At 71.7% G+C, this 112406-nt stretch carries 113 protein-coding genes and 1 tRNA gene (2 of these 114 running past the window's edge); 42 read left to right on the plus strand and 72 right to left on the minus strand.

Translation table 11 applies throughout. The features are described from left to right. A protein-coding gene (locus BJ958_RS09425; RefSeq protein WP_179726595.1) for an aldo/keto reductase family protein crosses the window boundary here: on the minus strand, positions 1 to 432 show its 5' portion. It extends 579 nt beyond the left edge of the window; only the first 432 of its 1011 coding nucleotides appear in the window; its start codon is at positions 430 to 432; the stop codon falls past the left edge of the window. A gap of 52 nt (positions 433 to 484) precedes the next feature. Between BJ958_RS09425 and BJ958_RS09430 the strand changes: the two genes are divergently transcribed. The 3 genes from BJ958_RS09430 to BJ958_RS09440 are packed head-to-tail and all read left to right on the plus strand — an operon-like array spanning position 485 to position 1970. Then, positions 485 to 1003: a GNAT family N-acetyltransferase gene (locus tag BJ958_RS09430; protein ID WP_179726596.1), complete on the plus strand. Its 519-nt coding sequence runs from the start codon at positions 485 to 487 to the stop codon at positions 1001 to 1003. 2 nt (positions 1004 to 1005) lie between these two features. Then, the gene (locus tag BJ958_RS09435; protein WP_179726597.1) at positions 1006 to 1668 is read left to right on the plus strand and encodes an AzlC family ABC transporter permease; all 663 of its coding nucleotides are present in this window, start codon (positions 1006 to 1008) and stop codon (positions 1666 to 1668) included. Then, positions 1665 to 1970 (plus strand): AzlD domain-containing protein, encoded by a 306-nt coding sequence (locus BJ958_RS09440; protein WP_179726598.1) that lies wholly within the window; start codon positions 1665 to 1667, stop codon positions 1968 to 1970. The genes BJ958_RS09435 and BJ958_RS09440 overlap by 4 nt, the downstream gene beginning before the upstream one ends. Before the next feature lie 7 nt (positions 1971 to 1977). On the opposite strand, the gene dapB is transcribed toward BJ958_RS09440, so the two are convergent. Then, positions 1978 to 2760 carry a 4-hydroxy-tetrahydrodipicolinate reductase gene (gene dapB / locus BJ958_RS09445; RefSeq protein ID WP_179726599.1) on the minus strand — a complete coding sequence of 261 codons (783 nt, stop codon included), beginning with the start codon at positions 2758 to 2760 and terminating at the stop codon, positions 1978 to 1980. A gap of 51 nt (positions 2761 to 2811) precedes the next feature. Here dapB and BJ958_RS09450 point away from each other — a divergent pair, with 51 nt between their 5' ends. Then, on the plus strand, positions 2812 to 3327 hold the full coding sequence (locus tag BJ958_RS09450; protein WP_179726600.1) for a class I SAM-dependent methyltransferase: 516 nt from the start codon (positions 2812 to 2814) through the stop codon (positions 3325 to 3327). A gap of 170 nt (positions 3328 to 3497) precedes the next feature. After that, positions 3498 to 5213 (plus strand): BCCT family transporter, encoded by a 1716-nt coding sequence (locus tag BJ958_RS09455; RefSeq protein ID WP_179726601.1) that lies wholly within the window; start codon positions 3498 to 3500, stop codon positions 5211 to 5213. 78 nt (positions 5214 to 5291) lie between these two features. Here BJ958_RS09455 and BJ958_RS09460 read toward each other — a convergent pair whose 3' ends face one another. The 3 genes from BJ958_RS09460 to rpsO form a co-directional block, all read right to left on the minus strand. Then, complete coding sequence (locus BJ958_RS09460; protein WP_179726602.1) at positions 5292 to 6665, minus strand: insulinase family protein; 1374 nt, start codon at positions 6663 to 6665, stop codon at positions 5292 to 5294. Further along, a complete protein-coding gene (locus BJ958_RS09465; protein WP_179726603.1) occupies positions 6662 to 8890 on the minus strand; it encodes a polyribonucleotide nucleotidyltransferase in 2229 nt (742 codons plus the stop codon). Before BJ958_RS09465 ends, BJ958_RS09460 begins: the two co-directional genes overlap by 4 nt. Positions 8891 to 9134: 244 nt before the next feature. Next, positions 9135 to 9410, minus strand: a complete 276-nt coding sequence (gene rpsO, locus BJ958_RS09470; protein ID WP_036542197.1) for a 30S ribosomal protein S15 — start codon at positions 9408 to 9410, stop codon at positions 9135 to 9137. Between the two features lie 141 nt (positions 9411 to 9551). On the opposite strand from rpsO, the gene BJ958_RS09475 reads away from it, so the two are divergent. Then, positions 9552 to 11681, plus strand: a complete 2130-nt coding sequence (locus BJ958_RS09475; RefSeq protein WP_179726604.1) for a molybdopterin-dependent oxidoreductase — start codon at positions 9552 to 9554, stop codon at positions 11679 to 11681. Then, entirely contained in the window at positions 11681 to 12103 is a 423-nt protein-coding gene (gene arfB / locus BJ958_RS09480) for an alternative ribosome rescue aminoacyl-tRNA hydrolase ArfB (RefSeq protein ID WP_179726605.1), read from the plus strand. Before BJ958_RS09475 ends, arfB begins: the two co-directional genes overlap by 1 nt. On the opposite strand, the gene BJ958_RS09485 is transcribed toward arfB, so the two are convergent. The 11 genes from BJ958_RS09485 to rimP all read right to left on the minus strand — a co-directional run bounded on the left by BJ958_RS09485 (position 12100) and on the right by rimP (position 22463). After that, positions 12100 to 13281, minus strand: a complete 1182-nt coding sequence (locus BJ958_RS09485; RefSeq protein WP_179726606.1) for a molybdopterin-dependent oxidoreductase — start codon at positions 13279 to 13281, stop codon at positions 12100 to 12102. The genes arfB and BJ958_RS09485 overlap by 4 nt on opposite strands. A gap of 33 nt (positions 13282 to 13314) precedes the next feature. Further along, the gene (locus tag BJ958_RS09490) at positions 13315 to 13752 is read right to left on the minus strand and encodes a nucleoside hydrolase (RefSeq protein WP_343052626.1); all 438 of its coding nucleotides are present in this window, start codon (positions 13750 to 13752) and stop codon (positions 13315 to 13317) included. Next, positions 13749 to 14096: a nucleoside hydrolase gene (locus tag BJ958_RS09495; protein ID WP_179726608.1), complete on the minus strand. Its 348-nt coding sequence runs from the start codon at positions 14094 to 14096 to the stop codon at positions 13749 to 13751. The genes BJ958_RS09490 and BJ958_RS09495 overlap by 4 nt, the downstream gene beginning before the upstream one ends. Next, positions 14093 to 15112, minus strand: a complete 1020-nt coding sequence (locus BJ958_RS09500) for a hypothetical protein (protein WP_179726609.1) — start codon at positions 15110 to 15112, stop codon at positions 14093 to 14095. The genes BJ958_RS09495 and BJ958_RS09500 overlap by 4 nt, the downstream gene beginning before the upstream one ends. Before the next feature lie 19 nt (positions 15113 to 15131). Further along, complete coding sequence (locus BJ958_RS09505; protein WP_179726610.1) at positions 15132 to 16091, minus strand: bifunctional riboflavin kinase/FAD synthetase; 960 nt, start codon at positions 16089 to 16091, stop codon at positions 15132 to 15134. 38 nt (positions 16092 to 16129) lie between these two features. Further along, positions 16130 to 17002 carry a tRNA pseudouridine(55) synthase TruB gene (truB, locus tag BJ958_RS09510; RefSeq protein ID WP_273516067.1) on the minus strand — a complete coding sequence of 291 codons (873 nt, stop codon included), beginning with the start codon at positions 17000 to 17002 and terminating at the stop codon, positions 16130 to 16132. Next, positions 17002 to 17448 (minus strand): 30S ribosome-binding factor RbfA, encoded by a 447-nt coding sequence (gene rbfA, locus BJ958_RS09515; RefSeq protein WP_179726611.1) that lies wholly within the window; start codon positions 17446 to 17448, stop codon positions 17002 to 17004. Before rbfA ends, truB begins: the two co-directional genes overlap by 1 nt. A gap of 104 nt (positions 17449 to 17552) precedes the next feature. Beyond that, positions 17553 to 20432: a translation initiation factor IF-2 gene (gene infB / locus BJ958_RS09520; protein WP_179726612.1), complete on the minus strand. Its 2880-nt coding sequence runs from the start codon at positions 20430 to 20432 to the stop codon at positions 17553 to 17555. Positions 20433 to 20527: 95 nt separating this feature from the next. Further along, positions 20528 to 20896, minus strand: a complete 369-nt coding sequence (locus BJ958_RS09525; RefSeq protein ID WP_273517802.1) for a YlxR family protein — start codon at positions 20894 to 20896, stop codon at positions 20528 to 20530. Between the two features lie 71 nt (positions 20897 to 20967). Further along, complete coding sequence (nusA, locus tag BJ958_RS09530; RefSeq protein ID WP_179726613.1) at positions 20968 to 21936, minus strand: transcription termination factor NusA; 969 nt, start codon at positions 21934 to 21936, stop codon at positions 20968 to 20970. After that, positions 21936 to 22463, minus strand: a complete 528-nt coding sequence (gene rimP / locus BJ958_RS09535; RefSeq protein ID WP_179726614.1) for a ribosome maturation factor RimP — start codon at positions 22461 to 22463, stop codon at positions 21936 to 21938. The genes nusA and rimP overlap by 1 nt, the downstream gene beginning before the upstream one ends. 78 nt (positions 22464 to 22541) lie before the next feature. On the opposite strand from rimP, the gene BJ958_RS29000 reads away from it, so the two are divergent. Continuing rightward, complete coding sequence (locus BJ958_RS29000; protein ID WP_179726615.1) at positions 22542 to 23498, plus strand: DUF4439 domain-containing protein; 957 nt, start codon at positions 22542 to 22544, stop codon at positions 23496 to 23498. A gap of 422 nt (positions 23499 to 23920) precedes the next feature. Here the strand turns inward: BJ958_RS29000 and BJ958_RS09545 are convergent, their stop codons facing one another. The 4 genes from BJ958_RS09545 to BJ958_RS09560 are packed head-to-tail and all read right to left on the minus strand — an operon-like array spanning position 23921 to position 28590. Further along, the gene (locus BJ958_RS09545) at positions 23921 to 24631 is read right to left on the minus strand and encodes an HAD-IA family hydrolase (protein WP_179726616.1); all 711 of its coding nucleotides are present in this window, start codon (positions 24629 to 24631) and stop codon (positions 23921 to 23923) included. A 5-nt stretch (positions 24632 to 24636) separates the two neighbouring features. Next, complete coding sequence (locus tag BJ958_RS09550) at positions 24637 to 26415, minus strand: proline--tRNA ligase (RefSeq protein ID WP_179726617.1); 1779 nt, start codon at positions 26413 to 26415, stop codon at positions 24637 to 24639. 47 nt (positions 26416 to 26462) lie between these two features. Further along, complete coding sequence (locus tag BJ958_RS09555) at positions 26463 to 26828, minus strand: DoxX family protein (protein ID WP_179726618.1); 366 nt, start codon at positions 26826 to 26828, stop codon at positions 26463 to 26465. Positions 26829 to 26841: 13 nt separating this feature from the next. Further along, a complete protein-coding gene (locus tag BJ958_RS09560) occupies positions 26842 to 28590 on the minus strand; it encodes a hydroxysqualene dehydroxylase (RefSeq protein ID WP_179726619.1) in 1749 nt (582 codons plus the stop codon). 144 nt (positions 28591 to 28734) lie between these two features. Between BJ958_RS09560 and BJ958_RS09565 the strand changes: the two genes are divergently transcribed. Next, positions 28735 to 29361 carry a TetR family transcriptional regulator gene (locus tag BJ958_RS09565; RefSeq protein WP_218865664.1) on the plus strand — a complete coding sequence of 209 codons (627 nt, stop codon included), beginning with the start codon at positions 28735 to 28737 and terminating at the stop codon, positions 29359 to 29361. Here BJ958_RS09565 and BJ958_RS09570 read toward each other — a convergent pair. After that, positions 29351 to 30196 carry a GNAT family N-acetyltransferase gene (locus tag BJ958_RS09570; RefSeq protein ID WP_179726620.1) on the minus strand — a complete coding sequence of 282 codons (846 nt, stop codon included), beginning with the start codon at positions 30194 to 30196 and terminating at the stop codon, positions 29351 to 29353. The two genes, BJ958_RS09565 and BJ958_RS09570, sit on opposite strands and share 11 nt — an antisense overlap. A gap of 195 nt (positions 30197 to 30391) precedes the next feature. Between BJ958_RS09570 and BJ958_RS09575 the strand changes: the two genes are divergently transcribed. Beyond that, positions 30392 to 31285, plus strand: a complete 894-nt coding sequence (locus BJ958_RS09575; RefSeq protein WP_179726621.1) for a homocysteine S-methyltransferase family protein — start codon at positions 30392 to 30394, stop codon at positions 31283 to 31285. Here BJ958_RS09575 and ispG read toward each other — a convergent pair. The 3 genes from ispG to dxr are packed head-to-tail and all read right to left on the minus strand — an operon-like array spanning position 31278 to position 34928. Then, positions 31278 to 32429: a flavodoxin-dependent (E)-4-hydroxy-3-methylbut-2-enyl-diphosphate synthase gene (ispG, locus tag BJ958_RS09580; protein ID WP_179726622.1), complete on the minus strand. Its 1152-nt coding sequence runs from the start codon at positions 32427 to 32429 to the stop codon at positions 31278 to 31280. The two genes, BJ958_RS09575 and ispG, sit on opposite strands and share 8 nt — an antisense overlap. Positions 32430 to 32460: 31 nt before the next feature. After that, complete coding sequence (locus BJ958_RS09585) at positions 32461 to 33831, minus strand: M50 family metallopeptidase (RefSeq protein WP_281367162.1); 1371 nt, start codon at positions 33829 to 33831, stop codon at positions 32461 to 32463. Continuing rightward, positions 33828 to 34928: a 1-deoxy-D-xylulose-5-phosphate reductoisomerase gene (gene dxr / locus BJ958_RS09590; protein ID WP_179726623.1), complete on the minus strand. Its 1101-nt coding sequence runs from the start codon at positions 34926 to 34928 to the stop codon at positions 33828 to 33830. Before dxr ends, BJ958_RS09585 begins: the two co-directional genes overlap by 4 nt. Before the next feature lie 121 nt (positions 34929 to 35049). On the opposite strand from dxr, the gene BJ958_RS09595 reads away from it, so the two are divergent. Then, complete coding sequence (locus tag BJ958_RS09595; RefSeq protein ID WP_179726624.1) at positions 35050 to 36141, plus strand: polysaccharide deacetylase family protein; 1092 nt, start codon at positions 35050 to 35052, stop codon at positions 36139 to 36141. Here the strand turns inward: BJ958_RS09595 and meaB are convergent. Together meaB and BJ958_RS09605 are read right to left on the minus strand one after the other, a co-directional pair. Continuing rightward, positions 36134 to 37120: a methylmalonyl Co-A mutase-associated GTPase MeaB gene (gene meaB, locus BJ958_RS09600; RefSeq protein WP_218865666.1), complete on the minus strand. Its 987-nt coding sequence runs from the start codon at positions 37118 to 37120 to the stop codon at positions 36134 to 36136. The two genes, BJ958_RS09595 and meaB, sit on opposite strands and share 8 nt — an antisense overlap. A gap of 10 nt (positions 37121 to 37130) precedes the next feature. Then, on the minus strand, positions 37131 to 38330 hold the full coding sequence (locus tag BJ958_RS09605) for an acetyl-CoA C-acetyltransferase (protein WP_179726625.1): 1200 nt from the start codon (positions 38328 to 38330) through the stop codon (positions 37131 to 37133). A 139-nt stretch (positions 38331 to 38469) separates the two neighbouring features. On the opposite strand from BJ958_RS09605, the gene mce reads away from it, so the two are divergent. Beyond that, entirely contained in the window at positions 38470 to 38919 is a 450-nt protein-coding gene (gene mce / locus BJ958_RS09610) for a methylmalonyl-CoA epimerase (RefSeq protein WP_179726626.1), read from the plus strand. Positions 38920 to 38930: 11 nt separating this feature from the next. On the opposite strand, the gene BJ958_RS09615 is transcribed toward mce, so the two are convergent. The 3 genes from BJ958_RS09615 to BJ958_RS09625 are packed head-to-tail and all read right to left on the minus strand — an operon-like array spanning position 38931 to position 41136. Next, on the minus strand, positions 38931 to 39782 hold the full coding sequence (locus tag BJ958_RS09615; protein ID WP_179726627.1) for a 5-oxoprolinase subunit C family protein: 852 nt from the start codon (positions 39780 to 39782) through the stop codon (positions 38931 to 38933). Next, positions 39779 to 40414, minus strand: a complete 636-nt coding sequence (locus BJ958_RS09620; protein ID WP_179726628.1) for a 5-oxoprolinase subunit B family protein — start codon at positions 40412 to 40414, stop codon at positions 39779 to 39781. Before BJ958_RS09620 ends, BJ958_RS09615 begins: the two co-directional genes overlap by 4 nt. Continuing rightward, on the minus strand, positions 40411 to 41136 hold the full coding sequence (locus BJ958_RS09625; protein WP_343052823.1) for a LamB/YcsF family protein: 726 nt from the start codon (positions 41134 to 41136) through the stop codon (positions 40411 to 40413). The genes BJ958_RS09620 and BJ958_RS09625 overlap by 4 nt, the downstream gene beginning before the upstream one ends. A 244-nt stretch (positions 41137 to 41380) precedes the next feature. Here BJ958_RS09625 and ccrA point away from each other — a divergent pair, with 244 nt between their 5' ends. The 3 genes from ccrA (at position 41381) to BJ958_RS09640 (ending at position 45289) form a co-directional block, all read left to right on the plus strand. Beyond that, complete coding sequence (gene ccrA, locus BJ958_RS09630) at positions 41381 to 42718, plus strand: crotonyl-CoA carboxylase/reductase (RefSeq protein WP_179726630.1); 1338 nt, start codon at positions 41381 to 41383, stop codon at positions 42716 to 42718. A gap of 190 nt (positions 42719 to 42908) precedes the next feature. Further along, positions 42909 to 44150, plus strand: coding sequence for a coiled-coil domain-containing protein (locus tag BJ958_RS09635; RefSeq protein ID WP_179726631.1), 1242 nt, complete (start codon positions 42909 to 42911; stop codon positions 44148 to 44150). Continuing rightward, a complete protein-coding gene (locus tag BJ958_RS09640) occupies positions 44147 to 45289 on the plus strand; it encodes an AI-2E family transporter (protein ID WP_246319028.1) in 1143 nt (380 codons plus the stop codon). Before BJ958_RS09635 ends, BJ958_RS09640 begins: the two co-directional genes overlap by 4 nt. Positions 45290 to 45305: 16 nt before the next feature. Here the strand turns inward: BJ958_RS09640 and BJ958_RS09645 are convergent, their stop codons facing one another. Together BJ958_RS09645 and BJ958_RS09650 are read right to left on the minus strand one after the other, a co-directional pair. Further along, positions 45306 to 46112, minus strand: coding sequence for a hypothetical protein (locus tag BJ958_RS09645; RefSeq protein WP_179726632.1), 807 nt, complete (start codon positions 46110 to 46112; stop codon positions 45306 to 45308). After that, positions 46033 to 47082: an EamA family transporter gene (locus BJ958_RS09650; protein WP_179726633.1), complete on the minus strand. Its 1050-nt coding sequence runs from the start codon at positions 47080 to 47082 to the stop codon at positions 46033 to 46035. Before BJ958_RS09650 ends, BJ958_RS09645 begins: the two co-directional genes overlap by 80 nt. A 111-nt stretch (positions 47083 to 47193) precedes the next feature. On the opposite strand from BJ958_RS09650, the gene BJ958_RS09655 reads away from it, so the two are divergent. Next, entirely contained in the window at positions 47194 to 47658 is a 465-nt protein-coding gene (locus BJ958_RS09655) for a CGNR zinc finger domain-containing protein (protein ID WP_343052627.1), read from the plus strand. Positions 47659 to 47660: 2 nt separating this feature from the next. Here the strand turns inward: BJ958_RS09655 and BJ958_RS09660 are convergent, their stop codons facing one another. From BJ958_RS09660 to BJ958_RS09670, 3 genes are all read right to left on the minus strand, one after another. Next, positions 47661 to 48446 carry an alpha/beta fold hydrolase gene (locus BJ958_RS09660; RefSeq protein ID WP_179726635.1) on the minus strand — a complete coding sequence of 262 codons (786 nt, stop codon included), beginning with the start codon at positions 48444 to 48446 and terminating at the stop codon, positions 47661 to 47663. A 12-nt stretch (positions 48447 to 48458) separates the two neighbouring features. Then, positions 48459 to 49628, minus strand: a complete 1170-nt coding sequence (locus tag BJ958_RS09665) for a 3-hydroxyacyl-CoA dehydrogenase family protein (RefSeq protein ID WP_179726636.1) — start codon at positions 49626 to 49628, stop codon at positions 48459 to 48461. 79 nt (positions 49629 to 49707) lie between these two features. Further along, the gene (locus BJ958_RS09670; protein ID WP_343052628.1) at positions 49708 to 50019 is read right to left on the minus strand and encodes a DUF167 domain-containing protein; all 312 of its coding nucleotides are present in this window, start codon (positions 50017 to 50019) and stop codon (positions 49708 to 49710) included. Positions 50020 to 50044: 25 nt separating this feature from the next. On the opposite strand from BJ958_RS09670, the gene nucS reads away from it, so the two are divergent. Both nucS and BJ958_RS09680 read left to right on the plus strand, forming a co-directional pair. Then, the gene (gene nucS / locus BJ958_RS09675; protein WP_179726637.1) at positions 50045 to 50743 is read left to right on the plus strand and encodes an endonuclease NucS; all 699 of its coding nucleotides are present in this window, start codon (positions 50045 to 50047) and stop codon (positions 50741 to 50743) included. An 11-nt stretch (positions 50744 to 50754) separates the two neighbouring features. After that, entirely contained in the window at positions 50755 to 51366 is a 612-nt protein-coding gene (locus BJ958_RS09680) for a DUF952 domain-containing protein (RefSeq protein WP_179726638.1), read from the plus strand. A gap of 4 nt (positions 51367 to 51370) precedes the next feature. Here the strand turns inward: BJ958_RS09680 and BJ958_RS09685 are convergent, their stop codons facing one another. Together BJ958_RS09685 and BJ958_RS09690 are read right to left on the minus strand one after the other, a co-directional pair. After that, complete coding sequence (locus BJ958_RS09685) at positions 51371 to 51895, minus strand: ferritin (RefSeq protein ID WP_179726639.1); 525 nt, start codon at positions 51893 to 51895, stop codon at positions 51371 to 51373. Between the two features lie 33 nt (positions 51896 to 51928). Further along, complete coding sequence (locus BJ958_RS09690; protein WP_179726640.1) at positions 51929 to 52135, minus strand: hypothetical protein; 207 nt, start codon at positions 52133 to 52135, stop codon at positions 51929 to 51931. Positions 52136 to 52225: 90 nt separating this feature from the next. Here BJ958_RS09690 and BJ958_RS09695 point away from each other — a divergent pair, with 90 nt between their 5' ends. Next, positions 52226 to 52585, plus strand: coding sequence for an ArsC/Spx/MgsR family protein (locus BJ958_RS09695; protein ID WP_273517832.1), 360 nt, complete (start codon positions 52226 to 52228; stop codon positions 52583 to 52585). Positions 52586 to 52665: 80 nt separating this feature from the next. Here BJ958_RS09695 and BJ958_RS09700 read toward each other — a convergent pair whose 3' ends face one another. Both BJ958_RS09700 and BJ958_RS09705 read right to left on the minus strand, forming a co-directional pair. Beyond that, positions 52666 to 54705, minus strand: a complete 2040-nt coding sequence (locus BJ958_RS09700) for a protein meaA (RefSeq protein WP_179726641.1) — start codon at positions 54703 to 54705, stop codon at positions 52666 to 52668. 74 nt (positions 54706 to 54779) lie between these two features. After that, entirely contained in the window at positions 54780 to 55130 is a 351-nt protein-coding gene (locus BJ958_RS09705; protein WP_179726642.1) for an STAS domain-containing protein, read from the minus strand. A 131-nt stretch (positions 55131 to 55261) separates the two neighbouring features. Here BJ958_RS09705 and BJ958_RS09710 point away from each other — a divergent pair, with 131 nt between their 5' ends. The 3 genes from BJ958_RS09710 to BJ958_RS28480 are packed head-to-tail and all read left to right on the plus strand — an operon-like array spanning position 55262 to position 59686. Continuing rightward, positions 55262 to 55864, plus strand: coding sequence for a cob(I)yrinic acid a,c-diamide adenosyltransferase (locus tag BJ958_RS09710; RefSeq protein ID WP_179726643.1), 603 nt, complete (start codon positions 55262 to 55264; stop codon positions 55862 to 55864). A 54-nt stretch (positions 55865 to 55918) separates the two neighbouring features. Beyond that, entirely contained in the window at positions 55919 to 56452 is a 534-nt protein-coding gene (locus BJ958_RS09715) for a hypothetical protein (RefSeq protein ID WP_218865672.1), read from the plus strand. 57 nt (positions 56453 to 56509) lie between these two features. Then, a complete protein-coding gene (locus BJ958_RS28480; protein ID WP_179726644.1) occupies positions 56510 to 59686 on the plus strand; it encodes an SNF2-related protein in 3177 nt (1058 codons plus the stop codon). Positions 59687 to 59800: 114 nt separating this feature from the next. On the opposite strand, the gene BJ958_RS09725 is transcribed toward BJ958_RS28480, so the two are convergent. From BJ958_RS09725 to BJ958_RS09830, 22 genes are all read right to left on the minus strand, one after another. Then, positions 59801 to 61216 carry a DHA2 family efflux MFS transporter permease subunit gene (locus BJ958_RS09725; protein ID WP_179726645.1) on the minus strand — a complete coding sequence of 472 codons (1416 nt, stop codon included), beginning with the start codon at positions 61214 to 61216 and terminating at the stop codon, positions 59801 to 59803. 9 nt (positions 61217 to 61225) lie between these two features. Further along, positions 61226 to 61669 (minus strand): DUF2550 domain-containing protein, encoded by a 444-nt coding sequence (locus tag BJ958_RS09730; RefSeq protein WP_179726646.1) that lies wholly within the window; start codon positions 61667 to 61669, stop codon positions 61226 to 61228. 18 nt (positions 61670 to 61687) lie between these two features. Next, positions 61688 to 62095: a F0F1 ATP synthase subunit epsilon gene (locus BJ958_RS09735; RefSeq protein WP_179726647.1), complete on the minus strand. Its 408-nt coding sequence runs from the start codon at positions 62093 to 62095 to the stop codon at positions 61688 to 61690. 2 nt (positions 62096 to 62097) lie between these two features. Next, on the minus strand, positions 62098 to 63552 hold the full coding sequence (gene atpD, locus BJ958_RS09740) for a F0F1 ATP synthase subunit beta (protein ID WP_179726648.1): 1455 nt from the start codon (positions 63550 to 63552) through the stop codon (positions 62098 to 62100). 33 nt (positions 63553 to 63585) lie between these two features. Further along, on the minus strand, positions 63586 to 64503 hold the full coding sequence (locus tag BJ958_RS09745) for a F0F1 ATP synthase subunit gamma (protein ID WP_179726649.1): 918 nt from the start codon (positions 64501 to 64503) through the stop codon (positions 63586 to 63588). A gap of 3 nt (positions 64504 to 64506) precedes the next feature. Beyond that, the gene (gene atpA, locus BJ958_RS09750; RefSeq protein WP_179726650.1) at positions 64507 to 66144 is read right to left on the minus strand and encodes a F0F1 ATP synthase subunit alpha; all 1638 of its coding nucleotides are present in this window, start codon (positions 66142 to 66144) and stop codon (positions 64507 to 64509) included. Positions 66145 to 66205: 61 nt separating this feature from the next. Further along, positions 66206 to 67012, minus strand: a complete 807-nt coding sequence (locus BJ958_RS09755; protein WP_218865674.1) for a F0F1 ATP synthase subunit delta — start codon at positions 67010 to 67012, stop codon at positions 66206 to 66208. Further along, positions 67012 to 67575 (minus strand): F0F1 ATP synthase subunit B, encoded by a 564-nt coding sequence (locus BJ958_RS09760; RefSeq protein WP_179726651.1) that lies wholly within the window; start codon positions 67573 to 67575, stop codon positions 67012 to 67014. The genes BJ958_RS09755 and BJ958_RS09760 overlap by 1 nt, the downstream gene beginning before the upstream one ends. 45 nt (positions 67576 to 67620) lie before the next feature. Beyond that, positions 67621 to 67839: an ATP synthase F0 subunit C gene (gene atpE, locus BJ958_RS09765; protein WP_036542107.1), complete on the minus strand. Its 219-nt coding sequence runs from the start codon at positions 67837 to 67839 to the stop codon at positions 67621 to 67623. Between the two features lie 64 nt (positions 67840 to 67903). After that, a complete protein-coding gene (gene atpB, locus BJ958_RS09770; RefSeq protein WP_273517840.1) occupies positions 67904 to 68701 on the minus strand; it encodes a F0F1 ATP synthase subunit A in 798 nt (265 codons plus the stop codon). Positions 68702 to 68717: 16 nt separating this feature from the next. Next, positions 68718 to 68981 carry an AtpZ/AtpI family protein gene (locus tag BJ958_RS09775; RefSeq protein WP_179726652.1) on the minus strand — a complete coding sequence of 88 codons (264 nt, stop codon included), beginning with the start codon at positions 68979 to 68981 and terminating at the stop codon, positions 68718 to 68720. A 30-nt stretch (positions 68982 to 69011) separates the two neighbouring features. After that, positions 69012 to 69458, minus strand: a complete 447-nt coding sequence (locus BJ958_RS09780; RefSeq protein ID WP_179726653.1) for a hypothetical protein — start codon at positions 69456 to 69458, stop codon at positions 69012 to 69014. 70 nt (positions 69459 to 69528) lie between these two features. Continuing rightward, positions 69529 to 70731, minus strand: a complete 1203-nt coding sequence (locus BJ958_RS09785; protein ID WP_179726654.1) for a glycosyltransferase family 4 protein — start codon at positions 70729 to 70731, stop codon at positions 69529 to 69531. Next, a complete protein-coding gene (locus BJ958_RS09790; protein ID WP_343052629.1) occupies positions 70724 to 71458 on the minus strand; it encodes an L-threonylcarbamoyladenylate synthase in 735 nt (244 codons plus the stop codon). The genes BJ958_RS09785 and BJ958_RS09790 overlap by 8 nt, the downstream gene beginning before the upstream one ends. Beyond that, positions 71455 to 72339: a peptide chain release factor N(5)-glutamine methyltransferase gene (gene prmC, locus BJ958_RS09795; RefSeq protein ID WP_179726656.1), complete on the minus strand. Its 885-nt coding sequence runs from the start codon at positions 72337 to 72339 to the stop codon at positions 71455 to 71457. The genes BJ958_RS09790 and prmC overlap by 4 nt, the downstream gene beginning before the upstream one ends. Positions 72340 to 72341: 2 nt before the next feature. Beyond that, positions 72342 to 73415: a peptide chain release factor 1 gene (gene prfA, locus BJ958_RS09800; protein WP_179726657.1), complete on the minus strand. Its 1074-nt coding sequence runs from the start codon at positions 73413 to 73415 to the stop codon at positions 72342 to 72344. Positions 73416 to 73582: 167 nt separating this feature from the next. Continuing rightward, a complete protein-coding gene (gene rpmE, locus BJ958_RS09805; protein WP_141798226.1) occupies positions 73583 to 73798 on the minus strand; it encodes a 50S ribosomal protein L31 in 216 nt (71 codons plus the stop codon). 124 nt (positions 73799 to 73922) lie between these two features. Next, complete coding sequence (gene rho, locus BJ958_RS09810) at positions 73923 to 75848, minus strand: transcription termination factor Rho (protein WP_179726658.1); 1926 nt, start codon at positions 75846 to 75848, stop codon at positions 73923 to 73925. A gap of 190 nt (positions 75849 to 76038) precedes the next feature. After that, positions 76039 to 76953, minus strand: coding sequence for a homoserine kinase (gene thrB, locus BJ958_RS09815; RefSeq protein ID WP_179726659.1), 915 nt, complete (start codon positions 76951 to 76953; stop codon positions 76039 to 76041). A 5-nt stretch (positions 76954 to 76958) separates the two neighbouring features. Next, positions 76959 to 78041 (minus strand): threonine synthase, encoded by a 1083-nt coding sequence (gene thrC / locus BJ958_RS09820; protein ID WP_179726660.1) that lies wholly within the window; start codon positions 78039 to 78041, stop codon positions 76959 to 76961. A 2-nt stretch (positions 78042 to 78043) separates the two neighbouring features. Beyond that, positions 78044 to 79348 carry a homoserine dehydrogenase gene (locus BJ958_RS09825; protein ID WP_179726661.1) on the minus strand — a complete coding sequence of 435 codons (1305 nt, stop codon included), beginning with the start codon at positions 79346 to 79348 and terminating at the stop codon, positions 78044 to 78046. Between the two features lie 90 nt (positions 79349 to 79438). After that, the gene (locus BJ958_RS09830; RefSeq protein WP_179726662.1) at positions 79439 to 80380 is read right to left on the minus strand and encodes an NADP-dependent oxidoreductase; all 942 of its coding nucleotides are present in this window, start codon (positions 80378 to 80380) and stop codon (positions 79439 to 79441) included. Positions 80381 to 80485: 105 nt separating this feature from the next. Between BJ958_RS09830 and BJ958_RS09835 the strand changes: the two genes are divergently transcribed. After that, positions 80486 to 81436: a GlxA family transcriptional regulator gene (locus tag BJ958_RS09835; RefSeq protein ID WP_179726663.1), complete on the plus strand. Its 951-nt coding sequence runs from the start codon at positions 80486 to 80488 to the stop codon at positions 81434 to 81436. Here BJ958_RS09835 and BJ958_RS09840 read toward each other — a convergent pair. Then, positions 81433 to 82770, minus strand: a complete 1338-nt coding sequence (locus BJ958_RS09840) for an MFS transporter (protein WP_179726664.1) — start codon at positions 82768 to 82770, stop codon at positions 81433 to 81435. The two genes, BJ958_RS09835 and BJ958_RS09840, sit on opposite strands and share 4 nt — an antisense overlap. Continuing rightward, a complete protein-coding gene (locus BJ958_RS09845; protein WP_179726665.1) occupies positions 82767 to 83726 on the minus strand; it encodes a zinc-binding dehydrogenase in 960 nt (319 codons plus the stop codon). Before BJ958_RS09845 ends, BJ958_RS09840 begins: the two co-directional genes overlap by 4 nt. Before the next feature lie 36 nt (positions 83727 to 83762). On the opposite strand from BJ958_RS09845, the gene soxR reads away from it, so the two are divergent. Continuing rightward, complete coding sequence (gene soxR / locus BJ958_RS09850) at positions 83763 to 84224, plus strand: redox-sensitive transcriptional activator SoxR (protein WP_179726666.1); 462 nt, start codon at positions 83763 to 83765, stop codon at positions 84222 to 84224. Here the strand turns inward: soxR and lysA are convergent, their stop codons facing one another. Together lysA and argS are read right to left on the minus strand one after the other, a co-directional pair. Then, positions 84225 to 85607, minus strand: a complete 1383-nt coding sequence (lysA, locus tag BJ958_RS09855) for a diaminopimelate decarboxylase (RefSeq protein ID WP_179726667.1) — start codon at positions 85605 to 85607, stop codon at positions 84225 to 84227. Then, the gene (argS, locus tag BJ958_RS09860; RefSeq protein ID WP_179726668.1) at positions 85607 to 87277 is read right to left on the minus strand and encodes an arginine--tRNA ligase; all 1671 of its coding nucleotides are present in this window, start codon (positions 87275 to 87277) and stop codon (positions 85607 to 85609) included. The genes lysA and argS overlap by 1 nt, the downstream gene beginning before the upstream one ends. 94 nt (positions 87278 to 87371) lie before the next feature. Between argS and BJ958_RS09865 the strand changes: the two genes are divergently transcribed. The 4 genes from BJ958_RS09865 (at position 87372) to BJ958_RS09880 (ending at position 92090) form a co-directional block, all read left to right on the plus strand. Beyond that, positions 87372 to 87444: transfer RNA gene (locus BJ958_RS09865), tRNA-Arg, on the plus strand. A gap of 65 nt (positions 87445 to 87509) precedes the next feature. After that, entirely contained in the window at positions 87510 to 87977 is a 468-nt protein-coding gene (gene rnhA / locus BJ958_RS09870; protein WP_179726669.1) for a ribonuclease HI, read from the plus strand. A 187-nt stretch (positions 87978 to 88164) separates the two neighbouring features. Beyond that, complete coding sequence (locus tag BJ958_RS09875; protein WP_179726670.1) at positions 88165 to 91914, plus strand: multifunctional oxoglutarate decarboxylase/oxoglutarate dehydrogenase thiamine pyrophosphate-binding subunit/dihydrolipoyllysine-residue succinyltransferase subunit; 3750 nt, start codon at positions 88165 to 88167, stop codon at positions 91912 to 91914. After that, a complete protein-coding gene (locus BJ958_RS09880) occupies positions 91914 to 92090 on the plus strand; it encodes a DUF6104 family protein (RefSeq protein ID WP_164483660.1) in 177 nt (58 codons plus the stop codon). Before BJ958_RS09875 ends, BJ958_RS09880 begins: the two co-directional genes overlap by 1 nt. A gap of 97 nt (positions 92091 to 92187) precedes the next feature. On the opposite strand, the gene BJ958_RS09885 is transcribed toward BJ958_RS09880, so the two are convergent. Then, positions 92188 to 94293: an MMPL family transporter gene (locus BJ958_RS09885; protein WP_179726671.1), complete on the minus strand. Its 2106-nt coding sequence runs from the start codon at positions 94291 to 94293 to the stop codon at positions 92188 to 92190. Positions 94294 to 94374: 81 nt separating this feature from the next. On the opposite strand from BJ958_RS09885, the gene BJ958_RS09890 reads away from it, so the two are divergent. Genes BJ958_RS09890 through BJ958_RS09900 form a run of 3 tightly spaced genes read left to right on the plus strand, consistent with a single transcriptional unit; the run spans position 94375 to position 96297 of the window. Further along, positions 94375 to 95016, plus strand: a complete 642-nt coding sequence (locus BJ958_RS09890; RefSeq protein WP_218865678.1) for a WHG domain-containing protein — start codon at positions 94375 to 94377, stop codon at positions 95014 to 95016. Between the two features lie 10 nt (positions 95017 to 95026). After that, positions 95027 to 95695, plus strand: a complete 669-nt coding sequence (locus BJ958_RS09895) for a hypothetical protein (protein WP_179726673.1) — start codon at positions 95027 to 95029, stop codon at positions 95693 to 95695. Further along, the gene (locus tag BJ958_RS09900) at positions 95692 to 96297 is read left to right on the plus strand and encodes an acetoacetate decarboxylase family protein (RefSeq protein ID WP_179726674.1); all 606 of its coding nucleotides are present in this window, start codon (positions 95692 to 95694) and stop codon (positions 96295 to 96297) included. The genes BJ958_RS09895 and BJ958_RS09900 overlap by 4 nt, the downstream gene beginning before the upstream one ends. 83 nt (positions 96298 to 96380) lie before the next feature. Here the strand turns inward: BJ958_RS09900 and BJ958_RS09905 are convergent, their stop codons facing one another. The 3 genes from BJ958_RS09905 to BJ958_RS09915 are packed head-to-tail and all read right to left on the minus strand — an operon-like array spanning position 96381 to position 98989. Next, the gene (locus BJ958_RS09905; protein WP_179726675.1) at positions 96381 to 96638 is read right to left on the minus strand and encodes a hypothetical protein; all 258 of its coding nucleotides are present in this window, start codon (positions 96636 to 96638) and stop codon (positions 96381 to 96383) included. Between the two features lie 25 nt (positions 96639 to 96663). Beyond that, positions 96664 to 97827 (minus strand): fatty acid desaturase family protein, encoded by a 1164-nt coding sequence (locus BJ958_RS09910; RefSeq protein ID WP_179726676.1) that lies wholly within the window; start codon positions 97825 to 97827, stop codon positions 96664 to 96666. 10 nt (positions 97828 to 97837) lie between these two features. Further along, complete coding sequence (locus BJ958_RS09915) at positions 97838 to 98989, minus strand: ferredoxin reductase (RefSeq protein WP_179726677.1); 1152 nt, start codon at positions 98987 to 98989, stop codon at positions 97838 to 97840. Between the two features lie 129 nt (positions 98990 to 99118). On the opposite strand from BJ958_RS09915, the gene BJ958_RS09920 reads away from it, so the two are divergent. The 3 genes from BJ958_RS09920 to BJ958_RS09930 all read left to right on the plus strand — a co-directional run bounded on the left by BJ958_RS09920 (position 99119) and on the right by BJ958_RS09930 (position 101570). Continuing rightward, positions 99119 to 99745 carry a TetR family transcriptional regulator gene (locus BJ958_RS09920; protein WP_179726678.1) on the plus strand — a complete coding sequence of 209 codons (627 nt, stop codon included), beginning with the start codon at positions 99119 to 99121 and terminating at the stop codon, positions 99743 to 99745. 78 nt (positions 99746 to 99823) lie between these two features. After that, positions 99824 to 100423 carry a hypothetical protein gene (locus BJ958_RS09925; protein ID WP_179726679.1) on the plus strand — a complete coding sequence of 200 codons (600 nt, stop codon included), beginning with the start codon at positions 99824 to 99826 and terminating at the stop codon, positions 100421 to 100423. A gap of 82 nt (positions 100424 to 100505) precedes the next feature. Further along, entirely contained in the window at positions 100506 to 101570 is a 1065-nt protein-coding gene (locus BJ958_RS09930; protein WP_179726680.1) for an alpha/beta fold hydrolase, read from the plus strand. 60 nt (positions 101571 to 101630) lie between these two features. Here the strand turns inward: BJ958_RS09930 and BJ958_RS09935 are convergent, their stop codons facing one another. From BJ958_RS09935 to BJ958_RS09950, 4 genes are all read right to left on the minus strand, one after another. Then, positions 101631 to 103115, minus strand: coding sequence for an MDR family MFS transporter (locus BJ958_RS09935; RefSeq protein WP_179726681.1), 1485 nt, complete (start codon positions 103113 to 103115; stop codon positions 101631 to 101633). Between the two features lie 354 nt (positions 103116 to 103469). After that, a complete protein-coding gene (locus BJ958_RS09940) occupies positions 103470 to 104444 on the minus strand; it encodes a zinc-binding dehydrogenase (protein ID WP_179726682.1) in 975 nt (324 codons plus the stop codon). A gap of 21 nt (positions 104445 to 104465) precedes the next feature. Next, the gene (locus tag BJ958_RS09945; protein ID WP_246319426.1) at positions 104466 to 105581 is read right to left on the minus strand and encodes an NAD(P)-dependent malic enzyme; all 1116 of its coding nucleotides are present in this window, start codon (positions 105579 to 105581) and stop codon (positions 104466 to 104468) included. 130 nt (positions 105582 to 105711) lie between these two features. Beyond that, the gene (locus tag BJ958_RS09950) at positions 105712 to 106035 is read right to left on the minus strand and encodes a S24 family peptidase (RefSeq protein WP_179726684.1); all 324 of its coding nucleotides are present in this window, start codon (positions 106033 to 106035) and stop codon (positions 105712 to 105714) included. Between the two features lie 58 nt (positions 106036 to 106093). Here BJ958_RS09950 and sodN point away from each other — a divergent pair, with 58 nt between their 5' ends. The 8 genes from sodN to BJ958_RS09990 all read left to right on the plus strand — a co-directional run. Beyond that, positions 106094 to 106519: a superoxide dismutase, Ni gene (gene sodN, locus BJ958_RS09955; RefSeq protein WP_179726685.1), complete on the plus strand. Its 426-nt coding sequence runs from the start codon at positions 106094 to 106096 to the stop codon at positions 106517 to 106519. A gap of 213 nt (positions 106520 to 106732) precedes the next feature. Further along, entirely contained in the window at positions 106733 to 107575 is an 843-nt protein-coding gene (locus tag BJ958_RS09960) for a hypothetical protein (RefSeq protein WP_179726686.1), read from the plus strand. A 206-nt stretch (positions 107576 to 107781) separates the two neighbouring features. Beyond that, positions 107782 to 108342, plus strand: a complete 561-nt coding sequence (locus tag BJ958_RS09965) for a hypothetical protein (protein ID WP_179726687.1) — start codon at positions 107782 to 107784, stop codon at positions 108340 to 108342. 174 nt (positions 108343 to 108516) lie between these two features. Further along, positions 108517 to 109077, plus strand: a complete 561-nt coding sequence (locus BJ958_RS09970; RefSeq protein WP_179726688.1) for a hypothetical protein — start codon at positions 108517 to 108519, stop codon at positions 109075 to 109077. 100 nt (positions 109078 to 109177) lie between these two features. Beyond that, complete coding sequence (locus BJ958_RS09975) at positions 109178 to 109600, plus strand: ATP-binding protein (protein WP_179726689.1); 423 nt, start codon at positions 109178 to 109180, stop codon at positions 109598 to 109600. After that, positions 109597 to 110412 (plus strand): RNA polymerase sigma factor SigF, encoded by an 816-nt coding sequence (locus BJ958_RS09980; RefSeq protein ID WP_179726690.1) that lies wholly within the window; start codon positions 109597 to 109599, stop codon positions 110410 to 110412. The genes BJ958_RS09975 and BJ958_RS09980 overlap by 4 nt, the downstream gene beginning before the upstream one ends. 148 nt (positions 110413 to 110560) lie before the next feature. Further along, positions 110561 to 111340: a hypothetical protein gene (locus BJ958_RS09985; protein WP_179726691.1), complete on the plus strand. Its 780-nt coding sequence runs from the start codon at positions 110561 to 110563 to the stop codon at positions 111338 to 111340. A 182-nt stretch (positions 111341 to 111522) separates the two neighbouring features. Further along, positions 111523 to 112406, plus strand: partial view of an IS481 family transposase gene (locus BJ958_RS09990; RefSeq protein ID WP_179726692.1) — the 5' portion only. 115 nt of this gene lie beyond the right edge of the window; only the first 884 of its 999 coding nucleotides appear in the window; it begins with the start codon at positions 111523 to 111525; its stop codon lies beyond the right edge, outside the window.

The following is a 112406-nucleotide window of genomic DNA, read 5'->3' on the forward strand; positions in this document are numbered from 1 at the left end:
GCCCGACCGGACGACGTCCGCGAACGCCACCATGGTCTCCTCCAGCGGCGTCTCGTGGTCGAAGCGGTGCGCCTGGTACAGGTCGACGTAGTCGGTGCCGAGCCGGCGCAGCGACCCGTCGATCGACTCCAGGATGTGCTTGCGGGACAGGCCGTGGTCGTTGTGCTTGCCGGGACCGGTCGGCCAGAAGACCTTGGTGAAGATCTCCAGGCCCTCGCGCCGCTCACCCGCCAGCGCCCGCCCGAGAACGGTCTCGGCAGCCGTGTTGGCGTAGACGTCGGCGGTGTCGAAGGTGGTGATCCCCTCGTCGAGGGCTCGGCGCACGCAGGCCAGCGCTCCGTCCTCCTCGACCTGGGAGCCGTGGGTGATCCAGTTGCCGTAGGCGATGGCCGAGATGCGGAGCCCACTCGCCCCGAGGCTGCGAATCTCCATGGGCCCGACCCTAGTGCGCAAGGCAACATCGAGGCCCTGACAAGATGGCGGCATGGTCGTTGCTGACGTCTCCGTACGGGTCGCCTGGCCGGCGGACGCCACCGGGATCGCGCAGGTCCAGCTGCGCGCCTGGCAGCAGCGGTACGACGGCAGCCCGGACCTCGACACCCCGACCCTCGCCGAGGCGTGGCGCCACTCGCTCTCCCGGCCGCCGGAGGCCCGGCACCGCGCGCTCGTGGCGCTCGCCGGAGACCAGGTGGTCGGCTTCGCGCTGACCGGCCCCAACACCGATCCGGACGCCGACCCGGCCACCGACGGCGAGATGGCCGAGTTCACCGTCAGCCCTGACGCGACCCGCGCCGGGCACGGCTCCCGCCTGCTGCAGGCCTGCGCCGACACCCTCGGGGCCGACGGCTTCGCCCGTGCCGTGTGCTGGGTCGACGCGACCGACGACGTGCTGCGGGCCTTCCTGACCAGCGCCGGCTGGGACGCGGACGGCGCGAGCCGCGAGCTCGCCGACGAGTCCGGTACGACGCTCAAGCAGGTCCGGCTGCACACCGCCCTCGCCTAGCCGTGGGCGAGGCGACCCGGTCCAGCGTGGTCCGCGACAGCCTCGGCGTCGCGATCGCGACCGGCACCTACGGACTGAGCTTCGGCGCGGTCGGCGTCGCGTCCGGCCTGAGCCTGGCCCAGACCTGTGTGCTGTCCCTGCTGATGTTCACCGGCGCCTCGCAGTTCGCGCTGGCCGGCGTGCTCGGCTCGGGAGGCACGCCGGTCGCGGGGGCGCTCACCGCACTGCTGCTCGGCACCCGCAACGCGCTCTACGGACTGCGCCTGGCACCGCTGCTCGGCTACCGCGGCTGGCGCCGCGCGGCCGCCGCGCAGGTCCTGATCGACGAGTCGACCGCGATGGCGGTGACCCGGCCGAACCGCGAGCTGGCGCGGACCGGTTTCCTGACCACGGGGCTGACCATCTTCGTGCTGTGGAACCTCACCACCCTCGCGGGTGGCCTCGCCGGTGAGCAGCTCGGCGACCCCCGCGATCTCGGGCTGGACGCCGCGGTCGGCGCCGCCTTCCTGGCCCTGCTCTGGCCGCGCCTCACCACGCCGGTGCTGAAGGCGACCGCCGCACTCGCCGCACTGGTGGCCGCCGGTGCGGTGCCGCTCACGCCGGCCGGCGTACCCGTGCTCGTGGCGGCCGGCGTCGCCGTCCTCGTGGGAGCGCTGAGCCGATGATGTGGTGGGCGGTGCTCGGCGCCGGTGTCGGCTGCTACCTGCTCAAGCTGGCCGGGCTGTCCGTGCCCCCGCGGATCCTCGGCAACCCGGTGGTGGCCCGGATCGCCGACCTGATCCCGGTCGCGCTCCTGTCGGCGCTGGTGACGGTGCAGGTGCTGGCCGCGCCCGAGGGCCGCGCGCTCGTGATCGACGCGCGGGTCCTGGCACTGGGCGTGGCGGTGCTGCTGCTCCTCGCCCGGGCGCCGTTCCTCGTGGTCGTGTTCGGCGCTGCGGCTGCGGCCGCGGTGGTCCGGCTGTTCTGAGGCCGGCTCAGCCCAGGTCGAGGAAGTGCTCGAGCCCGACGGTGAGGCCGGGGAACGACCCGATCCTGCGGACGCCGGTCAGCACGCCGGGCGTGAACGAGACCCGGTCGAGGGAGTCGTGGCGGATGGTCAGGGTCTCCCCCAGCCCCCCGAGGATGACCTCCTGGTGGGCGACGAGGCCGCGCACCCGGACGCTGTGGACGCGGACGCCGTCGACGTCGGCGCCCCGGGCGCCGTCCAGGCCCGTGCTGGTCGCGTCGGGGATCGGCGCGCTGCCGGCCTCGCGGCGGGCGGCGGCGATCAGCTCGGCGGTGCGGCCGGCGGTGCCGCTCGGGGCGTCGGCCTTCGTCGGGTGGTGCAGCTCGACGACCTCGACGGACTCGAAGAAGGGCGCGGCGATGGCGGAGAACCGCATCATCAAGATCGCGCCGATGGAGAAGTTGGGGGCGATCAGGACGCCGGTGCCGGGACTGTCGGCGAGCCAGCCGCGCAGGGTGTCGAGGCGCGAGTCGTCGAAGCCCGTCGTACCGACGACGGCGTGGATGCCGTTGTCGACGCAGAAGCGCAGGTTGTCCATCACCACGTCGGGGTGGGTGAAGTCGACGACGACCCGGGTGCCGCTGTCGACCAGCGAGGCGATGGGGTCGCCCTGGTCGACACCGACGGTGAAGTCCAGGTCGTCGGCGGCCTCCACGGCCTTGACGACCTCGGCACCGACCTTGCCCCGGGCCCCGAGGACGCCCACCTGGAGGCGCTCGGCAGCACCCTGATCCGCGACACGTGTGCTCACGGCACCAAGGTAGTGCGTCACCCCGGCTCGCGTTCTGGCAGGCTGACCCCCATGGTGAACAAGATCCCGGCCCGGATCCGGTGGGCGGTGGACTTCATGGACGTCCAGCCCAACGACCACGTGCTGGAGATCGGCTGCGGAAATGGTGCGGCCGCCGACCTCATCTGCCGACGCCTCGAGGGCAAGGGCAAGATGTTCGCGATCGACCGCTCCGAGGCCGGTGTGGACCGCACGAAGGCCCGCTGCGCAGAGCACATCGCCGCCGGCAGGCTCACCGTGCGCCAGATCGACCTGGCCACGCTCCGGGTGCCGGTCAAGCGGCTCACGAAGGTCTTCGCGTTCGACGTCAACCTGTTCTGGGTGCGCGACGCGAGCGAGGAGATCGCCCTGCTCCACGAGCGGCTGATGCCCGGCGGGTCGGTCAACCTGTTCTTCGACACCTCGCGTCCCGAGCAGGTGCCGGACATCCTCGCGAAGGCGTCCGAGCAGCTGCGCGACGGCGGCTTCCGGGTCTACATCGTGGACTCCAAGATGCCTCCCGTGATCGGCATCATCGGGCGTCGCTGACCTCTCGCTGGCCTCTCGCCGACCCTCCGCGATTCGACGCAACGGGGTGGGCCCTTGTTAACGTGCACGGGCAGCATGCCCGTCTCGGGGCTGGCCTGACGTCATCTCTCGGTCCTCTCTCACCGCCTCGGCGCGCGTGCTCGTCCTGACCGGCGAGACCCTGGAGAGACGTGACCCGAAGTCCCAGCACGACCCCGACCAGCATCCTGACGACACCTGCCGCGGACGTCGTACCGCACCCGGCGCTGGACCAGGCCGTCGAGGTCGACGCTCCGGTGCGCCGGGGTGTCGACCCTCTCGTCTTCGGCGTCGCCGCCGTCGTGAGCATCGCCTTCGTGGTGTGGGGCCTGGTGAGCACCGACTCGCTCGGCACCGCCTCCGGCAAGGCGCTGGACTGGGTGATGACCAACACCGGCTGGCTGTTCGTGCTGACCTCCAGCGGCTTCGTCGTGTTCGTGGTGTGGCTGGCGATGAGCAGGTACGGCACCATCCCGCTCGGCCGGGACGACGAGGAGCCGGAGTTCCGCACGACGTCGTGGATCGCGATGATGTTCAGCGCCGGCATGGGCATCGGCCTGATGTTCTACGGCGTCAGCGAGCCGCTCTCCCACTTCGTCGACCCGCCGCCGGGCACCGGCGGTGACCCGGACGCCGCCGCCCAGACGGCGATGGCGACCACGATGTTCCACTGGACCCTGCACCCGTGGGCGATCTACGCCGTCGTCGGCCTCGCGATCGCGTACGGCGTCTACCGCAAGGGCCGCGTCCAGCTGATCTCGGCGGCCTTCGCGCCGCTCCTCGGTGAGCGGGCCTCGGGCGGCGCCGGCAAGGTGATCGACATGTTCGCGATCTTCGCGACCCTGTTCGGCTCGGCGACCTCGCTCGGCCTGGGCGCGCTGCAGATCAGCAGCGGTCTCGAGATCGTCGGCGACATCGGCCCGCTCGGCAACGGCGTCCTGGTCGCGATCATCTCCGTGCTGACGGTCGCCTTCGTGCTGTCGGCCGTCTCGGGCGTCGCCAAGGGCATCCAGTGGCTGTCCAACATCAACATGGTGCTCGCGATCGCCCTGGCCCTGTTCCTGTTCGTGGTCGGCCCGACCGTCTTCATCCTCAACCTGGTGCCGACCTCGCTCGGCAGCTACGTGCAGGACCTGGCCATGATGGCCGCCCGCACCGGCGCCGAGGGACCCGACACCGAGGCCTGGCTGAGCGGCTGGACCGTCTTCTACTGGGCCTGGTGGCTGTCCTGGACGCCGTTCGTGGGCATGTTCATCGCCCGCATCTCACGCGGTCGCACGATCCGGCAGTTCGTCACCGGCGTGCTGCTCGTCCCGAGCGTGGTCAGCGTGATCTGGTTCTGCATCATGGGTGGCACCGCGATCGACCTGCAGCGCGACGGTACCGACATCGCCCACGCCGGCGGTCTCGAGGCGCAGCTCTTCGGCACGCTCGACGCGCTCCCCCTCGCCACCGTCGCCAGCATCCTGGTGATGCTGCTGGTCGCGATCTTCTTCGTGTCCGGTGCCGACGCGGCCTCCATCGTGATGGGCAGCCTCTCCGAGCGCGGTACGACCGAGCCACGCCGCAGCGTCGTCATCTTCTGGGGCGTCGCCACCGGCGCCGTCGCGGCGGTGATGCTGCTGGCCGGCGGCGAGGACGCGCTGACCGGCCTGCAGACGATCACCATCGTCGCCGCGCTGCCGTTCGTGGTGATCATGATCGGCCTCGCCGCAGCGCTGGTCCGCGAGCTGCGCACCGACCCGATGGTCGTGCGCCGCCGCTACGGCGAGGAGGCGGTCGAGCAGGCCGTCATCGCCGGCGTCACCGAGCACGGCGACGACTTCGTGCTCTCGATCGAGGCGGTCGACCCCGAGCCGGAGTCCTGAGTCCTGCAGGTTCAACCACCGAGCTCGTCGTCCGATCGGCCCTTGCCGCGACGAGCTCGGTGGTTGAACCGTGGTCCCCTAGGCCGGTCCGACCAGCGCGAGCAGCTCGGGCCGGCCGAAGACCTCGGCGGCGATCTCGCGCACCTCGTCGAGCGTGACCGCCTCGATCCGGGCGATGACCTCGTCGATGCCGAGCACCTCGCCGTTGACCAGCTCGTTCTTGCCCAGGCGCATCATCCGCGAGCCGGAGTCCTCGAGGCCGAGGATCATGCCGCCGACCAGCTGGCCCTTGCCGCGGACCAGCTCGTCCTCGGTGATCCCCTCCTCGGCGATCAGCCGCAGCTGCTCGCGGACCACGGCCAGCACCTCGTCGGTGCGGTCGGGCAGGCAGCCCACCGCGACCCCGACGATGCCGGAGTCGGCGTAGTGGCTGGCGAAGGAGTAGACCGAGTAGGCCAGGCCACGGACCTCGCGGACCTCCTGGAACAGCCGGCTGGACGTGCCGCCGCCCAGGGCGGTGTTGAGCACGCCGAGCGCGTAGCGGCGCTCGTCGTCGCGGGTCAGGCCCTCGCGACCGAGGACCAGGTTGACCTGCTCGAACGGCCGGTCGACCCGGCCGTCGCCGGCGGCGACCTTGGGGCGGCGCCGGGCGGTCGTCGTGCGAGGGGGCGCGGGAGCGGCCAGTGCGTCGAGCCAGCCGTGGCGGCCGAACGCCTTCTTCACGGCGCGTACGACGGCTGCGTGGTCGAGCGCACCGGCGACGGAGATGACGGTGTTGGCCGGCGCGTAGTGGCGGCGGTAGAACCGCTTGATCTGCGCGGGCGTCATCGCCTCGATCGAGCCGGTGGTGCCGGCGATCGGGCGGCCCAGTGCCGACTCAGCGCCCCAGGCGAGCTCGGCGAGCAGGTTCTGGACGACGTCGTCGGGGTCGTCGTCGTGCATCGCGATCTCGTCGAGGATGACGTCACGCTCGGCGTCGACGTCGTGGGTCGCGATGAGCGAGCCGGTGATCATGTCGCCGAGCACGTCGACGGCCAGCGGCAGGTCGTCGGAGAGCACCCGCGCGTGGAAGCAGGTGTACTCCTTCGCGGTGAACGCGTTGAACTCACCGCCCACCGCGTCGAGCTCGATGGAGATGTCGAGCGCCGAGCGCTCGGAGGTGCCCTTGAAGAGCAGGTGCTCGAGGAAGTGCGAGGCACCGTGCGTCTTCGTGGTCTCGTCGCGCGAGCCGACGCCGACCCACACGCCGACGGACGCGGAGCGCGCGCCGGCCATCTGCTCGGTGACGATCCGCAGCCCGGACGGCAGCTGCGTACGCCGTACGAGCGAGGTCACCTGACCCGACTGGTCACGCACGGTCTCGAGGGTCCGGGTGGACGCCCCGGCACGGGAAACGGCCGACGGCCGGCCAGCAGTTCGCTGGCCGGCCGTCGTCGAGCTGGTGGTGCTCACGCCTCGTCGGACTCCTCAGCCGCGTCGGTCGCCTCGCCGGCGGCCTCCTCGACCACGGGGATGAGGGACAGCTTGCCGCGGTCGTCGATCTCGGCGATCTCGACCTGCAGCTTCTGGCCCACGGCGACGACGTCCTCGACGTTCTCCACGCGCTTGCCACCGGCGAGGCCACGCAGCTTGCTGATGTGCAGCAGGCCGTCCTTGCCGGGCATGAGCGCGATGAACGCACCGAAGTTGGTCGTCTTGACGACGGTACCGAGGTACCGCTCGCCGACCTCGGGCATGGTCGGGTTCGCGATCGCGTTGATCGCGGCCCGGGCCGCCTCGGCCGCCTCACCGTTGGTCGCACCGATGTAGACCGTGCCGTCGTCCTCGATCGAGATCGAGGCGCCGGTGTCGTCCTGCAGCTGGTTGATGACCTTGCCCTTGGGCCCGATGACCTCGCCGATCTTGTCCACGGGCACCTTGACCGTGATGATCCGCGGCGCGTGGATCGACATCTCCTCGGGAGCGTCGATCGCCTCACCCATGACCTCGAGGATCGTCAGGCGGGCGTCGCGGGCCTGGGTCAGCGCCGCGGCGAGGACCTCGGCCGGGATGCCGTCGAGCTTGGTGTCGAGCTGGAGCGCGGTGACGAACTCCTTGGTGCCGGCGACCTTGAAGTCCATGTCGCCGAACGCGTCCTCGGCGCCGAGGATGTCGGTCAGCGCGACGTACTCGGTCTTGCCGTCGATCTCACCGGACACCAAGCCCATGGCGATGCCGGCGACCGGCGCCTTCAGCGGCACACCGGCCTGCAGCAGCGACAGGGTCGAGGCGCAGACCGAGCCCATCGAGGTGGAGCCGTTGGAGCCCATGGCCTCGGAGAGCTGGCGGATGGCGTACGGGAACTCCTCGCGGCTCGGGAGCACCGGCAGCAGCGCACGACGCGCGAGCGCGCCGTGGCCGACCTCGCGGCGCTTCGGCGAGCCGACGCGGCCGGTCTCGCCGGTGGAGAACGGCGGGAAGATGTACTTGTGCATGTAGCGCCGGTGGGTCTCCGGCGACAGGGTGTCGAGCTGCTGCTCCATCTTGAGCATGTCGAGGGTGGTGACACCCAGGATCTGGGTCTCGCCACGCTCGAACAGCGCGGAGCCGTGGACGCGCGGGATCACGTCGACCTCGGCGTGCAGCGGACGGATGTCGGCGAGGCCGCGGCCGTCGATGCGGACCTTGTCGCGCAGGATGCGCTCGCGCACGACCTGCTTGTTGACCGAGCGGAACGCCGCGCCGATCTCCTTCTCGCGACCCTCGAACTCGGCACCCAGCTTCTCGAGGAGGCCGGCCTTGAGCTCGTCGGTGCGGGTCTCGCGCTCCTGCTTGTCGCCGATGGTCATCGCGGCGGCCAGGTCGGCCTTCGCGGCGGCCTCGACGGCGGCGTAGACGTCGTCCTCGTAGTCGAGGAAGATCGGGAACTCCTGGACCGGCTTGGCGGCCACGTTGGCGAGCTCGACCTGGGCCTCGACCAGCTGCTTGATGAACGGCTTGGCGGCCTCGAGACCGCCGGCCACGACCTCCTCGGTCGGCGCCTGGGCGCCGCCGCGGACCAGCTCGATGGTCTCCTCGGTGGCCTCGGCCTCGACCATCATGATCGCGACGTCACCGGTCTCGGTGACTCGGCCGGCGACGACCATGTCGAACACGGCCTTCTCCAGCTGGCTGTGGGTGGGGAACGCGACCCACTGGCCCTCGATGAGGGCGACGCGGGTGGCACCGACCGGGCCGCTGAACGGCAGGCCGGAGAGCTGGGTCGACAGCGAGGCGGCGTTGATCGCGAGCACGTCGTACGGCGTGTCGGGGTTGAGCGCCATGACGGTGATGACGACCTGGACCTCGTTGCGCAGACCCTTCTTGAAGGTCGGGCGCAGCGGGCGGTCGATGAGGCGGCAGGCCAGGATCGCGTCCTCGCCCGGGCGGCCCTCGGACCGGAAGAACGAGCCGGGGATGCGGCCCGCGGCGTACATCCGCTCCTCGACGTCGATGGTCAGCGGGAAGAAGTCGAAGTGGTCCTTCGGGTGCTTGCCGGCCGTGGTGGCCGAGAGCAGCATGGTGTCGCCGTCGAGGTAGGCGCTCACCGAACCGGCGGCCTGGCGGGCGAGGACGCCCGTCTCGAACTTGATGGTTCGAGTGCCGAACTTGCCGTTGTCGAGAACGGTCTCGACCTCGGAGATGACGGGTTCAGTCAATGTTTTCTCTTGTTCGTGCGGTGCGGGACGCGCTGCCCCGCGGAATCGGACTTGATTGACGCCTGCCACTTTATCGATCGGCAGGGAAATTGCAGAACGGGCGACCCGGAGGGGGTCACCCGTTCTTGAGTATTTCCGTCGCCCGGCGCGTGCGGCTCCAAGGCGCGGGCCCGAAGGCGGCCTTCAAGCGGAGCGGGCCGTCGAGGGCCCGCAACGCCGGAGACGCTCCGCCGGGCGGCGGAGATCAGCGACGCAGGCCGAGGCGCTCGACGATGGAGCGGTAGCGCTCGATCTCGGTCTTCTTCAGGTAGTTGAGGAGACGGCGGCGCTGGCCGACGAGCAGGAGCAGGCCACGACGGCTGTGGTGGTCGTGCTTGTGCTGCTTGAGGTGCTCGGTCAGGTGGCTGATGCGGTGCGAGAGCAGCGCGATCTGCACCTCGGGCGAACCGGTGTCACCCTCGGTCGTGGCGTACTCGGCGATGATCTTCTTCTTGGTCTCAGCGTCGGTACCGACTGCCATGGGAACTCCTTGTTCGCTCGTTGCGCGGCGCCCCAGCCTGAAATCCTGGAGCTCTCTTGATCCGCGGCCGTTCTGACGGCAACCGCACAAGGCTAACAGCGGGCATCACGCGCGACCGAATCGCTGTGCGACGATGCCGACGTGGAGACACGACGGGTCGACCAGCGAGTGGGCGTGTGCAACCTGTGCGAGGCCACGTGCGGCCTGCTGCTGACCATCGAGGACGGCGTCGTGACCGGCGTTCGCGGCAACCCCGACGATCCGCTCTCACGCGGCCACATCTGTCCCAAGGGCGTGGCGATCGGCGACGTCCACGCCGATCCGGACCGCCTGCGTCGTCCCGTGCGCCGGATCGGCCGCGGCGAGGACGCGCGCTGGGAGGAGATCGGCTGGGACGAGGCGCTGGACCTGGTCGCCGACGGCCTCGCGCGGACGGTCGACGAGCACGGCGAGGACGCGCTGGCGATCTACCTCGGCAACCCCAACGTGCACAGCCTCGGCTCGATGACCCACGGGGTCGCGCTGGCGCAGTCGTTCCGCACGCGCAACAAGTTCAGCGCGACCTCGGTCGACCAGCTCCCCCACCAGGTGCTCGGCCACCTGCTCTACGGCCACCAGCTGCTGCTGCCCGTGCCCGACATCGACCGCACGTCCTACTTCCTCGTGCTCGGCGCCAACCCGATGGCGTCCAACGGCTCCCTGATGACCGTCCCGGACTTCCCCGGCCGGCTGCGCGAGCTGCGGGCGCGTGGCGGACGGATGGTCGTCCTCGACCCACGGCGCACCGAGACCGCGAAGGTCGCCGACGAGCACCACTTCGTCCGGCCCGGCACCGATGCCTGGGTGCTGCTGGCCCTGCTGCACGTGCTGTTCACCGAGGGGCTGACCCGGGTGCCGGCGTACGTCGACGGGCTGGCGGCCGTCGAGGACCTGGTCGCCGGCTTCACCCCCGAGCTCGCCGAGCAGGCCAGCGGGGTGCCGGCCGACGAGATCCGCAGGATCGCGCGGGACTTCGCGGCCGCGGACGGCGCGGCGGCGTACGGCCGGATCGGGGTGTCGACCCAGGAGTTCGGGACGGTCTGCCAGTGGGCCGTGCAGGTGCTCAACCTCGTCACCGGCAACCTGGACCGCGAGGGCGGGGTGCTGTTCACCAACCCGGCGATCGACGCGGTCGGGCGCGGGCTGATCGGACGCGGGCACCACGACCGCTACCGCTCCCGGGTACGACAGGCGCCCGAGTTCGGCGGCGAGCTGCCCGTCGCCGTGCTGCGCGAGGAGATCGAGACGCCCGGCGAGGGCCAGGTCCGGGCACTGCTGACGGTCGCCGGCAACCCGGTGCTCTCGACGCCCGACGGCGCCGCACTGGACCGGGCGATCGCGGGCCTCGACTTCTACGCCGCGGTCGACATCTACCTCAACGAGACCACCCGGCACGCCGACGTCGTCCTGCCCCCGACGACGCTGCTCGAGCGCGACCACTACGACCTGGTCTTCCACCTGCTCGCGGTGCGCAACACGGCCCGGTTCACGCCCGCGGTCTTCGCGAAGGGGCGCGACCAGCGCCACGACTGGGAGATCTTCCGCGACCTCTACCTGCGGGTGACCCGGCGCCGGCGCCGGCGCCGCAAGCCGCCGCTCAAGCGTCGGATCGTCGCCGAGGCACGGATGCGGATGAGCCCGACGTTCCTGATCGGGATGCTGCTGCGCTCCGGCGGCTCGCAGACGACGCTGACCGAGCTGCGCAAGCACCCCGAGGGTGTCGACCTCGGCCCGCTGCGCGCCGGGCAGCTGCCCGGCCGCCTGCGGACGCGCAGCGGGCGGATCGAGGCACTGCCGGACATCGTGGCCGGGGACGTCGCGCGGCTCCGCGAGCGTGCACTGCCGGTCGACGGCGAGCTGCTCCTCATCGGCCGCCGGCACCAGCGCGACTGCAACTCGTGGATGCACAACACCGACCGGCTCACTCGCGGCAAGGCCCGCCACCAGCTGCTGATGCACCCTGCCGACCTCGCCTCGCGCAGCCTGAGCGACGGCTCCGTGGTCACCGTGCGCTCGCGGGTCGGCGAGGTGCAGGTCGAGGTGGCGGCGACCGAGGACGTGATGCCGGGCGTGGTGTCGCTCCCCCACGGCTACGGGCACGGCCGCGCCGGCGCCCGCCTGGGCGTGGCGGCCGGCGTCGCCGGGGTGTCGATCAACGACCTGACCGACCCCGAGCGGCTCGACGTGTCGGGCAACGCCGCGCTCTCCGGCGTACCCGTCACCGTTTCCTAGTGGACCTCGACGTTCCGCGCGGGCCGGGCCTGCCGGCCGGGCTGGTCATCCCCGACACCGAGCTGGTCGAGCGGTTCTCCCGCTCCCCCGGCCCCGGCGGCCAGTCCGTCAACACCACGGACAGCCGGGTCGAGCTCGCCTGGGATCCCACCACCTCGACCGTGCTCACCGACGCGCAGCGCGCGCGGCTGCTGACGCGCACCGACGGACCGATCGTCGCGGTCGCCCACGAGCACCGCTCGCAGCACCGCAACCGGGTGGCCGCCCGCGAGCGCCTCGCAGCGCGGGTGCGCGAGCTGCTCGCGCCGCCCCCGCCGACGAGGCGGGCCACGAAGCCCACGCGTGGCTCGAAGGAGCGCCGGCTCGACGCGAAGCGCCGCCGCGGCGAGACCAAGCAGCTGCGCGGCCGCGTCCAGGACTAGGACACCAGCACCGGGTGTCGCACGACGGCGTCGAAGAAGTACCCGTTGGGGTTGTAGGCCGCCACGTCGGGCTGGGTGCGCCCGTGCAGGTCGGTCGCCCGGGCGAGCAGCTCGTGCCGCCCCACCTCAGGGGCGTGCCAGGTGTGCGCCCACCGGGTCCAGCCGTGGCCCTCGGCCCGCGGACCGGGCGCGGGACGCAGCCGGGCAGCCGTCCACGTCGTACCCCCGTCGGTGCTGACCTCGACCCGGGCGATCGGCGCGGCGCCCGACCACGACCGCCCGGTGAGGACCGCCGTGCGGCCGGCCGGGATGGTCGCGTCCCACGGGAGCTCCCATGCCGAGCGCACGGGGTTCGCGCCGAGCGGACCGCCGATGTTGTACCAGCGGGTGTTCCACGGCGAGGTCAGCTCGGTGGTCGACACCTCGAGCTCGCCCAGCCACTTGATGCTCGCGATGCCCACCCAGCCGGGGAGCACGAGCCGCAGGGGGAAGCCGTGGTCCGGGAGCAGCGGCTCGCCGTTCGCCCCCCACGCGAGCAGTGCGTCGTCGAGCGCCTTGGCGATCGGGAACGGGCGGCGCACGTGGCCGAGGTTCTGGCCCTTGTCGACGTACTCGTCGTCGAGCCCGACGCCTTGCACCGACACGGCGTCGGGGCGCAGGCCGGCCCAGCGCAGCACGTCGCGCAGCCGCACGCCCTGCCAGGTCACCGTGCCGACGGCACCGAGCGTCCACGCAGTGCCGGCCGCCTTGGTGCCCTGCTGGGTGTCGAAGAAGCTGCGGCCGTTGCCGGTGCACTCGTGGACCGAGGTGACCTCGACGGTCCGGAACCGGCGCTGCAGGTCGGCCAGGCTCAGCGTCACGCCGGCGGCGTCGTCGAGGCCGTCGCCGTGCACCCGCAGCCGGTACGACGCCGCGTCGACCTGCGGCGTGCGGGTGTGGTTGCGCACGAACAGCCGGGACTGCGGCGTGAGGTAGCGGTGCGGGTCGACCGACTCCCAGCGCGTCTCGGCATTGGTGCCGTAGTCGATGAACGCCTCGGCGGGCAACGGCTTGAGGATCGCCGGCGCCCCGGCCGTGGCGCGGGAGGCGAGCGGTCCGAGCTGACCGAGCGTGGCGCCGGCCAGTCCGGCAGCAGGCAGGCCGAGGACGGCACGGCGACGCATGCGGTTCGGGGTCATGACCCCGACATTAACATGAGTTAATCACTGCACTTAGTGCATTTGGCGGCCGAGTGTCGCTGTGAGCAGCTCGAGGTAGCGAGCCCGGTCGGCCGCGACCGCCACCGCGACCCGTCCACGCTCCTCGTCGACCTCGGCAGCGAACCGGGTGGCGCCGTAGGTCGTCGGGTCGGTGCACTCCACCCGCACCGCCGCCCGCAACGTGGTGAGCAGGCCCGGGTCGAGCAGCGCCGCGACCGCGAGCGGGTCGTGCACGCGCGCTCCGCGGTCGAGCCGGCTCGCCGCGAGGTCCGCGGCAGCGCGAGCGGCCGGCGTGCCGAGGCGTCGCCACCGCTGCGGGGCCGCATCGTCCAAGGCCGCCGCGGCCGTGGCGTCGGCGGTCACCAGCAGCACGTCCCGGAAGGGCGCGGCGAGCACGGCGGCGGCTGCCCGCGGGGCGGACCAGACGTTGCGGTCGGCGTACGGCGTCACGCCGGGCTCTCGGTGCGTCCCGCCGAGCACCACCAGCCGGGCGAGGAGCCGGTGAGCGACCGGTCGGCCGCCAGCGCCGCGGCCAGGTTGGTCAGCGGGCCGGTGGTCACGAGCGCCACCGGTGCCGACGACTCGGCCAGCGTCGAGAGCAGCCACGACGTGCCGGCGTGCACGTCGACGTCGACACCGCCCTGCGCGACCATCCCCCGCACGGTGGCCGCCTCCTCCTCGCTCGCCGTGGAGACGCCGAGCAGGTCGAGGCCCGGGTGGATCGCGGCGAGCAGGATCGCGATGGCGTCGTCGGTCTCGGCGTCAGTGTCGATGACCACCGGGACGGGAGTCACGCCAGGTCCTCGTCGCGGTCCTCGTCACGCAGCGAGCGGTAGGCCACCCGGGCGCTCACCGCCCGCTCGAGCTCGCGGATCACCACGGAGAAGAACTGCCGGCGGTAGAGCTCGTCGGTGACGGCGTACACGGTGAAGTAGAGCCCGCTGAACGCGGCGAGGAAGGTCGAGACCCGTAGCAGCTCGAGGCTGAGGCGCTGGCCGAACAGGTGCCCGAGCGGTCCGTCCAGGGCGTGCACCGGGTGCGCGAGCCACAGCTGCAGGACCTCCGGCTCCATCGCGACCAGGCCGAAGACGATGAAGAACGCGAACACCGCGAGCGCGAGCAGCAGCACCTGCACGGCCTGGGCGACGAGCAGGACGAGCACCAGGTTGGCCTTCTGCAGCCCGCTGACCTCGGCGTCGACGGCGCCGACCCGGTCGACCCGGGCGGCGATGCGGCGAGCGGCAGGCTCGAGCGGGGTGCCCGTGCACGCCTCGATGAGCTGGGCCGCCTCGACCTCGTCGTCGACGCTGTCGAGCTCCTCGGGCAGCCGGGTGAGCAGGAAGCCGACCGCGATGGCGGCGAACAGCAGCACCGTCACCCAGAGCACGCCACCGTCCAGGCTCGCCGCGACCTGCCACACCTCGGTGTTGATGAACAGGAACGTGATGAACAGCAGCAGCAGCGGCAACGCCCGGGTGACGAGGGGCAGCATCAGCCCCATCGAGCGGAACGTGCGCCGGATCGCCCAGCCCACGATCAGCCAGGCGCGGAGCACCGCGACGGCGTACACCGCGAGCACGACCCCGAAGACCGTCAGCGCGGCGCCGAGCGCGGAGGCGACACCGAGCCAGGCGCCCGTGACCAGGCCGGCCACCGCGGCGACCACGACCGCCACGGCCAGGGCCGGGACCAGGCGCGGCCGGCGCAGGCCGCGAGCGACCGCGGCGCGGTAGTCGTCGACGAAGTACGGCAGCCCGTGCTCGACGAACCACCGCTCGGCGGCGGCGACGTCGTCCCGCGTCCCGGTCACGACAGCCTCGTCCGCCCGCTCAGTCGGCCAGGATCGCCCGCGCCCGGTCGACGTCGTCGGCCATGGCGACGAGCAGGTCGTCGATCGAGTCGAAGCGGGTCATGCCGCGAAGCCGCTCGACGAAGGCGACCTCGACCTCGCGGCCGTAGAGGTCGAGGTCGGTGCGGTCGAGGACGTAGGACTCGACACGACGCTCGCGCTCGCCGGCGAAGGTCGGGTTGGTCCCGACGCTGATCGCGGCGGGGTGGGTCGAGCCGGCGAGGGGCCCGTCGTGCACGCTCAGCCGGCCGGCATACACGCCGTCGGCGGGGGCGGCGGCTCCGGGCCGGACCGGCACGTTGGCCGTCGGGAAGCCGAGCTCGCGGCCGCGCTTGTCGCCCTCGATCACCACGCCCGTGACGGTGAAGACCCGGCCGAGCGCCTCGGCGGCACCGGTGACGTCGCCCGCGGCGAGGCAGGTCCTCACGTAGGTCGACGACCAGACCTGGGGGCCGCCGTCGAGGCTGACCTCCTCCAGGACGAAGTCGTGCTCGAGGCCCGCGGTGCGCAGCAGGTTGCAGTCGCCGGCGGCGCGGTTGCCGAAGCGGAAGTTCGCGCCCACCACGACCGCCTTGACGTGCAGGGTGTCGACCAGGATCCGGTCGATGAACTCCCCCGGCGTCCAGGCCGCGATCTCGCGGGAGAAGGGGATGACGAGGACGTCGTCGACGCCGGCCTCACCGAGCAGCCGCAACCGCTGGTCGATGGTGGTCAGCGTCGGCGGTGCGTGCTCGGGACGCAGCACCGCGATCGGGTGCGGGTCGAAGGTCACCGCGACGACGCCGTCGAGCGCCGCGTCGGCGCCGACCTCGGCCGCGACCTCCCGCGCCCGTCGTACGACGTGCTGGTGGCCCAGGTGCATGCCGTCGAAGTTCCCGATCGTCGCGACCGTGCGACCGAGGTCGTCGGGCACGTCGGAGAAGTCACGCCACACTCGCACGGCCGCAACTCTCCCACATCCGCCGGCGCGGGCCGACGTCAGCCGACGAAGACGGCCGCCGGGCGCGCCGCGCCACCCTCGGGACGGTAGAGCGCGAGGAACTCCCCGTCCGGCGCGAACACCCCGGTGAGCGTCTCGATGCCGAGCGGGAGCGGGCGGCCGTAGCGGACCGCCTGGGCCTGGTCGGCGTCGAGGTCGAGCGCCGGGAAGCTCGCCCGGGCGGCGTCGGCGAGGGGGGTGAGCGTGACCTGCTCGAGGTCGGTGACCGCTCCGTCGAGGGTGAACGGCCCGACCGCGGTACGACGCAGTGCGGTGAGGTGCCCGCCCACGCCGAGTGCGGCCCCCACGTCGCGCGCGATGGCCCGGATGTAGGTCCCGCTCGAGCACCGGACCGTGATGTCGACGTCGAGGAACTCCCCCACGACCCGCTGGTCGTGGACGGTCAGCTCGTGGACGGTCACCGGCCGGGCCTCGAGCTCGACCTCCTCACCGTCGCGCACCCGCTGGTAGGCGCGCTTGCCGTCGACCTTGATCGCGCTGACGGCGGTGGGGACCTGCAGGATCTCGCCGACCTGGGTGGCGAGCTGCGCCCGCACGGCCTCGGGGTCGAGCCCGCCGGCCGGCATGGCGGCGACGAGCTCGCCCTCGGCGTCGTCCGTGGTGGTCGACATCCCGAGGCGGACCGTGGCGTCGTACGCCTTCTCGGTGAGCATCAGGTGACCGAGCAGCCGGGTGGCGCGCTCGACGCCGAGCACCAGCACCCCGGTCGCCATCGGGTCGAGGGTGCCGGCGTGGCCGACCTTGCGGGTGCCGACCGCGCGTCGTACGCGGGACACGACGGCGTGCGACGTCATGCCGGCGGGCTTGTCGACCACGACCAGGCCCGACGGCACGACGGGCTCGGCGACCACTAGTCGTCCTCGGCCTCTTCGTCGACGACCTCGCGCGGCTTCTTGTACGGGTCGGCCTCACCTGCCGGCTGCGCACCCTCGCGGGCGGCGGCGACCGCCGCGTCGGCCGCGCGGGCCCGGGCCAGCACCTCGTCGAGGTGGCGGGCCGTCTCGGGGACGGCGTCGAGCTCGAAGGCGAGCGACGGCACGTGCCGCATGCCGAGCTGCTTGCCGACCTCCGAGCGGAGCACGCCCTTGGCCGACTCCAACGCCGCGGCACTCGCCTGCTGGTCGGCGTCCTCGCCCAGGACCGTGTAGTAGACGGTCGCGTTCTGCGCGTCGCCGGTGAGCCGGACCTCGGTCACGGTGACGAAGCCGAGGCGCGGGTCCTTGATCCGACGCTCGAGCATCTCGGCGACGATCACCTGGATCCGGTCGGCGATCTTGCGTACCCGCGGGCTGACCATGGTCTGTTCCTTTCACCGCCCCGTCGCGAAAGTGCGCGGGAAACCGTCCGACCCGTCGCAAACGTGCCGCATGACGCGCACTTTTGCGACGGGTCGGTGAGCCGTCAGGAGCGCGGGATCTCCCGCATCTCGAAGGCCTCGACGATGTCGCCCTCCTTGATGTCCTGGAAGTTGCGGAGCACGAGACCGCACTCGAATCCCTCCCGGACCTCGGCCGCGTCGTCCTTCTCCCGCTTGAGCGAGGCGAGGTCGAGGTTGTCGGCCACCACGGCGCCGTCGCGCAGGACGCGGACCTTGGCGTTGCGGCGGATGACACCACTCGTGACCATGCAACCGGCGATGTTGCCGATCTTGGACGAGCGGAAGATCGCACGGATCTCCGCCTGGCCGAGGGCGTGCTCCTCGTACTCCGGCTTGAGCATGCCCTTGAGGGCCGCCTCGATCTCCTCGATCGCCTGGTAGATGACCGAGTAGTAGCGGATCTCGACGCCTTCCTTCTCGGCCATCTGACCCGCCTTGCCCTGCGGGCGGACGTTGAAGCCGATGATGATCGCGTCGGAGGCGGCAGCGAGGTCGACGTTGGTCTCGGTGATCGCACCGACACCGCGGTCGATGACCCGCAGGCTGACCTCGTCGCCGACGTCGATCTGCGCGAGGGCGTCCTCGAGTGCCTCGACCGAACCGGACACGTCGCCCTTGAGGATGAGGTTGAGCTCCTGGCTCTCGCCCTTCTCCATGGAGGCCATGAAGTCCTCGAGGGTACGACGCACGCGGCGCTTGGCCTGCATGGCCGCCCGCTCGCGCGCCTCACGCTTCTCGGCGATCTGGCGTGCCATCCGGTCGTCCTCGACCACGATGAAGTTCTGGCCGGCGCCCGGGACGGACGAGAGGCCGAGGACCATCGCGGGCCGGGCCGGGTCGGCCTCGGTCAGCTCGTTGCCGTGCTCGTCGAGCATGGCGCGGACACGACCGTGGGCCGGACCGGCGACGATCGAGTCGCCGACGCGCAGGGTTCCGCGCTGGACGAGGATCGTGGCCACCGGGCCGCGACCGCGGTCGAGGTGCGCCTCGACCACGAGGCCCTGGGCGTCCTGGACCGGGTTGGCCCGCAGGTCCAGGGACGCGTCGGCGGTGAGCACGATCGCCTCGAGCAGCTTGTCGAGGTTGAGCCCGGCCTTGGCCGAGACGTCGACGAACATCGCGTCGCCGCCGTACTCCTCGGGCACGAGGCCGTACTCGGAGAGCTGGCCACGGACCTTGGTCGGGTCGGCCGACTCCTTGTCGATCTTGTTGACCGCGACCACGATCGGCACGTTCGCCGCCTTGGCGTGGTTGAGCGCCTCGACCGTCTGCGGCATGACGCCGTCGTCGGCCGCGACCACCAGGACGGCGATGTCGGTCGCCTGGGCACCACGGGCACGCATGGCGGTGAACGCCTCGTGACCCGGGGTGTCGATGAAGGTGATCCGGCGGTCGTCGCCGTCGACCTCGGTGTGGACCTGGTAGGCACCGATGTGCTGGGTGATGCCACCGGCCTCGCCCGCGACGACGTTGGCGTTGCGCAGCGCGTCGAGGAGCTTGGTCTTTCCGTGGTCGACGTGACCCATGACAGTCACGACCGGCGGGCGGACGACCAGGTCGTCCTCGCCGCCCTCGTCGGCACCGAACTCGATGTCGAACGACTCGAGCAGCTCGCGGTCCTCGTCCTCCGGGGAGACGACCTCGACGACGTAGTTGAGCTCGTCACCGAGCAGCTCCAGCGTCTCGTCGCCCACCGACTGGGTGGCCGTGACCATCTCGCCGAGGTGGAAGAGCATCTGCACCAGCGAGGCGGCGTCGACGCCGATCTTGTCGGCGAAGTCGGTCAGCGACGAGCCGCGGGCGAGACGGACCGTCTCACCGTTGCCCTTGCGGACCCGCATGCCGCCGATCGTCGGGGCCTCCATGGCCTCGAACTCCTGGCGACGCGCCCGCTTCGACTTGCGGCCGCGGCGCGCGGGACCACCCGGGCGACCGAAGGCACCCTGGGTCTGGCCACGCTGGCCGGGACGACCGCCACCACCGGGACGACCACCGCCACCGGGGCCGAAGCCACCGGGACCGCGACCGCCGGGAGCACCGGCACCCGCACCCGCGCCGGGACGACCCGGGGCGCCAGCGCGACCCGGACCACCCGGGCCACGGCCACCGGGGCCGGGACGACCGGGACCACCCGGGCCACGACCGCCGGGGCCGCCCTGCCCGAAGGCACCGGCGGACTTCGGCATCATCGCCGGGTTGGGACGCGGCATGCCCGGACGGGCACCGCCACCGGCGCCGGCCGGCGGACGCGGGCCGGCCGGACCGGCCTCACCCTCGCGCGGCGGCGGAGCGGGACGACGGCCCATGCCCTGGCTGGGCGCGAACGGGTTGTTGCCCGGCCGCGGGGTGCCACCGGGCTTGCCGACCGGACGCGGAGCCGGAGCCGGCGCCTTGGGCGTCGGGGGCTTCGGGGCACCGGGCTTGGCAGCCGGAGCGGCGGGAGCAGCCGGGGCCTCGGGCGCAGCCGGAGCCGCGGCAGCGGCGGGCTTCTCCTCGACCGCCGGTGCCTCCGGTGCGGCCGGGGCCTTCGGACCGGGCCGCGGGCCCGGGCGGGGACCGCCGGGCTTGGGCGCGGCGGCAGCCGGAGCCGCAGGGGCCTCGGCGGCCGGGGCCGGGGCGGCCGGAGCCGGCGCAGCAGCGGCCGGCGCCTCGGGCGCGGCGGCAGCCTTCTTGGCCGGAGCCTTGGGGGCGGGCTTGGCGGCCTCGCCGGCGGACTCGCCGGCGGGCTTCATCTTGGCGAGGAGCTCGGCTCCATAGGTCGCCTCGAACTTCTTCACGGCGGGGAGCTCGATGCTCGACGACGCCGTCTTGGCGAACTCGCCAATGTCACTGAGCATCTTGAGCGCGTCGGCGCTCTTGATGCCGTACTGCTTCGCGAGTTCGGAAACTCGGGTCTTGGCCACGGTTCTCCTTCTGGCCCAAGACCCGGGATGGATCTCTAGACCGTTGGTGGGTGGTGCAGAACGAACTGGCTCATCGCGAGATACTCATCGAGTGCTCATGAGCTGTTGCTCCAGTCTCTGTCGGTCGGATCGGTCCGAGCTGCGGCCGCCTGGGCGACGTACTCCCTCACCGGCACGCTGGAGAGCCCACCCGCGCCCGGAGTGATCCGGAGCGCGCGGGAGAAGGCCTTCCGCCGTACCGCGAGGTCGTAGCAACCGGTCGTGGGGTGCAGGTGCGCTCCACGGCCCGGCGCGGTGCCACCAGGATCCGGGACGACGGCCGGCTGGCCGTCGGTTCCCGAGCCGGCGGTCACCCGCAACAACTCGCTCTTGGTGGCGCGCGCCCGGCATCCGACGCAGGTCCGGACGGGCCCCGGGATCGGGACGACGTCAGGGCATGCAGGGGAATTCGGTCGGTGTGCCACCGAGGGTCAACTCTACCGCTTGGGTGGTCGACTTCACGAACCGGCACCCGGTCCGCGGTCGGCGAGGGGGCTCAGGCCTCCTCGTCGGAGTGGATGTCGATGCGCCAGCCGGTGAGCCGGGCGGCGAGGCGGGCGTTCTGGCCCTCCTTGCCGATCGCGAGCGACAGCTGGAAGTCGGGCACGACGACGCGTGCCGAGCGGGCCGCCGCGTCGACCACGGTGACCGACTGGACCTGCGCCGGGGACAGCGCGTTCGCCACGAGCCGCGCCGGGTCGTCGGACCAGTCGACGATGTCGATCTTCTCACCGCCGAGCTCGGACATCACGTTGCGCACGCGCTGGCCCATCGGGCCGATGCAGGCGCCCTTGGCGTTGACGCCGGAGACGGTCGACTTCACCGCGATCTTGGTGCGGTGGCCGGCCTCGCGGGCGATCGCCGCGATCTCGACCGTGCCGTCGGCGATCTCGGGGACCTCGAGGGCGAACAGCTTCTTGACCAGGCTCGGGTGCGAGCGGGACAGGGTGACCTGCGGTCCGCGCATGCCCTTGCGGACCGAGACGACCAGGCACTTGATGCGCGTGCCGTGCCGGTAGTCCTCGCCGGGGACGCGTTCGCTGGCGGGCAGCTGCGCCTCGATCCGGCCGAGGTCGACCAGCACGTCGTCGGGGTTGCGGCCCTGCTGGATGACGCCGGAGATGATGTCGCCCTCCTTGCCGGAGAACTCGCCGAACCTGATCTCGTCCTCGGCGTCGCGCAGCCGCTGCAGCATGATCTGCTTCGCGGTCGTCGCGGCGATGCGGCCGAAGCCGTCGGGGGTGTCGTCGTACTCGCCGACCTTGTTGCCCTCGGCGTCGAGCTCGGTGGCCAGCACGGTGACGTGCCCGGTCTTGCGGTTGAGCTCGACCCTCGCCTGGGAGACCGAGCCCTCGGTCTTGTGGTACGCCGTGAGCAGCGCCTGCTCGATCGCCTCGACGAGGACGTCGAACTTGATCTCCTTCTCGCGCTCCAGCGTCCGGAGGATGCTGAGGTCGATGTCCATCAGTCGGCGTCCTTGTCGTTCTCGTCGTTCGTCATGTCTTTGCGGTTGAACTCGATCTGCACCAGCGCCTTGCGGACGTCGGCGTAGGCGACCCGCCGCAGGCTCTCGTCGACCGTCAGGTCCACGCCGTCCTCGTCGGAGGCGCCGATCCGGCCGGTCACGCTCACGTCGTCGGCGAGGGTCACCTTGACCAGGCGGCCCTCGTTGCGGCGCCAGTGGCGCGGCAGGGTCAGCGGCCGGTCGACGCCGCGGGAGGTGACCTCCAGCGTGTACGGCAGCTCACCGAGCGCCTTCGCCCCGCCATCGGGGCCGTCGTCCTCGAGGACCCGGTCGATCACCTTGGTCGCGGCCGCGACGTCGTCGAGCGTGAGCCCGCCGTCGGTGTCGACGGCGATCCGCAGCACGCGGCGCTTCCCGGCCGGGGTGAGCTCCACGGCCTCGAGGTCGAGGCCCAGCTCGGCGAGCGGCGCGACGAGGACGTGCTCGATCCGCTCTGCTGTCGCTCCCTGAGCGGAATGAGTACCCATGGTGAGTCTCCCCGTGTCCTGTTGTGGCTGTGCGAGGCACACGATACCCGTCCGGCGGCTGCCCGATAGGGTCGCCGGGTGCCTGCCCGTCACCGCCCCGTCCCGCGACGGCTCGTGCTCGTCGGCGGGATCGGCGCAGCCACGGTGCTGCTGACCGGCTGCGACGCGATCGACGACGTCCTCGGCTCGGACGACGACCCGGGCGTGTCGGGCGCGGTCACACCGACCGCTCCCCCGGCTGACGCCGACAGCAGCCTCGTCGAGAGCGTGCTGGCCTCGATCTCCACCACCGGCGCCCTCGCCGCGGCGACCGCGAGTGCCGTGCCCGGCCTCAAGGTCGCGGCCCGCCTGGCCCGGGTCCACGACGCCCACGCCGCCGAGCTCGGCGGCTCCGTCACCGCCCCCGCTCCCGAGGTCACGACCGACCGCGCCGCCTCACGCGCTGCCCTGGTGAGCGCCGAGGCCGCGCTGCGGGACCGGCTCGTCGACGCTGCGCGCGAGGCGCACAGCGGCAGCCTGGCGCAGGTGCTGGCCGCGATGGCCGCCGCGCTCGGCCAGGTGCTGGTCGGACCCGGCAGCCGCCCGCCGGCCGAGCTGCCCGCGGCCTCGGGTGACACCCCGCCCGCCGTCGAGGCGCTGCAGACCACGCTCGCCGCCGAGCACGCCGCCGTCTTCGTGTACGGCGTCCTCGGCGGCCAGACCTCCGCCTCGGGCTCCCCCGCGCTGTACACGGCGCTCACCTCGGCCTACACCGCGCACCGGGCGCGCCGCGACGACCTGATGGCCCGGCTGCAGGCCGACGGAGCAGACCCGGTCGCGGCCGAGCCCGGCTACGGGGTGCCCGCCGACCTGTCCACACCGACGGCGGTCACCGACCGCGCCCGCGCGCTGGAGGAGTCCGCGACGGCGACCTACGCCTACCTCGTCGCGAGCACCACCGGCGACGCCCGTGCCTGGGCGGTCGACGCGCTCGTGGACGCCGCGGTGCGCAGCACCACCTTCGGCGGGCGGCCGGACCGGCTGCCGGGCCTGTGAGCTCGTCGATCGCCGGAGCCCCGGAGCTCGTCGAGTAGGCCGAGCCCCTGGGCGAGGCCGTGTCGAGACGCCTCACCGAAGTCTCGATACGGCGGTCGCCCACTAGACCTTCCCGGCAGAACCGCCACTGCTCGTTCCTCGCAGTGTCACGGGTCGGTAAAAACGCCACCGGTTCGCGACCTCCGACATCCGGGGAACTCCCGAGACGTCCCCCGAAGCCGGGGTCGCGAACCGATGGTGACCGGGGACAACGGTCATTCGGCGACCGGGAGAGGTGGGGCTCACCGTCCGCCGTGTGCACAATCATGCAACAGAACGCGTCCAAGGGCCCGCGGAAGCGATCCTCATAAATGTGCACTGCACAAACCTGCAGATGAGGGAACCCTCACCTGAGCGTGAACCGCCGCTCCGCGGGAGCGCGCTCAGCGCCAGGGTGCGAGCAGGTCCGGGATGTCGGCGAGGCGGTGGGCGACGGCGTCGGGGTCGCCCTCGGTGTGGCCGACCTGGTCGGCCGGGATCGTGCTGTGCGGGACGTGGATCGCGCGCATCCCGGCGTTCTGGGCGCCCCAGACGTCGTCGAAGAGCCGGTCGCCGACGTACACGCAGGCGGCAGGGTCGGTGACGCCGACGGCGTCCATGGCGGCGCGGAAGGCGTCGGGCGAGGGCTTCGTCCACGGGATCTCGCTGGTGTAGACGTCACCGTCGATGAGGTCGAGCACGCCGTCGCGCTCGAAGTACCCGCGGTGCCACGAGCGCGGCCAGATCGTGTTGGACAGGACGCCGACCTTGATCCCCTCGGCGCGCAGCCACCGCCACAGCGGGCCCACGTCGGGATCGGTGAGGGTGTGCGGCTCCCAGAAGGCGTGGTAGGCGTCGAGCAGGTCCGGGTCGTGACCGAGCCCGGCGGCGTCGAAGAGGTCGCCGATCGTGGCGCTCTGCTGGTGGTCGCGGCTGCGCCCCCAGACCACGCTGCCCGCCTCGTGGAGACGGGCGGCGTGGGCGTGGTGGTCGTCGGAGGTGTCCGGCGTGGTCAGCACCGCCTGGGCGAGTGCCAGGGACTCCGCGTGGAAGTCGATGTCGTGCCAGGCGGTCAGCGTGCCGCCCCAGTCGAAGACGACCGCGTCGACCGCCACCGCGATCAGCCCCGCACGACCGCGGCGAGCGCGGTGACGGCGTCGCCGAGGGCGACCTCCTGGCGCTCACCGGTACGACGGTCCTTGATCTCGATCACCCGGTTGTCGGGGTCGGCCACGCCACGGCCCACGGTGACGATCGTCGGTACGCCGATCAGCTCGGCGTCCTTGAACTTCACCCCGGGGCTGATCTTGCCGGCGCGGTCGTCGTAGATGACGTCGAGGCCGGCGGCGGTCAGGCCGGCGACGAGCTCCTCGGCTGCTGCGAACACGGCCTCGTCCTTGCCGGCGGCGACGACGTGCACGTCGGCCGGGGCGACGTGGCGGGGCCAGCACAGGCCGATCTCGTCGAGGGTGTCCTCGGCGATGGCGGCCACCGCCCGGGTGACGCCGATGCCGTAGGAGCCCATCGTGACGGTGACCAGCTTGCCGTTCTCGTCGAGGACCTTCAGCTCGAGCGCGTCGGCGTACTTGCGGCCGAGCTGGAACACGTGGCCCATCTCGATGCCGCGAGCCGACTCGAGGACCCCGTCGGTGCAGTTGGGGCAGGCGTCGCCGTCACGCACCTCGGCGGCCTCGATCGTGCCGTCGCCGGCGAAGTCCCGCCCGGCGACCAGGTCGATGACGTGTGAGCCGGGGACGTCGGCGCCGGTCACCCAGCGGGTGCCCTCGGCGACACGGGGGTCGAGCAGGTAGCGGATGCCGGACTTGTTCTCCTCGCCCAGCACGCCGGGCCCGATGTAGCCCTTGACGAGCGCCGGGTGCTTCGCGAACTCCGCCTCGTCCATGGGCTCGACCTCGATCGGCTCGAGCTGGCCCTCGAGCCGCTTCTGGTCGACCTCGCGGTCGCCGGGCAGGCCGATGGCGAGGGGCTCACGGGTGCCGTCGGGGTGCTTGAGCACCAGGACCACGTTCTTGAGCGTGTCGCCGGCCGTCCAGGGACGGTCGTCGCGGGGGAAGGCCGCGTTGAGGTGGTCGACCAGGGTGTCGATGGTCGGGGTGTCGGGGGTCGGCTCGGCGTGGGCGGCCGGCTGGCCGTCGTACGACACGGGCGCGGGCGGGCGGACCTGCACCGCCTCGACGTTGGCGGCGTAGTCGCAGTTGCTGCACCGGACGTAGGTGTCCTCGCCGACCTCGGCCTTGGCGAGGAACTCCTCCGACTTCGAGCCACCCATCGCGCCGGCGGTCGCCTTGACGATCGCGTAGTCGAAGCCGAGCCGGTCGAAGATCCGGACGTAGGCGTCGCGGTGCTTCTGGTACGACGCCTCCAGGCCCGCGTCGTCGACGTCGAAGGAGTAGGAGTCCTTCATGGTGAACTCACGACCGCGCAGCAGGCCGGCGCGCGGACGCGCCTCGTCGCGGTACTTGGTCTGGATCTGGTACAGGCTCAGCGGCAGGTCCTTGTAGGAGCTGTACATGTCCTTGACGAGGAGCGTGAACATCTCCTCGTGCGTGGGCCCGAGCAGGTAGTCGCCGTCCTTGCGGTCCTTGAGCCGGAAGATGCCGTCGCCGTACTCGGTCCACCGGTTGGTCGCCTCGTAGGGCTCGCGCGGCAGCAGCGCGGGGAAGGACACCTCCTGCGCGCCGATGGCGTTCATCTCGTCGCGGATGATGCCCTCGATCTTGCGCAGCACGGCCAGGCCGAGCGGCAGCCAGGTGTAGATGCCCGGCGCTGCGCGGCGGATGTAGCCGGCCCGCACGAGCAGCCGGTGGCTCGGGACCTCGGCGTCGGAGGGGTCCTCCCGCAGGGTCCGCACGAACAGGGTCGACATCCGCATCAGCACGGCCGAAGCCTACGGCCGGGCCCCGTGACGTCGCGAACCAGCAAGCCTCAGGCGGCCCAGGCCGCCTTCAGCATCCCGCGGATCATGGGCAGCTGGAGCGGCAGCCGGGCGAGCGTGCCGGCCTTGAGCGCGGTGTTGTCGCCCCGCTGGGCGTCGAGCGCCATCTTCACGTTGCCGGGGAAGACACCGACGAGCAGCGCTGCGCCGGCGTACGCCGCCACGCGCCGGGTGCGCGGGTGCAGCATCCCGGCGGCGCAGGCCAGCTCGGCCACGCCGCTCCAGACCACGACCTGCCGGGGCGCGGGCAGCTGCTCGGGGATCATCGGCTCGAACACCTGCGGCCGGACGAGGTGCACGAGACCGCTGGCGGCGAAGGCTGCGGTGACGGCCTTGGCCGTGAAGGGGACGGACATGGGCCCCACTGTCTCAGCCCAGGTCGAGGACGTTGCGGCGGCCGAGCCTGTAGAGCAGCTTGTCGGTCTGCTTGAGCAGGGCGAGCTCGGGCGGGTCGTAGAGCCGGTACGTCGTCGCCCTCGGCGCCGTCGACCCGGTCTCGTCGAGGATGGCGTTGACGGCGTGCCGGGCCGACTCGTTGGCGCCCTCCATGGTGGCCAGGTCGATGTCGGTCTGCACGAAGTCGCCGCTCATCACCAGGTTCGGGACGCGGGTGCGGGCGGTCGGCCGGCTGGACCACGAGTCCACGGTGTTCACCAGCAACGGGGTCTGGTTGGTGTTGCGGCCGGCGACGGCGTTCCACTGCATGCCCGGGTCGAGGAACCAGGAGTGGATGATCCCCTCGGGCAGCAGGTCCCCGACCGTGTGGTGGGCGCGGACCTGGGCGAGCACCTCGTCGGCGATCTCCTGCCGCGTGCACTCCTTGGCCGGCTTGCCGTGGAGGATGCCGGGCGCGTCCCAGTTGGAGATGTCGACCGAGAGGATGTCGACGACCTCGCCGTCGCCGTAGTCGCGGGAGATGACCCGGTCCGCCCAGAACTGGCCCTGGGTGAGAGCGGTGAGCGCCCACGGCGAGTCGATGAAGGTGATGTGGCCCTTCGTCACGGGCACCGGCGAGCGCAGGAAGAACTGGATGCCGACCATCCAGTCGGTCGTCAAGGCGGAGAGCCGCCGCAGGCCCGGGTCGAGGGCGAGGAGGTCGGACGTCAGCGTCGGCACCACCCGCTCGACGGGCATCGCGCTGACGAACCAGTCCGCCTCGACGCGGCTCGTCGTACCGGACGCGTCGGCGAGGACCGCGGCCGTGACCCTGCCGCCGGCGGTCTCGTAGCGGACCAGGCCCTGGCCGGCGACGAACCGGACGCCGCGACCACGCAGGTAGGTCATCCACGGGTCGATCCAGGCCTCGTTGGTCGGCAGGTCGAGCACCCGGTCGAGTGCGCCGTCGTTGCCGCGGCCCATCATGTTGTAGACGAAGGCCTCCCCCATGGTGCCGATGGTCCGGGTGCTCGCGATGGTCTCCTTGGCCGCGACCAGGTTGCGGGTCAGGCCGGCGGCGAGGATCTGCTGGTACGGCTTCGAGCGGGTGCCGGCGCCGACGAAGTCCCACCAGCTGACCTTCTCCCACTGCCCGAGGCGTCGTTCGTCGCAGCTGGTGAGGAAGACGAGGAGCCGCTCCACGAAGTAGGTCAGCTCGTGCGGGGGTACGGCGGACCCGCCCAGCGTGTCGCGCAGGAACCGCCGCAGTCCGTCGACCGTGAGGACCTGTTGCGGGTCGGGGCCGATGCCGAAGACGAAGGCGTCGGCGTGGTCGCCGGAGCGGAGGAACTTGCCGCCCGTGGCGGCGACCAGGTTGTCGCCCACCGTCCCGTTCCCGAACGGGATGCGCCGCATCGTCTCGGGCACGTGGTGGTAGAAGCCGGGGAAGAAGCGGAAGCCGTGCTCGCCGGGCAGGTCCGCCCGGCCGCCTGCGCCGGTGCCGGCGACCGGGATGCTGCGGGCCTTGCCGCCCCAGGCCGACGGCTCGAAGACGGTGACCTCGAAGCCGCGCTCGACGAGCTCGTGGGCTGCGGTCAGGCCGGCCATGCCGCCGCCGAGGACGGCGACCCGCCTGCCCGGCGTGGCCGCGAACGCCGGCGCCACCCCGGCGCCGGCGAGGACCGCTCCGGCGCCGACGGCGCCTGCGGACGTGAGCAAGGTACGACGGTCCAGCTGCGCCATCGGCGATCACCCCATGATCTCCAACCGACACTGGTGTCGGTTTCCGTTGACAGCGAGTATCGTGACGCGAAGCACATCCGGTCAAGGGAGTCCGTCGACAACCGACGTCACTGTCGGTCTGAGCAGCGGCAGCGAGGAGGCGTCGTGAGCACCACCGAGGCGGTCCGCCGGCGACTCAGCGCGTCGGCGCGCCGCGAGCGGATCGAGGCGGCCGCGGTCGACGTCTTCGCCGCTCGTGGGTACGACGCCGCCTCGGTCGGCGAGATCGCCGGTGCAGCGGGCGTCAGCCGGACCGTGCTCTACGACCACTTCCGCTCCAAGCGCGACCTCTACCTCCACGTCCTGGACACCCAGAGCGCCGCGATGCTCGCCGAGGTGGGGGCCGGCATCACCGGCGCGGGAGCGGGCCGCGAGCGGATGCGCGCCACCGTGGCGGCGTACCTCTCCTTCGCCCGGCAGCGGCCCGCCGCCCGCCGGATCCTGGTCGACCCGATCCCGACCGGCGACCCCGATCTCGACCGCGCGCTGCGCACCTTCCGCACCGCCCGCACGCAGGCGGTCGCGACCATGCTCGGGCCGGACCTCGCCCGCGCAGGCCTCCCCCACGGCTCGACCGCGGCCGAGGTCGTCGTGGAGCTGCTCATCACCGGCGTCGACGGTGTGGCCCGCTGGTGGCAGGAGCACCCGGCGGCCACGCTCGACGAGGTGACCGACGTCGCCGCGCGCCTCCTGTGGAGCGGCCTGCCCCACCTCGGCGAGGTCAGAACATGACGGTCGCGAAGCGCGCGGTCTCGGTGAACCCGACCCTCTCGTAGGCCTTGCGCGCGGGGTGGTTCCAGTCGTTGACGTAGAGCGACACGGTCGGCGCGATCCGGGCCCGTACGTGCCGCACGACCGCAGCCATTCCCGAGGTCGCGAGCCCCTCGCCGCGCCGGTGCGGCGGCACCCAGACGCCCTGGATCTGCGCGGCGTCAGGCGTCGCGCAGGCGACCTCGGCCTTGAAGACGAGCTCGTCGCCGTCGTACCGGACGAAGGACCAGGCCCGGCTGACCAACTGGGCCACACGGGCGCGGTAGAGGTCGCCTCCCCCGCCGAGCTCCGGGGAGACGCCGACCTCCTCGGTGTACATCGCCACGCAGGCCGGGTAGAGCGTCGCGATGTCCTCGGGGGTGCCGTGCCGCACGCCGTGGTCGGGCGCGACCAGCGGCTCGGTGTCGATGACGAGGTGCCGCTGGTCCCAGCGGACGTCGCGCGGCTGCCCCCACTCGGTGCCGACGTGACCCCAGAACGCCCGGACCGCGTCCTGCGGACCCACGATCGTCGAGGCGGTGCGACGACGGGCCAGCGCCCGGCCTGCGAAGACCTCGGCGTCCTCGGGTGTGGCCTGCACGGGCACCAGGTTGGCGGCGACGTGGCACGCAGCGACCAGGTGGCCGCCGTCGAACCGCCCCCACATCTCGCCGCCGAGCCAGCGCGGCTCGAGGTTGGTGGTGTGGGCACGGTGGATCGCGAACACGTTGACGACCGGGTCGCGGCCCGCGAGGGCCACGAAGGCGGGGAGATCGGCCTGCGCGAGGACGCGCACGCCGTGCCGGGTGGTCAACACGCGACGAGCCTAGTGGTCATCCGCGGAAGTTGTGCGGAGCCGGCCTGCGCTCCGGGTGCGTGCATCGCGAGGCGGCGGCGCGAGGGGGCGTGCCCGGAGCGCAGGACGCCCGCCGGACGTCGCGGACGACCGCTGCGGCCTTTCCGGAGGCCCGCGCAGGAGGGACACTGAGCAGGACTCGATGGAGGTGCGGCCATGGCGACGCGACACGTGACGGACGGCGGGCTCGAGACCGACCTGATCTTCCTGCGCGGCTTCGACCTCCCCGAGTTCGCCTCGTTCCCGCTGCTCGACACCGACGAGGGCAGGGCGGCCCTGCGCGACTACTACCTCGCCTACGTCGACATCGCCGTGCGGGCCGGCGCGCCGCTCCTGCTCGAGACCCCGACCTGGCGCGCGAACCCCGACCACGCCGCGCGGCTCGGCTACGACGCAGCGGCACTCGACCGGGTCAACCGCGAGAGCGTCGCCTTCCTCGCCGCGCTCGCCGCCGAGCGTGCCGACGAGCTGACCGGCTGGGAGGTCGGCGGCATGCTCGGCCCCCGCGGCGACGGCTACGTCAGCGCGGGCGCGGTCGACCCCGACGAGGCAGCCGAGTACCACCGGCCCCAGCTGGCCTCGTTCGTGGCCGCCGGCGCCACCCGGGCGACCGTGCTGACGCTGACCGAGGTCGGCGAGGCCATCGGCGTCAGCCGGGCCGCGGCCGACCTGGGTCTGCCCGTCGGGATCGGGTTCACCGTCGAGACCGACGGGCGGCTGCCGGACGGCAGCACCCTCGCGGCGGCAGTGGCTGCGGTCGACGCGGACGCGCCACCGGCGTACTTCCTCATCAACTGCGCCCACCCCAGCCACGTGCTGCGCGGGCTCGAACCCGGCGCGTGGCGCGACCGGATCGGCGGCCTGCGGGTCAACGCATCGACGATGAGCCATGCGGAGCTCGACGAGGCGCAGACCCTCGACGACGGCGACCCGCTCGAGCTGGCGGACGCCCAGCTGCCCCTGCTCGACGCGTTCGGCGGCCTGGAGGTGCTGGGTGGATGCTGCGGCACCGACGCGCGGCACGTGGCCGCGATGTGGGGCGTCAGCTGACGGAGACCGTGGCCCCGGCGCCCTCGACCGGCTCCATCGACTCGGCGATCTTCATCGCCTCCTCGATCAGGGTCTCGACGATCTCGGCCTCGGGAACGGTCTTGATGACCTCGCCCTTGACGAAGATCTGGCCCTTCCCGTTGCCGGACGCCACGCCGAGGTCGGCCTCGCGCGCCTCGCCCGGGCCGTTGACGACGCAGCCCATGACGGCGACGCGGAGCGGGACCTCGAGCCCGTCGAGGCCGGCGGTGACTCGCTCGGCGAGCGTGTAGACGTCGACCTGGGCGCGGCCGCACGAGGGGCAGGAGACGATCTCGAGCTTGCGCGGGCGCAGGTTGAGCGACTGCAGGATCTGGATGCCGACCTTGACCTCCTCGACCGGCGGCGCCGAGAGCGAGACCCGGATGGTGTCGCCGATGCCGCGCGAGAGCAGGGCACCGAAGGCGGTGGCCGACTTGATGGTGCCCTGGAAGGCCGGACCGGCCTCGGTCACGCCGAGGTGCAGCGGCCAGTCGCCCTGCTCGGCGAGCAGCTCGTAGGCGCGCACCATGACGACCGGGTCGTTGTGCTTGACCGAGATCTTGAAGTCGCGGAAGCCGTGCTCCTCGAACAGGCTCGCCTCCCAGACCGCGGACTCGACGAGCGCCTCCGGAGTGGCCTTGCCGTACTTCTCGAGCAGGCGCTTGTCGAGCGAGCCGGCGTTGACGCCGATCCGGATCGACGTGCCGTGGTCCTGGGCCGCCCTGGCGATCTCCTTGACCTGGTCGTCGAACTTCTTGATGTTGCCCGGGTTGACCCGGACGGCGGCGCAGCCGGCCTCGATCGCGGCGAAGACGTACTTCGGCTGGAAGTGGATGTCGGCGATGACCGGGATCTGGCTGTGCCGGGCGATCTCCGGCAGCGCGTCCGCGTCGTCCTGGCTGGGGCAGGCGACGCGGACGATGTCGCAGCCCGCGGCGGTGAGCTCGGCGATCTGCTGGAGCGTGGTGTTGACGTCGGAGGTGAGCGTCGTCGTCATCGACTGCACCGAGATCGGGTGGTCGCTGCCGACCCCGACCTTGCCGACCCGGATCTGGCGGGTCTGGCGGCGGGGAGCGAGCACCGGCGCGGGTGCTTCCGGCATGCCGAGGTTGATCGACGTCATGACGTCAAGACTACTTTCCGGAGGGGGTGGATCAGGATTCGAGGTGCACCGGCACGACGATGTCGCCGACGATCAGCACGATGCCCATCACGAGGATCGCCAGGCCGACGACGTAGGCGATCGGCAGCAGCTTGGCCACGTCGACGTAGCCCGGGTCGGGTCGGCGACGCAGCCGGGCCCAGCCCCGGCGTACGGCCTCCCACAGGGCGCCGGCGATGTGGCCGCCGTCGAGCGGCAGCAGCGGCACGAAGTTGAACATGCCGATGAAGAAGTTGAAGCCGGCCACGAGCATCAGCAGCGAGATCACCTTGGTCGTGACCGGGATCTCGGTGTGCGACGCGGTCTCGCCGGCCAGGCGGCCACCTCCGACGATGCTGACCGGACCCATCGGGTCGCGCTCCTCGACACCGACGATCGCCTTGGCGACGCCCCAGACCTTGCCCGGGAGCGTGGCGAGCGACTTCACGACCTCGACGGTCATCGTCCCCATCTGGTCGACGGTGTAGACGACGCCCCCGGTGGTGGGGTGCGAGCGCGGGACGACGCCGAGGAAGCCGACCGTCTCGTCGACCTTCTCGCCCGCCTTGAGCGGGGGCTTCACGACGGTCCGGGTGTGGAAGGTGAGCTCCTTGCCGTCGCGCTCGACGACCACCTCGGCCTGCCCCGTGCCGTTGGCCTTGACCAGCTTCTGGACCTGGGCCCAGTCGGTGACCTCGGTGCCGTTGAAGGAGACGAACCGGTCGCCGGCCTCGATCCCGGCGGCGTGGGCCGGGGTGGGGTTCTGGGCGAGCTCCTCGGGGGTGCACACCCGGCCCGACTCCTCGGCCGGCAGCACGCAGGCGTTGACCTCGTCGATGGTGGTCTCGATGGTGGGGTCGCCCGGGTTGCCGTAGGTCGCGAAGACGCCTGCGAAGAGGAGGAAGGCGATCACGATGTTCACCGTCGGGCCGCCGGCCATGACGATGACCTTCTTCCACCACGCGAACTTGTAGAAGAGGCGGTCGGCGTCCTCGGGGCGGATCGTCTCCCACTCCGCGGCACGCGCATCCGAGATCAGCTGGGTGAACATCCCGGTGTTGGACTTGCGGACCCGGACCACCTGCCCGATGACACGGCCGTCGGCGTCGACCTCGTCGGTCAGCTCGTCGGCCAGTGCGACCGCGTCCGGCGGCAGCATCCCGACGATCTTCACGTAGCCGCCGAGCGGGATCGCCTTGACGCCGTACTCGGTCTCGCCGACCTGCTTGCTCCACACGGTCGGCCCGAAGCCGATGAAGTACTGGGTGACCTTCCCGCCGAACTTCTTCGCCGGGATCATGTGGCCGAGCTCGTGGAGCCCGATCGACGCCAGGATCGCCGTCGCGAAGACGACGACGCCGAGCAGGTAGAGCAGAGCGGTCATGTGCGGGATGCGGTCCTGTCGATGAGCTGGGTGGCGGCCTCTCGGGCCCACGCGTCGGCGCCGAGCACGTCGTCGAGGGAGAGCTGCCCCTTCGAGGGTACGTCGTGGGCGGCTAGCGCGCTCGCGACCACGTCGACGATCCCGGTGAAGCCCAGGCGTCCGGCGCGGAAGGCCTCGACCGCGACCTCGTTCGCGGCGTTGTAGACGGCCGGCGCGGTGCCGCCCTTCTCCCCGGCCTCGCGGGCCAGCGCCACGGCCGGGAACGCCTCGTCGTCGAGGGGGAGGAACTGCCAGGTCTCGGCCTTCGTCCAGTCCACGGCGGGAGCGGCGTCGGGGACCCGGTCCGGCCAGGCCAGGCCGAGCGCGATCGGGATCAGCATGGTCGGCGGGCTCGCCTGGACCAGGGTGGAGCCGTCGACGAACTCGACCATGGAGTGCACGACGCTCGTCGGGTGCACGACGACGTCGATGCGGTCGAACGGGATGCCGAACAGCAGGTGCGCCTCGATCACCTCGAGACCCTTGTTGACCAGGGTGGCCGAGTTGATCGTGATCACCGGGCCCATGTCCCAGGTGGGGTGGTTGCCCGCCTGCTCGGGCGTGACGTCGGCGAGCTCCGCACGGGTGCGGCCACGGAAGGGGCCGCCGCTCGCGGTCAGCACCAGTCGCCGCACCTCGTCGGGGGTGCCGCTGCGCAGGCACTGCGCGAGCGCGCTGTGCTCGGAGTCGACCGGCACGATCTGGCCGGGCCTCGCCTTGTCGAGCACGAGTGGGCCGCCCATGACCAGGGACTCCTTGTTGGCCAGCGCCAGCGTGGTCCCGGCCTCGAGCGTCGCCAGCGTCGGGAGCAGGCCCACGGCACCGGTGATCCCGTTCAGCACGACGTCGCAGTCCTGCTGTGCCGCCTCGACACTCGCCTGCTCGCCGAGCCCGTGGAACCGGGGCGCGAACTCCGCCACCTGGTGCGCGAACAGGTCCGGGTTGCCGCCCCCGGCGGTCAGCCCCACCACCCGGAACCGGTCGGGGTTGGCCCGCACCAGGTCGAGCGCCTGGGTGCCGATCGAACCGGTCGAGCCGAGGATGACGACGTCCTTCACCCGGTCATCCTCGCAGCACCGGTGCGGCCGGCCGGCCGGGGCTCGACCCGCGAGGTTCCTCACGTGTCCAGAAACGCCCGAAATGCCCGGATGGAGCGGGATCACCCTCCACACTGTGCCCGTGCGCCGTCCCGCTCCCGCCCTCGCCCGCTGCCTCGTGGCCGTCCTGGTCACCCTGCTGAGCGTGACGATCGCGTCCCCGGCGCCGGCGATGACGGACCTCCCCGCGGCACACCGCAAGGGTGGTTGCAAGGGCAAGGTGGCGCTCACCTTCGACGACGGTCCGGCCCGCGGCACGACGCACCGGCTGGTCCAGGTGCTGCGCCGCAACGACGTGCCGGCGACCTTCTTCATGGTCGGCCAGCGGGTCGCCGCGAACCCGTCCGCGGCGCTCGAGGTCGAGCGCGCCGGCTTCCTGACGGCCAACCACAGCTGGGCCCACCGCGACATGAGCCGGCAGTCCTACCGCGACGTGCGCCGCTCGCTCCGGGCGACACGGAACGCGATGTGGGACGCCGGGCTGCACCCGACCGGCCTGATGCGCCCGCCGTACGGCGCCCTGGCCAATCCCGCGCGCCGGGCGATCCGCGACTCCGGCTACGTCCCCGTGCTGTGGACCGACGACTCCCTCGACTGGAAGTGGGGCGGCTCCCCGCAGATCGCGCAGCGGATCCTCGCGGGGCTGCGCCCGGGCCGCAACATCGTGCTCCAGCACGACGGCGTCAACCGCTCACCGCTCTCGGTCGCCGCCGTGGAGCGGGTGATCCGGGTCGCCAAGCGCCGCGGCTACTGCTTCACCGCGCTCGACGAGAAGGGCCGTCCCGGGTTCCCGACGCCCCTGGTCACCGCGCTCGCCAAGGACGTGGTCGAGGGCACCGACGCGGTCGTCACCCTCGAGCTCGCGCAACCGGCCGGGCGCGACACCGCGGTGGTCGTCGAGGCCGCCTCCGGTACGGCGACCGTCGGCACCGACCTGCCCGCCTTCCGCGCCCGCGTGAAGGTCCCGGCCGGCACGGTGCGGGTCACCGTGCGGATCCCGGTCTCGACCGACGCCGTCATCGAGCCGGCCGAGACCTTCTCGGTCGCGCTGCGCGATCCCGAGGGCCTGCGGGTCACTCAGCCGTCGACGGTCACGGTGATCGACACCGCCAGTGCCCCGCGCATCGACCTGCCGGGCCCGCCGTTCCTGCCGCTGGGGCCGAAGTTCAGCTGACCGTCAGCTCCGCTGCCGCCGTGTGGGGGTCGACCTCGCCGGCGACCACGGCAGCGGCGAGCTCGTCGAGCCGGTCGCCCGACCCGACACTCCCCCAGCGCTTGCGCAGCGCCGTGAGGGCGAGGGTCTCGATCTCGTCGCGAGCGCGACGGACGCGGCGGCGCTCGAGCTCGCCGCTCGCGGCCAACCAGGCGGCGTGCTCGTCGATCGCGTCGACGACGTCGGCGACGCCGTCGCCGGTCGAGGCGGTCGTCTTCAGGACGGGTGGGCTCCAGGCACCCTCGCGGCGCTCGGCCAGGCCGAGCATCGAGCGCAGGTCCCGGCGCACCTTGTCGGCACCGTCGCGGTCGGACTTGTTGACGACGTAGAGGTCGCCGATCTCCAGGATGCCGGCCTTCGCGGCCTGGATCCCGTCGCCCATGCCGGGCGCGAGCAGCACGATCGTGGTGTCTGCCTGGCCGGCGACCTCGACCTCGCTCTGGCCGACACCGACGGTCTCGACGAGGACGACGTCGAAGCCGGCCCCGTCGAGCACGCGCAGCGCCTGCGGGGTGGTCCACGCCAGCCCGCCGAGGTGGCCGCGGGCGGCCATCGAGCGGATGAAGACGCCGGGGTCCAGGACGTGGTCGCCCATCCGGATCCGGTCACCGAGGAGGGCTCCGCCGGAGAACGGCGACGACGGGTCGACCGCCAGGACGGCGACCCGGCGGCCACGGCGGCGCAGCTCGCCGATGAGCGCGTTGGTCGAGGTCGACTTGCCGACGCCCGGGGAGCCGGTGAGCCCGATGACGTGGGCGTGCCCGGCGTACGGCGCCAATGCCCGCATCAACTCGGGCAGCAGCGCCGACTCGTCCTCGACGAGCGACACCAGCCGCCCGACCGAGCGCGGGTCGCCCTCGCGGGCCCGCTCGACCAGCGCAGGAACGGCCGCCGCGGTGATCCCGCGACGGCCGCCCTGGATGTTGCTCGCCTCAGGCAAAGCGGTCCGCTCAGGCAGAGGGGACCCGGAGGACCAGCGCGTCGCCCTGGCCGCCACCGCCGCACAGGGCGGCGGCGCCGAGGCCACCACCGCGGCGCTTGAGCTCGAGCGCGAGGTGCAGCGTGATCCGCGCACCGGAGGCACCCAGCGGGTGGCCGATGGCGATGGCGCCACCGTTGACGTTGACCTTGTCCTCGTCGATGCCGAGGGCGCGGGCCGACTCGATGCCGACGGCGGCGAAGGCCTCGTTGAACTCGACCAGGTCGAGGTCCGCGGCGGTCAGGCCGGCCTTGTCGAGGGCCTTCTTGGTGGCGTTGGCCGGCTGGAGCTGCAGGGTCGAGTCCGGACCGGCGACCTGGCCGTGGCTGACGATCTCGGCGAGGATCGGCAGACCGAGCTCCTCGGCCTTCTTCTTGCTGGTCACCACGACCGCGGCGGCACCGTCGGAGATCTGCGAGGACGAGGCAGCGGTGATGGTGCCGTCCTTGGCGAACGCCGGACGCAGGGCCGCGAGCGACTCGACGGTGGTGTCGCCGCGGACGCCCTCGTCCTTGCTCACGACGACCGGGTCGCCCTTGCGCTGCGGGATGGTGACCGGGACGATCTCGTCGTCGAAGATGCCGTTCTTCTGGGCGGCGGCGGCGAGCTGGTGCGAGCGGGCCGCGACGGCGTCCTGCTCCTCGCGGGTCAACGGGGTCTCACGGCAGGCGTTGGTCGCCTCGGTCAGGTTGCCCATGCCCTGCTGGGTGGCCTGGTCGAAGAGCGCGTCGTAGGCAAGCGAGTCGACCAGCGTCGTGTCGCCGTACTTGAAGCCCTCACGGGACTTCGGGAGCAGGTGCGGGGCCTGGGTCATCGACTCGGTGCCGCCGGCGACCACGATCTCGGCCTCGCCGGCGCGGATCAGCTGGTCGGCCTGGGCGATCGCGTTGATGCCCGACAGGCACACCTTGTTGATGGTGATCGAGGGGACCTGCGGCGGCAGGCCGGCGGCGAGACCCGCGGTGCGGGCGGGGTTCTGACCGGCACCGGCCTGCAGGACCTGGCCCACGATCAGGTAGTCGACCTGGTCGCCGGAGACACCGGCCTTCTCCAGCGCGCCCTTGATCGCGACACCGGCGAGGTCCGCGGCCGACAGGGTCTTGAGGGCGCCGAGGTGGCGACCGATCGGCGTACGGGCGCCGGCGACGATGACGCTGGGGTTGTCGGACATGTTTCCTCCGTGCAGACGTGTGGTCGGAACTCATTCGAGCGTACTCGTGGGTAGCCGACGGGGGCGAGGGGTCCATCGTGCGGTCGGTGAGGGACTCGTCACACCCCCGAAAGAGAGGGGCGACGGCACAATGACGCGCATGAGCATCACTGAAGGCGTCCCCACCCACCTGTTCACCGCGATCGACCACGTCGGCATCGCGGTCCCCGACCTCGACGAGGCGATCGCGTTCTACCGCGACAACTTCGGCATGCACGTCGCACACGAGGAGACCAACGAGGAGCAGGGCGTGCGCGAGGCGATGGTCGCCGTCGGCGACACCGACTCCAAGATCCAGCTGCTCGCCCCGCTCAACGCGGAGTCCACGATCGCGAAGTTCATCGACCGCAGCGGCCCGGGCCTCCAGCAGCTCGCCTACCGGGTCACCGACCTCGACCAGGTCTCCGCGATCCTGCGCGAGCGCGGCCTGCGCCTGCTCTACCCCGAGGCCCGGCGCGGCACGGCGAACAGCCGGATCAACTTCGTGCACCCCAAGGACGCCGGCGGCGTCCTGGTCGAGCTCGTCGAGCCCGCGGCCGACGCTCACTGAGCCCGGTCGTCTCAGGCCCAGCGGAACCGGAGCTCCTCGCCCGGACGCAGCTGGGCCAGCCGGTCGGTGTCGGCATCGACGACCACACCGACCACCGGATAGCCACCCGTCACCGGGTGGTCCGGACCGAACACCACCGGCCCGCCGCCCGGCGGGACCTGGATCGCGCCGCGCAGCGCACCCTCGCTCGGGAGCTCGCCCCTCCCCGGTGACGCCGTGAACGGGTGCCCCTCGAGCCGCAGGCCGACCCGGTCGCTCGCCGCACCCACGCGCCAGACCTGCTCGACGAGCCGGTCGGCGTCGGCGACCCAGTCCGCGCGCGGGCCGGGGACGACGCGGAGGACCGGGCGTTCGTCGTACACCTTCGCGGGGACGGCGTCGACCAGCATCTCCCCCGTCCCGTCGGGCCCGATGCGCAGGCGGTCGCCGGCGCGCACCGGCGCGGGGCCGAGCCCGGCGAGGGTGTCGCGGGACCGGGAGCCCAGCAGGGACGGAGCATCGAGCCCGCCGCGGACCGCGAGGTAGCTGCGCAGCCCGGTCGCGGGGAGTCCCAGCCGCAGCCGTTGTCCCGGTCGCAGCGCCAGCACGGCTCCCGTCGGCTCCGCACGGCCCTCGATCACCAGTGGGGCCGGCGCACCGGTCACGCACACCCACGCCACGCCGGTGGCCTCGACCTCGAGCCCGCCGAGGGTGACCTCGAGGACCGCGGCGCCCGGAGCGTTGCCGAGCATCCGGTTGGCGAGCGCGTACGACGACCGGTCGGCCGCGCCGCTCACCCCCACCCCGATCGCCGCGTGCCCGGGCCGCCCGGCGTCCTGCACCAGGCAGGGGCCGCCGACGGCGTGCACGAGCAGGCCGCTCATCGGACCTCCTCGAACACCACGGTCGCGCCGGCGCTCAGCAGTGCGGGCCGGTCGCGGTCGAGGTCCCACAAGGACAGGTCGGTGCGCCCGATCAGCTGCCACCCGCCGGGCGAGGCACGTGGGTAGACCCCGCTGAACTCCCCCGCCAGGCCGACCGATCCCGCCGGGACGCTGGTCCGCGGCTCGTCACGCCGCGGCACGCGCAGGCGCGGGTCGCCGCCGACGAGGTAGGCGAAGCCCGGCGCGAAACCCCCGAAGGCCACCCGCCACGGCGTACCCGTGTGGGCCGCCACCACCTCCCGCTCGTCCATCCCGGTCAGCGCGGCGACCTCCGCCAGGTCCGGGCCGTCGTAGGTCACGGGGATCCGGGTCGGGTCCTCGCGACGTACCTGACGAACGGGCTGCGCGATCGCCTCGGCGACAGCCCGTTCGTCAGGTACGACGTCCACCAGGCGATCCACGCGCACCCCGGCCCGTGCCACGACCAGCACGGTCCGAGCCCCCGGGACGACGTCGGCGACGAGCTCGGAGACCAGCGGATGGGTACGGACCAGCTCTGCGACGGCGACCACGGCCGCGGTGTCGGCGAGCTCGACCAACAGCCCGCGGTCGCCGTACGGCAGCAGCCTCATGTGGTCGCGAAGGCGCCGACCGGCAGCCCCGCCTCCTCCAACGCCATGCGCACGGCCGAGGCCAGCGCCGGCGCCCCGGGCGAGTCGCCGTGGACGCAGAGCGAGCGGACGGCACCGGAGCGGGCCAGCTCGACGGCCTGGCCCGCGACCGCCACCGGGTCGGTCAGCACCGCGCCGGCCCGCGACCGCGGCACCAGTCCCCCGTCGGGCAGGTAGGCCCGGTCGGCGAAGCCCTCGCCGACCGGCTCCAGCCCGGCGTCGGCCACCGCCGAGAGGAACACCGAGCCGGCGAGGCCGAGGACCGGCAGCCCGCCGTACGCGACGACCGCGTCGACGACCGCCTGCGCCTGGTCCGGGTGTCGCGAGACCGCGTGGTAGAGCGCGCCGTGCGGCTTGACGTAGGCCACCCGGCCACCGGCAGCGCGGGCGATCCCGTCGAGGGCGCCGAGCTGGTAGAGCACGTCGGCAGCCAGCTCGTCGGCCGGTACGTCGACGAACCGGCGCCCGAAGCCGGCGAGGTCGCGGTAGCCGATCTGGGCACCGATCGAGACGCCCAGGGACACCGCGAGCGCACACGTACGACGCAACGTGAGCGGGTCCCCTGCATGGAAGCCGCACGCCACGTTGGCGCTGGTGAGGTGCGGGAGCAGCGCGTCGTCGTCGCCCAGCTGCCAGCGCCCGAAGGACTCGCCGACGTCGGCGTTGAGGTCGATCACCCCGATCGTGCGGCCCGGCGTGGACGCAGAACCCGGATGCAACGTCATGGCCCTATCGTGGCTCATCGATGCGCCGCCGAGCCAAGGACGGTGCAGCCGCCGCGGACCCCGTCTCGACCCGAGCTCGATGAGATGAGTGTCACGAACCCGTCACCGAGTGGTTACCGACGGGTATCTTCGCGGCGGCCGTATTGCCACCCAGCCCATCTGGGCCATCTGGCTCGCAACGAATCCCAGGGAGACGACGACCGTGCAGCACATCCTCGACGCCATCCAGGCGGAGGCCTCCGCGGAGGACTTCGCCAACCTCGAGCTTCCCCAGTCCTACCGGGCCGTGACGGTCCACAAGGACGAGGTCGACATGTTCGAGGGCCTCGACTCTCGCGACAAGGACCCCCGCAAGTCCCTCCACGTCGACGAGGTCGCCCTGCCCGAGCTGGGCCCGGGCGAGGCGTTCGTGGCGGTCATGGCCTCCGCGATCAACTACAACACCGTGTGGACCTCGATCTTCGAGCCGGTCTCGACCTTCGGCTTCCTCGAGCGCTACGGCCGCGAGTCCGACCTCGGCGCCCGGCACAACCTGCCGTACCACATCGTCGGATCCGACCTGGCCGGCGTCGTGCTGGCGGTCGGTCCGGGCGTGAACAAGTGGAAGCCCGGCGACCGCGTCGTCGCGCACTGCCTCTCGGTCGAGCTCGAGGCCCCCGACGGCCACAACGACACGATGATGGACCCCTCCCAGCGCATCTGGGGCTTCGAGACCAACTTCGGCGGCCTCGCCGACGTCGCGATGGTCAAGGCCAACCAGCTGATGCCGAAGCCCGAGCACCTCACCTGGGAGGAGGCCGCCTCCCCCGGCCTGGTCAACTGCACGGCGTACCGCCAGCTCGTCTCGGCCAACGGCGGCAACATGAAGCAGGGCGACAACGTCCTCATCTGGGGCGCGTCCGGCGGTCTCGGCGGGTTCGCCACCCAGTACGCCCTCAACGGCGGCGCGAACCCGATCTGCGTGGTCTCCAACGAGGAGAAGGCCCAGATCGTGCGCAACATGGGTGCCGAGATGGTCATCAACCGCTCCGAGCTCGCTCCGAAGTTCTGGAACGAGGACGGCACCAAGCAGAACCCGAAGGAGTGGCAGCGCTTCGGCAAGGCCATCCGCGAGCTCACCGGCGGCGAGGACATCGACATCGTCTTCGAGCACCCGGGCCGCGAGACCTTCGGCGCCTCCGTCTACGTCACCCGCAAGGGCGGCACCATCACCACCTGCGCGTCGACCTCGGGCTACATGCACGAGTACGACAACCGCTACCTGTGGATGAACCTCAAGAAGATCATCTCGAGCCACTTCGCCAACTACCGCGAGTCGTGGGAGGCCAACCGCCTCATCGCGCAGGGCAAGATCCACCCCACCCTGTCGCGCACCTACAAGCTCGAGGACACCGGCCAGGCCGCGCTCGACGTGCACCACAACAAGCACCAGGGCAAGGTCGGCGTGCTGTGCCTGTCCCCCGAGGAGGGTCTCGGCGTCAAGAACGAGGAGCTCCGCGAGAAGCACCTCGACAAGATCAACCTGTTCCGCGGGATCTGACCCCAGCGGTACGAGGGACGGGCCGGTGCCAGCTGCGCACCGGCCCGTCCGGCATTTCCGGGGCGGTGCAGGCCGTCCGCTCCCGCGTGCCGGGGTGGGAAACGCTTCGGCGATCAGGGATCATGGGCGGGTTCGTGCACGCGCACATCCCCCCCATGACCGCAGCGAGAGCCAGGGAGGCTCCATTCCCATGAGCGACGAGGGTCTGTCCATCTTCGACGACGAGCCCACCCCGACCGAGGAGTCCAAGACCGTGACGACCAAGGCCACCGACGACCAGGCGACCCAGGTGATCCCGGCGGTGAAGACGGCCGAGACCCCGGCTGCCCGCCCGGCGGCGCCCGCGCCGTCCCACCCCGCGCCGACCGCCCGGCCCGCGGCACCGCAGACTTCGAGCGGTGCGGCGCCCCGTCCGGTCGGCTTCAACGCCCCGGGTGCGACCGGCGGCCTGCCGATCGTCCGCAAGGGCGGCTACGACCGTGACGCCGTCGACGCCCAGATCCGCCAGCTCTCCAGCGAGAAGGCCACGCTCGGCGCCAGCCTGAACGAGTCCGAGCAGCGCGTCATCGATCTGGAGCAGGAGCTCGCGAAGGCACGTGCGGAGCTGGCCGAGACCGACAACCCGTCGTACGCCGGCCTCGGTGGCCGCGCCAGCGCGATGCTGCGCCTCGCCGAGGAGGAAGCCGCGGAGATCCGCGCGACGGCCGAGACCGACGCCGCCGAGATCCGCGACCAGGCGACGCGCGACGCCAAGGCGATCCGCGCCGAGGCCGCGCGCGAGGCCGACGACATGCGTGCCGTCCAGCTGCGCGAGCTCGAGGAGAACCGCACCCGCCTGCTGGCCGACGCCGAGCAGGAGCGCGCGCTGGCCCAGAGCGAGGCCGCCGACACCCTGGCCGCCGCCCGCCGCGAGTCCGACCAGCTCCGGCTCGCGACCCAGCAGGAGACCACCGAGCAGCGCGCCCAGGCGCAGCGCGAGGTCGAGCAGGCCCGCGCCGCGGTCGACCGCGAGGTCCAGGAGGCCCGGCGCGCGCTGGCGATGGAGAAGGAGCGGCTGGCCCGCGAGGCCACCGACCACCACAACGCCGCCGTCGCCGAGACCCGCCGCCTGGTGCAGGAGGCCGAGGAGCGCGCCAACGCTGCCGAGGCCCGTGCGGCCGAGGCGAGCAAGCAGGCGACCGCCAACCGGGCCGCCGCGCAGACCGAGGCCGAGGGCGTGCTCACCCGCGCCCGTCGTGAGGCCGAGCAGGTCATCGCGTCGGCGCGCGCCCAGGCCGAGGCGATCACCGCCAGCGGCGACGCCGAGCTGCAGCGCGAGATCGCGGCCAAGCGCGCCGAGCTCGACCGCCTCACCAAGCGCCGCGCGGCGATCACCGCCCAGCTGTCCTCGCTCGCCGACCTCGTCGCCGGCTTCGGCGAGGACGAGAGTTGAGCAGCACCGCCGACGCAGCCGCCGCGGACGGCGTCACGGAGCACGCCGGGGTCGACCCGGCGGCTCCGGTCGACGCCGAGGCGATGCCGTACGGCGAGCTCGGCAAGCCGTTCGACCGGCGTTCGCCGTTCTACTACGGCTTCATCGGCGCCCTGGGCGCGCTGACCGCCTTCTGGCTGTTCCAGGCGGTCCTCGGCATCGGCTCGGTGCTGATGCTCGTGGTGGTGTCCTTCTTCCTCGCCGCCGGGCTCAACCCGGCGGTGAGCTTCCTGGAGCGCCACGGCCTGCGCCGCTCGTGGGCGGTCACGGTCGTCATCGTGCTCGCCCTCGGCACCGTCGCGCTCTTCCTCGTGGCGATCGTCCCGGTCATCACCGACCAGATCACCGCGATCACGAAGAACGCCCCCGGCTGGCTCGACGAGCTGCAGAAGAACAAGCGGATCCAGCAGCTCAACGACGAGTACGACATCATCGACAAGCTGCAGGCGACGATCACCGACAAGAAGTTCCTCTCGGCGCTGTTCGGTGGCGCGCTCGGCTTCGGCCTCAAGGTCGTCTCGGCGCTGTTCAACCTGTTCGTCATCGTCGTGCTGACGCTCTACTTCCTGGCGTCGCTCAAGACCACCACCGGCGCGCTCTACAAGCTGGCCCCGGCCTCGCGCCGCGAGCGGGTCGCCAAGCTCGGCGACAAGGTGATCGCCAACATCGGCGGGTACGTCTCGGGCGCTTTCCTGGTCGCCCTGTGCGCCGGCCTGAGCTCGCTGGTGTTCCTCTCGCTGACCGACGTGCGCGAGTACGCCGTCGCACTGGCCTTCGTCGTCGCCGTGCTCGACGTCATCCCGATGATCGGCGCCACCCTCGGCGCGGTGATCGTCTCGGCCATCGCGTTCGCGACCGACGTCAAGACCGGCATCGCCTGCGTGGTGTTCTACGTGATCTACCAGCAGTTCGAGAACTACGTCGTCTACCCGCGGGTGATGAGCAAGTCCGTCGACCTGCCCGGCGCCGTCATCGTGATCGCCGCGCTGGTCGGCACCGCCCTGCTCGGCGTGGTCGGTGCCCTGCTCGCCATCCCGGTGGCCGCCGCGATCCTGCTGGTCGTGCGCGAGGTCGTCGTCAAGCAGCAGGACCTGCGCTGACCGACGGCTCGACGTCTCAGCCCTGCTGACCGATGAGGCGGGTCAGGCTCGCGCGGGCCATCGGGCTCGCCCACGGCTCGACCGCCTCGTCGGTCAGCAGGTGCCGCGTGCCGTCGCCCGGGTCGACGGTCCCGCACCCCAGGTCCAGCACGATCGTGCGCCCCGACTCCCTCAGCTCGACGACCTCTCCGGTACGTGGACCGCAGCCGGGATCGCCCGTCGCAGCGGGGGCGCGCCGCGCGGCCGCCACCACCGCCTCCGGCACGTCGGCCGCCACCTGCTCCGCGAACCCGAGCACCCGCCCCCCTGCCACCGCCCGGTAGCCGCACACCTCGACCTCGCCCGGCGCGGGCGTCGCGTCCCGGCAGAGCGTTGCCGGCCGCGCCGAGCCCAGGATCCGGGCACGCAGGCCGGCGTCGGTGCTCGCGACCGTCAGCGTCGTGCCCTCGACAGCGATCGTCTCCTGGACCACGGCGCCGTCGTACCTGACGGCTCCGGGCTCGAGGTCGGCCCCCAGCCACACGTACGGCTCGGCCGAGGCCGGCATCCCTCGGAGCCACGGGTACGCGGCGCAGACGTCCGAGCGCAGCACCGGCCGCCCGACGCCGGCGACCGGGCCGCAGACGGAGACCGACCCGCCGACGCGCACCGGCGCCGCGCCGTACCCCCACGAGGCGGGGACGTCGACGCTCAGGCCGGCCCAGGTCTCGGTGCGCCACTCGCCGTCGGTGACGTCCGGGGGATCAGCTCGCGGTGGCCGCTCCGGGCTGGTGCACGACGTCGTCAGCAACGCGAGCACCAGCGTCGTCAGCCACCACCTCATGCTCGGCAGGCGTGAGCGGCAGCGGATCGGTTCCGACCACGACGCTGCGCTCCCCCAGCTTGACCCCGATCACGCCGGCGAGGATCAGACCGCCACCGAGGAACTGCACCGGCGCGGGCAGCTGGTCGAGCAGCAGCCAGGCCCACACGACCGCGGCGACGACCTCGCTGAGCGCGACGAACGAGGCCAGCCGGGACCCGAGACGGCGGCTGGCCGCGATGCCGGTCGTGTAGGCGAGGGCGGCGGTGACCAGCCCGAGGGCGAGCAGCACCGTCCAGGGCGCGACGTCGACGCCGGCGTAGGCGACCGTGCTCGACGAGGACGCCATCGGCATCAGGCCGGTCACTGCGAGCACGCCGAGCAGCACGCCGCCGACGACCAGACCGCCGGCGGCCAGCGTGATCGGGGGGATCCCACTGCGCTCGTCGGCGGAGATGACGAAGTACGCCGCCGCGCCGACCATCGCGGCCAGCGCCCAGGCGGTGCCGCGGACGTCGACGTCGGCACCGGCGAACAGGTCGAGCACCAGGACCAGGCCGAGGGCGGCGACCACCGCGCCCGCGACGGTGAGCCGGCCCGGGCGCTGGCCGTGGGCCAGCCACATCCACACGACCACCGCAGCGGGGGCGGTGTACTCGATCAGCAGGGCCGGGCCGACCTCCATGGTCCGCACGGCCGAGAAGTAGCAGTACTGCGCGCCGGCGACCGCCAGGCCGCCGTACAGCACGACGGTCGGGGCCGCGCGCCGCAGCAGCTCCCAACGCCCGCGCAGCGCGACCACGCCGAAGGGGAGGACGACGAGCGCGCCGATCGCGATGCGCAGCAGCACGATGCTGCCGGCGGTCCAGCCGCTGTCGAGCATCGGCCGCGCGAGGGCGCCGGAGAGCGCGAACGTGATCGCAGAGGTGAGCGCGAGGAGCACGCCGGTCCGGGCGGTCTCCCGGGATGCGTCACGAGTCAACGTCGTCATGACTCATGACACTAGAGGCCGGTACGGTAACCTGTCAAAGTGGTTTTCGCCCATGACACGTCCTTGTCGCTCCAAGCGGCCGTGGCTCTCGTCAACGGCAGCCTGGAGCCGGTGACGATCAGCACGCCCGACGACCTCGACGCCTTCTTCGCCGACTTCGCCTACACCGGGCGCCACGACGGCGACCAGGCCGAGGTCGACGCCGTGCTGGCGATCGCGCCCCGGCTCCGCGCCCTGCTGACCGCCGACCGCGACGACGCCGCCGACATCGTCAACGCCATGCTCCGCGACGCGTCCGCCCTCCCCCAGCTGCGGCGCCACGACGGCCACGACTGGCACCTGCACGCCGTCGGCAACGACGCTCCCTTCGCCGAGCGGATCGTGGTCGAGACCGCCATGGCGATGATCGACGTGATCCGCGCCGACGAGATGTCGCGACTCTCGGTGTGCGCCGACGACACCTGCGAGGGCATCGTCCTGGACCTCTCCCGCAACCGCTCCAAGCGGTTCTGCTCGGTGACCTGCGGCAACCGCAACGCCGTCGCGGCGTACCGCGCCCGCCAGGCCGACGGCTGAGGTCAGTCCCCCAGGAAGCGCTGGAGGATCTGGAGGAAGAGCTCCGGGCGCTCCGAGTGCAGCCAGTGCCCGGTGTCCTTCATGGTCACCTTGCGGTTGCGCGGGAACCAGCGGTCCATCGCGGCGTCGTACTCGGGCAGGACGTAGCCCGACCGGGCACCGGCGAGCCACAGCACCGGTCCGTCGTACGGCGCCACGTCGGCCAGCTCCGCCTCGGGCCAGCCGCTGATGGCGCCGAGGTCACGGCCGAGCACGTCGAGGTTGGCCTGCCAGCTCCACCCGCTCGGCGCGGTTGGGTCGCGACGCAGGTTCTGCAGCAGGAAGGAGCGGACCGTCGGGTCGGGGACGGCGGGCTCCAGCAGCCGCTCGGCGTCCTCGCGACGCACGACCCGGGTCAGGTCCATCCCCTTCATCGCGGCGATGTAGCCGGGGAACTCGCGGCCCTCGGGATAGGCGACCGGCGAGATGTCGGCGACGCACAGCCGCTCGACCCGCTCCGGGTGGAGCAGCGCGAGGACCATCGCCACCTTGCCGCCGAGCGAGTGTCCGACCAGCGCGACCGGCTCGTCGTCCGGGAGCACGTCCGCCACCAGCCCCGCCGTCTCGGAGAGGTCGAAGCGCTCGGGCCACCCGGACCGCCCGTGGTGGGGCAGGTCGACGAGCAGCACCCGGTGCTTCGTGGCCAGCTGCTTGGCGATCCCGGTCCAGTTCTTGCCCTGGCCGAAGAGTCCGTGCAGGAAGACCACACGGCTCCCGGTGGAACCGAGAGCCGTGTGGTGAAGCGTCACGCCGACATTGTGTCAGGCGTAGTCGTGGAAGCCCTTGCCGGTCTTGCGGCCGAGCTCGCCGGCCTCGACCTTGGCGACCAGGGTGGCGGCCGGCTCGAAGCCCGGCTCGCCGAACTCGCCGTGCAGCTCCTTCTGGATGGCCAGCGAGACGTCGTTGCCGACCACGTCGAGCAGCTCGAACGGGCCCATCGGGAAGGCGGCGGTCTCCTTGATCGCGGCGTCGATGGTCGCGAGCTCCTCGCCACCCTCGGCGAGCTTGATCGCGTCGTTGAGGTACGGGAACAGCAGCAGGTTGACGATGAAGCCCGCGCGGTCGCCCGCGGAGACGCCGACCTTGCCGACGTTGGCGGTCAGCGCCCGGACGGTCTCGTCCACGTCGGCGGAGGTCGCGGAGGTGGTGATGATCTCGACCAGCTTCATGACGGGCGCCGGGTTGAAGAAGTGCATGCCGATGACGTCCTGCGGGCGGCCGGTGGCCTCGCCCAGCTTGGTGATCGGCAGCGACGAGGTGGTGGTCGCGAGGATCGCACCCGGCTTGCAGATCCGGTCGAGGTCGCCGAACAGCTCGAGCTTGAGCTCGAGGTCCTCGGCGATGGCCTCGACGACGATGTCCACGCCGCCGAGCGCCTCGCGCTCGGTCGAGCCGGTCAGGCGGCCCAGGAGCGCGTCCTTGTCGCCCTCGGTGCCCTTGCCCTTGGCGATGGCGCGGTCCAGGTTCTTGGTGATGTAGCCGACGACGCCGTCGAGCTTGTCCTGGCTGCGGCCGACGTAGATGACCTCGTACCCGGCCTGCGCGAAGACCTGGACGATGCCCGAGGCCATGGTGCCGGTGCCCACGACGCCGACCTTGGCGATGTCGTGCTTGAACTGCGGCGCGGCCGCCTCGCCCGCAGCAGCAGCCTCGTCGGCGAAGGTGCGGTTCTCGGCGACGAGCTTGTCGAGCAGGCCGGCCGGCTCGTGCAGGTGGTCGCCGGTCTCGGCGTACCGGGCAGCGAGCAGGTCACGGACCTGGGCGGCACCGATCTCGTCGACGACGCTCAGCGGGCCCTTGGGGTAGCCGCAGCCGAAGCGCATCGCGGCGTCGATGTCGGTCACCGAGGCGTAGCCCGACTCGTAGGTGCGCACCGCGTGGTTGAGGTACGGCAGCACCAGCGTGTTGAAGATCTGCTCGCTCGAAGTCATGGCTGGCAGTGTGGCACCCGTCCGGCCGACTGACTACCCGTCGGTAACCATGTGGACAGAGACAGACGTCACACCCGCGTCACCCGCGGCGGGCGGACACGTCAACGCGGACCACCTTCGACCGCGAGGTCGCTCCGCGCACCAGCGACACGGCCGACCGGGGCACGCCGAGCTCCTTGGCCAGCCAGCGCACGAGCTCGTCGTTGGCGCGGCCGTCCACGGGCGGCGACGCGAGCCGGATCTTGAGCTCGGCACCGTCCACGCCCGCCGCCCCGGCCACACCGGTGCGCGAGGCGCCCGGCTGGACGCGTACGGCGAGCAGCCAGGTCGTCGTACGGCCCTCGGCGTCCACCTGCTCGGGGCGCCACCACGGCTGGTCGTCGATCTCCACGCAGCAGACTGTAGATTCGTCGCCCGTGAGACTCGTCGTTGCGCGTTGCCAGGTGGACTACGCAGGCCGATTGACCGCGCACCTCCCGATGGCGACCCGGGTGCTCATGCTCAAGGCCGACGGATCGGTGCTCGTGCACTCCGACGGCGGCTCCTACAAGCCGCTCAACTGGATGTCGCCGCCGTGCACGGTGCGCGAGGGCGAGGACGAGGACGGCCGGGTCGAGTGGACCGTCACCGCGAAGGCGCCGAAGGGCCAGGCGCCCGACACGCTGCGGATCCTGATCGAGGAGATGTTCCACGACTCGTCACACCACCTCGGCATCGACCCGGGCCTGCAGAAGGACGGCGTCGAGAAGCACCTCCAGGAGCTGCTCGCCGAGCACCCCGCCACCCTGTCCGCCGGCCTGACCCTGGTCCGCCGCGAGTTCCCGACCGCCATCGGCCCGGTCGACCTGATGTGCCGCGACGGCGACGGCCTCTCGGTCGCGGTCGAGATCAAGAGGCGCGGCGAGATCGACGGCGTCGAGCAGCTCACCCGCTACCTCGAGCTCCTCAACCGCGACCCGCTGCTGACCGGCAAGGGCGCGGTGCGCGGCATCTTCGCCGCCCAGGAGATCAAGCCCCAGGCCCGGGTGCTCGCCGAGGACCGCGGCATCGCCTGCGCCGTCGTCGACTACGACGCGCTGCGCGGCCTGGACAACGCCGAGGACCGGCTCTTCTGAGCCGCCGCGCGATGACGCCGATCTTCCACCTCGCCCTGCTCCACGACTGGGAGGATGCGCAGCGCACCGGCGCCTACACGGTCTCGACGCGCGGGCGCACCCTCGCCGAGGAGGGCTTCATCCACGCCAGCCGGGCCGACCAGTGGACCGGCGTGCGCGACCGGTTCTACGCCGACGTCGCCGAGCCGATGGTGCTGCTGCAGATCGACCCGGCGCTGCTCGACGTCCCCGTGATCGACGAGGAACCGTTCCCCGGCGCCACCGAGACCTTCCCGCACATCTACGGACCGCTGCCCGTGACAGCCGTGGTCAAGACGATTCCGCTCGACCAGCGAGTCGCCGTGGAGGCTCCCGCGGGGCGTACGCCCAGCCCGGCTGCACCGGCCGCACCGGTCCGGCCGGACGTGCCGCAGGAGAGCTTCACCCGGGCCTACTTCCGCGAGGTGTTCTTCAACGTCGCGGTCGTCAGCATCGTCCTGCTCGTCGGTACGTCGGGCATGGCCCTGGGCGCCACGCTGCCCGGGGACGCCGGGCCCGCGGTCGGCGGCCTGCTGGGCCTCGTGCTGGGAATCCTGCTCGCCGTGCGCGTGTACCGCTACCGGCACCCGCGCCCCGAGCGCTGAGGCCTCAGGCTCCGGCGGCCGGCGGAGCGGTCGGGTCGGCGTCGCCGGCACCCTGCTCGCGCGCGACCCAGTCCTCGATCGCGTTGACGTCGTCCTTGCTGCGGGTGACCACGGTGAGCAGGTCGTTCATGGTCGCGACCTCCTCGACCTGCTCCTTGATGAACCACTGCATGAACTGCTCGGAGGCGAAGTCGTTCTCCTCGCGGGCGATCCGCAGCAGGCCGTTGATCTGCTCGGTGACCCGCTTCTCCTGCTCCAGCGCCAGCGCGATCGGCGCCACGACGTCCTCGAAGGTCGAGACCGGCGCCTCGACGCCCGGGATCTCCACGGGAGCGTCGGTGTCGAGGAGGTACTGCACCATCATCATCGCGTGCAGCCGCTCCTCGAGCGCCTGGGCGTAGAAGAAGGCAGCCAGCTGCGGCATCGTCAGAGCGTCGTAGTGCACGGCGCACGCGAGGTACTGGTTGTGCGCGGCGAACTCGTTGCCGATCTGGACGTTGAGCTGGTCGGTGAAGCGTGGTGCGGCCATGGGCGTCAGCCTAGTGGGCACGCGAGCGCGGGCTCAGGCGGCCTTCTGCAGGGCCTTCTTGGTGACCTTCTTGCCGTCGGCACGCACGAGCACGCGCTTCTTGACGGTGTAGCCCTCGGGGAGGGTGCCCTCCTTGAGCATGCGCAGGGGGCAGCGACCGCAGCGCGACTTCGACACGCAGCACTTCGTCTTGGGGAGCTTGCGCACCTTCCCCTTCGACTTCTTCTTGTCCTTGCCCACGACACGAGGGTAAGCGATCGAGGGTAGGCATACCTAACCGACGTGACGCGGCTCACACGTGGCCCACGGCACTCGTCTAGGGTTCGGGTCGTGATCGAGATCTGGCTGAACCCCGCGTGCTCCAAGTGCCGCACCGCCGAGAGCGAGCTGAAGGCCGCGGGCGTGGAGTACGCCGTGCGCCGCTACCTCGACGAGCCGCCCACGGTCGCCGAGCTCGAGAACGTGCTCGCCCGGCTGGGGCTCGAGCCCTGGGACATCGCGCGGACGACGGACGCCCGCAAGCTCGGCATCACGCTGCCGGCCAGGGACGTCGACCACCGAGCGGACTGGCTGGAGCTGATGGTCGACAACCCCAGGCTCATCCAGCGCCCCATCCTCACCGCGTCGGACGGCACGACCGTCGTCGGCCGCGACCCCGAGTCGCTGTCCCGGGTGATCGCCGCGGAGTGATCCGGCGTCGCCTGTCAGCCGCAGGTGATCCTGAGCGCCTCACGCGGCGCCGAATGTTCTCCGTCGGGCGCAGCGAGGGCCTAGACCAAGGAGTTGGCCTTGCGGATCACCTCGACGATCCCGCCCATGATCTCGGTCAGCCCGAAGTCCTTGGGCGTGTAGACCGCGGCCACGCCGAGCTCGATCAGCGCCTTGCCGTCGGACTCGGGGATGATCCCGCCGACGATGACGGGCACGTCGCCCATCCCGGCCGCTCGGAGACCGTCGAGCACGGCCGGCACCAGCTCCATGTGGGAGCCGGACAGGATCGACAGGCCGACGCAGTGGACGTCCTCGGCGACGGCCGCGGCGACGATCTGCTCCGGGGTGAGCCGGATGCCCTGGTAGATGACCTCGAAACCGGCGTCGCGGGCGCGTACGGCGACCTGCTCGGCGCCGTTCGAGTGACCGTCGAGGCCGGGCTTGCCGACGAGCAGGCGCAGGCGACCGCCGAGCTCCTCGCCCGTGGTGCGCACGGCCTCGCGGACGGCGGTCAGCTCGGCACCGGCCTCGGCGACGCCCACGGCGCCGGCGACGCCGGTGGGGGCGCGGAACTCGCCGAAGACCTCGCGCAGCACGCCGGCCCACTCCCCCGTGGTCGCGCCCGCACGGGCGGCGGCGAGGGTGGCGGCCATCAGGTTGGTGCCGGTCTTGGCGTCCTCGGCCAGACGCGCGAGGGCGGCGTCGACCTCGCCCTGGTCCCGCTGGGCCTTCCAGGCCTCGACGGAGGCGAGGGCGGACTTCTCGGCCTCGGGGTCGGCGACCATGATCGCGCCGTCGAGGTCCGCGGTGAGCGGGCTCTGCTCGGTGGTGTCGAACTTGTTGACGCCGACGATGATCTCCTCGCCGGCCTCGATCGCCGCGCGACGGCGGGCGTGGGAGGAGACCAGCTCCTGCTTCATGTAGCCCGAGTCGACCGCGGCGATCGCGCCACCCATCGCCTGGACCCGGTCGATCTCGGCCTTGGCGCCGGCGATCAGCTCCTGGACCTTGGCCTCGATGACGGGCGAGCCGTCGAAGATGTCCTCGTACTCGAGCAGGTCGGACTCGAAGGCGAGGACCTGCTGCAGGCGCAGCGACCACTGCTGGTCCCACGGGCGCGGGAGGCCGAGGGCCTCGTTCCACGCGGGGAGCTGGACGGCGCGGGCGCGGGCCTTCTTGGACAGCGTCACGGCGAGCATCTCGAGGACGATGCGCTGGACGTTGTTCTCCGGCTGCGCCTCGGTGAGGCCGAGGCTGTTGACCTGGACCCCGTAGCGGAAGCGGCGCATCTTCTCGTCGGTGACGCCGTAGCGCTCGCGGGTGATCTCGTCCCACAGGTCGACGAAGGCGCGCATCTTGCACATCTCCTCGACGAAGCGCACGCCGGCGTTGACGAAGAAGGAGATCCGGCCGACGACCTTCTCGAAGTCGTCGTCGGAGACCTGGCCGGAGTTCTTCACCTGGTCGAGCACGGCGATCGCGGTGCACATGGCGTACGCGATCTCCTGCACGGGCGTCGCGCCGGCCTCCTGCAGGTGGTAGCTGCAGATGTTGATCGGGTTCCACTTCGGGATCTCGTGGACCGTGTAGGCGATCATGTCGCCGATCAGGCGCAGGGAGTGCTCGGGCGGGAACACGTAGGTGCCGCGCGAGAGGTACTCCTTGATGATGTCGTTCTGGGTCGTGCCCGCGAGCTGGTGGGCGACCTCCGACGGCGACAGATCGGGGTTCTGCTCCTCGGCGGCGACCTGGTACATCGCGAGCAGCCACATGGCGGTCGCGTTGATCGTCATCGAGGTGTTCATCTCGGTGAGGGGGATCTGGTCGAAGAGCTTGCGCATCTCCCCCAGGTGCGGCACGGGTACGCCGACCTTGCCGACCTCGCCGCGCGACAGCGGGCTGTCGGGGTCGTACCCGGTCTGGGTCGGCAGGTCGAAGGCCACCGAGAGGCCGGTCTGGCCCTTGGCCAGGTTGGTCCGGTACAGCGCGTTGGACGCCTCGGCGGTCGAGTGACCGGCGTAGGTACGCATCACCCAGGGGCGGTCCTTGGTGTGCGATGCCTTCCCGGCGGTGCCGGCTGCGTCGGGCGAGGTGCTCATACGCCGAAGCGTAGGCCGATCGCTACCGCTTGGTAACCGTCGTCCGTGTGGGGTTCTCCACAACGCAGGCGGGCTCAGGCGGGGATCGGCTCCCGCTCGACCTCGATCAGCCGGATCAGGTGGGTGAGGTGCAGCATCCGCCGGACGGCGGGCTGGGCGCCGCGCAGGACCACGCGGACGCCGTAGCGCTGGGCCTGCCGGCTGGCCGCGGCGATCACCTTGAGGGCGGTCGCGTCGATCGAGCCGACGGCGCTGATGTCGAGCACGACCGGACTGATCAGGTCGGTGCCGCAGGCACGGATGTGCTCGTGCACCGCCGCACGCAGCTCACCCGTGCTGCGCACGTCGAGATCGCCTGCCAGGACCAGGATGGGCTCGCCGAGAACGTGCTCGACACGGATGGCGGTGGACTGCCGTGCTCCCATTGGTTCCCTCCCGAGATCGATCCGGACAGGCGCCCCACACGCCTGTTACCCACCATGACGCTCCGGCAGTCCGATCGGTTGCATGCCGGGCCGAACTTTTTCTGCGGGCGGCCGGGGCTACCCTCCGAGTCATGGTCAACCTCACCCGCATCTACACGCGCACCGGTGACGCCGGCGAGACCCGCCTCGGCGACATGAGTGTGACGTCGAAGACCGACCTGCGACTCGAGGCCTACGCGACCGTCGACGAGGCCAACGCCCAGATCGCGGTGGCCGTGGCGACCGGCGGGCTGAGCGACCACGTCGTCGCGGTGCTCACGCACGTCCAGAACGAGATGTTCGACGTGGGGGCCGACCTGTGCAACCCGGTCGTGCCCGACCCGGAGTACCCGCCGCTGCGCATCGAGCAGGCCTCGATCGACCGGCTCGAGAAGTGGTGCGACCACTTCAACGAGGACCTCGAGAAGCTGCGGTCGTTCATCCTCAACGGCGGCACGCCGGCGGCGGCCCACCTGCACGTCGCGCGCACCGTCGTACGCCGCGCCGAGCGGGCCGCGTGGGCGGCCAACGCCGTGCACGGCGAGACGATGAACCCGCTGGCCATCACCTACCTCAACCGGCTCAGCGACCTGCTCTTCATCCTGGCCCGGCACGCGAACCGCGAGGTCGGCGACGTGCTGTGGGTGCCGGGTGGCGACCGCGGCTACGCCGACGAGCGCGGGCAGAGCGAGTGAAGCGGCGCCGATAACACGTTGCGACGTCCGGGCGGTCCCCGGACGATGGGGCCGGTGGACGTGACCTTCACGAAGCTGGCCGGGCGCTACGAGATCGCCGTCGACCGCACGGTCGGTGCCGCCCTCGCGCCGCGCAACGGGCCGGGCCACAGCGACGCGGTGCCGCACGACGTCGCGCACCTGCTGGTCGAGGTCGAGGACGGGATCCGCGGCGGCGTCTACGGCCGGCTCGCCGCGGCCGACGGCGACGACGGGATGTTCTGGCCTCTCGCCCCGGCCGAGCGTCGTACGTCGCTGAGGAAGCGGCGCACGCCGACGCCCGAGGAGTCCGCCGACATGGCGCGCTCGGAGCGGCTCGCGTCGTTGACCGTGGCGCTGTGGGAGGTGGTCCGCGGACGGCGGCCCGCGGACCCGTCGTGGCCCGGACGCGTCGAGGACAGCGAGGTCGACCCGGACCTGTTGGAGCGGCTCTTCGCGCGCTACGACGACTTCGCCGCGCGCTGGTCGGACCTGCCCGACGGTGGCTCGATCACGCTCGGGTGGCCGTTCCCCGAGGGCACCGGGAAGCGGCGCCGCACCCGTCGGTGACCACCCCCTCGCGGGGATCAGGGAATCGTCGGCGGGGCGTGCCACGATGAGGGAACCGTGGACGTCCTCGCCGAGCTGACCGACGACTTCCTGGCGCGCCACTTCGACGCCGGGACACTCGAGCGCGCCCGCGACATCGTGGCCGCCGGCGGCGTACGACGCCCCGAGATCGGCATGCGCTCGGCAGCGTCCGTGACCGCGACGGCGGAGGTGCTCGGGAGCCGGGAGACGCCGTACCAGGTCCAGCTCCACGTCGAGGCGCCCAACGCCAGCTACGCGGGCTGGGTGTTCACCGTGTGCACCTGCCCCGTGCGCTCGGTGTGCAAGCACGGCGCCGCGCTGGCCCTGACCCTGCGCCAGACCTTCACCCAGCCGGCCGGCGAGGCCGCGTGGCGCCGTTCGGTGGAGCGCCTGGTGGGCGAGCTCGAGCGGCAGCAGCCGTCGGTGCGCGAGGAGGTGCCGCTGGCGCTCGAGGTCACCCTCGACCGCGGCCGCGGCAGCTATCGCTCCGCCGGTCCGACGCTGCGCGTGCGACCGCTGCGGCAGGGCAGGAGCAAGCCCTGGATCAAGAGCGGCGCGGAGTGGAGCGAGGTCGGCGGCAGCCCGCGCGGGTTCGTCCAGCGGCAGGCCGACGCGCTCGCTGCGCTCCACACCCAGTGGGCCGGGCACCGCGGCTACTCCCCGGCCGGGCTCTCCCCCGCCCTCGACGAGTTCGGCGACCAGGTCGTCCGCGCGCTGCGCAACGCCCGCGACGCCGGGGTCACGCTGCTGGCGGCGCGGCCACTGGTCTCGGTCGAGGTGGCCGACGAACCGGCCGAGGTCGTGGCCGAGCTCGGCGACGTCGACGGCGGCACGACGATGCGCGCGGTCGTCACCCTCGGCGAGCGGACCTGGCGCGACGAGTCGGTGGTGCTGGTCGGCTCCCCCGCGTCGGTCGTCGGGCTGCTCGACGACAGCGGCCACCTCGTCATCGCGGCGACCACGACCCCCGTGCCGCCCGCCCTGCGCCACCTGGTCGACGGACCGCCGATCCTGGTCCCGCCTGCCGACCTCGCCGACTTCCGCGAGGCGCTGCCCGGCCTGATGCGGCTGGTGCCGGTGCGTGCGGACGCCTCGTCGGTCGAGCTGCCCGAGCCGCTGGCGCCGACGCTCGTGCTGACCGTCTCGTGGCACACCTCGACCAAGGCCGGCCTGGCGTGGCACTGGCAGTACGGCGACGACGCCGAGCGCAGCTGCCCGCTCGCCAGCAGCGAGTCCCTCGGCGGCGTGCGCGACCGCGCGGCCGAGCAGGCGCTGCTCGCGACCGTCCCGCCCGGACTCCTGCAGGTCTCGACGGTGACCGACGGCGACGCCCTGACCCTGGCCATCCACGACCTGCCCCACCTGCGCGAGCTCGACGGCGTCCGGGTGGTCGAGGAGGAGCGCCCCGACTTCCGCGAGGCCGACGTCGCGCCCGAGATCCGGTTCGACCTGGTCGAGCCGGAGTCCGGGTCCAGCACCACCGACTGGCTCGACCTCGCCGTCACGGTCAGCGTCGACGGCGAGCAGATCCCGCTTCCCGACGTGCTCGCCGCGCTCACCCTCGACCTGGAGTTCCTGGTCCTGCCGAGCGGCCTGTACGTCACCACCGACCGCCCCGAGCTCGACCGGCTGCGGGAGGTGGTCACCGCGGCCGCCGAGCTGCGCGAGCGCGAGGGCAACCGGATCGGCATCGGCCACCACGACCTCGGCCTGTGGGCCCAGCTCGCCGAGACCGGGCTGGTCGACGCCCAGGTCGCCGAGTGGGTCGAGCGAGCGCAGGCGCTGCGCGACCTCACCGACATCCCGCGGCCCGAGCCGCGCGGGCTGGTCACCGACCTGCGCAGCTACCAGCGTGAGGGATTCTGGTGGCTGGCGTTCCTGTGGCAGCACGGCCTCGGCGGCGTCCTCGCCGACGACATGGGTCTCGGCAAGACGCTCCAGGTGCTGGCCCTGATCACCCATGCCCGAGCCGAACGACCCTTCGACGCGCCCTTCCTCGTCGTCGCCCCGACCAGCGTCGTCACGGCCTGGGCCACCGAGGCCGCACGGCACGCGCCCGGGTTGCGCGTCGCGGTCGCGGCTCGTCGTACCGACGACGTGGCGGCGCTGGCGCGTGAGCACGACGTCGTGGTGACGACGTACACGCTGCTGCGGCTGGCCCACGAGGAGTACGCCGACCTCGCATGGTCCGGCCTGGTGCTCGACGAGGCACAGCAGGCCAAGAACCACCAGAGCAAGACCTACCAGGCAATCCGCACGATCACCGCGCCGTTCCGGCTCGCCGTGACCGGCACGCCGTTCGAGAACCGGCTGATGGAGCTGTGGTCGCTGCTGTCGATCACCGTGCCCGGGCTGTACCCGTGGCCGCGCACGTTCCAGGAGAAGGTCGTACGGCCGGTCGAGCGCGACGCCGACCAGGTGGTGCTCGACCGGTTCCGTGCCCGGATCAAGCCGTTCCTGCTGCGGCGCACGAAGGAGCTGGTGGCCGACGACCTGCCGCCCAAGCAGGAGCAGGTGCTGCAGGTCGACCTCGAGCCGGCCCACCGCAGGATCTACGACACCCACCTCGCCAAGGAGCGCCAGCGGATCCTCGGGCTGGTCGAGGACTTCGACCGCAACCGGGTCGCGATCTTCAGTGCGCTGACCAAGCTGCGCCAGCTCGCCCTCGACGCCGCGCTGGTCGACGACGAGCACGAGACGGTCGGCTCGGCCAAGCTCGACGTGCTCGTCGAGCACCTCGCCGAGATCACCGCGGAGGGCCACAAGGCGCTGGTGTTCAGCCAGTTCACCTCGTTCCTGACCCGGGTCCGCTCGCGTCTCGACGACGTGGGGATCGCGACGACGTACCTCGACGGCACGACCCGCGACCGCGCCGGCGTCATCGACAAGTTCCGTTCCGGCGACTCCCCCGTCTTCCTGATCTCCCTCAAGGCGGGCGGCACCGGCCTGACCCTCACCGAGGCCGACTACGTCTTCGTGCTCGACCCGTGGTGGAACCCCGCCGCCGAGGCACAGGCCGTCGACCGCGCCCACCGGATCGGCCAGACCCGCCACGTCCACGTCTACCGGCTGGTCGCGACCGACACCATCGAGGAGAAGGTGATGGAGCTCAAGGCCCGCAAGGCAGAGCTGTTCGCCCAGGTCATCGACGGCGACGGGGCGATGAGCACCTCGATCGGGGCCGAGGACATCCGCGGGCTGTTCGAGGACTGACCTGGTCTTTTGGGGACTGTCCGTCGGGCCTGGTCGGCAGGAGAATCCGGACCATGAGGACCGTCGCGCGGCTCGTCGTCCCCGACCGGACAGCCGGGGCGACGTCCGCCGTGGTCAGGGTGCGGGTGCGGCGCTGACGTCCGGAGCAGGGTTGCGGATCAGCAGCCAGGACAGCGCGCCCCCGGCGGCCAGGAGGCCGGCACAGCACAGCATCGCGGTGCGGTAGCCGGCGTCGAAGATCTCCGGGCGCTGGTAGTCGGCGCCGCCCAGCCCGACGACCAGGGGCAGGGCTGCCACCGCGAGCAACGAGCCGGCGCGAGCGACCGCGTTGTTGACGCCCGAGGCGACGCCGGCGTGCTCGTCCGGCACGGCGGCCAGCACCGCCGCGGTCAGCGGGGCGACGAGCGCCGCGAGCCCGAGCCCGAACACGGTCAGGGGCAGCGCGACCTCGGTCCAGTAGTCGAGGTCGGCGTCGATGCGGCTGAGCAGCAGGGTGCCGGCGGCGCACAGCAGCGGACCGACGGTCATCGGCAGCCGCGGGCCGATCCGGCCGGCGAGGGCACCGCCACGACCGGCGAGCAGCAGCATCACGAGGGTGATCGGGAGCGTGGACAGGCCGGCCTCGAGCGGGCCGAGGCCGGCGACGGTCTGCAGCTGCAGGACGAGGAAGAAGAGGACGCCGCCGAGGGCGGCGTACGTGAGCAGCGTCATCGCGTTCGCTGCGCTGAACTGCCGCGAGGCGAACAGGCCGGGCGGCAGCAGGGGCGCGTGCGAGCGGCGCTCGTCGAACCAGAAGGCGACGGCCGACACCAGACCCACCAGGAGCGCGACCACGGCGACGGTCGGCTCCGTCGTCCACTCGATCAACCCGTAGGTGAGACCGCCGAGGCCGAGAGCGCACAGCGCCGCGCCGGAGAGGTCGAATCCCCGCACGGCCGCCGGGTCGCGGGTCTCCGGCACCTTGCGGGCGACGAGGAGCGTCAGCACGGCGACGGGCAGGTTGATCAGGAACACCCAGCGCCAGCTGACCTGCTGGACCAGCCAGCCACCGAGGAAGGGACCGATCGCAGTCGCGACGCCACCCAGCCCGGACCAGGTGCCGATCGCGGTCGAGCGGTCCGACGGCGCGAACGCACCCTGGATCATGGCGAGGCTGCCGGGCACGAGCAGCGCCGCGGCCACACCCTGAGCGACCCGGGCGAGGATCAGCACGGAGGCCGTCGGGGCGAGACCGCAGGCGACCGAGGTGAGCGCGAAGCCGAGCACGCCGGTCATGAAGATCCGGCGTCGCCCGAACCGGTCACCGAGCGAACCGCCGAGCAGGGTCAGCGAGGCGAGGCTGAGCAGGTAGCCGTTGGACACCCACTGGAGCTCGCCGAGGCTGGCGTCGAGATCCTCGCCGATGCGGCGCAGCGCGACGTTGACCACGGTGCTGTCGAGCAGCGCGAGGGAGGAGCCGAGGATCGCCGCGGCGAGGACCGTGCGTCCGGTCCTCGACCCGACGGTGACCTCGGCGCAGGTCGGATCCACAGACGGAGACTAGCGCCGGTTCCAGTCGGTGCCGGGCGGCATCGCCTCGAGCCAGGCCTGGAAGCCGGTCAGCGACGAGACGCTCATCGCCAGCTCCACCTCGCCCTGCGGCGAGTGGCAGCGGATCACGAGGTGGTCGGGGTAGAGCGAGGCCTGCTCGGTGCCGACGGGCTCGCGGCGGCCGTCGTAGGAGAGCTCGTCACGCCGCCAGGACCGCTTCGGCCGCGGCGAGAGGGTGAAGACGCGGAACCACTCCAGCGTCTCGCCGGAGTACCGGCCCAGACCGAGCATCCAGCCCCGCTGGGCCGAGGAGGTGCGGTAGCGGTGGCTGAGTTCGAAGGTGCCACCGTTCCGGGAGAGCGTACGGCGCCGGACGATGAGTCCGGCGCCGTACAGAACACACAGCAGCAGGAGCGCGCCACAGATGTCGAGCAGCCACTCCCACCATGCCATCTGCGTATCAGTGACCTTCTACGAGACCTTCTCCGCGGCGCGGATCCGCGCCTCGGCGTGACGGACACGCTGCTCCGCCTCGTTGCTCGAGTCGAGCAGCCGCTTGGCCTCCTCGAGGTCGATGCGCGCCTGGGACACCTCGATGTCCTCGGCGAGCTCGACCCGCTCGGCCAGGATCGACACGCGGTCGTTGGCCACCGAGAGGAAGCCACCGTCGACGGCGACGACCACCAGCTGGTTGGAGTTCGCGACCTGGATCTCGACCACCGAGGCGGAGAGCAGCGACAGCGTGGGCGCGTGTCCGCGCAGCACGCCGATGTCACCCTCGAGCGTGCGCGCGATGATCATCGCCGCCTCACCGGACCACACGGTCCGGTCGGCAGCGACGAGCTCGACGTGCAGGTGCTCGACCGTCGTGTCAGCCATGATCAGAGGCTCTTCTGGATCTCGGCCCAGTTGCGCTCGACGTCGTCGAGACCACCGCACATGAAGAACGCCTGCTCGGCCACGTGGTCGTACTCACCGTCGGCGATCTTGTTGAACGCCTCGATGGTCTCGGCCACGGGCACGGTCGAGCCCTCGATGCCGGTGAACTGCTTGGCGACGTAGGTGTTCTGCGAGAGGAACCGCTGGATACGACGCGCGCGGGACACGATGATCTTGTCCTCCTCGGAGAGCTCGTCGACACCGAGGATCGCGATGATGTCCTGGAGCTCCTTGTTGCGCTGCAGGATCTGCTTGATGCGGATCGCGCAGTCGTAGTGCGCCTGACCGATGTACTGCGGGTCGAGGATCCGCGAGGTCGAGGTCAGCGGGTCGACGGCCGGGTAGATACCCAGCGACGCGATCTCACGGGAGAGCTCGGTCGTCGCGTCGAGGTGCGCGAAGGTCGCGGCCGGGGCCGGGTCGGTGTAGTCGTCCGCGGGGACGTAGATCGCCTGCATCGAGGTGATCGAGCGACCACGCGTCGAGGTGATCCGCTCCTGCAGCGTGCCCATCTCGTCGGCCAGGTTGGGCTGGTAGCCCACGGCGGACGGCATGCGGCCGAGCAGCGTCGACACCTCGGAGCCCGCCTGGGTGAACCGGAAGATGTTGTCGATGAACAGCAGCACGTCCTGGCCCTGGACGTCGCGGAAGTACTCCGCCATCGTCAGCGCCGACAGGGCGACGCGCAGACGCGTGCCCGGCGGCTCGTCCATCTGGCCGAAGACCAGGGCGACCTTGTCGAAGACGCCGGCCTCCTGCATCTCGACGATGAGGTCGTTGCCCTCACGGGTGCGCTCGCCGACACCGGCGAACACCGACACACCGCCGTGGTTCTTGGCGACGCGCGCGATCATCTCCTGGATGAGCACGGTCTTGCCGACGCCGGCACCACCGAAGAGGCCGATCTTTCCACCGGTGACGTACGGCGCGAGCAGGTCGATGACCTTGATGCCCGTCTCGAACATCTGGGTCTTCGACTCGAGCTGGTCGAACGCCGGCGCCTTGCGGTGGATGCCCCACCGCTCGTTCACCTCGACGGTCTCGCCCGCCTCGAGGTTGAGGAAGTCACCGGTGGCGTTGAACACCTTGCCGAGGGTGACGTCGCCGACGGGGACGGTGATCGGGCCGCCGGTGTCGCTCACCGTCTGGCCGCGGACCAGGCCGTCGGTCGGCTTGAGGGAGATGGCGCGGACCATGCCGTCGCCGATGTGCTGGGCCACCTCGAGCGGCAGGACCGTGGTCTCGCCGTCGAGGGTGATCTCGGCCTCGAGCTTGTTGTAGATGTCGGGCATCGCGTCGGTCGGGAACTCGATGTCCACGACCGGGCCGATGACCCGAGCGATCCGACCCACCGAGGCCGCACCGCTCGCGGTGGTCTCTTCAACCGTTGCAGTCATGTCTTACTCCGTTTGGTGTTTTCTCTGGTGGGTTCAGTCGTTTGCGGCGGCCTGGGCGTCGGCGAGCGCGTTGACGCCACCGACGATCTCGCTGATCTCCTGGGTGATGCCCGCCTGGCGCGCCTGGTTGGCGATCCGGGTGAGCTTCTTGATCAGCTCCTCGGCGTTGTCCGTCGCGGCCTTCATCGCCTTCTGGCGCGCGGCGAGCTCGGAGGCGGCCGCCTGCAGCAGGCTGTAGAAGATCCGGCTCTGGACGTACTGCGGCAGCAGCCCGTCCAGCACCTGCGCGGCCGACGGCTCGAACTCGTAGAGCGGCAGCAGCTCGTCGGCCTCGGGGGCCTCCTCGCCCTCGACGACCTCGAGCGGCAGCAACCGGATCGCGGTCGGCTCCTGGGTGAGCATCGAGCGGAACCGGGTGTAGACCACGTGGACCTCGTCCACGTCGCCCTCCTCGCCCTGCTCCTTGAGGAACGCCTCGATCAGCGCCGCGCCGATCTCCGCCGCCTTGTCGTAGGTCGGCTGGTCCGAGAAGCCGGTCCAGGCCTGGACGAAGGGCCGCCCGCGGAACTTGAAGTACGCCTCGGCCTTGCGACCGGCGAGGTAGAAGTCGATCTCCTTGCCCTCGGAGCGCAGCCGCTCGGTGAGCCGCTCGGTCTCCTTGATGACGCTCGAGGAGTAGGCACCCGCGAGGCCGCGGTCGCTGGTGATGACCAGCACGGCGGCACGCTTCGGGTTCTCCTGCTCCCGCGTCAGCGGGTGGTCGACGTTCGAGAACGTCGCCACCGCCGACACGGCTCGGGTCAGCTCCCGGGCGTACGGCGCTGCCGCCTGAGCCCGCTGCTGCGCCTTGATGATCCGGGACGCAGCGATGAGCTCCATGGCGCGCGTGATCTTCTTCATCGACTCCGTCGACTTGATCCGCGCGCGGTACTCACGCAGCGATACGGCCATGCGTCAGCCCCGCTTCTGCTTGACGATCTGCTCCTGCTCGAGCTCGTCGTCGGCAAGCGCCTCGGCCTCGGGCTCGTGCCCGACCTTGATGCTGCCACCCTCGGAGGTCTCGAACTGGCCCAGGAAGGAGTCGTACGCCGCCGCGAGACCGTCCTCGTCCTCGAACTTCTGCGTCTCGCGGATGGCGGCCAGCAGGCCGTCGTGCGAGCGGTGCAGGTAGTCGAGGAACTCACGCTCGAAGCGCAGCACGTCGCCGGTGTCGACGGCGTCGAGACGACCCGAGGTGCCGAGCCACAGGGACACGGTCATGTCGGCCAGCGGGTACGGCGAGTAGGCCGGCTGCTTGAGCAGCGCCATCAGCCGCTGGCCACGGGCCAGCTGCTGCTTCGACGCGGCGTCGAGGTCGGAGGCGAACATCGCGAAGGCCTCCATCGCGCGGTACTGCGCGAGGTCGACCTTGAGCGAGCCGGTGACGGCCTTCATCGCCTTCGTCATCGCGGCGCCACCCACACGGGAGACCGAGATGCCGACGTCGATGGCCGGGCGCTGGTTGGCCGCGAACAGGTCCGACTGCAGGAAGATCTGGCCGTCGGTGATCGAGATGACGTTGGTCGGGATGAACGCCGAGACGTCGTTGGCCTTGGTCTCGATGATCGGCAGACCCGTCATCGAGCCGGCACCGAGCTCGTCGGACAGCTTCGCGCAGCGCTCCAGCAGGCGGGAGTGCAGGTAGAAGACGTCACCCGGGTACGCCTCACGGCCCGGCGGACGACGCAGCAGCAGCGACACGGCGCGGTAGGCCTCGGCCTGCTTGGTCAGGTCGTCGAACACGATGAGGACGTGCTTGCCCTGGTACATCCAGTGCTGGCCGATGGCCGAGCCGGTGTAGGGCGCGAGGTACTTGAAGCCAGCGCTGTCGGACGCGGGGGCGGCGACGATGGTGGTGTACTCCAGCGCGCCGGCCTCCTCGAGGGCGCCACGCACGGAGGCGATGGTCGAGCCCTTCTGGCCGATGGCGACGTAGATGCAGCGGACCTGCTTGGCCGGGTCGCCCGACTCCCAGTTCTGCTTCTGGTTGATGATCGTGTCGATCGCGACCGTCGTCTTGCCGGTGGCGCGGTCGCCGATGATCAGCTGGCGCTGGCCGCGGCCGATCGGGGTCATCGAGTCGATGGCCTTGATGCCGGTGGCGAGCGGCTCGTGGACCGACTTGCGCGCCATGACGCCGGGGGCCTGGAGCTCGAGAGCCCGGCGTCCCTCGGTGGCGATCTCGCCGAGGCCGTCGATCGGCTTGCCGAGCGGGTCGACGACGCGGCCGAGGTAGCCCTCGCCGACGGGGACCGAGAGGATCTCGCCCGTGCGGCGGACCGTCTGGCCCTCCTCGATCTTGTCGAAGTCACCCAGGATGACGACACCGATCTCGCGCTCCTCGAGGTTGAGCGCGAGGCCGAGCGTGCCGTCCTCGAACTCGAGGAGCTCGTTGGCCATCGCCGACGGCAGACCGCTGACGCGGGCGATGCCGTCACCGGCGGAGGCGACGATGCCGACCTCTTCCTTGCTCGCGGCCGCGGGCTGGAAGTCAGCGACGTACTTGGCGAGGGCGTCGCGGATCTCGTCCGGACGGATGGAGAGTTCCGTCATCTCTGGTGCCTTCTCTCTTGTCTACAGCTGTGAAGTCGTGGGTGGTACGGCGATCGCGGGGTCAGCCGGCGATCTTGCGGCGGGCGTCGTCCAGGCGGGCGAGGACGGTTCCGTCGATGACGTCGTCCCCGATCTCGACCTTCATGCCGCCGATCACGCCGGCGTCGACGACGATGTTGAGGTGCACCGGGCGGCCGTACTGGCGCGTCAGTGCGGCGGCGAGGCGCCGCTGGTCGGACTCGGTGATCGGACGGGCGACGTGGACCGTGGCCACGCCCTCGCCCTGCACCTGCGCCGCGGTGCGCTCGTAGTCCTCGAGCGCGGCGACGACGGTCCGGTAGGAGCCCGCGAGCGCCTGCTTGACCAGCTGCACGGTCGTCGGGAGCACCTTGCCGGTGAGCAGGGTGTCGACGAGCGCGCCCTTGTCGGCCACCGAGCGCAGCGGGTCGGACAGCGCGTCGCGCAGGCCGTGGTCGCGGTTCACCAGCTGGCGCACGGCGAACAGCTCGTCGACCAGGGTGTCGGCCTGCAGGCCGACCGACCGGACGGCGGCGATGACGCCGAGCTGCTCCAACGCGTCGGCGAGGTCGCGGGTGCGGGTCCAGCGCCGGCCGGCCGCGTCACGCAGCACACCGAGCGTGGCCGCGTCGACCTTGCCGTTGAAGAGGTCGCCGACCAGGCCCGAGCGGGCCTCGGCCGGAACCGACTGGTCGGTGACGACCCGGCGCAGCGCCGCCTCGTAGCGCACGGTGCGAGCCGCGGAGAAGAGGTCGCCGGACACCACCGGGGCCGACGCCTCGGCCACCCCACCGACGAGGTCGGTGAGGGCGGCCATGGCGTCTGCGGAGGCGCCGCGGAAGGACACCATCAGGCGTCCTTGCCCGCGTCGGCGGCCTCGGCCGTCTCGAGCTCGGCGAGGAACCGCTCGACGACGCGAGCCTGGCGCTCGTCGTCCTCCAGCGACTCACCCACGATGCGACCGGCGAGACCGGTGGCGAGGGAGCCGACCTCGGCACGGAGCGAGGTGACCGCCTGCTGGCGCTCGGCCTCGATCTGCGCCTTGCCGTGCTCGAGGATGCGGGCGGACTCGGCCTGGGCCTGCTCCCGCATCTCGGCAACGATCGCGGCACCCTGCTCGCGCGCCTCCTCGCGGATGCGTGCGGCCTCGTGACGGGCGTCGGCCAGCTGCTGCTCGAGCTCGGCCAGCTTGGCGTCCGCCTCGGCCTGCTTGGTCGCAGCCGCGGCGATGCCGCCCTCGATCGCCTGCGAGCGCTCGGCGAACGTCTTCTCGAAGTTCGGGACGACGAACTTCTTGATGGCGAAGAACAGGATCGCGAACACGACGAGGGCGAGCACGACCTCGATCCACTCGGGGACGAGCGGGTTGTGCTCCTCGCCCTCAGCGGCGGCGATGACCAAAAGTGACTTCATGGACCTGACCTAGATCTCGAGCTGACAGGAGGCGGCCGGTTCGGCTCAGGTGTTGCTGGCCTTGAGGACGAACGCCAGGGCGATGCCGATGATGGCGAGGGCCTCGGCGAGCGCGAAGCCGAGGATCGCGATCGACTGGAGGCGGCTCTGCGCCTCGGGCTGGCGGGCAACGCCGTTGATGTACGCGGCGAAGATGAGACCGATGCCGATACCCGGGCCGATGGCAGCCAGGCCGTAACCGATCATGTTGAGAGAGCCACCCATGGCTACTTTCCTTTCGGGTTGTTTTCTCTTGGTGAGAACTGTGGGTTGTGGTCGGGGCGGAGCGTCAGTGCTCGTCGGCGAGCGCGCCCTGGATGTACATGGCGTTCAGCAGGACGAACACGTAGGCCTGCAGGAACTGGACCAGGATCTCCAGGAAGCTCACCAGGATCGCGAGCACCCACGCCAGCGGGCCGGCGACGTACCCGATCCCTCCGACGTGCTCGATGAGGTAGAGGCCGCCGGTGGCGAAGAGCACCAGCAGGATGTGGCCCGCGAACATGTTGCAGAACAGACGCAGGGCCAGCGTGACCGGGCGGACCAGGATGTTGGAGAAGAACTCCAGCGGGACGAGCAGCGGGTACATCGCCGGGCTGACGCCCGACGGCACGCTCTGCAGCTTGAGGTAGCCGAGCAGGCCGTGCTTGGCGATGCCGACGCCGTTGTAGACCAGCCAGGACAGGCCGGCGAGCGCGTAGGCCATGCCGGCGCGGCTGAACGTCGGGAACTGGATGAACGGGATGCTGGCGAACAGGTTGTTGACCAGGATGAAGAAGAAGACCGTGACGAGGTACGGCACGAACTTCTGGAAGTCGTGGCTGCCGATGATGTCGCGTGCCACGCTGTTGCGGACGAAGCCGTAGGCACCCTCACCGGCGAACTGGAGCTTGCCGGGGACCAGCGCGCGCTTGCGCGAGGCCATGAAGAAGAAGCCGAACACGAGGATCGCCGCGAGGAACAGCTGGACCATCGGCTTGGTGACCTCGGACCCGGCGATGCCGGGGAGGTCGAAGATGCTGGGGCCGGGCGCGTGGAACGTCTCGCCACCCTCGGCGGCGATGGTGGCGCTGGCTGCGGTGATCACCAGGTCTCCTCTACGGTCACTGCTCGTCTGAACTGTCGGGCTTCGGGCTGTCGGGTGGAACTGGTGGTGCTGGTGGGGCAAGCGGCATCGTGCGGAAGCGCCGGGCCGTCATGAAGATCCCCAGCGCAGCACCCGCGAGAATGCCCACCGCAACGAGGAACGTCGTGCCCAGCCAGCGGTCTGCCAGCCAGCCGAGGAAGCCGTAGAACGCGACCCCGGCCACGACGTAGCCGAACGCATGCCACGGATCGCCCTGGGGCTTCTCCTCGGGCTGACTCATTGCGCCCCGGACAATAGCAGTCGCTCCGGGTCATCGCGCACCGCCCTCGGCCGGGGCCGCGGGACGCGGCTCGAAGGCCGGGATCCGGGCCGTCGTGGCGAGCACGATCTGCACCGTCATCCACACGAAGGCGCCGAGGATGATGGCGATGCCGACCCACGTGCTGTCGAGCTCGTCGTCCAGCAGGCCGGACTCGTTGAGCGCGACGAACACCAGGGCCATGGCCACCACCTGGAAGGTGTAGGTGACCATCGCGAACAGCAGCGAGGCGGTCGGCATCAACCGCGAGACCAGCTCGACGGCGAAGGAGCCGAAGGCGAACACGCCGACGGCGATCACTCCCCCGACGGCGGCGCCGAGCGCTGCGGGCGAGCCGGCGACGAGAGCGGCGACCACGACGAGGAGCACCGCGGCTGCGGCGGCCACCAGGGCCGCACGCAACACCACGTGGTGTGTCCGGGTCTCGGTCGTCAGCATCGGCGGCCGTTCTGCTCGGGTGCGTCCTGGGCGGTCCCGGAGACTGCTCTCCGGGAGTTCGTGAAAGTTATCACAAAGTCCCGGAGGGCTCCGAATCGGGAGCGGTCCCCGGCTCCTCGACGGGCTCCTTCGGCGTCACGACGGGGTCCTTCGACGCCTCGGCCGGGTCGTTGACGTGGGGCAGCGCGAAGGTCAGGGCGAGCGTGACGAGCAGGCTCACGCCGAGGGCGGCCCAGACGGCAGGGCCGGTGAAGACGCTGGCCAGGACCACGCCGAAGGCGATCAGGCCGGCCCACAGCCACATGATGATCACCGCTCGGCGGTGGGAGTGCCCGATCTCCAGCAGCCGGTGGTGGAGGTGCTGCTTGTCGGGGGCGAACGGCGAGCGCCCGGCCCGCGTGCGTCGTACGACGGCCAGGACGAGGTCGCCCAGCGGCACGATCAGGATCAGGATCGGCAGCGCGAACGGCAGCAGCACGGGCAGCAGGCTGGAGCGGGTGCCGTCGGCGCCCTGGGCGAGGTCGCCGGGGGCGAACTGGGTGGTGATGGTGATCGCGGTGGCCGAGAGGACCAGGCCGATCAGCATCGAGCCGCTGTCGCCCATGAACAGCCGGGCCGGGTGGAAGTTGTGGACCAGGAAGCCCACGCAGGCGCCGGCCAGCGCGGCCGACAGCAGCGCTCCGGTCGTGGCCCGGCTGACGTCGTTGAGGACCGAGAGCGCGTAGCAGAACAGGAAGAAGGCGGACGCGCTGATGCCGATGACGCCGGCCGCCAGGCCGTCGAGCCCGTCGATGAAGTTGACCGCGTTGACGGTCGCCAGGACGACGAAGGCGGTGAGCAGGGCCCCCTGGGCCAGGTCGAGCGAGAAGACCTCGCCGGTGGCCTGGTAGAAGTACTTGAACTGGATGCCGGCGTACACCAGCACCCCCACCGCCAGCACCTGGCCGCCGAACTTGGTGAGCGCGTCGAGGTCGAAGATGTCGTCGACCACACCGACCGCGCAGACGAGGGTCCCTGCCACCAGCACGGACAGCGCGTCGTCGGAGAACGGGTTGCGTGTGCTCAGGAAGGGCAGCTGCTGGGCGACCAGGTAGGCCGCCCAGAGCCCGCCGAGCATCGCCAGGCCCCCGAGGTACGGGATCGGCTCGGCGTGGACGTCGCGGTCACGCACCTTCGCGACCGCGCCCGTGCGCAGTGCGATCTCCCGGGCGACGACCGTCAGCAGGTGGGTGACGATCGCGGCGACGAGGAAGACGACGAGGTACTCACGCATCGGTGGGCGCGGCCTCCTGGCCCTCCGGCTGGTCGGGCTGGTCGGGCTGGTCCGGCTGGTCGGGGTCGGGCTCGACCTGGACGGTGATGCCGAGGTCGGCGAGGGCGGCGTCGAGGTCCGCGACCGGGATCGCGCCCAGGCGCAGCAGCCGGGGCCGCTCGCCGGTGGCGTCGACGATGGTGGACGGCACGCCGCCGGGCGAGGCGCCGGCGTCGACGACGACCGCGACCGACTCCCCCAGCATCGCGATCGCCGCGTCCGCGTCGAGCGCGGCCGGGCTGCCGGACAGGTTGGCCGAGCTCACCGCGAGCGGACCGGTGCGGTCGAGCAGCTCGCGGGCCACGGCGTGGTCGGGCATCCGGATCGCGACCGTGCCGCGCGTCTCCCCCAGGTCCCACTGCAGCGACGGCTGCTGGTGGCACACGAGCGTCAGTGCGCCGGGCCAGAACCTCTCGACCAGCGGCGCGACGTACGACGGCACCCGGGTCGCGAGCGCCTCGAGGGTGCCCTTCGTGCCGACCAGCACCGGCGGGGGCATCTCGCGGCCGCGGCCCTTGGCGGCCAGCAGCCGCGCGACGGCGTCGGGGTCGAAGGCGTCGGCACCGACGCCGTAGACGGTGTCGGTGGGGAGCACGACCAGGCGGCCCAGCCGGACGGCACGGCTCGCCGCGTCCAGCGCCGCCTCGCGCTCATCGTCGGTCTCGGTCGGGAACCGCTCGGCACTCACGCGCTCCATCCTTCCACTGCGTCCTCGCCGTGGCGCGGGCGGCGTGCCGTGGTGAACCGCGGCCGGTCGGCGAGGTCGCGGTGGTCGCGGACCTCCTCCCAGCGTGCGCCCCTGCTGAACACGGCCGGCGCGGACTCGCCCTGGACGTCGGCGTGCTCGACCCCGACGACCCCTCCGGGCTTGAGCAGGACCAGGCCGCGGGTGGCGATCACCCGGATCGCGTCGAGCCCGTCGTCGCCGGAGAACAGGGCCAGGTGCGGGTCGTGGTCACGAGCCTCGACCGCCACCGACTCCCACGCCTCCAGCGGCACGTAGGGCGGGTTGCTCACGAGGACGTCGACCCGGCCGGCGAGGTCGTCGAAGGCGGTCGCGAGGTCGCCGAGCCGCAGCTCGACGCCCGTGCCGGCGAGGTTGCGCTCGGCCCAGGCGTGGGCCGGCGGGTCCAGCTCGACGGCGTGCACCTGCGCCTGCGGCACCTCGTCGGCGATGCTCTTCGCGATCACTCCGGAGCCGGTGCACAGATCCACGACCACCGGGGTCTCCCCCGTCGCCGCGATCGCGCGCGCATGGTCGATGGCCCAGCCGGCCAGCAGCTCGGTCTCCGGGCGCGGGACGAACACACCGGGCCCGACCTCGACCTCGACGTGGCGGAACCAGGCGACTCCCAGGAGGTGCTGCAGGGGCTCCCGGGCGGCACGCCGGGCCAGCAGGTCGTCGTAGCGCCGGGCGTGGTCGGGGGTGAGGTCGGGCGCCAGGAAGAGCTGCCCTCGGGTGGTGCCGAGCACGTGGGCGAGCAGCTCCCCGGCGTCGTGCTCGGGGCTCGCGACGCCGGCAGCCCGGAGCCGGTCGGCGGCGTCGCGGAGCAGCTCCCGGGTGGTCACCCTCAGTCCTCGAGGGCGGCGAGCCGGGCGGCCATGTCGGCCTCGACGCAGGAGTCGAGGACCGGCTGGAGGTCGCCGTCGAGCACCTGGTCGAGGTTGTAGGACTTGTAGCCGGTGCGGTGGTCGGAGATCCGGTTCTCCGGGAAGTTGTAGGTGCGGATCCGCTCGGAGCGGTCCACGGTGCGGACCTGGCTGCGGCGGGCGTCGCTGGCCTCGGCGTCGGCGGCCTCCTGGGCGGCCTGGAGCAGCCGCGCCCGCAGGATGCGCATCGCCTGCTCCTTGTTCTGCAGCTGCGACTTCTCGTTCTGGCAGCTCACCACGATGCCGGTCGGCAGGTGCGTGATCCGTACCGCCGAGTCGGTCGTGTTGACGCTCTGGCCACCGGGCCCCGAGGAGCGGAAGACGTCGATGCGCAGGTCGTTCTCGTTGATCTCGACGTCGACCTGCTCGGCCTCCGGCATCACCAGAACGCCGGCGGCACTGGTGTGGATCCGGCCCTGCGACTCGGTGACGGGCACCCGCTGGACGCGGTGCACGCCGCCCTCGTACTTGAGCAGGGCGTACGGCGTCTGGCCGGGCTCGACGCTGCCGGAGCTCTTGACCGCCACCGTGACGGACTTGTAGCCGCCGAGGTCGGACTCGGTGGCGTCGAGGACCTCGGTCTTCCAGCCGCGGCGCTCGGCGTAGCGGCTGTACATGCGGAGCAGGTCGCCGGCGAACAGCGCGCTCTCCTCGCCGCCCTCCCCCGACTTCACCTCGAGCAGGACGTCCTTGTCGTCGGCCGGGTCGCGCGGCACGAGCAGGCGGCGCAGCCGCTCGGCCGCGTCCTCGCGCTGGGCCAGGAGGGTCTCGACCTCCTCGGCGAACGCCGGGTCGTCGGCGGCCAGCTCACGCGCGGCGTCCGCGTCGTCGCCGTACCGCTGCCACTCGCGCCAGGCCGCGATCACCGCGTTGAGCTCGGCGTAGCGGCGGTTGAGGGTGCGCGCCAGCCGGGCGTCGGCGTGCGTCTCCGGCAGCGCCAGCCTCGACTCGAGCTCGGCGTGCTCGGCGAGCATGCCCTCGACGGCTTCGAACACCTGGGACTCCTCGGTTGGTACGCGGTGCAGGAATCGCCGCTTCAGCGGCGATTCCCTCGCTTCCTGGCCCTTGCAACGGTCAAGAAGCGCAAGGAACGGTCAGGAAGTGCGGACAAATGACGAACGCCGGTCCATCCCCGTGGGGACGGACCGGCGCTCGGAGACGGCTACTTCTTGCCGACGTTGGCGTAGCGGGCCTCGAACCGGGCCACGCGGCCGCCGGTGTCGAGGATCTTCTGCTTGCCGGTGTAGAACGGGTGGCACTGCGAGCACACGTCGGCGTGGATCGTGCCGGACGTCGCGGTGCTGCGGGTGGTGAACGAGGCGCCACAGGTGCAGGTCACCTGGGTCACGACGTACTCGGGGTGGATGTCCTTCTTCATGGTGTCCTCTCACGGGGGTCCGGGTCGCACCACGGGTTGTGGGGCGTGAACCGGAGCCAACAGTCGATTCTACGGGGGACGGCCACGCCACCCAAATGCAGGGCGGCCGCTCCCGGCGCGACGATCAGTCGCGCTGCACGCGGAGCAGGAACTCGTAGTTGGTGCGCGAGGCCTTCAGCCGCTGCAGCAGGGCTGCGTGGGCCTCGGACCGGTCGCCCTCGGCCAGCTCGCGGCGCAGCTTCCAGACGATCTCGAGCTCCTCCTTGCCGAGCAGCAGCTCCTCGCGGCGGGTGCCCGAGGCGACCACGTCGATGGCCGGGAACAGCCGCTTCTCGGCGAAGTCGCTGCGCAGGCGCAGCTCGAGGTTCTCGGTGCCGCGCAGCTCCTCGAAGATCACCTCGTCCACGCGGGAGCCGGAGTCGACGACCGCGGTGGCGAGGATGGTGAGCGAGCCGCCGTTCTCGATGTTGCGGGCCGCACCGAAGAACCGCTTCGGCGGGAACAGCGCCGACGAGTCGACGCCGCCCGACAGGATCCGGCCGCTGGCGGGGGCCGCGAGGTTGTACGCGCGGCCGAGCCGGGTCAGTCCGTCGAGCAGGATCACGACGTCGTGGCCGAGCTCGACCAGGCGCTTGGCCCGCTCGACGGCCAGCTCGGCGACGGTGGTGTGATCGATCGCCGGGCGGTCGAAGGTGCTCGCGATGACCTCGCCCTTGATCGAGCGCTCGAAGTCGGTGACCTCCTCGGGTCGCTCGTCGACGAGGACGACCATGAGGTGGCACTCGGGGTTGTTGGCCGTGATCGCGTTGGCAATCGACTGCAGCAGCGTCGTCTTGCCGGCGCGGGCGGGCGAGACGATCAGGCCGCGCTGGCCCTTGCCGACGGGCGCCGCCATGTCGATGAGCCGACCCGTCAGGTCGTCCTGGCCGGTCTCGAGGCGCAGCCGCTCGGTCGGCGAGACCGGCGTGAGCTGGGTGTACTCGACCCGGTTCTTCGCCTGCTCCGGGTCGACGCCGTTGACCGACTCGATGCGGACCATCGGGTTGAACTTCTCGCGGCGCTCGCCGTCGCGGGGCTGGCGGACCTGGCCGGCGATCGCGTCGCCGCGGCGCAGGCCGTACTTGCGGACCATCGAGAGCGACAGGTAGACGTCGTCGGGTCCGGCCAGGTAGCCGGCGGTGCGGACGAACGCGTAGTTGTCGAGGACGTCGAGGATGCCGGCGGCCGGCACCAGGACGTCGTCCTCGCGCACCTCGGTGTCGGGCTCGCGGCCCGCACGGTTGGTGCGGTCGCGGTCGCGGCCGCGGCGGCGGCGGTTGCGGCGGCTGCCGCCCTCGCCGTCGCCGTCGTCGTCGACGTCGTCGTGCTCACCGGCCGCAGCGGCAGCCGCGGCGCGCGCCTGGTCCTGCTGGTTCTGCTGGTTCTGCTGGTTCTGCTTGTTCTGCTGGTCCTGCTTCTGCTGGCCGCCCTGCTGCTTCTGCTGCTGGTTCTGGCCGGCCTGCTGGTTCTGCTGGTTCTGCTTCTGCTGCCGCTGGCCCTGCTGCTTGTGCTGCTGGCCCTTCGGCTCCTCGGCCTTCGGCTGGTCGGCCTTCGGCTGGTCGCCCTTCTCGGCCTTCTGCTGCTCGGGCTTCTCCCGGGACTGCTCGACCTGCCCGCCCTTGGGCTGGTCGTCCCTGGGCCGCTCGGCCTTCGGCTGCTCGGCTGCCGACTGCTGCGCCTTCGGCTGGTCCGCCTTCGGCTGGTCCGACGTCGGCTGGTCCGACGTCGGCTGGTCCGACTTCGGCTGCTCGGCCTTCGACTGGTCGGCCTTCGACTGCTCGGCCTTGGCCTTCGGCTGCTCGGCCGGCGCGCTGCGCTGCGTCGCCGTACCGGCCTGGGCGGCCTTGATCGCGTCGACGAGGGCGGCCTTCTTCATCGAGCCGGCGCCGCGGATGCCCATGCCGTTCGCCATCGCCTTGAGGTCGGCGAGCAGCATGGCGTTGAGTCCACCGGTGCGCTTCTTCGGGGCCGCGGCAGCGGCAGGCGCGGTGGATTCGGAAGTTTCGGTCACGTGAGTCCTTCCCACGTATCTCGTGGGTTCCACGGTCGAACGACGGCGGAACGCGCACTGGTCTGGTCCTGCGAAGGTCCGTCCGGCCGAGGGCCAGACGTTCCTGGAGAGGGGCGGGGCGAACCCGCCGGGGCGCCGAGAACTGCGGCGCTGCGTCAATGTACCACCACGGTGGCGGGGATCACGGGGCTCAGCGGTCGTCCGGCGCGGCGCCGGTGCCGCTGACGGCCAAGGCGTGCCCGCCCCACCCCTCGGGGCAACGGGCGAGGAGCTCCTCGGTCGCGACCGAGCCGGGGCCGTCGGTGAAGGCCAGCACGGTGGGGCCGGCACCGGAGATCACGGCCGGTATGCCGTCGGCGCGCAGGGCCTCGACGAGGGCGAGGCTCTCGGGCATCGCGGGCCGGCGGTACTCCTGGTGCAGCCGGTCCTCGGTGGCCCGCAGCAGCTCCTCGGGGTGCCCGGACAGGGCCGCGACGAGGAGGGCGGCGCGTCCGGCGTTGGCGGCCGCGTCCGCATGGGGTACGTCGGCCGGCAGCAGCCCGCGGGCGGCCTCCGTCTCGACCGGGGTGGTCGGCACGAAGACGACCGCACCGACGCGGGGGTCGACGCTGCCGGGGACCGCCCAGAACGAGCCGTCGGCGTCCTGGCCGGAGATGACGAAGCCTCCGAGCAGCGCCGGGGCGACGTTGTCGGGGTGTCCCTCCATCCGGGCGGCGAGGTCGAGCAGGGCGGCGTCGTCGAGGAGCAGGTGCCCGCCGGCGACCAGCTCGCGGGCCAGCCACACGCCGGCGACGATCGCGGCCGACGACGAGCCGAGGCCGCGAGCGTGCGGGATGACGTTGGTGCAGGACAGCCGCAGGCCGCTGGGCTGCTGGCCGAGGCGGTCGAACGTGGCGCGCATCGCGCGGACCACGAGGTGCCGCTCGTCGAGCGGGACCTGCCCCTCGCCGTACCCCCGGACCTCGACGACGAGTCCGTCGGGCAGCACCTCGGCCTCGAGCCGGTCGTGCAGGTCGAGGGCGAGGCCCAGCGTGTCGAACCCGGGACCGAGGTTGGCCGACGTCGCGGGCACCCGGACCCGGACCGGGCCCTCCACGAAGGTCATCGGGCTCAGAGACCTGCGGCCGCAGCGGCGGCGTCGACGTCGGCGTCGACCACGACGTCGGGCAGGACGAGCCCGTCCAGCGCCGTGGCGATGTCCTTGAGGCCGTGGCCGGTGACCGTGATCGCGACGGTGGTGCCGGTGTAGGACTCCCCCGCCTCGAGCTCGGCGAGCAGGCCGGCGATGCCGGCGGCCGACGCGGGCTCGACGAAGACGCCGTCGTTGGCCGCCAGCGCCTTCTGCGCCGCGAGGATCTGGCCGTCGGAGACGGCGGCGAACCGGCCGCCGGACTCGTCGCGGGCCGCCTCGGCGAGCTTCCAGGACGCGGGGTTGCCGATCCGGATCGCGGTGGCGCGGGTCTCGGGATCGGGGAACGGCTCGCCGGTCACCAGCGGCGCCGCACCCTCGGCCTGGAAGCCGCGCATCACCGGCTTCTTCGTGGCGCGGCCGAGGCCGGCGTACTGGGTGTAGCCGAGCCAGTACGCCGAGATGTTGCCGGCGTTGCCGACCGGCAGCAGGTGGTAGTCGGGGGCGTCGCCGAGGAAGTCGACGATCTCGAAGGCGGCGGTCTTCTGGCCCTCGAGCCGGTGCGGGTTGACCGAGTTGACCAGGGCGACGGGGTACTTCCACGCCATCTCGCGGGCCATCCGCAGGCAGTCGTCGAAGTTGCCACGGACCTGGATGACCTGGGAGCCGTGCAGCACGGCCTGGGCCATCTTGCCGGCGGCGATCTTGCCCTCGGGCACCAGCACGATCGGGGTGACGCCGGCCTTGGCGGCGTAGGCGGCCATCGACGCGGACGTGTTGCCGGTCGAGGCGCACACGACGGCCTTGGCGCCCTCGTGGACGGCGACGGACAGGGCCGTGGTCATGCCGCGGTCCTTGAAGGAGCCGGTCGGGTTGTTGCCCTCGACCTTGAGCCACACCTGGGCGCCGGTCAGGCCGGAGAGCCACTCGGAGTGGACCAGCGGGGTGCCACCCTCACGCAGCGTCACCGCCGGCGTGTCCTGGGGGATGTCGAGGAGCTCGCGGTACTCCTCGATGACGCCGCGCCACTGACCGTTGGCCTGGCCGTTGGGGGTGTTGCTCATGCTCACTCTTCGGTTCCCTCGACGCGCATCACCGAGGTGACCTCGCGCACGATGTCCATGTCACGCAGGTGGTCGACGGTCGCGGCCAGCGCCGCGTCCGTGGCCTCGTGCGAGACGACGACGAGCTGGGCATCGTCGCCCCGCCCCTCCTGACGAACGGTCTGGATGGAGACGCCGTGCTCGGCGAAGGCCAGCGCCACCGCCGCGAGCACGCCCGCCTTGTCGTCCACGTCGATGGCGACGTGGTAGCGGGTACGGGTCTCCCCCATCGGCAGCACGGCCCGGTCGGCGTACGCCGACTCGCCGACGCCGCGCGTGCCCTGGCGGTGGTTGCGCGCGACCGTGACGAGGTCGCCGAGGACGGCGCTCGCGGTCGGCGAGCCGCCGGCGCCGGGACCGTAGAACATCAGCTGGCCGGCGGCCTCCGACTCGACGAAGACCGCGTTGTAGGCCTCGCGGACGCTGGCCAGCGGGTGCGACCTCGGGATCATCGCCGGGTGGACCCGGACGCTGACCGCCTCCTCGCCGTTGTCGTCGGTCCGCAGCTCCGCGATCGCGAGCAGCTTGACGACGCTGTCCATCTCGCGCGCCGAGCGGACGTCTCCGGCGCTGACCTCGGTGATGCCCTCGCGGTGCACGTCGTTGGCGGTCACCCGCGAGTGGAACGCCAGGCTCGCCAGGATCGCGGCCTTCGCGGCCGCGTCGAAGCCCTCGACGTCGGCGGTCGGGTCCGCCTCGGCGTACCCGAGCGCCTGGGCCTCCTCCAGCGCGTCACCGAAGCCCGCGCCCGAGGTGTCCATCTTGTCGAGGATGAAGTTGGTCGTGCCGTTGACGATGCCCAGCACCCGGGTCACCTTGTCGCCGGCGAGCGACTCGCGCAGCGGGCGCAGGATCGGGATGGCGCCCGCGACGGCCGCCTCGTAGTAGAGGTCGCGGCCGGCCTTCTCGGCGGCCTCGAACAGCGTCGCGCCGTCCTCGGCGAGCAGCGCCTTGTTGGCGGTGACGACCGACGCGCCGTGCTCGAGCGCGGACAGGATGAGGGACCGTGCCGGCTCGATGCCGCCGATCACCTCGATCACCACGTCGACGTCGTCGCGGGCGACCAGCGCCGCGGCGTCCGTGGTGAGCAGCCCGGCCGGCACCTCGACCTCGCGGGGGCTGTCGAGACGTCGTACGGCGACGCCGACCAGCTCCACGGGGGCCCCGACCCTGGCCGCAAGGTCGTCGGCCTGCTCACCGAGCAGCCGCACCACCTGCGACCCCACGGAACCGCAACCGAGCACGGCAACCTTGAGAGGACTGTTCACCCGCTGATCGTATCGGCGGCAGCGGAGCGTCCCGTCAGGGACGGCAGAACGCGGACACCTTGCGGTCGCCGGACCCGGGTCGGGCTGCTGTCACGGCAGCGTGACGACGACCTTCCCCGTCACCCGGCCGGTCTCCAGCCTCTCCTGGGCGGCGACGACCTCGTCGAGGGGGAAGGCCGCGTCGACGAGCACGGTGAGGCGGTCCTGGTCGGCGAGGGCGGCGACCTCGGCGAGGGCGGCGCCGTCGGCCGCGACCATGATCCGCTCGAGGCCGGTCGCACCGGCCGCGCGCAGCGTCTCGACCGCGCCGTCGGGGAACGCGGTGATCGTGATGACCGCCGTCCCCTCCCGGACGGCACCCAGCGGCGGGACGCCGTCACCGACCGTGGAGAGCACGACGTCGACCGGCGCGATCGCCGCGAGGGCGTCGTCGTCGCGGTAGTCGACCAGCTCGTCGGCGCCGAGGCCGGCCAGAACGGCGTGCTTGGCCGGGCTCGCGGTGGCGACGACGTGGGCGCCGCGGGCCTTGGCGACCTGGATCGCGAGGTGGCCGACCCCGCCGGCTCCCCCGAGCACCAGCACCCGCTGGCCGGTCGCGTCGCGGCCGAGACCGGCGGCCTCGAACGCGTGCCAGGCGGTGAGCACGGCCAGGGGCGCGGCGCCCTGCTGCTCGACCTTCCACGACGCGGGGGCCCGGGCGAGGTCCGTGGCAGGCACGGCGACCAGCTCGGCGAGCGTGTGGGCCGCGCGCGGGAAGCGAGCCAGCCCGAACACGGCGTCGCCGACCTCCAGCGACGTCACGGCCGCGCCGGTCGCCACGACCTCGCCGGCCAGGTCCCAGCCGGGCAGGGGCGAGTACTCGATCGGCCCGAAGTCGCTGCCGGCCGCACGGATCTTGACGTCCACCGGGTTCAGCCCGACGGCGGCGACCCGGACGAGCACCTCGTCCGCGGCAGGTACCGGGTCGGCGACCTCGACCAGCTCGATGACCTCCGCTGCGGCGCCGGCCGCGGTGTAGTGCACTGCGCGCATCACATCTCCTTCGTTCGTCCTCGTCTGCTTGGTGCGGGCCCAGCCTTCCGACGATCGGGGCCGTTCACCAGTGGCCAGATGGACGACATGTGTCATGATCTGGCCATGCGTCCGACCACCCCGCACCGCATCGGCGTCGTCGCACTGCCCGGCGTCTACGCCTACGAGCTCGGCATCGCCTCGCGGTTCTTCGGTGCCGCCGAGGTCGACGGCCGGGCCGCGTACGACGTCGTGACCTGCAGCCTGGACGGCCGGCCGGTGCCGACCTCCGCGGACTTCTCGGTCGCGGTCGGCGCGGACCGCTCGGTGCTCGACGAGGTCGACACGATCGTCGTGCCCCCGTGGGACACCGCCCTCGACGGCGTGGACCCGATCGGGCTCGCCGCGCGCACCTCGCAGCGCGTGGTGTCCTACTGCACCGGCGCCTTCACCGTCGCCGCGTCGGGCCGGCTGGACGGCCGGGCCGCGACGACCCACTGGCGCAAGGCGGAGCAGTTCCGCATGGCATTCCCGCAGGTGGACTTCCGGCCGGATGCCCTGTTCGTCGACGAGGGCGACGTCCTGACCGCGGCGGGCGCGTCGGCCGCCATCGACCTGACGCTGCACATCATCGCCAAGGACCTCGGCGCGGCCGTCGCCGCTGACGTGTCGCGCGCGACCCTCGCCCCGCCGCACCGTGGCGGCGGGCAGTCGCAGTTCGTGGCCCGCCCGGTGGTCGCCGAGGGGCCGGGGACCACCGCCGACGTCCGGGCGTGGCTGCTGGGCCGCCTCGACCAGCCGGTGAGCCTGGACGAGGTCGCCGCCGCCTTCGGGCTCAGCGTGCGGACGCTGACCCGGAGGTTCCGCGACGAGACCGGCCTCACGCTGGGGAACTGGCTGGTCCAGGCACGTGTCGAACGGGCCAAGGAGCTGCTCGAGACCAGCGACGCCGTCGTCGACCTGGTCGCGGAGCGGGCCGGCTTCGGCACGGCGGCCGCCCTGCGCAAGCACTTCCGGGACCGGGTCGGCCTCTCGCCGCAGCAGTACCGCGCCCGCTTCTCGCTGCGGGCGTCCTAGCCGAGCCGGGTCGCCGGGACCAGCGCGAGCGCAGCGGTGACGGCTGCGGCGAGCACCAGCCCGGTGGCCGCGGCTGCCGGCGCCGTCGCGGCGAATCCCGCGAAGACGACGCCGCCGAGGGCCAGCCCGGCGCTGTTGGCGAGGTAGTCGTCGAGCTGGAGAGCGGACGACGTCCGCCCCTCCTCTCCCGCCCGGGCGGTCGCGAGGGCGAGCACCGAGAGCGTGGAGAAGGCCATGCCGATGCCGAGACCGGCGGCGGCCCACCCGAGCACGGGTACGACGAGCGGGACGCCCGGCACCGCGACGAGCGCGAAAGCTCCGATCCCCGCGGCCAGGAGCACGGCACCGAGCCGGACCCGCGTGGGCTGGTCGGCGAGCACCCGCCAGCGGGCGGCGAGGACGGCGCCGGCCGACCAGGCCACCGCCCCGGTCGTGAGCACCCACCCCGCCTGCGCCAGGGAGAGGTCCCGTTGCAGGGTGAGCAGCAGCGGGACGTAGACCTCGGCGGCGGCGAAGGCGGTGCCGATCGCGGCACGCGAGCCGAGGACGGCAGGCAGGCCGGGGCCCATCCGCCAGGTCCCGGGCGGCAGCAGGCGCCGCGCACCGGCGGCGATCGCGACGAGGCCGGCGGCGACGAGGATCGGCCATGCGCGAAGGGTGCGCTGGCCGGCCAGGCTGACCAGCAGCACGCCGCCCGCGGCCAGCAGCGCGACCGGGAGCCGACCGGGCTCGGACCGGTCGACCCCGGGTCGTGACGGTGCGTCGGCGACCAGGAGCCAGGCGGCGACCGCGACCAGCGGGACGCCGAGGAACACCCAGCGCCAGCCGACGGCCGCGGCGACCTGGGCCGCGAGCGCGGGACCCACGAGGGCGGGCAGCACCCACGCGGTGGTGAGCACGGCGAACACGCGCGGTCGCAGCTGCTCCGGGTAGGCCTGCGCGATCACGACGTACAGCGCGACGCCGAGCACGCCGCCGCCGTAGCCGTGGACGAGGCGCCCGAGCAGGAAGACCGGCATCGACGGCGCGAGTCCGGCGATCACGACACCGGCGCAGAAGACGAGGAGCCCCCGGCGCAGCGCCGGGCCCGGGCCGCGCCGGTCGACCTCGGCTCCCGCAGCCGCGAGCGCGACGACGGAGGCCGCGAGCGGAGCGGCGAAGGCGACGGCGTACCAGCGCAGTCCGTCGAGGTCGTCGGCCACGTCCGGCATGACCGTGGCGACCGCCAGCGCCTCGAAGGCGAAGAGGAACGCCAGCGCGAACACGCCGACCGTGGTCCGGCCGTGCCGGCCCCGCCACGGCGAGGCCGCCGTGGGCTCGACGAGGGCGGTCACGACAGCGGCCGCTCGACCAGCAGGACCACCTTGCCCGTGGTGGCACCGCTCTCCAGCGCGCGGTGGGCGCCGGCAGCGTCGGCGAGGGGGAAGGCGGCGCCGACGTACGGCACCCGCTCGCCGTCGGCCGCCGCGGCCAGGGCCAGCCGCTCGAACTCGGCCAGCCGGCTCATGATGGGCGGGCCGAGCACGTCGACGACGGGGCGGGCGGGGTCGTCGTACGCGTTCTGGATCCCGGACGCCCAGCCGTAGCGGACCAGCCGCCCGCCCACGACGAGCCGGTCGTAGAGCGCCTGCCCGACCTCGCCGCCGACCCCGTCGAGGACGAGGGTCAGTGGGGCGGGCAGCTCATCGGCCCACCCGGGCGTACGGCGGTCGAGCGCCGGGTCGGCGCCGTGCTTGGCGGCCACGGCCACCTTCTCGGCTCCGCCGGCGACGCCGATCGCAGTCGCGCCGACGTTGCGCACGCCCTGCAGGAGCAGGGTGCCGAGCCCGCCGGCGGCGGAGGTGACGGCGACGACGTCGTCGGCGGCGAGGCCGGAGAGCTCGAGGATCGCTGCCGCCGTGCGGCCGGTGCCGATCGCTGCGACGGCGGTGGCCGCGTCGAGGTGGTCCGGCAGGGCGTGGGCCCGGCTCGCGTCGACGAGCGCCTGGTCGGCGTACCCACCGCCGGCGAAGCCGAGGTGCGCCACGACCCGCCGTCCCAGCCAGCGCTCGTCGACGCCGTCGCCCACGCCGTCGACGACCCCCGCGACCTCTCGGCCCGGGACCACCGGCAGCTCCGGAGCCTGGCCGGCGCCGAACGACTCCCCCGCCCGGATGGAGGTGTCGAGCAGGTGGACCCCCGCGACCTCGACGGCGACCCGGAGCTGGCCGGGCGCGGGGTCGAGGTCGGGGAGCTGCTCGAGGCGGAGGAGGTCGGCGGGCCCGAAGGCGTGGTGACGGATCGCGTGCATGACGGCATTCGACAACCTGAACTAAGGTTGAGGTCAATGGACCTCAACCGCGCCCTCCGCAGCCACGACCTCACTCCCGGCGACGTCGCCCACCGTTCGGGTGTGGCCGTCTCCGCCCTGCACTACTACGAGCGCGAGGGCCTGATCACCAGCATCCGCACGGCCGGCAACCAGCGCCGCTACCACCGCGACGTGCTGCGCCGCGTCGCCTTCATCCGGGTCTCCCAGGGCGTCGGCGTCTCCCTCGCCGAGATCCGTGACGCGCTCGCCACCCTCCCCGAGGGCCGCACCCCCACCAAGGCGGACTGGGCGCGCCTGTCCCGGGCCTGGCGCACCACCCTCGACGAACGCATCACCCGGCTGGAGAGGCTGCGCGACACGCTCGACGACTGCATCGGCTGCGGCTGCCTGTCGCTGAAGTCGTGCTCGCTGGCCAATCCGGGGGACGTGCTGCAGCAGTACGGCGACGGGCCGGTGCGGCTCGTCGGGCGCCGTTAGTCAGCCGAGGTCGGTGGCGAGCAGGTCGTCGACCGTCTCCCGGCGCACGACGACCCGGGCCTGCCCGCCCTTGACCGCGACCACCGGTGGGCGGAGGGCGTGGTTGTAGTTGGACGCCATCGACCGGCCGTAGGCGCCGGTCGCGGGCACGGCGACCAGGTCGCCCGGGGCGATGTCGCCGGGCAGGAACTCGTCCTTGACCACGATGTCGCCGGACTCGCAGTGCTTGCCGACGACGCGCGCCAGCACCGGTGCGGCGTCGGAGGCACGGGAGGCGAGGGTGCAGGAGTAGTCGGCGTCGTACAGCGCGGTGCGGATGTTGTCGCTCATCCCGCCGTCGACCGAGACGTACGTGCGGGTCGCGCCGCCGTCGAGCGCAACCTGCTTGACGGTGCCGACGGTGTAGACGGTGCACATCGCCGGCCCGACGATGGCGCGACCGGGCTCGATCGACAGGTGCGGGACGGCGATGCCGAGAGCCGCGCACTCCCCCGTGACGATCTTGGTGATCTGCTCGGCCAGCACGGCCGGGTCGGCGGGGTCGTCCTGGGTCGTGTAGGCGATGCCGAAGCCGCCGCCGAGGTCCAGCTCGGGCAGCACCTCGCCGAGCTCGGTGCCGATGCGGGCGTGCAGGGCGAGCACACGGCGCGCGGCGACCTCCCAGCCGGAGGTGTCGAAGATCTGCGACCCGATGTGGCTGTGCAGGCCGCGCAGCTCGAGGCCCTCGGCGGCGACGACGCGCGACGCGGCCTCGAAGGCGTCACCCGAGGAGATCGAGAAGCCGAACTTCTGGTCCTCGTGGGCGGTCGCGATGAACTCGTGGGTGTGCGCCTCGACGCCGGCGGTGACCCGGATCATCACGCCCTGGCGCACGCCCAGCTGCCGGGCGACGTCGGCGACCCGGTCGATCTCGTGGAACGAGTCGACGATGATCCGGCCGACGCCGGCATCGACTGCACGCCGCAGCTCCATCGCCGTCTTGTTGTTGCCGTGGTAGCCGATCCGCGCGGGGTCGGTGCCGGCGCGCAGGGCGACGGTCAGCTCGCCGTCGCTGCACACGTCGAGGCACAGCCCCTCCTCGGCCACCCACCGGGCGACGGCGGTGCACAGGAACGCCTTGCCGGCGTAGTAGACGTCGTAGCCGGCGAAGCCGTCGCGGAACGCGCGGGCCCGCGAGCGGAAGTCGTCCTCGTCGAGGACGTACGCGGGGGTGTTGACGTCGGCGACCAGGTCCGGGACCGCCAGGCCGCCGACGTGGAGCACCCCGTCGTCCTTGCGTGCCGACGACGACCACAGCTGCGGCACGAGCGCGTTGACGTCAGCGGGCTCGCGCAGCCAGACGGGCGACGTACCGGCGTAGTCGCCGGGCGGGACGCGTCCCATCACATGCGCTCCGGCGCGGAGACACCGAGCAGGTCCAGGCCGTTGGCGATGACGGTCTGCGTGGCGACCACGAGCACCATCCGTGCCAGGTTGGCCGGGCCGACGGGCTCGTCGCCCTGCGGCAGCATCCGGCACTCCTTGGTGTCGTACCACTTGTTGAACACCGAGGCCGTGTCCTCCAGGTAGCGCGCGACCCGGTGCGGCTCACGCAGCTCCGCGGCGCTGGCGACGACCCGCGGGTACTCGGCCAGGGCGCGCAGCAGCTCGCCGTCGCGCTCGTGGTCGAGCAGGCTCGGGTCGAAGGCGTCGCCGGGCAGCGTCATCCCGAGGTCCGCGGCGTTGGCGAGCATCCGGCAGGTCCGCGCGTGGGCGTACTGCACGTAGTAGACCGGGTTGTCGTTGGACGCCTTGGTGATCTCGGCGACGTCGAGGGTCAGCGGCGAGTCGGCCGGGTAGCGCGCCAGCGAGTAGCGCAGCGCGTCGACGCCGATCTCCCTGGCCAGGTCGTCGAGGGTGACGATGTTGCCGGCCCGCTTGGAGAGCTTGAGCTCCTGGCCGTCCTTGAGGATCTTGACCAGCTGCCCGATCATCACGTCGAGGGTCTGGTCGGGGTCGTCGCCGACGCACGCCGCCATGGCACGGAGCCGGCCGACGTACCCGTGGTGGTCGGCGCCCAGCAGGTAGATGCAGTGCTCGAAGCCCCGCGCCCGCTTGTTGAGGTAGTAGGCCGTGTCGGACGCGAAGTAGGTCAGCTCACCGTCGGACTTGATGAGGACGCGGTCCTTGTCGTCGCCGAAGTCGGTGGTGCGCATCCACAGCGCGCCGTCCTGCTCGAAGACGTGACCGAGCTCCTTGAGCCTCGCCAGCGTCTCGGGCACCGAGCCCGAGTCGTGCAGGGACAGCTCGGAGAACCAGACGTCGAAGTGGGTGTTGAACCCGGCGAGCTGCGCCTGCTGCTCCGCGAGCTGGATCTCGTAGCCCTTCGCACGCACGGCGGCGCGCCGCTCGTCGCCCTCCAGCTGGAAGATGCCGGGGCTGGCGGCCTCGACGGCCTTGGCCAGGTCGTCGATGTACTCGCCGGCGTACCCGTCCTCGGGCTTCGGCTCGCCCAGCGCCGCGGCGATGATCGAGTCGGCGAAGTGGTTCATCTGCACGCCGCGGTCGTTGATGTAGAACTCGCGCGTCACGTCGGCGCCGGCTGCCGCGAGCACCCGGCCGATCGCGTCGCCGAGCACCGCCCACCGGGTGTGCCCGAGGTGCAGCGGTCCGGTCGGGTTGGCGGAGATGAACTCGACGTTGATCTTCTGGCCGCCGAGGGTGTCGGTGCGTCCGTACGCCTGCCCGGCCGCGACGACCTCGGCCGCCACCTGTCCCTGTGCACCGGCCTCGACGGTGATGTTGAGGAAGCCCGGCCCGGCCAGCTCGACGTCGGCGATGCCGTCGGCCTCCTTGAGCCGCGCCGCCAGGAGCTCGCCGAGGGCGCGCGGGTTGGTGCCCGCCTTCTTGGCCAGCTGCAGCGCGACGTTGGTCGCGTAGTCCCCGTGCCCCTTCTGCCGCGGTCGCTCCACCGTCACCTCGCTGGGGACGCCGTCGGGCAGGGCGAGATCACCCTGGTCGACGAGCGTCGAGAGGGCATCGACGATCGTGGCGGAGAGCTGCGCTGGAGTCACCGGCCAAGGGTATCGATGGGTACCGGTTTCCTTTGCACGGATATCGCCCGGTAGGGTTCCTCATCGCGCCACCGACCTCACCGTCGGCGCGCATGCCTCCGTAGCTCAGGGGATAGAGCACTGGTTTCCGGTACCAGGTGTCGCAGGTTCGAATCCTGCCGGAGGCGCTCACGAACCGCAGGCCGCCGGGCCTGCGGTTCTCGCCGTTCCGGGGCACGTACGCTCTGCCCCTGTGCCGACCGACTCGACCTCCCGCGTCACCATCCACACCGACGGGGCCTGCCTGGGCAACCCGGGGCCGGGCGGCTGGGGTGCGCTGATGCGCTACGGCCAGCACGAGAAGGAGCTGTACGGCGGCGAGGTGGCCACGACCAACAACCGGATGGAGCTGATGGCGGCCATCCAGGCCCTCGAGTCGCTCAACCGGCGCTCGGCCGTCGACATCCACACCGACAGCAGCTACGTCCGCAACGGGATCCTGTCGTGGGTGGCCAAGTGGAAGGCGAACGGCTGGCGCACGTCCGCCAAGGCGCCGGTCAAGAACGACGACCTGTGGCGCCGGCTGGACGTCGCCGCGGCCGCCCACGACGTGGAGTGGCACTGGGTCAAGGGGCATGCCGGCGACCCCGGCAACGAGCGCGCGGACGCTCTCGCCGGACGTGGTGCGCGCGAGGCCCGCGACGGCATGCTGACCGCCTGACCACCGCAGGACGAGAACACGTTCCACGGGCCGGAAACGGCGCCTCGGTGTCTGATGCGCAACACCTCGCAGCAAAGGGTGACCACAGGGCGGTATTTGCTTCCCCGGGGGACTAGCCTTGGCGGTCGACAGCCACCCGCTATCGGCGGCGGGTGCGTCCAGCTCATCGGAAGAGGCGAAGCACGTCGTGACGCAGTCGTCAGACCAGTCCACCGGATCTCCCGTTCCTGAGGACTTCGGGGCCAACGAGTGGCTCGTGGAGGAGATGAAGGAACGGTTCGAGGCCGATCCGAGCAGCGTCGATCCCGCATGGGCGACGTTCTTCAGGAACGGCAGCAGCAACGGCACGACGACCGCGGTCGCCGCCCCTGCTGCTCCGGTCGCAACGGCCCCCGCCCCGGCCGCGCCCGCAGCCCCGGCAGTCCCGGCCGCGCCGGCCGCGACCCCCGCCGCCCCGGCCGCCACCGCGCCGACCCCGAAGGCCACCCCTGCCCCGCAGGTGAGCCCCGCCTCCTCGACGACGCCGACGCCGCCGAAGGCCGACTCCCCCGCCCCGACGCCGAAGGACGCCCCGCGCCCGGCGCCGGTCACCGCCAGCGACGAGCCCACCCTGACGGTGCTGCGCGGCATCCCTGCCGCGACCGCGAAGAACATGGACATCTCGCTGTCGGTGCCGACGGCGACCTCGGTGCGCAACATCCCGGTCAAGCTGCTCTGGGACAACCGCATCGTCATCAACAGCCACCTCAAGCGCGCCCGCGGCGGCAAGGTGTCCTTCACCCACCTCATCGGCTACGCGATCGTCAAGGCGATCAAGGCGCTGCCGGCGATGAACAACACCTACGACGAGATCGACGGCAAGCCGACCATGGTGACGCCGGCCCATATCAACCTGGGCCTGGCGATCGACCAGCAGAAGAAGGACGGCACCCGCCAGCTGGTCGCGCCCAGCATCAAGGCGTGCGAGTCGATGGACTTCGCGCAGTTCTGGACGGCGTACGAGGACATCGTGCGCAAGGCCAAGGACAACAAGCTGACCATGGAGGACTACTCCGGCACGACGGTCAGCCTCACCAACGTCGGCGGCCTCGGCACCAACAACTCGGTCCCCCGCCTCATGCAGGGCCAGGCCGCGATCATCGGCGTGGGCTCGATGGACTACCCGCCCGAGTTCCAGGGCGCGTCCGAGGACACGATCGCGCGCAACGCGATCTCCCGGATCATGACGATGACCTCGACCTACGACCACCGCGTCATCCAGGGCGCGCAGTCGGGCGAGTTCCTCGGCCAGGTGCACAAGTACCTGCTGGGCCAGGACGGCTTCTACGACGAGATCTTCCGTGCGCTGCGGATCCCCTACGAGCCGATCCGCTGGAACGCCGACATCGCGACGTCCCACGACGACCAGATCGACAAGCAGGCCCGGATCCTCGAGCTGATCCACGCCTACCGCGTGCGCGGCCACCTGATGGCCGACACCGACCCGCTGGAGTACAAGCAGCGCAGCCACCCGGACCTGCGCATCGAGTCGCACGGCCTGACCCTGTGGGACCTCGAGCGCGAGTTCCCGACCGGCTCGTTCGGCGGCCGCGACCGCCGCTTCATGAAGCTGCGCGACATCCTCGGCATCCTGCGTGACTCCTACTGCCGCACCACCGGCATCGAGTACATGCACATCATGGATCCCGAGCAGCGTGCGTGGATCCAGGAGCGCGTCGAGCAGCCCCACAGCAAGCCGCCCCGCGAGGAGCAGCTGCGGATCCTGCTGAAGCTCAACCAGGCCGAGGCCTTCGAGACCTTCCTGCAGACCAAGTTCGTCGGCCAGAAGCGGTTCTCGCTCGAGGGTGGCGAGACCACGGTCCCCGTCGTCGACGAGATCGCCGAGGCGGCCGCTCAGGCCGGCCTGGTCGAGGTCGCGATCGGCATGGCCCACCGCGGCCGGCTCAACATGCTGGCCAACATCGTCGGCAAGTCCTACAACCAGATCTTCCGCGAGTTCGAGGGCAACATCGACCCGCGCACGGTCCAGGGCTCCGGCGACGTCAAGTACCACCTGGGCGCCGAGGGCACGTTCGTGGCCGGCACCGGCGAGACCATCGCCGTGTCGATCGCCGCGAACCCCTCGCACCTCGAGACGGTCGACCCGGTGCTCGAGGGCATCGCCCGCGCCAAGCAGGACGTGCTCGACCGGGGTGCCGAGTTCCCGGTGCTGCCGCTGCTGATCCACGGCGACGCGGCCTTCGCGGGCCAAGGTGTCGTGGCCGAGACGCTCAACCTCTCGCAGCTGCGCGGCTACCGCACCGGTGGCACGATCCACGTCGTCATCAACAACCAGGTCGGGTTCACCACCTCCCCCGGCTCGTCGCGCTCGACGCTCTACTGCACCGACGTGGCCCGGATGGTGCAGGCGCCGATCTTCCACGTCAACGGCGACGACCCGGAGGCGTGCATCCGCGTCGCCCGGCTCGCGTTCGAGTACCGCCAGGCGTTCAACAGCGACGTCGTCATCGACCTCGTCTGCTACCGCCGCCGCGGTCACAACGAGGGCGACGACCCGTCGTACACCCAGCCGCTGATGTACGACCTCATCGAGCAGAAGCGCTCGGTCCGCAAGCTCTACACGGAGTCCCTCATCGGTCGTGGCGACATCACGATCGAGGAGGCCGAGCAGGTGCTGCGCGACTACCAGCAGCAGCTGGAGCGCGTGTTCACCGAGGTCCGCGAGGCGTCGTCGGCGCCCAAGGAGTGGACCACGGTCCCCGACTACCCGGACAAGTCGGTCGGCGAGACCCAGACCGCCGTGACCCCGGAGGTCCTCAAGCGGATCGCCGACGCCTACGTCACCCCGCCGGACGGCTTCACCGTCCACCCGAAGGTGATGCCCCAGCTCCAGCGCCGCGCCGCCGCGATCGCCGACGGCCCCATCGACTGGGGCACCGGCGAGATCCTCGCGTTCGGCTCGCTGCTCATGGACGGACGCCCCGTGCGCCTGGCCGGTCAGGACTCGCGCCGCGGCACCTTCGTGCAGCGGTTCGCGACGATCATCGACCGGGTCAACGCCGACGAGTGGACGCCGCTGGCCAACCTCACCGAGGAGCAGGCGAAGTTCTTCGTCTACGACAGCCTGCTCTCGGAGTACGCCGCGCTCGGCTTCGAGTACGGCTACTCCGTGGCCCGCCCCGACGCGCTCGTGCTGTGGGAGGCCCAGTTCGGCGACTTCGTCAACGGCGCCCAGTCGGTCATCGACGAGTACATCTCGGCCGGCAAGACCAAGTGGGGCCAGGACTCCGGCGTCGTGCTGCTGCTGCCGCACGGCTACGAGGGCCAGGGTGCCGACCACTCCTCCGCGCGCATCGAGCGGTTCCTCGCCCTGTGTGCCGACGAGGCGATGGTCGTCGCCCAGCCGTCGACGCCCGCGTCGTACTTCCACCTGCTGCGCCGCCACTCCCTCGGCGAGGAGCACAAGCCGCTCATCGTGTTCACGCCGAAGTCGATGCTCAAGCGCAAGGAGGCCGCCTCGCAGCCCTCCGACTTCACCTCCGGCGAGTTCCGCCCGGTGATCGGCGACGCGACGGCCGACCCGGCCAAGGTGAAGACCGTGCTGCTCGTCTCGGGCCGGCTGACCTGGGACCTGATGGTCGAGCGCCAGAAGTCCGAGCGCGACGACGTCGCGATCCTGCGTGTCGAGCAGCTCTACCCGTGGCCGACCGAGCAGGTGAAGGCCGAGCTCGACAAGTACCCGAACGCCACCGTGAAGTGGGTTCAGGACGAGCCCTACAACCAGGGCCCGTGGCCGTCGTTCTACCTCAACGTCGTCCCGCAGCTCGGCCGGGCCATCGAGCCCGTCACCCGCGCCGCGTCCTCGACCACGGCGGTCGGTACGGCCAAGCGCCACCAGGAGGAGGCGAAGGTCCTCATCGGCGAGGCGTTCGCCTGATGTACTTCACGGACCGCGGCATCGAGGAGCTCGAGCAGCGCCGGGGCGACGAGGAGGTCACCTTGGCCTGGCTCGGCGAACGGCTGCAGGAGTTCGTCGACACCCACCCGGAGTTCGAGACGGCCGTCGAGCGGTTCGCCACCTGGCTGGCCCGGCTCGACGACCCCGAGGACTGACCGACCCGGCCCGAACTGGCTCACAGGTCACGCCGACCCGGCAGAAACTTTCTGCCGGGTCGGCGTGTTTTTCCGGCCATTTCCTGCCGGGTCGGCGTCAGGCCGGGACCGCCTCGGAGAGACCCACGCGGCGGTGCAGCGCGCGCAGCGGACGCGGCGCCCACCAGGAGCGCTCCCCCAGCAGCCGGATGCTGGCGGGGAGCAGCACGCCGCGGACCAGGGTGGCGTCGATCAGGATCGCCAGGCCGGTGCCGAGCCCGAAGAACTGGATGAAGCTCACCGAGCTGACGAGGAAGGCGAAGAAGCTGATCGCGATCAGCGCCGCGGCGGTGCTGACGATCCGGCCGGTGTGGGCCAGGCCGTGGACCATCGCCTCGTCGTTGGCCATCCCGCGCTCGCGCATCTCCTTGATCCTGCTCATCACGAAGACCTCGTAGTCCATCGACAGGCCGAACGCGACGCAGAACAGCAGCACCATCATCGAGCTGTCCATCGGCTGCGGCGTGAAGCCGAGCGCCCCGGACAGGTGGCCGTCCTGGAACACCCAGACCATCGCGCCGAGGGTGGCGCCGAGGCCGACCGCGTTGAGCACCAGGGCCCGCAGCGGCTGGACGACGCTGCCGGTGAACAGGAACAGGATCACCATCGTGGTGAGCACCAGCCACCCGGCGACGAGCGGCAGCCGGTCCCCGATCCCGGACATCTGGTCGTGCAGCTCGGCGCTCGCGCCACCCACGAGGGTCTGCGTGCCGGCCGGTGCAGGCGCCTCGCGCACGTCGTCGACCAGGGCCCGCGCGTCGGCGGACATCGGGTCGAGGTCGGTCACGACCGAGACCAGGTCGGCGTCGCGTCCCGCCTGGGTGTCCACGCGGACCACGCCGGGCAGCTCCCCCAGCGTCGCGGCGTACGACGCCAGCTCGGCCTCGGGCACCGCCGTGGTGGTGACCACCTGGATCGGGTGGGTGCCGTCGCCGGCGAAGGACGAGCGCAGCACGTCACCGGCCTGCCGGCTGGACGCGCTCGTGGGCAGCACCCGGTCGTCGGGGGTGCCGAGCTCGATGCCGGCGAGCGGGATCGCCATCATGAGCAGGCCGGCGAGGACCGGGAGCGCGCTGAGCAGCGGTCGGCGTGCCACGAACCGGGCCAGCCGGGCCCACGCCGGCGCCTCCTCGCCCCGGATGCCTCGCACCCGCGGGACCGGCCACGCGTCGATCCGGTCGCCGAGCAGGCTGATCCCGGCCGGGAGGACGACGACCGCGGCGAAGGCGGTGATCAGCATGACGCCGATGCCGGCGTAGGCGAACGAGCGCAGGAAGTACATCGGGAAGACGAGCAGCGCCGCCAGCGCGACCGCGACGGTGGTCGCGCTGAAGGCGATCGTGCGGCCCGCGGTCTCGACCGCTCGTCGTACGGCGTCCTGGTGGGCGCGTCCGGCCGCCCGCTCCTCGCGCACCCGGGCCACCATGAGCAGCCCGTAGTCGACGGCGAGGCCGAGCCCGAGGCCGGTGGTGAGGTTGACCGAGTAGATCGAGACATCGGTGGCCGAGCCGAGGATCGAGAGCTCGGCGAAGGTGCCGAAGATGGCGGCGACACCGACACCGAGGGTGACCAGTGCGCCGACGACGTTGCCGAACGCCAGGACCAGGAGCACGAGGATGAGCGGGATCGCGATGCTCTCGGCGAGGCCGAGGTCCTGCCCGATCTGGGCGCCGATCTCCTCGCCGACGACCTCGCTGCCCGCGACGTCCACCGTCAGCGGACCGGCGGTGCCGCCGTACTCGTCGAGCACGGCGCCCGGGTCGGCCTCCTCGCCGGGCGCGACCGACGCGGTGACCAGCGCGTAGCGACCGTCCGTCGAGCGCATCGGGCCGGCTCGGCCGTCGAAGTACGACGCGACGTCGGCCAGCGCCGGGTCCGAGCGCAGCCGCGCGGTCAGTGCCGTTCCTGCCTCTGTCGCGGCCGGGGCGTCGACGTCGCCGTCGGCAGCCTCGACGACGAACACGTAGTCGGCGCCGCCGGCGAACCGATCCTCGAGCAGGGCCGCGGCGCGGCTGCTCTCGGAGTCGGGGTCGTCGAAGCCCTGCGTCTGCAGCTTGGAGAAGGCGCCGACGCCGACGACCGCGGCGAGCACCACCCCGAGCAGGCCGAGCGCGAGCACCGTGCGGGCCCGTCTCGTCACCAGTCCACCGATCCAGCCGAACATCGCGTTCCTCCAATGTGTGCGGACGTAAACTTTGTAGGTGTTAACTTGGCATGGATGTGTACGGGTGTCAACATGTTCTCCGTGACGACCCCGAAGCGGAGCTACCACCACGGCGACCTGCGCAACGCGCTCGCCCGCGCGGCGGCGGACCTGGCCGCGACCGGTGGCCCGGACGCCGTGACGATCCGCGGCGCCGCACGCGAGGTCGGCGTCACCCCCACGGCGGCGTACCGGCACTTCGAGAACCAGGCCGACCTGCTCGAGGCCGCCCGCTCGCTGGCGATGGACGGCATGGTCGCCGCGATGGCCGACTACCTCGCCCAGGTGCCGGCCGGCGGCGACCCGGTCGAGCGGGCCGTCGAGCGGCTGCGCTCGACCGGACGCGGCTACATCCGGTTCGCGATCGAGGAGCCGGGCGTCTTCCGGACCTGCTTCACCGGCGGCCTGCGCGACGACGACGCCGACGGGATGGGCGAGCCGGCGCCGTACGTCCTGCTCGGCGAGATGCTCGACCAGCTGGTCGAGGTCGGCTACCTCGCCCCCGAGGACCGCCCCGACGCGGAGGCCGGCCCCTGGGCGGCCGTCCACGGGCTGGCGATGCTGCTCATCGACGGGCCGATGTGCGAGCTGGGCCCGCTCGAGCAGGAGGTCGCGATCGCGCGCACCCTCGACATGGTCAGCCGCGGCCTGGCGACCGGCCCGCGGGGGCGGCCCACCCACTAGTGTCACCCGCGTGAGCGAGGAGCTGATCGACTACGCGGCCTGGGGCGAGCGCTTCTTCGCCACCGCCGTGACCGCCGAGCGGGTGCTGAACGGCGTCAACGTGCTGGCCGGGCGTCCCATCGACGTCGGCCCGCTGGGCGTCGGCCCCGGCCGGATCGCGAAGGTGACCGCTCAGGGCACCATCGGCACGGCAACCGGCGAGCGCGTGGGTGCCGATCCGGTGTCCTTCCACGTCGACCTGCCGGTGACGCTGAAGTTCAGCATCGACCTCGGCATGGACAAGCAGAACTTCGACGCCGAGATCACGGTGCCGCTCGTGATCACCGCGCGCGGACGCGCCGACCTGGCGATCGTCCTCGACGTGACGCCGCCGGCCGCCGGGCAGGTCGTCGTACGCCTCAAGGCGCAGGGCCTGCGCGCCTCGCTGACCAGCAAGGCGGCCAACGTCGAGGGTGAGCTGCGCCGGTTCGTGGCGAAGTACGTCGCCAAGGAGCTCGAGAAGCCCTACGTCCGCCAGGCCACGATCATCGACGTGGGCGCCGCGGTCGAGAAGGCCGCCGCCGGCCTCGGCCCGCGCGACGAGAGCCCGATGGCCGACGAGCTGACCGACGACCTGCCGGCCGCGATGGAGGCCGAGCTCGAGCACACCGCCCAGCTGTTCTTGGAGGACGAGTCGTGAACCCCTATCCCCCGGCCCCGTGGCACATGCGCGGGTCCCTGTGGCTGTCCGTCTTCCGGCTCGGGAGGGACGTCGACGCCCACCACCCCGCCGGCACGTACGGCGTCGCCCTGGTCTCCTACGAGGAGCCGAGCCCGCTGACCTACCACGAGCTGCTGCTCGCCCGGACCGTCAAGAACGCCGCCGGCAAGGGCGCGGTGACGATCACCGACATCTGGGTCGACTCCCCCGCCTCGCAGGCCGGCGGCCGCGCGCTGTGGGCGATCCCGAAGGAGCTGTGCGACTTCGACCTCGACACCAGCTTCCGGGGACCGGTCACCTCGACCGACTGGACGGCGACCGTGGAGCGGCGTCCGATCGTCGAGGCCAGCTTCACCGACGTGTCCCGCGCAGCGATCCGGGTGCCGTTCACCGGCCTGGTCGAGCAGCCCGGGATCCCCGAGCACCCGGAGACGGCCGACGTCGTGATGAAGGGCACCGCCAAGGCGCTGCCCTGCCGCGGCCGGTGGACCTTCGCCGCCGACGGGCCCCTCGGATTCATGCGGGAGGCCCGTCAGCTGGGGTCGTTCCGCATGGCAGGGTTCCGGCTCGCCTTCGACTGAGCCGGAACGCGTGACGTTGCGGTTTGGTCCCAAACCGCAACATTTCGGGGCTCAGACGTGCGGTCTGTGCCCAATCGAGGTGCCTACTCGGCGTCGTCGAGGTGGGGCGACTCCGGCAGCTGCGGCGCCGGCGAGCCGTGCTCGGCGAGCGCGCGCTGCGAGGAGTCCTTGATCTCGAAGATCTCGGTGGCGAAGCCGCCGACGGCCGCGGCCACCTCGCCGACGGCACGGGTCACGATGCTCGCGACCTCGCCGACGGTCTGGGCCGCGGCCTCGGCGCCCGCCTGGATCGCGTCCTTGGTGATCTCGGCCTTGCTGAGGTGGTCGCGTCCGTCGCTCATGGGCGTCAGTCTCCCCCGCGGAGGCTCAGGCTGCCAACGAGTCCTCGGTCACGGCCTCGGGGCCACGGACCGGGGCGGTCTTGGCGTCGCCGCCCGGCAGAGAGTAGCGGCAGATCTTCTTGAAGACGCTCCACAGCTGCTGGTGCAGGCGACCGGTGTTGTACGGCAGGCCGTAGCGCTCGCAGATCTCCTGGACCTCGACGGCCATCTCCGGGTAGCGCCGGGCCGGCAGGTCGGGGAACAGGTGGTGCTCGATCTGGTGCGAGAGGTTGCCGCTCATCACGTGCATGAGCTTGCTGCCCTTGATGTTGGCCGAGCCCAGCATCTGGCGCAGGTACCAGTGGCCACGGGTCTCGTTCTCGGTCTCCTCGACGGAGAACGACGCGACGCCGGCCGGGAAGTGCCCGCAGAAGATGATGTTGAACGCCCACACGTTGCGCACCAGGTTGGCGACGGCGTTGCCGGCGAAGGTCAGCGGGAACAGCGGGCCGGTCAGCGCCGGGAACAGGACGTAGTCCTTGAGCGCCTGGCGCCGGATCTTCTTCATCAGCCCCGGGTACAGCGGCTTGTTGTCGGCCATCTTGCGCTTGCCGGACACGATGTTCTCGACCTCGAGGTCGTGCAGGGCCACGCCCCACTCGAAGAAGGTCATCAGCAAGAAGGCGTAGAGCGGGTTGCCGAGGTAGTAGGGGTGCCACTTCTGCTCGGGGTCCATCCGCAGGATGCCGTAGCCCACGTCGCGGTCCTTGCCCACGATGTTCGTGAACGTGTGGTGGATGTAGTTGTGGCTGTACTTCCACTGCTCACCGGGGCACACGGTGTCCCAGTCGAACATCCGGGAGTTGAACGCCGGGTCGCCCAGGAAGTCGTACTGGCCGTGCATGACGTTGTGCCCGATCTCCATGTTGTCGAGGATCTTCGACACGCTCAGGCAGGCGACGGCGGGCAGCCAGCCGATCACGGGCAGGTAGAACAGCGCGCGGCCGGCGATCTCCATCTTGCGCTGGGTCGTGACGATCTTGCGGAGGTACGCCGCGTCCTCCTCGCCGAGGTCGGCGAGGACCCGCTGGCGCAGGGCGTCGAGCTCGGCGCCGAGCTGCTCGATCTGGTCGGCGGTCAGGCCGTGGTACTTCTCGTCGGCCGGGGTGTCGGCCGGGGGGTTGGCCGGGGCTTCGGTCAGGGTGCTCATGGGACTCTCCTCAGAGGTCGACGTGGCAGTCACCGGCAGCGGCGGTGACACAGATGCGGATCTCCTCGTCCGGCAGGGAGGACTCCTCGCCGGTGAGGACGTTGCGGACGGTGCCGGCGGTCTTGGTGCGGGTGCAGGAGAAGCAGATGCCCATCCGGCAGCCGAACTCCGGCTTCAGGCCCAGCTCCTCGGCCTGCTCGAGCAGGCTGGCACCGGTGGCGGCGGTGGTCGCACCGGACCGGGTGAAGGACACCTCGCCCTCGATCGCCTCGCCGGGGGCGGCGGCCCGGGCGACGGCGGGCTTGAAGAACTCCATCCGCAGCCGCGGGGAGAGCTCGCCGTCGGTGTCGGTGTAGGCGTCCTTGACCAGCTCGACGAGGCCGGCCGGGCCGCACAGCCAGGTGTCGGTGTCGCGGTAGTCGGGCACCAGGCGGCGCAGCTCGAACTCGCTGAACACCTGCTCGGCGTAGTGCAGGTGGACGTCGACGCCGTTGTCGCCCGCGGCGATCTCGGCGAGCTCCGCGGCGAAGATCTGGTCCTCGGGGCTGCGGGCGAAGTGCAGGAAGGTCACCCGGCGACCCGCGTGGCCGTCGTACCCGTCACGCAGGAGGGTGCGGACCATGGACATGGCCGGCGTGATGCCGGAGCCGCCGGTGATGAACAGCAGGCGGCTGATCGTCGGCGTGGCCGGGCTCTCGACGAGGGTGAACTCGCCCTGCGCCTGGCTCAGGTGGAGCAGGGTGCCGGGCTGCGCCTCGCGGACGAGGTACGACGACACCTGTCCCTCGTCGTGCGCCCGGATCGTGAGCGTGAACTGCTCCCCCGGCGCCGAGGCGGCCGAGGAGATCGAGAACGCGCGGGTGTGCCGCTTCGCCGAGCCCGGCAGCTCGACGCCGACGAGCACGTGCTGGCCGGCGCGGTGGCCGCGCCAGGTGCTGGTGGGCTGCAGGGTCAGCGTGGCGACCGGGGCCGAGTCGGTCCCGGAGGTCTCGCGGTGGACGGACACGACGCGGGCGCGCACCTCGTGCGCCGCCCACATCGGGTTGAACCGCTCGAGGTACCGGTCGACGCCGTGCGGGGTGGTCAGCGCTGCGGCCAGCCGCGAGCGCAGGAGCCGCCCGACGGGGCCGCCGGGAGCCGGCGGGGAGATGAGCGCGGACATCGCGCCTCCTTCGTTGGCGGAAACTTGGGTGTACATCCGTACTCCGAAACTCTCTCCCGCTGGCCCACGGATGGTCAACGACCCGACCACGTGACAGTGCACACATGTTCACTCACGTAGGATGCGGCCATGGCCCAGACCCGTGTCGAGCAGAAGGAGCGGACCCGCCGCGCCATCCTCGACGCGGCGCTCTCCCTGTCCGAGGGCTCCGCCCTCGTCGCGCTGTCCCTGCGCCAGGTCGCCAAGGAGGTCGGCATCGTGCCGACCGCGTTCTACCGGCACTTCCCGTCCATCGAGCACCTCGGCCTGGCACTGGTCGAGGAGTCGCTCGACACCTTGCGCGCACTGCTGCGCGAGCTGCGGCACACCGCGGGCGAGGACGCCGGGACCATCATCGACGGCTCGGTCGCCGTGCTGGTCGAGCAGGTGCGGCAGGACCACGCCCACTACGGCTTCATCGCCCGGGAGCGGTTCGCCGGTCCGGCCGGGGTGCGCGACGCGATCGCACGCGGCATCGAGCTCGCCGAGCGCGAGCTGGCCACCGACATCGCCCACCTGCCCGGCACCGACACCTGGAGCGAGCGCGACCTCGAGGTGCTCTCCGAGCTGATCGTGGGCTCGATGGTCACCACCGCTGAGCGGCTCCTCAGCACCGAGCCCGGTTCGCCCGCCGAGGAGCGGATCGCCGAGGCTGCGCGCACCCAGCTGCGGATGATGCTGGTCGGCGCACGCAACTGGCGCTCCCGGAATTCCTGAACCGCAGGTGCAACCCCGCAGGGGTCCTCGCTCGTCTACCTCGTGGACCATCCACTCCCCACCAGCCAGGAGAACCTCATGTCCGTCTCGGGCCGCCGTACCGTCCCCGCCCTCGCCGCCGTCCTCGCCCTCGTCGCAGGACTGCTCGCGACCCTGCTCGTCGCGACGCCCTCGTCGGCGGCGACCGACCGCACCCGCGTGGTCGTCAAGGTCGCCGACTGCGAGGGCTGCCAGGTCTTCGTCCAGCAGGGCCTGCGCAACCGCTGGTGGGCGAGCAGGACGCGCACCGTGCGAGACGGCAAGGCCGTCTTCGTGGTGCCGTCGAGCCGGACCCGCGGGATGTCGATCGGCATCACCGGCACCTGGGAGGCTGCGTCGCCGCACCCGTCGGGCTTCCAGGCGATCGTGACCCTGCGCTACAAGGGTGTCGCGGCCGGCAGCAGCATCGACCAGGCCGGCGCCGCGACCAAGCAGCGCGGCTCGGCCTGCTTCCCCGGCACCGACGCGCACCGTGTGGTCTTCCACGTCACGGCACGCAAGGTCACCATCGCCGGCAACGGCGGACCGGCCGACACGACGATGGCCTGGGCGGACCCGCAGGTCCGCACGATGCGCAGCACCATGATGGAGGTCTTCGACGGCGTCGCCGGCGCGCAGGACATCGTCCCCTGCTGGTGACGCGGCCGGTGACGCGGCTGGTGAGCGTCACGCTCGTCACGTTCGGTGGACGGCCGGTGCGCGCGACAGGGACCATGACGCGGTGCCGACCGCGACCGATCTCCTGAGCACCGCCGCCCGCAACGCCTGGGCGATCTCGCCCTTGGGCGAGGGCGTCGAGCAGTACGACGGCCTGCTGGCCACCGTGCTCTCCGACGCCCCGCACCGGCGGCTCGTGCGCTACGACCGCAGCACGACCGCCCGCGCCACCCGACCGGTGCTGCTCGTGCCGCCGCTGGCCGTCTCGGCCCGCTGCTTCGACCTGCGCCCCGGGCAGAGCCTGGCCGGCCACCTCCTGGAGGCCGGCCGGGCGACGTACCTCGTCGACTACGGGCGGATCACCTTCGCCGACCGCGGCATGGGCTTCGAGGCCTGGATCGACGACATCCTCCCGACCGCGATCCACGCTGTGCTCGCCGACCACGCCGCCGGCGGGGACCAGGCCGGCGGCGTCGACCTGGTCGGCTGGTCGCTCGGCGGCACGATGAGCCTGCTCACCGCCGCCGCTCACCCCGACCTGCCGATCGCGTCGCTGACCGCCTTCGGCACGCCGATCGACTACACGCAGATCCCGGCGATCCAGCCGCTCGTCGTCGCCGACCGGCTGCTCGGCACGCGAGCCGTCACCGCGCCGACCGCCGCCCTCGGCGGCGTGCCGCGCCACCTGGTGCGCGCCAGCTACCGAGCGATGGCCCCCAAGCGCGAGCTCACCAAGGCCGTGCACCTGGCGAGGAACATCCTCGACACCGAGGCCCTCGCCCGCACCAGCGCCATCGACGACTTCATCGCCGAGATGCCGGGCTACCCGGGCCGCGCCTACCACCAGATCCACACCCGGCTGATGGTCCGCAACGAGCTCGCGTCCGGCACGGTGCGGCTCAGCCGCAAGCGCGAGGTGCGGCTGGCCGACGTCCGCACCCCGGTGCTCTTCGTCGGCAGCGAGACCGACAACATCGCCGACGGTCCCGCCGTGCGGGCCGGTGCGGACGTCGTACCCGGTGCCCGGTACGCCGCGGCCGACGGCCTGAGCCACCTCGGCCTGGTCGCGGGCCCCCGGGCCGCCGAGATCAGCTGGCCGCTGCTCGACGAGTTCCTCGACAGGCCCTGAGCCCGAGACGCCGACCGGCCCGGTCCCCTGCGGGGGCCGGGCCGGTCGTGCGTCGGTCGGTCAGTGCCCGCCGTGGGCACCCACCGGCGCGTCGGCCTTCGACGGCAGCAGCAGCGACATCGCGATCACCACGAGGCCGATCACCGCACCCGCGAAGAAGGCCCACTGCAGGCCGCCCATGAAGGCGTCGGCCGGCGAGCTGCCCGACTCCGCGAGGCTCTCGGTGCGGTTGGTCATGATCACGACCAGCAGCGCGGTGCCGATCGCACCGGCGACCTGCTGGAGCGTGCCGAGCAGCGAGCTGCCGTGCGAGTACAGGTGCGGCGCCAGGTCACCGAGGCCGATCGTGAAGACCGGCGTGAAGATGGTCGCCAGGCTGGCCATCAGTGCGACGTGCAGCGCCACGATCAGCAGGTACGGCGTGTCGACGCCGATCCGGCTCAGCGCGAACAGCAGCGCCACCATCACGACCGAGCCGGGGATGACCAGCGGCCGGGCACCGATCCGGTCGAACACCTTGCCGACCTGCGGGCCGAGGAGACCCATGGCCAGACCACCCGGCATGACCAGCAGGCCGGTCTCGAGCTCGCTGAGGCCACGCAGGTTCTGCAGGTAGAGCGGCAGCAGGAGCATCGAGCCGAGGAACGCCATGAAGCCGGCCGACATCAGGATCAGCGACACCGTGAAGTTGCGGACCTTCAGGGTGCGCAGGTCCATCAGCGGGCGGTCGGAGCGCTGCAGGAAGAGCTGGTAGACCGCGAAGGCGGCGATCAGCACGACACCGGCGGCGATGAGCAGCGTGGGCTCGGTCCACTTCGCGTTGCCGACCTTGCTCAGGCCGTAGACGAAGGTGCTGAAGCCACCGGCGGCCAGCACCACGCTGAGCCAGCTGATCGGGCTGCGGTTGGTCTCGCCGACGTTCTCGAGCTGGCGGAAGCCGAAGAAGCCGACCAGCACGGCGATCGGCAGGACCACCGCGAAGATCAGCCGCCAGGAGCCGAAGTGCAGCAGCACGCCGGACACCGCCGGGCCGAGCGCCGGGGCGCAGGACATGGCGAGGGTGACCTGACCCATCACGCGGCCGCGGTCCTCGGCGGCGACGACCGTCATCAGGGTCGTCATCAGCAGCGGCATCATGACCGCCGTACCACCGGCCTGGACGACGCGGCCCACGAGCAGCACACCGAACGCCGGCGCGACCCCGGCGATCAGGGTGCCGAGGCTGAACGTGATCATCGCGGTGGCGTACGCCGTGCGCGTGCTCACCCGCTGCAGGAACCAGCCGGTCACCGGGATGACCGCAGCCATGGTCAGCATGAACACCGTCAGCGACCACTGGGCGGTGGTCTCGGTGATGTTGAAGTCGGTCATCAACCGTGGGACCGCGTTGACGAGCGTGGTCTCGTTGAGGATGACGACGAACGTCGCCGCGACCAGCAGCTTGATGACGAGCGGAGTCCGCCCCGGGGTCGCCGAGGCACTCGTGAACTCCTGCTCGAGCTCGGCGATCTCGCCGGTCTCAGCGGGTCCGGAGGGCGCAGTCATGACAGGTCCTATCGGTTGGTGGCAGGGTCTGGCGGTGGCCGACCCCGTGACGCCGGGCGGCTCGGGCTGGCCGTCGCTTCACAAGTACGACGAACCAGCCGTCACCAGATCGACATGGCGAACCGAGAAAATTCATCGGCCCACCCCGTCGGGCGCTGACAGGAGTCAATCGTCCACCACCGACAGTCATTCCCGCCAATGGTTAAAAACGGCTCACCAAACCCCACTGGTCACAAGTTTCACCGGCCGACCGGTGAAACTGGCGAACTTGGACGACAAAACTAGCGCTTGGACGACGATGCTTCATCGTCCAAGCACTAGTTTCACCGGCCGGCCGGTGAAACTCACCTCGCCTCAGCGCGTGAAGATGATCTTCCCGAACACGTCACCGCTCGCCATCGCAGCGAACCCGTCGCGGGCCTCGGTCATCGGCAGCACCCGGTCGATGACGGGGCGCAGGTCGGTGGCGTCGAGCATCGTCACCAGGGAGGCGAGCTCGTCGCGGGTGCCCATCGTCGAGCCGATGACGCTGAGCTGGAGGAAGAAGATCCGGGTCAGCTCGGCGTCGTCGAGGTTCGGCCCGGACGTCGTGCCGGAGATGACGATCTTGCCGCCCGGGCGCAGCGCCCGGATGGAGTGCGACCAGGTCGCGCGGCCGACGGTCTCCATCACCGCGTCGACCTTGACGGGCAGCCGGGCGCCGGACTCGTAGACCTCGTGGGCACCGAGCTCGAGCGCCTTGGCCCGCTTGGTCTCGTCGCGGCTGGTCGCCAGCACGCGCAGGCCACCGGCCCGGGCCAGCGCGATCAGGGCAGTGGCCACGCCGCCGCCCGCGCCCTGCACCAGCACGGTGTCGCCCGCCTTGAGGCCGCCCTGCGTGAACAGCATCCGGTACGCCGTCAGCCAGGCCGTCGGCAGGCAGGCCGCCTCCTCGAAGGACATCGACGCGGGCTTCGGCACGACGTTGCGCCGCGGCACGACCACCTTGTCGGCGAACGTCCCCTGGTGGCGCTCGGACAGCAGCGACCGGCGCGGGTCGAAGGTCTCGTCACCGGACCAGTCGGGGTCGGAGACCACGGCATGCACGACGACCTCCTTGCCGTCCTCGTCATACCCGGCCGCGTCGCAGCCCAGGATCATCGGCAGCGCCTCGGCCTTGAGCCCGACACCGCGCAGCGACCAGAGGTCGTGGTGGTTGAGCGAGGCGGCCTTGACGGTGACCGTGGTCCAGCCGTCGGGCGCGACCGGGTCGGGTCGCTCCCCCACGACGAGGCCCTTCAGCGGGTCGTCGGACGAGCTGGCGAAGGAGTCGGCGTAGACGGCGAACATGAGCCCGACGCTATCCGGGGATCAGATCCGGGCGACACCGTCTCGGCGTGCGGCGTCCGCCACAGCGGCGGCCACTGCAGGGCCGACCCGCGGGTCGAACGGCGACGGGATGACCAGGTCCTCGGACAGGTCGTCGCCCACCAGCGCGGCGAGCGCGTCGGCGGCGGCGACCTTCATGCCCTCGGTGATCGAGCTCGCGTGGACGTCGAAGGCGCCCCGGAAGATGCCCGGGAACGCCAGCACGTTGTTGATCTGGTTGGGGAAGTCCGAGCGGCCGGTGGCGACGACCCGCGCGTGGCGGTGCGCCACGTCGGGGTGCACCTCCGGGTTCGGGTTGGCCATCGCGAAGATGATCGCGTCGTCGGCCATGGTGGCCACGACCTCCTCGGGCACGGTGCCGCCGGAGACGCCGATGTAGACGTCGGCACCGTCGAACGCCTCGGCGAGCGTGCCGCGGCGACCGCACTGGTCGGCGGTGAGCTCGGCCAGCGCCTTCTTGGCCGAGGTCAGGTCGGTGCGGTCCGAGCTGACGACGCCCTTGCGGTCGGTGACCGCGATGTCCTTGATGCCGGCGGCGAGCAGGATCTTCGCGATCGCGACGCCCGCGGCGCCGGCGCCGGAGATGACCACGCGGGTCGACTCCGGGGTGCGGCCGGTCAGCCTGAGCGCGTTGACCAGCGCGGCCAGCGTCACCACGGCGGTGCCGTGCTGGTCGTCGTGGAACACCGGGATGTCGAGGGCCTCCTTGAGGCGGTCCTCGATCTCGAAGCAGCGCGGCGCCGAGATGTCCTCGAGGTTGATGCCGCCGAAGCTCGGCGCGAGCCGGACGACGGTCTCGATGATCTCCTCGACGTCCGTGGTCGCCAGGCAGATCGGGATGCCGTCGACGCCGCCGAACTGCTTGAACAGGACCGCCTTGCCCTCCATCACCGGCATCGCGGCGGCGGGGCCGATGTCGCCGAGGCCGAGCACCGCGGTGCCGTCGGTGACGATCGCGACGGTGTTGGGGACCCAGGTGTAGTGCCGGGTCAGCTCCGGGTCGGCGGCGATCGCCTCGCACACCTCGGCGACACCGGGGGTGTAGGCCAGCGAGAGCTGGTCGCGGGTGCTGACATCGGCCGTGGGTACGGTCGCCATCTTCCCGCCGAGGTGCAGATCGAAGACCGGCTCACCCGCGCGCGGGTGGGAGGGAAGAACGTCATCAGCCACGATCATCCATCCTTTCACACCGTCCGCCGGCACAGCGGACGTGTCCGGATGGGACAGGTCACAGCAGGCGGGGCCACGGCCACAACCGGACACGTACGACGCCCGCGACATCCTCGTCCGGCACGGCACCACGGTGCCGCGAGTCCACGCCCGCCTCGGCGTTGTCGCTGAGCAGCCACCACCCGCTCCCCCGGCGCTCGGCGACGCGCTTCACCGCGAGGGTCCCGTCCGCGAAGCGCGCGACGACGACGCGACCGGGGCGCACGCGCGCGCCGTACAGGACCAGGAGGCGCTGGCCGGGCTGCAGCGCCGGCCGCATCGAGTCGCCGCGGACGACCGCGATGCCGAGCCGGCGCCGACCTCCCGTTGCCGCGCGTTCCATGACGAGTAGTGTCGCAGCCAGCAAGTACCCACCCGCCTGAACCTCAGAGAGGACCGACATGTTCTCCCGTATCGCCGAGTCCATCCGCGCAGCCTTCGTGGCCCCCACCGTCGACGTCTCCGCCCACTGCGACCTGCCGTGCGGTGTCTACGACCCCGCCCAGGCCCGCATCGAGGCCGAGTCGATCAAGGCCGTCATCGCCAAGGCGCTCGACAGCGACGACCCGGACTTCCGCACCCGCGCCATCCTGATCAAGGAGCAGCGCTCGGAGCTCGTCAAGCACCACCTCTGGGTGCTGTGGACCGACTACTTCAAGCCCCCGCACTTCGAGGCGTACCCGCAGCTGCACACCCTGGTAAACGAGGCCACCAAGCTCGCGGGCGCCACCGGCACCAAGGGCACCCTCGACCCGGCCAAGGCCGACGAGCTGCTCGCCAAGATCGACGAGATCGCCGAGATCTTCTGGGCGACGAAGAAGGCCTGATCCTTTCGGACTAGTCCTTCCGGGCCACAGTGCCCAGGCCACACGGGCCGCACGTCCATTTCGGGCGTGCGGCCTGTGTTTTCGGTCCCGAAAACATCCCGCTTCCCCTAGCGTGACGGCGAGTCAGGCACGTCGTTGTCTGCACTGAAATCACCAACCGACCAGGGAGCACAGGGTCGGGGGGACCCACACCATCCGGAGGGAGAAGACGCGATGCATCGCGCCCTTTTCAAGATGTTCATCGGCCTGGCGGTTGCGCTCGGTCTGACCTTCACGACGGCGTCCGTCGCGTCGGCTGCGCCGGTCGCCGAGGCCGCCCCTGCTGCCGCGGCGCAGCTCGCCAGCTGCCCGGCTGAGGGCGCAGCGCTGACCAAGGCGTACAACAACTACGCCGCGGCCAACGCCTACGTCGCCGCCGCCGACGCCAAGGTCAAGAAGCTCAAGAAGAAGCTCAAGAAGGCCAAGAAGCACCACGCCCCGGCCAAGAAGATCAAGAAGCTCAAGAAGAAGCTCAAGAAGGCGAAGAAGGCCAAGCGCGCCGGCGTCGCCTACCGCAACCAGACGATCGCGAACTACAACGCCGCCTACTCGGCGTACGCCACCTGCCAGGGTCGCCCGGCCGCCATCCCGCCGGCCACGCCCGAGCTGCCCATCCAGGCGCTGTGCGACGCGGTTCCGCAGCTGCAGCAGCTGTGCGACCTCTTCCCGACCGTGCTGGACCCGCTGACGAGCACCTTCAACCAGCTCTGCGCCTCGGCTCCGGAGCAGCTGAAGGGTCTCTGCGACGCGTTCAACGCCGGCCTGGCCAACCCGACCGGTCTCGTCGACATCCTCAAGGCCACGCTGACCAACCTCGGCCTCGGTGCCGCGGTCGACGCCCTGGCGCCGGTTCTCGACGCACTGGACTCGGTCCTGGACCTGCTGGCCGGTGGCCTGCCGAGCCTCCCGGGCCTGCCGTCCGGCGGCCTGCCGAGCCTCCCGGGTCTCCCGGGTCTGCCCACGGGTGACACCAACCCGCTGTGCTCGCTCGGCCTCCCCCTGCCGGGGCTGTGCTGATCGCACCCAGCTGAACCAGTAGTCGCAGGACCCCGGGACGTACGTCCCGGGGTCCTGTGCTTCCCGGGCTCGACGAAGCTCCACCAAGGGGTCACCACGATGCCCTAGGGTGACCGGCGAGCCGGGCTGCCCATGCGCCCGGCGTACGCGACCGGACGTCGGGGAGGGAACCTGCGGCGGCCGGCCACACCAAGGGAGAGACCGGCATGCATCGTGCCCTGTTGAAGATGATCCTCGGCGTCGCCGTCGCGCTCGGCCTGACACTGGCCGCAGCGCCGGTGGCGCCGGCCGCCACCGCCGCCCCGGCCGTTGCCGAGCGCGCGCCGAGCTGCACCGTCCAGTACGCCGCCGCCCAGGGTGCCTACAACACCTGGGCCGCCGCCGACGCCAAGGCCGCGAAGCTCGCGAAGAAGGTCAAGAAGACCAGGAAGAAGGCCGCGAAGGCGCACGGTGCCACCGCGGTCCGACTGAAGAAGAAGCTCGCGAAGCTGAAGGCGCGCAAGCGCGCGGCGCGCGCGTTCCTCGCCCAGGCAACGTCCGCGGCAACGGCCACGGGCGCTGCGTACACCGCCTGCCAGCGCGGCCAGGGCACCCCCATCCCGAGCCAGGTGCCGGACGGCACCAGCCCGCTCGACTTCCTCGGCGAGGTCCTCGACGCGCTCGGCGTCGGCCTGCTGGTGGACCTGCTCGGCCTCGACACGGTCATCGACATGCTGGGCCTGCGCCCGCTCCTCGAGAGCCTCGGCCTGGGCGCGATCCTGGACTGATCGCCTCGCCCAGGGCCCCGGGACGCGACGGCGTCCCGGGGCCCCCGTGCGTCAGGCCTCACCAAAATGCCCTAGGGTGACCGCCGAGCCGGGCATCCCATGCGCCCGGCCGATTCTCGGCCGCCGCCATGGGGGGCGTGCGGCAGCCGACTTCACCTGAGGGAGAAAACCGGCATGAATCGTGCCCTGTCCAAGCTGATCCTCGGCCTCGCCGTCGCACTCGGCCTCACGCTGTCCGCCGCTCCGGTGGCCCCGGCCGCCCAGGCGGCACCGGCCGAGCGTGCCGTCAGCTGCACCGTCCAGCAGACCGCCGCCAAGGGCGCCCAGGCGAACTACGCCAACGCCGACGCCAAGGTCGCCAAGCTGAAGCACAAGATCACCAAGCTCAAGAAGAAGATCAAGAAGGCCAAGCGCCACCACCAGCGGGCCAAGGTGGCCAAGCTGCAGAAGAAGCTCTCGAACAAGCGGGCCAAGATCCGCCAGGCTCGCATCTTCCGCGCCAAGGCCGCCACGGTCGCCACGGCCACCAGCGCCGCCTTCACGGCCTGCCAGCAGGGCCAGGTCTCCCCGATCGTGATCCCGGACAACGCGAACCTGCTCGACCACGTCGGCGACCTGCTCGCCAGCATCGGGCTCGGCGACCTGGTCCGGACGCTCGGCCTCGACGCCGTGCTCGACCTGCTCGACCAGCTCGGCCTGCTCGACCTGCTCGGCCTCGGCGCCCTGCGCGGCTGAGCCCAGCACCACCGTCCGACGGCCGCGTCCTCCGGGGCGCGGCCGTTGGCGTAGGGTCGGTCCCGACCTGGTTCCCCAACGCCTACCCGGAGGATGCGGCATGTCGGAGACGAGCAGCCCTGCTGTCGGCGGTACGACGGCCGCCGGCCGACCGGACGAGGTCGAGCTGCGCCTGCCCGCCGACGGCGCCTACGCCTCGGTCCTGCGCACGCTGACCGCCGGTCTGGCCGCGCGCCTCGACTTCACCATGGACGACATCGAGGACCTGCGCATCGCCGTCTCCGAGGCGGCGGCGATGGTGCTCGACGAGGCCGACTCCGGCGCTGTCCTCGACTGCCGGTTCCGCCTCGGCACGAGCGAGCTGGAGCTGACCATCGCCGCCGACGCCCAGTCCCCCACTGCTCCCGACTACGAGAGCTTCGGCTGGCAGGTCCTCGCGACCCTCGCCGACGAGGCCGCGATCGACGCCGTCGCCGGACGCTACTCCGTGCGCCTCCTGGTGCGGTCGTCGCTGGCGTCATGACCACCGACCTGTCTCGGGGTGGCGGCGGGCGCGGGCCGACCAACATCGAGGTGACTCGCCAACGCAGCGCCGAGCTGTTCGTCGTGCTCCGTGACGAGGACGTCTCCCAGGCCGAGCGCGACGTCGCCCGCGACTCCCTCGTCCACCTGCACCTCCCCCTCGTCGAGCACTGCGCCCGCCGCTTCCGCAACCGCGGCGAGCCCTACGAGGACCTGGTCCAGGTCGGCACCATCGGCCTGATCAAGTCCGTCGACCGCTTCGACACCGAGCGCGGGGTCGAGTTCTCGACGTACGCGACGCCGACGATCATCGGTGAGATCAAGCGCTACTTCCGCGACAAGGGCTGGGCCATCCGGGTGCCCCGGCGGCTCCAGGAGCTGCGCATGCAGATCAGCGCGAGCACCGCTGAGCTCACCCAGTCCCTGGGGCGCTCGCCGACGGCGCGCGAGCTCGCCGACGCGATCGGCTGCTCGGTCGAGGAGATCGTCGAGGGCCTCGAGTCGAGCAACGCCTACTCCACGCTGTCCCTGGACGCCACCGACGACGACTCCGACGGCGGCAGCGGCCAGAGCATGCTCGACGCGATGGGCGTCGACGACGAGGCGCTCGAGCACGTCGAGATCCGCGAGTCGGTCAAGCCGCTGCTGGAGAACCTGCCGCCGCGGGAGAAGAAGATCCTGCTGCTGCGCTTCTTCAAGAACATGACCCAGTCGCAGATCGCCGAGGAGATCGGCGTCTCCCAGATGCACGTGTCGCGGCTGCTCAGCCGGACCCTCGCCCAGCTGCGCGAGTCGCTCGAGTCGGAGGTCTGAGCCTCCTGCGGACCAGCCTTCGGGAATCCGCGCACCAGGGACGTTTATCCCGGGCGACCTCGGGCAGTACCCCCTGCGTCTCACACGTCTCGACCGATTCCAGGGACCTCGTCCAGCACGGGTCGGTCCCTCCCGAAGGAGCTCCTCCATGCGCAGGCTCGTCTCCGCTGGCGTCATCGCGATCACCTCGCTCGCGCTCGCCACGCCCGCTCTGACGTCCACCGCCGCCGCGACCCCCGGCACCGCCGACACCGCCGTCGTGGCGGCGAAGGTCAAGGCCGGCAAGTTCAAGATCAAGAAGTCGGCCGACGGTGTGCAGCCCGGCATCAGCAAGCTGGTGCTCACCTCGAAGGGGCTCGCGGGCAAGGGCAAGGTCAAGTACACGATCACCGGCGACAACGGCGCGGTCCTCAAGGGCAAGGCCAAGGTCAAGAAGGGCAAGGCCAAGTACCTCGTCCCGGCGCTCGGCACCGGCCACTACAAGGTCAAGGCCAAGTTCAACGGCCGCAAGGGCAAGACCAAGTTCGAGGTCTACGACTCGGCGATGACGCTCAACACCACGGCGGTGGCCTGCTACCGCAGCGACTTCCGCTCGCCGTACACCAAGAAGAGCACCCAGCTGTCCGGCAGCGTCAGGTACAAGGGTGCCCCTGCGACGTCGGGCTACGTCGACGTCTACCAGAACGGCAACGCCGCCGGCGGCTCGTCGTCGCCCTACCTGCTGCGCTTCGCGAGCGTCAACCCGGCCAACGGCACCTTCACCTTCACCACCGGGTTCTGCTCCTCGATCATCAACGGCGGCACCGGCAGCGCCCTCAAGGCGGGCCTGCCCAACGGCCAGTACCAGTTCCAGGCGTACTACACCAAGGACGCCGGCTACGACGACTACTTCTCGTCGAACTACATCACGGTGACCGTTCAGGACTGAGCGCCCACCACGCAGCGACGGCCCGGTCCCCTCGGGGGCCGGGCCGTCGGCGTTCGCCGGCGCTAGTTGTGATGTCCAGGGAGGTTGTACCGCCCGGCACCGGTGAGCCTGTCTGACAGACGAAGGCCTCCGGTTGTGAAGTGGAGCTGTCTAGTTCAACGCTTCACTGACCGGAGGCCCTCGTGTCCCACGCTAACGCTGCCCTGACCCCGCGCGCCCGTTTGCGGCTCGCCCAGCTCGTCGTCGACCGCGGCTGGACCTACGCTGCAGCGGCCAAGATGTTCATGGTCGCCCCACGCACCGCGAAGAAGTGGGCCGACCGCTACCGCATCGAAGGCCCGGGCGGGATGGTCGACCGCAGTTCACGACCGAAGACGTGTCCGAACAGGACCAGGCCGGAGGTGGTGCGCCAGATCGTGCGACTGCGATGGCGCCAGCGACTCGGTCCGGTCCAGATCGCCGGCCAGCTCGGCATGCAGGCCTCGACCGTGCACGCCGTGCTCGTCCGCTGCCGGATCAACCGGCTCTCCCACATCGACCGCGTTACCGGGGAGCCGCTGCGACGCTACGAGCATCCGCACCCCGGCTCGCTGATCCACGTCGACGTCACCAAGTTCGGCAACATCCCCGACGGCGGCGGGCACAAGTTCCTCAGCCGCCAACAGAGTCGAGCCAACGGCATCGCGACAGCACTCCGCACAGGCGAACGCGGGAAGCACTATCGACCATTGATCGGGACCGCGTTCGTGCACACCGTCATCGACGACCACTCACGCATCGCCTACGCCGAGATCTGTACCGACGAGAAGGCCGCCACCGCGATCGGCGTCCTACAGCGTGCGGTGGCCTGGTTCGCCGATCACGGCGTCACCATCGAACGAGTCCTATCAGACAACGGCTCGGCCTACCGGTCCTACGCCTGGCGCGACGCGTGCGCTGAGCTCGCCATCAGCCACAAGCGGACCCGGCCCTACCGGCCCCAGACCAACGGGAAGATCGAGCGCTTCCACCGAACCCTCGCCGACGGATGGGCCTACGCCCGGCTCTATGAGTCAACCGAGCAACG

The organism is Nocardioides kongjuensis (assembly GCF_013409625.1).
GTDB lineage: Bacteria > Actinomycetota > Actinomycetes > Propionibacteriales > Nocardioidaceae > Nocardioides > Nocardioides kongjuensis.

What these genes read in the sequence shown, in the direction of transcription:
- BJ958_RS09430 (WP_179726596.1), top strand. Translation starts at nt 485, where the DNA reads ATGGTCGTTGCTGACGTCTCCGTACGGGTCGCCTGGCCGGCGGACGCC.
- BJ958_RS09440 (WP_179726598.1), top strand. Translation starts at nt 1,665, where the DNA reads ATGATGTGGTGGGCGGTGCTCGGCGCCGGTGTCGGCTGCTACCTGCTC.
- BJ958_RS09450 (WP_179726600.1), top strand. Translation starts at nt 2,812, where the DNA reads ATGGTGAACAAGATCCCGGCCCGGATCCGGTGGGCGGTGGACTTCATG.
- rpsO (WP_036542197.1), bottom strand. Translation starts at nt 9,410, where the DNA reads ATGGCAGTCGGTACCGACGCTGAGACCAAGAAGAAGATCATCGCCGAG.
- BJ958_RS09485 (WP_179726606.1), bottom strand. Translation starts at nt 13,281, where the DNA reads ATGACCCCGAACCGCATGCGTCGCCGTGCCGTCCTCGGCCTGCCTGCT.
- rbfA (WP_179726611.1), bottom strand. Translation starts at nt 17,448, where the DNA reads ATGGTCAGCCCGCGGGTACGCAAGATCGCCGACCGGATCCAGGTGATC.
- nusA (WP_179726613.1), bottom strand. Translation starts at nt 21,936, where the DNA reads ATGGACATCGACCTCAGCATCCTCCGGACGCTGGAGCGCGAGAAGGAG.
- rimP (WP_179726614.1), bottom strand. Translation starts at nt 22,463, where the DNA reads ATGGGTACTCATTCCGCTCAGGGAGCGACAGCAGAGCGGATCGAGCAC.
- BJ958_RS09555 (WP_179726618.1), bottom strand. Translation starts at nt 26,828, where the DNA reads ATGTCCGTCCCCTTCACGGCCAAGGCCGTCACCGCAGCCTTCGCCGCC.
- BJ958_RS09560 (WP_179726619.1), bottom strand. Translation starts at nt 28,590, where the DNA reads ATGGCGCAGCTGGACCGTCGTACCTTGCTCACGTCCGCAGGCGCCGTC.
- BJ958_RS09575 (WP_179726621.1), top strand. Translation starts at nt 30,392, where the DNA reads ATGGCGACGCGACACGTGACGGACGGCGGGCTCGAGACCGACCTGATC.
- ispG (WP_179726622.1), bottom strand. Translation starts at nt 32,429, where the DNA reads ATGACGTCGATCAACCTCGGCATGCCGGAAGCACCCGCGCCGGTGCTC.
- BJ958_RS09585 (WP_281367162.1), bottom strand. Translation starts at nt 33,831, where the DNA reads ATGACCGCTCTGCTCTACCTGCTCGGCGTCGTCGTCTTCGCGACGGCG.
- BJ958_RS09605 (WP_179726625.1), bottom strand. Translation starts at nt 38,330, where the DNA reads ATGTCCGACAACCCCAGCGTCATCGTCGCCGGCGCCCGTACGCCGATC.
- mce (WP_179726626.1), top strand. Translation starts at nt 38,470, where the DNA reads ATGAGCATCACTGAAGGCGTCCCCACCCACCTGTTCACCGCGATCGAC.
- BJ958_RS09615 (WP_179726627.1), bottom strand. Translation starts at nt 39,782, where the DNA reads ATGAGCGGCCTGCTCGTGCACGCCGTCGGCGGCCCCTGCCTGGTGCAG.
- BJ958_RS09620 (WP_179726628.1), bottom strand. Translation starts at nt 40,414, where the DNA reads ATGAGGCTGCTGCCGTACGGCGACCGCGGGCTGTTGGTCGAGCTCGCC.
- BJ958_RS09635 (WP_179726631.1), top strand. Translation starts at nt 42,909, where the DNA reads ATGAGCGACGAGGGTCTGTCCATCTTCGACGACGAGCCCACCCCGACC.
- BJ958_RS09645 (WP_179726632.1), bottom strand. Translation starts at nt 46,112, where the DNA reads ATGAGGTGGTGGCTGACGACGCTGGTGCTCGCGTTGCTGACGACGTCG.
- BJ958_RS09650 (WP_179726633.1), bottom strand. Translation starts at nt 47,082, where the DNA reads ATGACGACGTTGACTCGTGACGCATCCCGGGAGACCGCCCGGACCGGC.
- BJ958_RS09665 (WP_179726636.1), bottom strand. Translation starts at nt 49,628, where the DNA reads ATGACTTCGAGCGAGCAGATCTTCAACACGCTGGTGCTGCCGTACCTC.
- BJ958_RS09680 (WP_179726638.1), top strand. Translation starts at nt 50,755, where the DNA reads ATGACGCCGATCTTCCACCTCGCCCTGCTCCACGACTGGGAGGATGCG.
- BJ958_RS09685 (WP_179726639.1), bottom strand. Translation starts at nt 51,895, where the DNA reads ATGGCCGCACCACGCTTCACCGACCAGCTCAACGTCCAGATCGGCAAC.
- BJ958_RS09700 (WP_179726641.1), bottom strand. Translation starts at nt 54,705, where the DNA reads ATGAGCACCTCGCCCGACGCAGCCGGCACCGCCGGGAAGGCATCGCAC.
- BJ958_RS09705 (WP_179726642.1), bottom strand. Translation starts at nt 55,130, where the DNA reads ATGGGAGCACGGCAGTCCACCGCCATCCGTGTCGAGCACGTTCTCGGC.
- BJ958_RS09710 (WP_179726643.1), top strand. Translation starts at nt 55,262, where the DNA reads ATGGTCAACCTCACCCGCATCTACACGCGCACCGGTGACGCCGGCGAG.
- BJ958_RS09730 (WP_179726646.1), bottom strand. Translation starts at nt 61,669, where the DNA reads ATGGCATGGTGGGAGTGGCTGCTCGACATCTGTGGCGCGCTCCTGCTG.
- BJ958_RS09735 (WP_179726647.1), bottom strand. Translation starts at nt 62,095, where the DNA reads ATGGCTGACACGACGGTCGAGCACCTGCACGTCGAGCTCGTCGCTGCC.
- atpD (WP_179726648.1), bottom strand. Translation starts at nt 63,552, where the DNA reads ATGACTGCAACGGTTGAAGAGACCACCGCGAGCGGTGCGGCCTCGGTG.
- BJ958_RS09745 (WP_179726649.1), bottom strand. Translation starts at nt 64,503, where the DNA reads ATGGCCGTATCGCTGCGTGAGTACCGCGCGCGGATCAAGTCGACGGAG.
- atpA (WP_179726650.1), bottom strand. Translation starts at nt 66,144, where the DNA reads ATGACGGAACTCTCCATCCGTCCGGACGAGATCCGCGACGCCCTCGCC.
- BJ958_RS09755 (WP_218865674.1), bottom strand. Translation starts at nt 67,012, where the DNA reads ATGGTGTCCTTCCGCGGCGCCTCCGCAGACGCCATGGCCGCCCTCACC.
- BJ958_RS09760 (WP_179726651.1), bottom strand. Translation starts at nt 67,575, where the DNA reads ATGAAGTCACTTTTGGTCATCGCCGCCGCTGAGGGCGAGGAGCACAAC.
- atpE (WP_036542107.1), bottom strand. Translation starts at nt 67,839, where the DNA reads ATGGGTGGCTCTCTCAACATGATCGGTTACGGCCTGGCTGCCATCGGC.
- BJ958_RS09775 (WP_179726652.1), bottom strand. Translation starts at nt 68,981, where the DNA reads ATGAGTCAGCCCGAGGAGAAGCCCCAGGGCGATCCGTGGCATGCGTTC.
- BJ958_RS09780 (WP_179726653.1), bottom strand. Translation starts at nt 69,458, where the DNA reads ATGCTGACGACCGAGACCCGGACACACCACGTGGTGTTGCGTGCGGCC.
- BJ958_RS09785 (WP_179726654.1), bottom strand. Translation starts at nt 70,731, where the DNA reads ATGCGTGAGTACCTCGTCGTCTTCCTCGTCGCCGCGATCGTCACCCAC.
- rpmE (WP_141798226.1), bottom strand. Translation starts at nt 73,798, where the DNA reads ATGAAGAAGGACATCCACCCCGAGTACGTCGTGACCCAGGTGACCTGC.
- thrB (WP_179726659.1), bottom strand. Translation starts at nt 76,953, where the DNA reads ATGACCTTCGTGGAGGGCCCGGTCCGGGTCCGGGTGCCCGCGACGTCG.
- thrC (WP_179726660.1), bottom strand. Translation starts at nt 78,041, where the DNA reads ATGAGCAACACCCCCAACGGCCAGGCCAACGGTCAGTGGCGCGGCGTC.
- BJ958_RS09830 (WP_179726662.1), bottom strand. Translation starts at nt 80,380, where the DNA reads ATGCGCGCAGTGCACTACACCGCGGCCGGCGCCGCAGCGGAGGTCATC.
- BJ958_RS09835 (WP_179726663.1), top strand. Translation starts at nt 80,486, where the DNA reads ATGCGTCCGACCACCCCGCACCGCATCGGCGTCGTCGCACTGCCCGGC.
- BJ958_RS09845 (WP_179726665.1), bottom strand. Translation starts at nt 83,726, where the DNA reads ATGCACGCGATCCGTCACCACGCCTTCGGGCCCGCCGACCTCCTCCGC.
- soxR (WP_179726666.1), top strand. Translation starts at nt 83,763, where the DNA reads ATGGACCTCAACCGCGCCCTCCGCAGCCACGACCTCACTCCCGGCGAC.
- lysA (WP_179726667.1), bottom strand. Translation starts at nt 85,607, where the DNA reads ATGGGACGCGTCCCGCCCGGCGACTACGCCGGTACGTCGCCCGTCTGG.
- BJ958_RS09880 (WP_164483660.1), top strand. Translation starts at nt 91,914, where the DNA reads ATGTACTTCACGGACCGCGGCATCGAGGAGCTCGAGCAGCGCCGGGGC.
- BJ958_RS09885 (WP_179726671.1), bottom strand. Translation starts at nt 94,293, where the DNA reads ATGTTCGGCTGGATCGGTGGACTGGTGACGAGACGGGCCCGCACGGTG.
- BJ958_RS09905 (WP_179726675.1), bottom strand. Translation starts at nt 96,638, where the DNA reads ATGAGCGACGGACGCGACCACCTCAGCAAGGCCGAGATCACCAAGGAC.
- BJ958_RS09910 (WP_179726676.1), bottom strand. Translation starts at nt 97,827, where the DNA reads ATGAGCACCCTGACCGAAGCCCCGGCCAACCCCCCGGCCGACACCCCG.
- BJ958_RS09915 (WP_179726677.1), bottom strand. Translation starts at nt 98,989, where the DNA reads ATGTCCGCGCTCATCTCCCCGCCGGCTCCCGGCGGCCCCGTCGGGCGG.
- BJ958_RS09920 (WP_179726678.1), top strand. Translation starts at nt 99,119, where the DNA reads ATGGCCCAGACCCGTGTCGAGCAGAAGGAGCGGACCCGCCGCGCCATC.
- BJ958_RS09925 (WP_179726679.1), top strand. Translation starts at nt 99,824, where the DNA reads ATGTCCGTCTCGGGCCGCCGTACCGTCCCCGCCCTCGCCGCCGTCCTC.
- BJ958_RS09935 (WP_179726681.1), bottom strand. Translation starts at nt 103,115, where the DNA reads ATGACTGCGCCCTCCGGACCCGCTGAGACCGGCGAGATCGCCGAGCTC.
- BJ958_RS09940 (WP_179726682.1), bottom strand. Translation starts at nt 104,444, where the DNA reads ATGTTCGCCGTCTACGCCGACTCCTTCGCCAGCTCGTCCGACGACCCG.
- BJ958_RS09945 (WP_246319426.1), bottom strand. Translation starts at nt 105,581, where the DNA reads ATGGCGACCGTACCCACGGCCGATGTCAGCACCCGCGACCAGCTCTCG.
- BJ958_RS09950 (WP_179726684.1), bottom strand. Translation starts at nt 106,035, where the DNA reads ATGGAACGCGCGGCAACGGGAGGTCGGCGCCGGCTCGGCATCGCGGTC.
- sodN (WP_179726685.1), top strand. Translation starts at nt 106,094, where the DNA reads ATGTTCTCCCGTATCGCCGAGTCCATCCGCGCAGCCTTCGTGGCCCCC.
- BJ958_RS09960 (WP_179726686.1), top strand. Translation starts at nt 106,733, where the DNA reads ATGCATCGCGCCCTTTTCAAGATGTTCATCGGCCTGGCGGTTGCGCTC.
- BJ958_RS09965 (WP_179726687.1), top strand. Translation starts at nt 107,782, where the DNA reads ATGCATCGTGCCCTGTTGAAGATGATCCTCGGCGTCGCCGTCGCGCTC.
- BJ958_RS09970 (WP_179726688.1), top strand. Translation starts at nt 108,517, where the DNA reads ATGAATCGTGCCCTGTCCAAGCTGATCCTCGGCCTCGCCGTCGCACTC.
- BJ958_RS09975 (WP_179726689.1), top strand. Translation starts at nt 109,178, where the DNA reads ATGTCGGAGACGAGCAGCCCTGCTGTCGGCGGTACGACGGCCGCCGGC.
- BJ958_RS09980 (WP_179726690.1), top strand. Translation starts at nt 109,597, where the DNA reads ATGACCACCGACCTGTCTCGGGGTGGCGGCGGGCGCGGGCCGACCAAC.
- BJ958_RS09985 (WP_179726691.1), top strand. Translation starts at nt 110,561, where the DNA reads ATGCGCAGGCTCGTCTCCGCTGGCGTCATCGCGATCACCTCGCTCGCG.